Annotated in this window: 110 protein-coding genes, 1 tRNA gene and 1 pseudogene (2 of these 112 only partly in view); 55 read left to right on the top strand and 57 right to left on the bottom strand. The window is 55.2% G+C overall.

Annotated elements, in window-relative coordinates; all coding sequences use genetic code 11:
* The 12 genes from CKV94_RS05070 to galU all read left to right on the top strand — a co-directional run.
* Positions 1-473, top strand: partial view of an SMI1/KNR4 family protein gene (locus CKV94_RS05070; RefSeq protein ID WP_003824504.1) — the 3' portion only. 262 nt of this gene lie to the left of the window's left edge; the window shows 473 of its 735 coding nt (coding positions 263-735); the start codon falls outside the window, past its left edge; its stop codon occupies positions 471-473.
* A gap of 135 nt (positions 474-608) precedes the next feature.
* Positions 609-2,885 (top strand): Tex family protein, encoded by a 2,277-nt coding sequence (locus tag CKV94_RS05065; RefSeq protein WP_003824503.1) that lies wholly within the window; start codon positions 609-611, stop codon positions 2,883-2,885.
* 13 nt (positions 2,886-2,898) lie between these two features.
* Complete coding sequence (locus tag CKV94_RS05060; RefSeq protein WP_003824502.1) at positions 2,899-3,315, top strand: S24 family peptidase; 417 nt, start codon at positions 2,899-2,901, stop codon at positions 3,313-3,315.
* Between the two features lie 60 nt (positions 3,316-3,375).
* Positions 3,376-3,552: a hypothetical protein gene (locus CKV94_RS11125; protein ID WP_157727251.1), complete on the top strand. Its 177-nt coding sequence runs from the start codon at positions 3,376-3,378 to the stop codon at positions 3,550-3,552.
* A 31-nt stretch (positions 3,553-3,583) separates the two neighbouring features.
* Entirely contained in the window at positions 3,584-4,591 is a 1,008-nt protein-coding gene (locus CKV94_RS05055) for an IS5 family transposase (RefSeq protein WP_095114606.1), read from the top strand.
* Positions 4,592-5,016: 425 nt separating this feature from the next.
* A complete protein-coding gene (locus CKV94_RS05045) occupies positions 5,017-5,607 on the top strand; it encodes a hypothetical protein (protein ID WP_003824498.1) in 591 nt (196 codons plus the stop codon).
* A 38-nt stretch (positions 5,608-5,645) separates the two neighbouring features.
* Positions 5,646-6,299: an IS1595 family transposase gene (locus CKV94_RS05040; RefSeq protein WP_157727250.1), complete on the top strand. Its 654-nt coding sequence runs from the start codon at positions 5,646-5,648 to the stop codon at positions 6,297-6,299.
* 29 nt (positions 6,300-6,328) lie between these two features.
* Positions 6,329-6,745, top strand: coding sequence for a hypothetical protein (locus tag CKV94_RS05035; RefSeq protein WP_095114605.1), 417 nt, complete (start codon positions 6,329-6,331; stop codon positions 6,743-6,745).
* Between the two features lie 283 nt (positions 6,746-7,028).
* Positions 7,029-7,823 (top strand): 3'-5' exonuclease, encoded by a 795-nt coding sequence (locus CKV94_RS05030; protein ID WP_003824494.1) that lies wholly within the window; start codon positions 7,029-7,031, stop codon positions 7,821-7,823.
* 128 nt (positions 7,824-7,951) lie between these two features.
* On the top strand, positions 7,952-8,269 hold the full coding sequence (locus tag CKV94_RS05025) for a hypothetical protein (protein ID WP_003824493.1): 318 nt from the start codon (positions 7,952-7,954) through the stop codon (positions 8,267-8,269).
* 259 nt (positions 8,270-8,528) lie between these two features.
* Positions 8,529-9,815 carry a glutamate-1-semialdehyde 2,1-aminomutase gene (gene hemL, locus CKV94_RS05020; protein WP_003824491.1) on the top strand — a complete coding sequence of 429 codons (1,287 nt, stop codon included), beginning with the start codon at positions 8,529-8,531 and terminating at the stop codon, positions 9,813-9,815.
* A 134-nt stretch (positions 9,816-9,949) separates the two neighbouring features.
* Complete coding sequence (gene galU, locus CKV94_RS05015) at positions 9,950-10,834, top strand: UTP--glucose-1-phosphate uridylyltransferase GalU (RefSeq protein WP_003824490.1); 885 nt, start codon at positions 9,950-9,952, stop codon at positions 10,832-10,834.
* Positions 10,835-10,877: 43 nt separating this feature from the next.
* Here the strand turns inward: galU and CKV94_RS11525 are convergent, their stop codons facing one another.
* Positions 10,878-11,000 (bottom strand): hypothetical protein, encoded by a 123-nt coding sequence (locus tag CKV94_RS11525; RefSeq protein WP_003824489.1) that lies wholly within the window; start codon positions 10,998-11,000, stop codon positions 10,878-10,880.
* On the opposite strand from CKV94_RS11525, the gene CKV94_RS05010 reads away from it, so the two are divergent.
* On the top strand, positions 10,999-12,579 hold the full coding sequence (locus tag CKV94_RS05010) for an inorganic phosphate transporter (protein ID WP_003824488.1): 1,581 nt from the start codon (positions 10,999-11,001) through the stop codon (positions 12,577-12,579). The two genes, CKV94_RS11525 and CKV94_RS05010, sit on opposite strands and share 2 nt — an antisense overlap.
* A 120-nt stretch (positions 12,580-12,699) precedes the next feature.
* Here CKV94_RS05010 and pdxH read toward each other — a convergent pair whose 3' ends face one another.
* Positions 12,700-13,332 carry a pyridoxamine 5'-phosphate oxidase gene (gene pdxH / locus CKV94_RS05005; protein WP_003824487.1) on the bottom strand — a complete coding sequence of 211 codons (633 nt, stop codon included), beginning with the start codon at positions 13,330-13,332 and terminating at the stop codon, positions 12,700-12,702.
* A gap of 126 nt (positions 13,333-13,458) precedes the next feature.
* Here pdxH and hemA point away from each other — a divergent pair, with 126 nt between their 5' ends.
* From hemA to CKV94_RS04975, 6 genes are all read left to right on the top strand, one after another.
* A complete protein-coding gene (gene hemA / locus CKV94_RS05000; RefSeq protein WP_003824485.1) occupies positions 13,459-14,715 on the top strand; it encodes a glutamyl-tRNA reductase in 1,257 nt (418 codons plus the stop codon).
* 159 nt (positions 14,716-14,874) lie between these two features.
* Positions 14,875-15,471 carry a LolA family protein gene (locus tag CKV94_RS04995; protein WP_003824483.1) on the top strand — a complete coding sequence of 199 codons (597 nt, stop codon included), beginning with the start codon at positions 14,875-14,877 and terminating at the stop codon, positions 15,469-15,471.
* Positions 15,472-15,558: 87 nt separating this feature from the next.
* Positions 15,559-16,341, top strand: coding sequence for a PhzF family phenazine biosynthesis protein (locus CKV94_RS04990; protein ID WP_003824482.1), 783 nt, complete (start codon positions 15,559-15,561; stop codon positions 16,339-16,341).
* A 164-nt stretch (positions 16,342-16,505) separates the two neighbouring features.
* Positions 16,506-18,161 (top strand): AMP-binding protein, encoded by a 1,656-nt coding sequence (locus tag CKV94_RS04985; protein ID WP_035581094.1) that lies wholly within the window; start codon positions 16,506-16,508, stop codon positions 18,159-18,161.
* The gene (locus CKV94_RS04980; RefSeq protein WP_003824479.1) at positions 18,154-20,466 is read left to right on the top strand and encodes an MMPL family transporter; all 2,313 of its coding nucleotides are present in this window, start codon (positions 18,154-18,156) and stop codon (positions 20,464-20,466) included. The genes CKV94_RS04985 and CKV94_RS04980 overlap by 8 nt, the downstream gene beginning before the upstream one ends.
* A 233-nt stretch (positions 20,467-20,699) precedes the next feature.
* Positions 20,700-22,049 (top strand): TIGR00341 family protein, encoded by a 1,350-nt coding sequence (locus CKV94_RS04975; protein WP_003824477.1) that lies wholly within the window; start codon positions 20,700-20,702, stop codon positions 22,047-22,049.
* Between the two features lie 38 nt (positions 22,050-22,087).
* Here CKV94_RS04975 and CKV94_RS04970 read toward each other — a convergent pair whose 3' ends face one another.
* Positions 22,088-22,741 (bottom strand): IS1595 family transposase, encoded by a 654-nt coding sequence (locus tag CKV94_RS04970; RefSeq protein ID WP_095114604.1) that lies wholly within the window; start codon positions 22,739-22,741, stop codon positions 22,088-22,090.
* A 242-nt stretch (positions 22,742-22,983) separates the two neighbouring features.
* Between CKV94_RS04970 and CKV94_RS04965 the strand changes: the two genes are divergently transcribed.
* The 8 genes from CKV94_RS04965 to CKV94_RS04930 all read left to right on the top strand — a co-directional run bounded on the left by CKV94_RS04965 (position 22,984) and on the right by CKV94_RS04930 (position 29,246).
* Positions 22,984-24,228, top strand: a complete 1,245-nt coding sequence (locus CKV94_RS04965; RefSeq protein ID WP_035580858.1) for an NAD(P)/FAD-dependent oxidoreductase — start codon at positions 22,984-22,986, stop codon at positions 24,226-24,228.
* An 83-nt stretch (positions 24,229-24,311) separates the two neighbouring features.
* Entirely contained in the window at positions 24,312-25,223 is a 912-nt protein-coding gene (gluQRS, locus tag CKV94_RS04960; RefSeq protein ID WP_035580854.1) for a tRNA glutamyl-Q(34) synthetase GluQRS, read from the top strand.
* A gap of 59 nt (positions 25,224-25,282) precedes the next feature.
* The gene (locus CKV94_RS04955; protein WP_003824472.1) at positions 25,283-25,708 is read left to right on the top strand and encodes a PACE efflux transporter; all 426 of its coding nucleotides are present in this window, start codon (positions 25,283-25,285) and stop codon (positions 25,706-25,708) included.
* A gap of 123 nt (positions 25,709-25,831) precedes the next feature.
* Entirely contained in the window at positions 25,832-26,461 is a 630-nt protein-coding gene (gene rsmG, locus CKV94_RS04950; RefSeq protein WP_003824470.1) for a 16S rRNA (guanine(527)-N(7))-methyltransferase RsmG, read from the top strand.
* Between the two features lie 60 nt (positions 26,462-26,521).
* A complete protein-coding gene (locus tag CKV94_RS04945) occupies positions 26,522-27,295 on the top strand; it encodes a ParA family protein (protein WP_023887486.1) in 774 nt (257 codons plus the stop codon).
* A 50-nt stretch (positions 27,296-27,345) separates the two neighbouring features.
* Positions 27,346-28,029, top strand: coding sequence for a hypothetical protein (locus CKV94_RS04940; RefSeq protein ID WP_003824467.1), 684 nt, complete (start codon positions 27,346-27,348; stop codon positions 28,027-28,029).
* A 144-nt stretch (positions 28,030-28,173) separates the two neighbouring features.
* On the top strand, positions 28,174-28,578 hold the full coding sequence (locus tag CKV94_RS04935; protein ID WP_035580848.1) for a DUF4878 domain-containing protein: 405 nt from the start codon (positions 28,174-28,176) through the stop codon (positions 28,576-28,578).
* 2 nt (positions 28,579-28,580) lie between these two features.
* On the top strand, positions 28,581-29,246 hold the full coding sequence (locus CKV94_RS04930) for a YiiX/YebB-like N1pC/P60 family cysteine hydrolase (RefSeq protein ID WP_003824464.1): 666 nt from the start codon (positions 28,581-28,583) through the stop codon (positions 29,244-29,246).
* 273 nt (positions 29,247-29,519) lie between these two features.
* Here CKV94_RS04930 and lpdA (CKV94_RS04925) read toward each other — a convergent pair whose 3' ends face one another.
* The 6 genes from lpdA (CKV94_RS04925) to CKV94_RS04895 all read right to left on the bottom strand — a co-directional run bounded on the left by lpdA (CKV94_RS04925) (position 29,520) and on the right by CKV94_RS04895 (position 39,450).
* Entirely contained in the window at positions 29,520-30,950 is a 1,431-nt protein-coding gene (lpdA, locus tag CKV94_RS04925) for a dihydrolipoyl dehydrogenase (protein WP_003824463.1), read from the bottom strand.
* A 104-nt stretch (positions 30,951-31,054) separates the two neighbouring features.
* Entirely contained in the window at positions 31,055-31,942 is an 888-nt protein-coding gene (locus CKV94_RS04920) for a toxin-antitoxin system YwqK family antitoxin (RefSeq protein WP_035580845.1), read from the bottom strand.
* A 160-nt stretch (positions 31,943-32,102) separates the two neighbouring features.
* A complete protein-coding gene (locus CKV94_RS04915; protein WP_003824461.1) occupies positions 32,103-32,864 on the bottom strand; it encodes a toxin-antitoxin system YwqK family antitoxin in 762 nt (253 codons plus the stop codon).
* A 92-nt stretch (positions 32,865-32,956) separates the two neighbouring features.
* On the bottom strand, positions 32,957-33,358 hold the full coding sequence (locus CKV94_RS11475; protein ID WP_003824460.1) for an SWIM zinc finger family protein: 402 nt from the start codon (positions 33,356-33,358) through the stop codon (positions 32,957-32,959).
* A gap of 274 nt (positions 33,359-33,632) precedes the next feature.
* Positions 33,633-35,417: a hypothetical protein gene (locus CKV94_RS04900; RefSeq protein WP_155114519.1), complete on the bottom strand. Its 1,785-nt coding sequence runs from the start codon at positions 35,415-35,417 to the stop codon at positions 33,633-33,635.
* Positions 35,418-35,502: 85 nt separating this feature from the next.
* A complete protein-coding gene (locus CKV94_RS04895; protein WP_003824456.1) occupies positions 35,503-39,450 on the bottom strand; it encodes a GNAT family N-acetyltransferase in 3,948 nt (1,315 codons plus the stop codon).
* Positions 39,451-39,938: 488 nt separating this feature from the next.
* Between CKV94_RS04895 and CKV94_RS04890 the strand changes: the two genes are divergently transcribed.
* The gene (locus CKV94_RS04890; protein WP_095114603.1) at positions 39,939-40,592 is read left to right on the top strand and encodes an IS1595 family transposase; all 654 of its coding nucleotides are present in this window, start codon (positions 39,939-39,941) and stop codon (positions 40,590-40,592) included.
* A gap of 7 nt (positions 40,593-40,599) precedes the next feature.
* Here CKV94_RS04890 and CKV94_RS04885 read toward each other — a convergent pair whose 3' ends face one another.
* The 7 genes from CKV94_RS04885 to waaC form a co-directional block, all read right to left on the bottom strand.
* Positions 40,600-40,836 (bottom strand): hypothetical protein, encoded by a 237-nt coding sequence (locus CKV94_RS04885; RefSeq protein ID WP_095114602.1) that lies wholly within the window; start codon positions 40,834-40,836, stop codon positions 40,600-40,602.
* 114 nt (positions 40,837-40,950) lie between these two features.
* Positions 40,951-42,345 carry an ATP-dependent RNA helicase HrpA gene (gene hrpA / locus CKV94_RS04880; RefSeq protein WP_003824453.1) on the bottom strand — a complete coding sequence of 465 codons (1,395 nt, stop codon included), beginning with the start codon at positions 42,343-42,345 and terminating at the stop codon, positions 40,951-40,953.
* Between the two features lie 176 nt (positions 42,346-42,521).
* The gene (gene purD / locus CKV94_RS04875; RefSeq protein WP_003824452.1) at positions 42,522-43,787 is read right to left on the bottom strand and encodes a phosphoribosylamine--glycine ligase; all 1,266 of its coding nucleotides are present in this window, start codon (positions 43,785-43,787) and stop codon (positions 42,522-42,524) included.
* 66 nt (positions 43,788-43,853) lie between these two features.
* Entirely contained in the window at positions 43,854-44,492 is a 639-nt protein-coding gene (locus CKV94_RS04870) for an IMPACT family protein (RefSeq protein ID WP_003824451.1), read from the bottom strand.
* Between the two features lie 113 nt (positions 44,493-44,605).
* The gene (locus CKV94_RS04865; protein ID WP_003824450.1) at positions 44,606-45,541 is read right to left on the bottom strand and encodes an electron transfer flavoprotein subunit alpha/FixB family protein; all 936 of its coding nucleotides are present in this window, start codon (positions 45,539-45,541) and stop codon (positions 44,606-44,608) included.
* Positions 45,542-45,551: 10 nt separating this feature from the next.
* On the bottom strand, positions 45,552-46,301 hold the full coding sequence (locus tag CKV94_RS04860) for an electron transfer flavoprotein subunit beta/FixA family protein (protein ID WP_003824449.1): 750 nt from the start codon (positions 46,299-46,301) through the stop codon (positions 45,552-45,554).
* Positions 46,302-46,420: 119 nt separating this feature from the next.
* Positions 46,421-47,410 (bottom strand): lipopolysaccharide heptosyltransferase I, encoded by a 990-nt coding sequence (waaC, locus tag CKV94_RS04855; RefSeq protein ID WP_003824447.1) that lies wholly within the window; start codon positions 47,408-47,410, stop codon positions 46,421-46,423.
* 195 nt (positions 47,411-47,605) lie between these two features.
* Here waaC and lpxC point away from each other — a divergent pair, with 195 nt between their 5' ends.
* Positions 47,606-48,523: a UDP-3-O-acyl-N-acetylglucosamine deacetylase gene (lpxC, locus tag CKV94_RS04850; RefSeq protein WP_035580838.1), complete on the top strand. Its 918-nt coding sequence runs from the start codon at positions 47,606-47,608 to the stop codon at positions 48,521-48,523.
* Between the two features lie 100 nt (positions 48,524-48,623).
* Here lpxC and gnd read toward each other — a convergent pair whose 3' ends face one another.
* The 8 genes from gnd to CKV94_RS04810 form a co-directional block, all read right to left on the bottom strand.
* Positions 48,624-50,090, bottom strand: a complete 1,467-nt coding sequence (gene gnd, locus CKV94_RS04845) for a decarboxylating NADP(+)-dependent phosphogluconate dehydrogenase (protein WP_003824444.1) — start codon at positions 50,088-50,090, stop codon at positions 48,624-48,626.
* Between the two features lie 316 nt (positions 50,091-50,406).
* A complete protein-coding gene (locus CKV94_RS04840) occupies positions 50,407-52,275 on the bottom strand; it encodes a ribonuclease catalytic domain-containing protein (RefSeq protein WP_003824443.1) in 1,869 nt (622 codons plus the stop codon).
* A gap of 150 nt (positions 52,276-52,425) precedes the next feature.
* Entirely contained in the window at positions 52,426-53,229 is an 804-nt protein-coding gene (locus CKV94_RS04835) for a phosphatidate cytidylyltransferase (RefSeq protein WP_003824439.1), read from the bottom strand.
* Positions 53,230-53,454: 225 nt separating this feature from the next.
* Positions 53,455-53,901: a homoprotocatechuate degradation operon regulator HpaR gene (gene hpaR / locus CKV94_RS04830; RefSeq protein WP_003824437.1), complete on the bottom strand. Its 447-nt coding sequence runs from the start codon at positions 53,899-53,901 to the stop codon at positions 53,455-53,457.
* Positions 53,902-54,359: 458 nt separating this feature from the next.
* Positions 54,360-55,571, bottom strand: a complete 1,212-nt coding sequence (gene fabB / locus CKV94_RS04825; protein ID WP_003824435.1) for a beta-ketoacyl-ACP synthase I — start codon at positions 55,569-55,571, stop codon at positions 54,360-54,362.
* Positions 55,572-55,664: 93 nt separating this feature from the next.
* Positions 55,665-56,189 carry a 3-hydroxyacyl-[acyl-carrier-protein] dehydratase FabA gene (fabA, locus tag CKV94_RS04820; RefSeq protein ID WP_035580833.1) on the bottom strand — a complete coding sequence of 175 codons (525 nt, stop codon included), beginning with the start codon at positions 56,187-56,189 and terminating at the stop codon, positions 55,665-55,667.
* Between the two features lie 308 nt (positions 56,190-56,497).
* The gene (locus tag CKV94_RS04815; protein ID WP_003824432.1) at positions 56,498-56,845 is read right to left on the bottom strand and encodes a hypothetical protein; all 348 of its coding nucleotides are present in this window, start codon (positions 56,843-56,845) and stop codon (positions 56,498-56,500) included.
* A 123-nt stretch (positions 56,846-56,968) separates the two neighbouring features.
* A complete protein-coding gene (locus CKV94_RS04810; protein WP_003824431.1) occupies positions 56,969-59,806 on the bottom strand; it encodes a valine--tRNA ligase in 2,838 nt (945 codons plus the stop codon).
* Positions 59,807-59,992: 186 nt separating this feature from the next.
* On the opposite strand from CKV94_RS04810, the gene CKV94_RS04805 reads away from it, so the two are divergent.
* The 5 genes from CKV94_RS04805 to CKV94_RS04785 all read left to right on the top strand — a co-directional run bounded on the left by CKV94_RS04805 (position 59,993) and on the right by CKV94_RS04785 (position 63,776).
* On the top strand, positions 59,993-60,826 hold the full coding sequence (locus CKV94_RS04805) for a hypothetical protein (protein ID WP_003824429.1): 834 nt from the start codon (positions 59,993-59,995) through the stop codon (positions 60,824-60,826).
* 104 nt (positions 60,827-60,930) lie between these two features.
* Positions 60,931-61,458 carry an rRNA maturation RNase YbeY gene (gene ybeY / locus CKV94_RS04800; RefSeq protein ID WP_003824428.1) on the top strand — a complete coding sequence of 176 codons (528 nt, stop codon included), beginning with the start codon at positions 60,931-60,933 and terminating at the stop codon, positions 61,456-61,458.
* 1 nt (position 61,459) lies between these two features.
* Positions 61,460-62,293, top strand: coding sequence for an HlyC/CorC family transporter (locus tag CKV94_RS04795; protein ID WP_023887464.1), 834 nt, complete (start codon positions 61,460-61,462; stop codon positions 62,291-62,293).
* An 83-nt stretch (positions 62,294-62,376) separates the two neighbouring features.
* Positions 62,377-62,676 (top strand): DUF6968 family protein, encoded by a 300-nt coding sequence (locus CKV94_RS04790; RefSeq protein ID WP_003824425.1) that lies wholly within the window; start codon positions 62,377-62,379, stop codon positions 62,674-62,676.
* Between the two features lie 233 nt (positions 62,677-62,909).
* The gene (locus CKV94_RS04785) at positions 62,910-63,776 is read left to right on the top strand and encodes a DUF808 domain-containing protein (RefSeq protein WP_003824424.1); all 867 of its coding nucleotides are present in this window, start codon (positions 62,910-62,912) and stop codon (positions 63,774-63,776) included.
* 626 nt (positions 63,777-64,402) lie between these two features.
* On the opposite strand, the gene CKV94_RS04780 is transcribed toward CKV94_RS04785, so the two are convergent.
* The 3 genes from CKV94_RS04780 to putP form a co-directional block, all read right to left on the bottom strand.
* Positions 64,403-64,822 (bottom strand): hypothetical protein, encoded by a 420-nt coding sequence (locus tag CKV94_RS04780; RefSeq protein ID WP_003824422.1) that lies wholly within the window; start codon positions 64,820-64,822, stop codon positions 64,403-64,405.
* 104 nt (positions 64,823-64,926) lie between these two features.
* On the bottom strand, positions 64,927-68,526 hold the full coding sequence (gene putA / locus CKV94_RS04775) for a bifunctional proline dehydrogenase/L-glutamate gamma-semialdehyde dehydrogenase PutA (protein WP_003824421.1): 3,600 nt from the start codon (positions 68,524-68,526) through the stop codon (positions 64,927-64,929).
* 274 nt (positions 68,527-68,800) lie between these two features.
* A complete protein-coding gene (putP, locus tag CKV94_RS04770) occupies positions 68,801-70,318 on the bottom strand; it encodes a sodium/proline symporter PutP (protein ID WP_003824420.1) in 1,518 nt (505 codons plus the stop codon).
* Between the two features lie 683 nt (positions 70,319-71,001).
* On the opposite strand from putP, the gene CKV94_RS04765 reads away from it, so the two are divergent.
* From CKV94_RS04765 to hpf, 8 genes are all read left to right on the top strand, one after another.
* A complete protein-coding gene (locus CKV94_RS04765) occupies positions 71,002-71,550 on the top strand; it encodes a KdsC family phosphatase (protein ID WP_003824416.1) in 549 nt (182 codons plus the stop codon).
* Entirely contained in the window at positions 71,547-72,128 is a 582-nt protein-coding gene (gene lptC, locus CKV94_RS04760) for an LPS export ABC transporter periplasmic protein LptC (protein ID WP_003824415.1), read from the top strand. Before CKV94_RS04765 ends, lptC begins: the two co-directional genes overlap by 4 nt.
* Positions 72,106-72,624 (top strand): lipopolysaccharide transport periplasmic protein LptA, encoded by a 519-nt coding sequence (lptA, locus tag CKV94_RS04755; protein WP_003824414.1) that lies wholly within the window; start codon positions 72,106-72,108, stop codon positions 72,622-72,624. Before lptC ends, lptA begins: the two co-directional genes overlap by 23 nt.
* A 10-nt stretch (positions 72,625-72,634) precedes the next feature.
* Positions 72,635-73,015, top strand: coding sequence for an MmcQ/YjbR family DNA-binding protein (locus CKV94_RS04750; protein ID WP_003824413.1), 381 nt, complete (start codon positions 72,635-72,637; stop codon positions 73,013-73,015).
* A gap of 116 nt (positions 73,016-73,131) precedes the next feature.
* On the top strand, positions 73,132-73,515 hold the full coding sequence (locus CKV94_RS04745; RefSeq protein WP_003824411.1) for a hypothetical protein: 384 nt from the start codon (positions 73,132-73,134) through the stop codon (positions 73,513-73,515).
* A gap of 80 nt (positions 73,516-73,595) precedes the next feature.
* Positions 73,596-74,330 (top strand): LPS export ABC transporter ATP-binding protein, encoded by a 735-nt coding sequence (gene lptB / locus CKV94_RS04740; protein ID WP_003824410.1) that lies wholly within the window; start codon positions 73,596-73,598, stop codon positions 74,328-74,330.
* Between the two features lie 18 nt (positions 74,331-74,348).
* Positions 74,349-75,719: an RNA polymerase factor sigma-54 gene (gene rpoN, locus CKV94_RS04735; RefSeq protein WP_003824408.1), complete on the top strand. Its 1,371-nt coding sequence runs from the start codon at positions 74,349-74,351 to the stop codon at positions 75,717-75,719.
* Between the two features lie 43 nt (positions 75,720-75,762).
* Positions 75,763-76,083, top strand: a complete 321-nt coding sequence (gene hpf / locus CKV94_RS04730) for a ribosome hibernation-promoting factor, HPF/YfiA family (RefSeq protein WP_003824407.1) — start codon at positions 75,763-75,765, stop codon at positions 76,081-76,083.
* Between the two features lie 234 nt (positions 76,084-76,317).
* Here hpf and CKV94_RS04725 read toward each other — a convergent pair whose 3' ends face one another.
* From CKV94_RS04725 to CKV94_RS11120, 8 genes are all read right to left on the bottom strand, one after another.
* Positions 76,318-77,736: an OmpP1/FadL family transporter gene (locus tag CKV94_RS04725; RefSeq protein ID WP_003824406.1), complete on the bottom strand. Its 1,419-nt coding sequence runs from the start codon at positions 77,734-77,736 to the stop codon at positions 76,318-76,320.
* A 346-nt stretch (positions 77,737-78,082) separates the two neighbouring features.
* A tRNA-Met gene (locus CKV94_RS04720) sits at positions 78,083-78,159 on the bottom strand.
* Between the two features lie 271 nt (positions 78,160-78,430).
* Entirely contained in the window at positions 78,431-79,015 is a 585-nt protein-coding gene (rnhB, locus tag CKV94_RS04715) for a ribonuclease HII (RefSeq protein ID WP_003824403.1), read from the bottom strand.
* The gene (gene lpxB, locus CKV94_RS04710) at positions 79,012-80,166 is read right to left on the bottom strand and encodes a lipid-A-disaccharide synthase (protein WP_003824402.1); all 1,155 of its coding nucleotides are present in this window, start codon (positions 80,164-80,166) and stop codon (positions 79,012-79,014) included. Before lpxB ends, rnhB begins: the two co-directional genes overlap by 4 nt.
* 151 nt (positions 80,167-80,317) lie before the next feature.
* Positions 80,318-80,644 (bottom strand): tyrosine-type recombinase/integrase, encoded by a 327-nt coding sequence (locus CKV94_RS04705; protein WP_157727249.1) that lies wholly within the window; start codon positions 80,642-80,644, stop codon positions 80,318-80,320.
* The gene (locus CKV94_RS04700) at positions 80,592-80,771 is read right to left on the bottom strand and encodes a DUF4224 domain-containing protein (RefSeq protein WP_081251782.1); all 180 of its coding nucleotides are present in this window, start codon (positions 80,769-80,771) and stop codon (positions 80,592-80,594) included. Before CKV94_RS04700 ends, CKV94_RS04705 begins: the two co-directional genes overlap by 53 nt.
* A 10-nt stretch (positions 80,772-80,781) precedes the next feature.
* On the bottom strand, positions 80,782-81,141 hold the full coding sequence (locus CKV94_RS04695; RefSeq protein ID WP_223417317.1) for a hypothetical protein: 360 nt from the start codon (positions 81,139-81,141) through the stop codon (positions 80,782-80,784).
* Between the two features lie 45 nt (positions 81,142-81,186).
* Positions 81,187-81,393: a hypothetical protein gene (locus CKV94_RS11120; protein ID WP_141744169.1), complete on the bottom strand. Its 207-nt coding sequence runs from the start codon at positions 81,391-81,393 to the stop codon at positions 81,187-81,189.
* Positions 81,394-81,481: 88 nt separating this feature from the next.
* On the opposite strand from CKV94_RS11120, the gene CKV94_RS04690 reads away from it, so the two are divergent.
* Genes CKV94_RS04690 through CKV94_RS04670 form a run of 6 tightly spaced genes read left to right on the top strand, consistent with a single transcriptional unit; the run spans position 81,482 to position 83,779 of the window.
* Complete coding sequence (locus CKV94_RS04690) at positions 81,482-81,844, top strand: DnaT-like ssDNA-binding protein (protein ID WP_095114601.1); 363 nt, start codon at positions 81,482-81,484, stop codon at positions 81,842-81,844.
* A gap of 2 nt (positions 81,845-81,846) precedes the next feature.
* Entirely contained in the window at positions 81,847-82,209 is a 363-nt protein-coding gene (locus CKV94_RS04685) for a hypothetical protein (RefSeq protein WP_003824398.1), read from the top strand.
* Positions 82,209-82,370, top strand: a complete 162-nt coding sequence (locus CKV94_RS11115) for a hypothetical protein (RefSeq protein ID WP_003824397.1) — start codon at positions 82,209-82,211, stop codon at positions 82,368-82,370. Before CKV94_RS04685 ends, CKV94_RS11115 begins: the two co-directional genes overlap by 1 nt.
* Complete coding sequence (locus CKV94_RS04680; protein ID WP_003824396.1) at positions 82,367-82,762, top strand: HK97 gp10 family phage protein; 396 nt, start codon at positions 82,367-82,369, stop codon at positions 82,760-82,762. The genes CKV94_RS11115 and CKV94_RS04680 overlap by 4 nt, the downstream gene beginning before the upstream one ends.
* Complete coding sequence (locus CKV94_RS04675) at positions 82,753-83,094, top strand: phage tail terminator-like protein (protein WP_095114600.1); 342 nt, start codon at positions 82,753-82,755, stop codon at positions 83,092-83,094. The genes CKV94_RS04680 and CKV94_RS04675 overlap by 10 nt, the downstream gene beginning before the upstream one ends.
* Before the next feature lie 31 nt (positions 83,095-83,125).
* Entirely contained in the window at positions 83,126-83,779 is a 654-nt protein-coding gene (locus CKV94_RS04670) for an IS1595 family transposase (protein WP_095114599.1), read from the top strand.
* 86 nt (positions 83,780-83,865) lie between these two features.
* On the opposite strand, the gene CKV94_RS04665 is transcribed toward CKV94_RS04670, so the two are convergent.
* Positions 83,866-84,048, bottom strand: coding sequence for a ribbon-helix-helix protein, CopG family (locus CKV94_RS04665; RefSeq protein ID WP_003824109.1), 183 nt, complete (start codon positions 84,046-84,048; stop codon positions 83,866-83,868).
* A gap of 330 nt (positions 84,049-84,378) precedes the next feature.
* Here CKV94_RS04665 and CKV94_RS04655 point away from each other — a divergent pair, with 330 nt between their 5' ends.
* Both CKV94_RS04655 and CKV94_RS04650 read left to right on the top strand, forming a co-directional pair.
* Positions 84,379-84,843, top strand: a complete 465-nt coding sequence (locus CKV94_RS04655) for a phage tail tube protein (protein ID WP_003824107.1) — start codon at positions 84,379-84,381, stop codon at positions 84,841-84,843.
* A 58-nt stretch (positions 84,844-84,901) separates the two neighbouring features.
* Entirely contained in the window at positions 84,902-85,312 is a 411-nt protein-coding gene (locus CKV94_RS04650) for a hypothetical protein (protein WP_003824106.1), read from the top strand.
* 166 nt (positions 85,313-85,478) lie between these two features.
* On the opposite strand, the gene pyrE is transcribed toward CKV94_RS04650, so the two are convergent.
* The 4 genes from pyrE to CKV94_RS04630 all read right to left on the bottom strand — a co-directional run bounded on the left by pyrE (position 85,479) and on the right by CKV94_RS04630 (position 90,761).
* A complete protein-coding gene (gene pyrE, locus CKV94_RS04645) occupies positions 85,479-86,123 on the bottom strand; it encodes an orotate phosphoribosyltransferase (protein ID WP_035580780.1) in 645 nt (214 codons plus the stop codon).
* A gap of 219 nt (positions 86,124-86,342) precedes the next feature.
* Positions 86,343-88,253 carry an acyltransferase family protein gene (locus tag CKV94_RS04640; RefSeq protein WP_003824103.1) on the bottom strand — a complete coding sequence of 637 codons (1,911 nt, stop codon included), beginning with the start codon at positions 88,251-88,253 and terminating at the stop codon, positions 86,343-86,345.
* A gap of 126 nt (positions 88,254-88,379) precedes the next feature.
* Positions 88,380-90,191: a translational GTPase TypA gene (gene typA / locus CKV94_RS04635; protein WP_003824101.1), complete on the bottom strand. Its 1,812-nt coding sequence runs from the start codon at positions 90,189-90,191 to the stop codon at positions 88,380-88,382.
* 174 nt (positions 90,192-90,365) lie between these two features.
* A complete protein-coding gene (locus CKV94_RS04630; protein WP_035573809.1) occupies positions 90,366-90,761 on the bottom strand; it encodes a hypothetical protein in 396 nt (131 codons plus the stop codon).
* A 275-nt stretch (positions 90,762-91,036) separates the two neighbouring features.
* On the opposite strand from CKV94_RS04630, the gene CKV94_RS04625 reads away from it, so the two are divergent.
* Complete coding sequence (locus CKV94_RS04625) at positions 91,037-91,690, top strand: IS1595 family transposase (protein ID WP_064086049.1); 654 nt, start codon at positions 91,037-91,039, stop codon at positions 91,688-91,690.
* 44 nt (positions 91,691-91,734) lie between these two features.
* On the opposite strand, the gene ispG is transcribed toward CKV94_RS04625, so the two are convergent.
* The 7 genes from ispG to pssA form a co-directional block, all read right to left on the bottom strand.
* Positions 91,735-93,012, bottom strand: coding sequence for a flavodoxin-dependent (E)-4-hydroxy-3-methylbut-2-enyl-diphosphate synthase (gene ispG, locus CKV94_RS04620; protein ID WP_003823682.1), 1,278 nt, complete (start codon positions 93,010-93,012; stop codon positions 91,735-91,737).
* 9 nt (positions 93,013-93,021) lie between these two features.
* Positions 93,022-93,912 carry a helix-turn-helix domain-containing protein gene (locus CKV94_RS04615; RefSeq protein WP_003823681.1) on the bottom strand — a complete coding sequence of 297 codons (891 nt, stop codon included), beginning with the start codon at positions 93,910-93,912 and terminating at the stop codon, positions 93,022-93,024.
* Positions 93,909-94,682 carry a type IV pilus biogenesis/stability protein PilW gene (gene pilW / locus CKV94_RS04610; RefSeq protein ID WP_003823680.1) on the bottom strand — a complete coding sequence of 258 codons (774 nt, stop codon included), beginning with the start codon at positions 94,680-94,682 and terminating at the stop codon, positions 93,909-93,911. Before pilW ends, CKV94_RS04615 begins: the two co-directional genes overlap by 4 nt.
* Before the next feature lie 5 nt (positions 94,683-94,687).
* Positions 94,688-95,779 (bottom strand): 23S rRNA (adenine(2503)-C(2))-methyltransferase RlmN, encoded by a 1,092-nt coding sequence (gene rlmN / locus CKV94_RS04605; protein ID WP_003823679.1) that lies wholly within the window; start codon positions 95,777-95,779, stop codon positions 94,688-94,690.
* A 126-nt stretch (positions 95,780-95,905) separates the two neighbouring features.
* Positions 95,906-96,331 (bottom strand): nucleoside-diphosphate kinase, encoded by a 426-nt coding sequence (gene ndk / locus CKV94_RS04600; protein WP_003823678.1) that lies wholly within the window; start codon positions 96,329-96,331, stop codon positions 95,906-95,908.
* 207 nt (positions 96,332-96,538) lie between these two features.
* Positions 96,539-97,351, bottom strand: coding sequence for a sulfite exporter TauE/SafE family protein (locus tag CKV94_RS04595; protein WP_003823676.1), 813 nt, complete (start codon positions 97,349-97,351; stop codon positions 96,539-96,541).
* A 211-nt stretch (positions 97,352-97,562) separates the two neighbouring features.
* Positions 97,563-98,351: a CDP-diacylglycerol--serine O-phosphatidyltransferase gene (pssA, locus tag CKV94_RS04590; protein ID WP_003823673.1), complete on the bottom strand. Its 789-nt coding sequence runs from the start codon at positions 98,349-98,351 to the stop codon at positions 97,563-97,565.
* 242 nt (positions 98,352-98,593) lie between these two features.
* Here pssA and lpdA (CKV94_RS04585) point away from each other — a divergent pair, with 242 nt between their 5' ends.
* Positions 98,594-100,396: a dihydrolipoyl dehydrogenase gene (gene lpdA / locus CKV94_RS04585; RefSeq protein ID WP_003823670.1), complete on the top strand. Its 1,803-nt coding sequence runs from the start codon at positions 98,594-98,596 to the stop codon at positions 100,394-100,396.
* Between the two features lie 145 nt (positions 100,397-100,541).
* Here lpdA (CKV94_RS04585) and CKV94_RS04580 read toward each other — a convergent pair whose 3' ends face one another.
* The 4 genes from CKV94_RS04580 to CKV94_RS04565 all read right to left on the bottom strand — a co-directional run bounded on the left by CKV94_RS04580 (position 100,542) and on the right by CKV94_RS04565 (position 104,411).
* On the bottom strand, positions 100,542-101,684 hold the full coding sequence (locus CKV94_RS04580; protein ID WP_223417333.1) for a PilT/PilU family type 4a pilus ATPase: 1,143 nt from the start codon (positions 101,682-101,684) through the stop codon (positions 100,542-100,544).
* Positions 101,685-101,809: 125 nt separating this feature from the next.
* Positions 101,810-102,253, bottom strand: a complete 444-nt coding sequence (locus CKV94_RS04575) for a universal stress protein (RefSeq protein ID WP_003823668.1) — start codon at positions 102,251-102,253, stop codon at positions 101,810-101,812.
* Between the two features lie 260 nt (positions 102,254-102,513).
* Positions 102,514-103,284, bottom strand: coding sequence for a monofunctional biosynthetic peptidoglycan transglycosylase (mtgA, locus tag CKV94_RS04570; RefSeq protein WP_003823666.1), 771 nt, complete (start codon positions 103,282-103,284; stop codon positions 102,514-102,516).
* Between the two features lie 182 nt (positions 103,285-103,466).
* Positions 103,467-104,411, bottom strand: coding sequence for a LysR substrate-binding domain-containing protein (locus CKV94_RS04565; protein WP_003823664.1), 945 nt, complete (start codon positions 104,409-104,411; stop codon positions 103,467-103,469).
* A 443-nt stretch (positions 104,412-104,854) separates the two neighbouring features.
* Here CKV94_RS04565 and CKV94_RS04555 point away from each other — a divergent pair, with 443 nt between their 5' ends.
* The 3 genes from CKV94_RS04555 to secB all read left to right on the top strand — a co-directional run bounded on the left by CKV94_RS04555 (position 104,855) and on the right by secB (position 107,776).
* The gene (locus CKV94_RS04555) at positions 104,855-105,547 is read left to right on the top strand and encodes an OmpA family protein (protein ID WP_003823661.1); all 693 of its coding nucleotides are present in this window, start codon (positions 104,855-104,857) and stop codon (positions 105,545-105,547) included.
* Between the two features lie 186 nt (positions 105,548-105,733).
* Positions 105,734-107,161, top strand: coding sequence for a D-alanyl-D-alanine carboxypeptidase/D-alanyl-D-alanine endopeptidase (dacB, locus tag CKV94_RS04550; protein WP_003823660.1), 1,428 nt, complete (start codon positions 105,734-105,736; stop codon positions 107,159-107,161).
* Between the two features lie 153 nt (positions 107,162-107,314).
* Positions 107,315-107,776: a protein-export chaperone SecB gene (gene secB, locus CKV94_RS04545; protein WP_003823659.1), complete on the top strand. Its 462-nt coding sequence runs from the start codon at positions 107,315-107,317 to the stop codon at positions 107,774-107,776.
* A 92-nt stretch (positions 107,777-107,868) separates the two neighbouring features.
* Here the strand turns inward: secB and CKV94_RS04540 are convergent, their stop codons facing one another.
* The 6 genes and pseudogenes from CKV94_RS04540 to CKV94_RS04520 all read right to left on the bottom strand — a co-directional run.
* A complete protein-coding gene (locus CKV94_RS04540) occupies positions 107,869-108,315 on the bottom strand; it encodes an acyl-CoA thioesterase (protein WP_003823658.1) in 447 nt (148 codons plus the stop codon).
* Positions 108,308-109,450, bottom strand: coding sequence for an LpxL/LpxP family acyltransferase (locus CKV94_RS04535; RefSeq protein ID WP_035580909.1), 1,143 nt, complete (start codon positions 109,448-109,450; stop codon positions 108,308-108,310). Before CKV94_RS04535 ends, CKV94_RS04540 begins: the two co-directional genes overlap by 8 nt.
* A gap of 108 nt (positions 109,451-109,558) precedes the next feature.
* Positions 109,559-109,972, bottom strand: a pseudogene (locus tag CKV94_RS11470) (glycosyltransferase family 2 protein); the annotation flags it as partial.
* A gap of 129 nt (positions 109,973-110,101) precedes the next feature.
* Positions 110,102-111,805, bottom strand: a complete 1,704-nt coding sequence (gene rmuC, locus CKV94_RS04530) for a DNA recombination protein RmuC (protein ID WP_003823655.1) — start codon at positions 111,803-111,805, stop codon at positions 110,102-110,104.
* A 77-nt stretch (positions 111,806-111,882) separates the two neighbouring features.
* On the bottom strand, positions 111,883-112,227 hold the full coding sequence (locus CKV94_RS04525; protein ID WP_003823654.1) for a barstar family protein: 345 nt from the start codon (positions 112,225-112,227) through the stop codon (positions 111,883-111,885).
* Between the two features lie 208 nt (positions 112,228-112,435).
* Positions 112,436-112,788, bottom strand: partial view of a hypothetical protein gene (locus CKV94_RS04520; RefSeq protein ID WP_035580624.1) — the 3' portion only. Its footprint extends 64 nt past the window's final position; the window shows 353 of its 417 coding nt (coding positions 65-417); the start codon falls outside the window, past its right edge; it ends in the stop codon at positions 112,436-112,438.

Here is a 112,788-nt window from a genome sequence, read left to right as displayed (position 1 = left end):
GAGCCGATTTGGCGCAAGACAACCCGCCTGTCCATATCGGCTTTTATACCGGTGAAACCGAAAGCTACGAATGGCAGCCGCACCTGCCCGACACCAGTGCCCTACTGCTAGAATTGGCTTGCACCAACGCCACCATGGGCGGTCTACGCTACTGCGCCAACATCATGGACGAGGAATCAATAGATGCCCAAGCCGCACGGTTTATCCAACAAAACCACACCGAAATCATAGAACTTCGCCAAGAGAATCAACGTTTCTACACCGACGGCTTTCAGAAATCATCCTGCTTTGCTTCGCCGAAAATGGCAACGCAAGCGGCGTATTTATCGGCACCGCCGACCAAGACCGCTTTGACACACTGCTCGAACTGTTTGGCTGGGGCAATTGGCTCTACACTTCTTATGACGAAGAATATGATGAGGAATAAGCTGGCGACATCGCCGCTTGACCCATCTGAAATCCTGCTGTTTTGATTCAGATACAAGCCACAACAATCCGATTTTCTTACGCACTTGTTGCCTATCTTCTCGACATTCCTCTACACAAGCGAACAAATTGAAATCACCACTTTTAATACAATACATTGAAATTTTCATGGGAAATAACTAATGAACATCACCCAAATCCTCTCCCAAGAACTCTCCGCCACCGTCGCGCAAATCACCGCTGCCGTCGAGCTTTTGGACGACGGCGCGACCGTGCCGTTTATCGCCCGCTACCGCAAGGAAGCCACGGGCGGGCTGGACGATACGCAGTTGCGCCAGCTTGCCGAGCGGCTGCAATACCTGCGCGAGTTGGAAGAGCGCAAAGCCGTTGTTTTAAAAAGCATTGAAGAGCAAGGCAAGCTTTCAGACGACCTCAGGGCGCAAATCGAAGCCGCCGACAACAAAACCGCGCTGGAAGACCTGTATCTGCCCTACAAGCCCAAACGCCGTACCAAGGCGCAAATCGCGTGCGAACACGGTTTGCAGCCGCTGGCGGACGTGTTGCTTGCCGAGCAGCCGCAGGACGTGGAAGCCGCCGCGCAAGGCTACCTGAACGAAAACGTCCCCGACGCCAAAGCCGCGCTGGACGGCGCGCGCGCGATTCTGATGGAGCAGTTTGCCGAAGACGCGGAACTCATCGGCACGCTGCGCGACAAGCTGTGGAACGAAGCCGAAATCCACGCGCAAGTCGTTGAAGGCAAAGAAACCGAAGGCGAAAAATTCAGCGATTATTTCGACCACCGCGAACCTGTCCGCGCCATGCCCAGCCATCGCGCGCTGGCGGTTTTGCGCGGCCGCAACGAAGGCGTGTTGAACATCGCGCTCAAATACCAGCCCGACGACACGCCGATTACCCAGCAAAGCGAATACGAGCAAATCATCGCCCGCTGTTTCAAGGTTTCAGACGACTACAAATGGCTGCGCGACACCGTGCGCCTGACTTGGCGCGCGAAAATCTTTTTGTCGCTGGAACTTGAAGCCCTAAATCGTTTGAAAGAAGCCGCCGACACCGACGCGATTACCGTGTTCGCCCGTAATCTCAAAGACTTGCTGCTCGCCGCGCCCGCCGGACGACTGACCACGCTGGGCCTCGACCCCGGCTACCGCAACGGCGTGAAATGCGTCGTGGTGGACGACACGGGCAAGCTGCTGGATACCGTAATTGTCTATTTACATCAAGAAAACAATATGTTGGCAACGCTGTCGCGCCTGATTAAACAGCACGGCGTGAAGCTCATCGCCATCGGCAACGGCACTGCCAGCCGCGAAACCGACAAAATCGCGGGCGAACTGGTGCGCGGAATGCCCGAAAGCAGCCTGCACAAAATCGTCGTGTCCGAAGCCGGCGCGTCGATTTATTCCGCGTCCGAACTGGCGGCGCGCGAATTCCCCGACTTGGACGTTTCCCTGCGCGGCGCGGTGTCCATCGCCCGCAGGCTGCAAGACCCGCTTGCCGAGTTGGTCAAAATCGACCCCAAATCCATCGGCGTGGGGCAGTATCAGCACGACGTGAACCAAAGCCAGCTCGCCAAATCGCTGGACGCAGTGGTCGAAGACTGCGTGAACGCCGTCGGCGTGGACGTAAACACCGCCTCCGCCCCGCTCTTGGCGCGGATTTCCGGTTTGAATCAAACCCTTGCCCAAAACATCGTCGCCTACCGCGATGAAAACGGCGCATTCGACAGCCGCAAAAAATTGCTGAAAGTACCGCGTTTGGGCGAAAAAACCTTCGAGCAGGCGGCAGGCTTTTTGCGGATTAACGGCGGCAAAGAGCCGCTGGACGCGAGCGCCGTCCACCCCGAAGCCTATCCTGTCGTTGCCAAAATGCTGGCGCAACAAGGCATTACCGCCGCCGAACTCATCGGCAACCGCGAGCGCGTGAAGCAAATCAAAGCATCCGACTTCACCGACGAACGCTTCGGCCTGCCGACCATTTTGGACATCCTGTCCGAGCTGGAAAAACCCGGCCGCGACCCGCGCGGCGAGTTTCAGACGGCCTCATTCGCCGAAGGCATCCACGAAATCAGCGACTTGCAAGTCGGCATGATACTCGAAGGCGTGGTCTCCAACGTCGCCAACTTCGGCGCGTTCGTGGACATCGGCGTCCATCAGGACGGCTTGGTGCACATCTCCGCCCTGTCCAATAAGTTCGTCCAAGACCCGCGCGAAGTGGTGAAAGCCGGCGACGTGGTGAAAGTGAAAGTGCTGGAAGTCGATGCCGCCAGAAAACGGATTGCGCTGACCATGCGCTTGGATGACGAGGCGGGCGCGGAGAAGCACGGCAAAAGGCTACCTGAAACCGAAAAACGCGGCGCAAACAGCCGCTCCGGCAAGCCGCCGCGCGAAAAGCAGCCTGCAAATTCGGCGATGGCGGATGCGCTGGCGAAGTTGAAAAGATAAACAGGAGAGAGGCATGAGCAAAACCCCTTCCGCCATTCCCGCCCGCCTGATCGGCAACGGCGACAAACCCATCGACCAAGCAGAAAAGCAGCCTGCACCTTTGGCACTCTCCAACGAACTGGCCGACCGGCTCAGCATCCATTTGGAGAATTGCGGCTTTTTTATGGCGGACGGCATCGCCATGAAGCCGACCTTTGAAGGCGAATGCCTGATACTGGCCGATTTGTCCGATACCATTCTGAAAGACGGCAAAATCTACTGCCTGGAAATCGGCGCACATCGCTGGGTGCGGCGCGTGCAGGTATTGTTGGACAAAATCATCCTGATGGCGGACAACCCCGACTACGCCGATATGGAAATCTCGGGCGAAGACCTGAACCGCCTGAACGTGCTCGGCCGCGTGCGCGGCGTGTGGCGGACGTTTCCGTAAAGCAGCCTGCACACCATCCGTTTGAGTAAAATACCGAACATTCCGTATAACGAGCACATCATGCATTCCTTCATCGCTTATCTCAACTTAGCCATTTCGCTATTCGGGCTTTGGGCAACGGTGAGCCGCATAGGGGACGCGCTCCATTTCCTGAACAAATTTGCAGGATATGACAACAGTAGCGGGGTAACGATTGGCGCATACGAGACCTTTGCAAAATTCCCCAAAATCCCCTAAATTTCCACCCAAGACATTTAGGGGATTTCTCATGAGCACCTTCTTCCAGCAAACCGCACAAGCCATGATTGCCAAACACATCGACCGCTTCCCACTATTGAAGTTGGATCAAGTGATTGATTGGCAACCGATCGAACAGTACCTGAATCGTCAAAGAACCCGTTACCTTCGAGACCACCGCGGCCGTCCCGCCTATTCCCTGTTATCCATGTTCAAAGCCGTCCTGCTCGGACAATGGCACAGCCTCTCCGATCCCGAACTCGAACACAGCCTCATCACCCGCATCGATTTCAACCTATTTTGCCGTTTTGACGAGTTGAGCATCCCCGATTACAGCACCTTATGCCGCTACCGCAACTGGCTGGCGCAAGACGACACCCTGTCCGAATTGCTGGAACTGATTAACCGCCAACTGACCGAAAAAAACCTAAAAGTAGAGAAAGCATCCGCCGCCGTCATTGACGCCACCATTATTCAGACCGCCGGCAGCAAACAGCGTCAGGCCATAGAAGTCGATGAAGAAGGACAAGTCAGCGGCCAAACCACACCGAGTAAAGATAAAGATGCCCGTTGGACAAAGAAAAACGGCCTCTACAAACTCGGTTACAAACAACATACCCGCACCGATGAGGAAGGCTATATCGAGAAACTGCACATCACCCCCGCCAATACCCATGAGTGCAACCACCTGTTGCCTTTGCTGGAAGGAATAGCCAAAGACACAACCGTCTATGCCGATAAAGGCTACGACAGTGCGGAAAACCGGCAACATCTGGAAGAGCGTCGACTGCAGGATGGCATTATGCGCAAAGCCCACCGCAACCGCCCGCTGACGGAAGCGCAAACCAAACGCAACCGATATTTGTCGAAGACCCGTTATGTGGTCGAACAAAGCTTCGGTACGCTGCACCGTAAATTCCGCTACGCGCGGGCAGCCTATTTCGGACTGATTAAAGTGAGTGCGCAAAGCCATCTGAAGGCGATGTGTTTGAGCCTGTTGAAAGCGGCTAACAGGCTAAGTGTGCCTGTTGCCGCCTAAAAGGCGGCCCGGATGCCTGATTATCGGGTATCCGGGGAGGATTAAGGGGGTATTTGGGTAAAACAGGAGGTATTGGGGGAGGGAAACAGCCGAAAACCTGTGTTTGGGTTCTGGCTGTCGGGGGAAGGGCTTTTTTGCAAAGGTCTCCACATCACCTTGATGGCTCTGAACGTCATCATTGCCGGCAGCCTGACGTCCGTATTTTTCCTGTGCCGCACCCGGAAAAACCGAGCCGTTCATGCGGCAACGTTGGCGGCATATATCGCTACTGTGATATTGATAGATATCTCTTTATATTTAAACCTGTTTGTATTTACCGATATCCGATAACAGCCAAGCGGCAGACTGAATGTGCAGGCTGCTTTTTCAGGTAGCCTGCAAAGCCAACGGCCAGTATTTTTTATTTTTTGAAAGAAAGAGAAAACATGACCTATCTCGAACTCACGCTGTATGCGCTGCAACAGTTGGCACACCCCGCCAGCGCATCCGAAATTTGGGGATTTATCGAACAAAACCGGCTGTACGCCGAACTGGATAGCTACAACCCTGAACAAGGCCTGCCGTCCATCGGCAAAACGCCGTGGGACACCGTCGGCGCGGTGTTGTATGTAGAAGCGAAAAAGCCCGACGGCAAAATCACGGCGCAGGGCAGCCGCCCCAAGCTGTTCTCCCTGCGGCAGGCATTTTCAGGTAGCCTGAAAGCTTTGCCGCTGCCCGAAAACACCGATGTCCTGCCACCCACTATCCAAACGAAAAGAGCCCGATTCCACGAGCGCGACCTGCATCCGCTGCTGTGCAAGTTTCTGGCAGAACATCCCGTTTTTGCCGCACAGTCGCGCACCATATTCCACGAAAAAAGCGGCAAAAGCCAAAAAGGCGCGGATAAATGGCTCTATCCCGATATGGTGGGCGTACAATTCGAATATGCCGATTACGAACATGGCAGCCTGCAAGCCTGGATGCGGAAGTTTGACCGCCTGCCGATTAAGATTTTCTCGTTCGAGATAAAAAAATAGGGGCTGTACTAGATTAGCAGATATGTTACCCTCGAAATATGAAGATAACACACTGCAAATTAAGGAAGAAAGTACAGAAAGAACTGCTCCGCTTTTTTGTACTCGAAGTTACCGCCCGTTCTGCCGCCGATATTTTGGGTATCCATCCCAATTCGGCAGCCCTGTTCTACCGCAAAATCCGTATGGTCATCAGCCATCATTTGGCCTTGGCTGCCGATGAGGTTTTCGAGGGGCCCGTCGAGTTGGACGAAAGCTATTTCGGCGGACGGCGTAAAGGCAGACGTGGTCGCGGTGCGGCAGGCAAAGTGGTTGTCTTCGGCATTCTGAAACGCAACGGACGGGTCTATACTGTTGTGGTGGATAATGCCAAGTCCGATACTTTGATGCCTGTGATCAAACAAAAAATTATGCCGGATAGTATTGTTTACACGGATAGTCTGAGCAGCTACGACAAGTTGGACATAAGCGGTTTTAGCCATCACCGCATCAACCATTCCAAGGAATTTGCAGACCGCCAGAACCACATTAACGGCATTGAGAATTTTTGGAATCAGGCAAAACGCGTCTTACGCAAGTACAACGGAATCGATCGCAAATCTTTCCCGCTGTTCTTGAAAGAATGCGAATTTCGATTTAACTTCGGCACACCATCCCGGCAGCTTAAAATCTTGCGGGAGTGGTGTGGAATTTAGGGCTAATCTAGTACAGCCCCAAAAAATATTTGGATTTCGGCAATTATAAAGAATACTTTTTCCAAGCAGTCAGCAATTCCAGCTGGGCGAACGAAGGCTATTTGGTAGCATTGTCCGTGCCGCAGGACGGCGAGTTCCGCGAAGCCTTACAGAAACTCAGCCAAAGTTTCGGCATCGGCATCATTTTGCTGGACGCGGCCAACCTCAGCCAAAGCGAAATCCTGTCACCCGCACAGTATAAAAAGCAAATGGATTATGCGGTGATGTATGAATTGGCCGAAAAAAACCGCGATTTTTCCCAGTTCCTCACAACCATCACCGAATACGACCACAAGAACCCTCACCGTTATTTGAGCGAGTTTGACGAAGTGCTGGATGATGACGCTATGGCAAAATATCTGGTCACAAAAGGGATTTTATCGGATGGGAAAGATGGAACTATCTAGCGGTGCAGAATCACACATTCTGTGAAGGCGGATACATTGGCGAAGTTGAAGCGGTAAAGCGGGTATCAAAAAGAGCTGCAGAGCAATTTGTGGCTCTTTTTTCACAGCTGATTCAGGATGTGCAAATAAAAGGTTCCATTAGGAATTGAGGCCGTGCCTGCAATTTAATTGCAGCGATTTGGCCAAGCAGCCGCAGGCTACCTGAAACCCACAAACCAACCTTGGCGAAACCCCCGCTTCGTGCCACAATCCATGCCGTCCCCACCCTCAAAGCCGCCCCATCATGACTCCGATTCTCGCCTTCGATATCGAAACCGTTCCCGATGCCAACGGTATCCGCCTGCTACACGGCCTGCCGGCCGATACGCCCGATGCCGACGTGGTGGCTTGGGCGCAGCAGCAGCGCCGCGCCACGCACAACGGCAGCGATTTCATGCCCTATCATTTGCAGCAGGTGGTGGCCATTTCCTGCTGTATGCGCTGGGGTAGCGATAAAATCCATGTGGGCACCATCGGTGAAATCGGTGACAGCGAAGAAACCATTATCGCCAAATTTTTTGAGCTGATCGAAAATCATACGCCGCAGCTGGTGAGCTGGAACGGCGGCGGCTTCGACCTACCCGTGCTGCACTACCGCGCCCTGATTCACGGCCTCTCCGCCGCCCGCTATTGGGACACCGGCGAGGGCGATTTCGGCGACAGCCGCGACTTCAAGTGGAACAACTACATCAACCGCTACCACAACCGCCATTGCGACCTGATGGACCTGCTTGCCCTCTACCAGCCCCGCGCCAGCGTGCCTTTAGACGACATGGCCAAGCTGTGCGGCTTCCCCGGCAAGCTGGGCATGGACGGCAGCAAAGTGTGGCAGGCCTTCCACGAAGGCCGCCTGCGCGAAATCCGCAACTACTGCGAAACCGACGCCGCCAACACCTACCTCATGTTCCAACGCTTCCGCCTGATGAGCGGCGCAGCCGATGCCGATGAATACGAAATGGAAATCAGGCGGCTCAAAGGCTACCTGAAAACTCAAGAAGACAAAGTGCATTGGCAGGAATTCCTGGCCGCATGGCGTTGAAATACAAACCAAAAGGCTACCTGAAATTTCAGGTAGCCTTTAGTCAGATGATTTCGCATAAATCCAAATAGTCCGGCAATTCATGTCCGGCAAAACCACAAACCGCCCCCATACTTCTCGTCCAACACATGGATTTCCTCTTTGAACTTCTGCTCCGTCTCGTCTTCCTCCCCATAGAGGTGCTGTTTGAGTGGATACTGGAAAACACATTCAGCCGATACCCGAAGCTCGCCTTCGGGCTCATCTGCCTGTTTACGCCGCTGTGCCTTGCCCTAAGCCGGTGGCACTTCGGCACACTGGTTTGGTATATCTGGCTGCTAGCCCCGATAGCGGCTATGTTGCTGGCTCTGCCCATTATCTGCTTGTGGCATGCCATCAATTATGTGCGGTTGCGGCACACTCCGCCTATCGCTACCCCGAAAACTGGCAAACGGCGGAAACGCTGAACCCAACCGGTGCTGTGTCTGCTTAGAACAACAGCAGATGGCTTTCAAGAGGCTACCTGAAAACGTAGCTTCAGCAAAATGGGATGATGCCTGAGCCGGCGAAGGCTGAGTTCTGACCAAGCTAAAGTTTCAGGTAGCCTTGTTCGTATTCTCGGATCAATCCCTTCTGCCCGTATCATCTTTCAGGTAGCCTGCCCAAGCCCGCCGCCGTAATCTGCTAAAATCTGCCTGTTTCTATTTCCCTCGCAAGGATTTCCCCATGACCGACCGCAACGAACAACTCTTCACCCGCGCCAAAGCCGTGATTCCCGGCGGCGTGAATTCGCCTGTGCGCGCCTTCGGCAGCGTGGGCGGTGTACCGCGCTTTATCAAAAGGGCCGAGGGCGCTTTTGTGTGGGACGAAAACGGCAAACGCTATATCGATTATGTCGGCTCGTGGGGGCCCGCTATCGTGGGGCACGCGCATCCGGAAGTGTTGGAAGCAGTACGCGAAGCGGCTTTAGGCGGGCTGTCGTTCGGCGCACCCACTGAAGCCGAAATCGTAATTGCCGAAGAAATCTGCCGCTTGGTGCCCAGTGTAGAGCGGCTGCGGCTGGTAAGCTCCGGCACCGAGGCCACCATGTCGGCTATCCGTTTGGCACGCGGCTACACAGGGCGCGACCAAATCGTGAAATTCGAAGGCTGCTACCACGGCCATTCCGACAGCCTGCTCGTGAAAGCCGGCAGCGGGCTGCTCACCTTCGGCCACCCTTCCTCCGCCGGCGTGCCCGCCGATTTCACCAAACATACTTTAGTGTTGGAATACAATAATGTAGCCCAGCTGGAAGAAACCTTCGCCCAAGCCGGCAACCAAATCGCCTGTGTGATTTTGGAGCCGTTTGCCGGCAATATGAACCTGGTACGCCCAACGCGCGAATTCATCCGTGCCCTGCGCGAGCTGACAACCAAACACGGCGCGGTGTTGATTTACGACGAAGTGATGACCGGCTTCCGCGTGGCGCTTGGCGGCGCACAGTCGCTACACGGCATCACGCCCGATTTAACCACCATGGGCAAGGTCATCGGCGGCGGTATGCCGCTGGCGGCCTTTGGCGGTAAGCGTGAAATCATGGACTGCATCTCGCCATTGGGCGGCGTGTATCAGGCCGGCACGCTCTCGGGCAATCCCGTGGCCGTGGCGGCAGGCTTGAAAACACTGGAAATCATCCAGCACCCGGGCTTCTACGAAAACCTTACCGCACGCACCGAACAGCTGGTGCACGGGCTGAAACAAGCAGCAGCGCAAACCGGCATCGCCTTCACCGCCGACAGCGTGGGCGGCATGTTTGGCCTGTATTTTTCAGGTAGCCTGCCGCAGAACTATGCCGATATGGCCGCCTCCAATATCGAAGCCTTCAAAACCTTCTTCCACGGCATGCTCGACCGCGGCGTGGCCTTCGGCCCCTCAGCCTACGAAGCGGCATTTGTGTCGGCAGCACACACGGAAGAACTGGTGGCGGAAACCGTGGCAATCGCAGCAGATGTGTTGGAACACATGGCTTCTTGATCTGTACGCGGTTTAAAGGCTACCTGAAACGAAACGCTGCGTTGAAGCTTATGTTTTCAGGTAGCCTTTAAAACATCCTATGTTCAGCCGCTGCTATAATGCGGCATCTTTCCAACCTATATCGAAGCAAAACCATGGAAAATCCCGTTCCAATTAAAAAAGCCGTCTTTCCCGTGGCCGGGATGGGCACGCGCTTTCTGCCCGCCACCAAGGCCAGCCCCAAAGAAATGCTGCCGATTGTGGATAAGCCGCTGATTCAATACGCAGTGGAAGAGGCCGTGGCCGCCGGCTGCACCGAATTGGTGTTCGTTACCGGCCGCAACAAACGCAGCATCGAAGACCATTTCGACAAAGCCTACGAGCTGGAAACCGAGCTGGAGCAGCGCCACAAAACCGCGCTGCTCTCGCATGTGCGCGATATTTTGCCGCCCGACGTTACCTGCCTGTATATCCGCCAGGCCGAGGCCTTGGGCTTGGGGCATGCCGTGCTGTGTGCCCGCGCGGCGGTGGGCAACGAGCCTTTTGCCGTGATTCTGGCCGACGATTTAATCGACGCGCCGCAGGGCGCGATTGCGCAGATGGCCGAGGTGTACCGCCAAACCGGCAACAGCGTGCTGGGCGTGGAAACCGTAGCGCCTTCGCAAACCGGCTCCTACGGCATCGTGGAAGTATCGCCGTGGCAGCAATATCAGCGCATTCAAAGCATTGTGGAAAAACCGAAGCCGGAAGAAGCGCCGTCCAACCTGGCTGTGGTGGGGCGCTACATCCTCACGCCGCGCATTTTCTCCCTGCTGCAAACTGTAGGGCGTGGCGCGGGCGGCGAAATCCAGCTCACCGACGGCATCGCCAAGCTGTTGGAACACGAACCGGTGCTGGCACACGCTTTTGCGGGCAAACGCTACGACTGCGGCAGCAAACTGGGCTACCTGGAAGCCACGCTGGCCTACGGGCTGAAACACCCGGAAACGGCGGAAGCGTTCCGCACGTTATTGCAGGAATACAGTCAGGCAAAAGTGTAGCAATCCGCTCATTCTGTATCTCAGGCTACCTGAAGCGCTGCTTTCAGGTAGCCTGTTTTTGCATGCAGCACAAATTGGTTTGGTATAATTGCGCCGTTTGTTCGGCTGCAGCATGAATTGCTGCGGCTGCCGTATTCAACATTTTGTTTGTAAAGATTTTCATCATGGCCGGTTCTTCTGCCTCGCTGCGTTTGAAAAGCGTCAACTTCCTCGGTATGGCCTTGTTGTTCGGCGTGTCCTGCTATTTCATCTATTGGGGGCTGGGCTATATACAACACCACCATTCCGCGCTGTTTATTCTCGCGGCGCTGTTCGGCATCTTTATGGCGTTCAACATCGGCGGCAACGATGTGGCCAACTCCTTCGGCACTTCAGTTGGCGCCGGTACGCTGAGCATCCCGCAAGCGCTGGCTGTGGCAGCAGTGTTTGAAGTGAGCGGCGCAATGCTGGCCGGCGGCGGCGTAACCGACACCATCCGCAACGGCATTGTGGATTTGGGCAGCATGTCGCTGGAGCCGGTGCAGTTTGTCTACATCATGATGGCCGCGTTGGCCGCCGCCTCGCTGTGGCTGCTGTTTGCTTCGCAAAAAGGCCTGCCGGTATCCACCACGCATTCCATCATCGGCGGCATCGTGGGCGCAGCAATGGTTTTGGGCTTTTACAACAGCGGGTTGGCTGGCTTGAACATGGTTCGCTGGGAAAAAATCGGCGAAATCGCCATTTCCTGGGTGCTCTCGCCGCTCTTGGGCGGGGTCACTTCCTATTTGGTGTTTAAAAACATCAAAACCTATATTCTGGGCTACAACGTGGCCTCCAGCCGCCATGTGCAACGCCTGCGCAAGCAGAAATTGGCCTACAAAAAAGAACACAAAACCCGCTTCGAGCAGATGAGCGAATTGCAGCAGATGGCCTACACCGCCACCATCGTGCACGATGCCCAGCTTTACAACGAAGGTAACTACCAGCCCGAAGAGCTGGCGTCCGACTACTATCGCGGCCTGCACGAAATCGACTGCCGCAAAGACGAAATCAATGCCTTCCGTGCCCTGCGCCTATGGGTGCCGCTGGCTGGCGCAGTGGGCGGCATGGTGATGGCCGCGATGCTGCTGTTTAAAGGCCTGAAACACCTCAACTTAGGCCTGAGCACACTGGATAACCTGTTAATCGTCGGCATGGTGGGCGCGGTATTGTGGATGGGCACATTTGCCTACGCCCGCACCCTGAAAACCGGCGCCAACCTCGACCGTGCCACCTTCATCATGTTCAGCTGGCTGCAAGTATTCACCGCCTGCTGTTTCGCCTTCAGCCACGGCTCAAACGACATCGCTAACGCCATCGGCCCGTTTGCCGCCATCATGGACGTGCTACGCAGCGGCACCATCGGCAGCAGCGGCGACATTCCGCCGATTACCATGCTCACCTTCGGCGTGTCGCTGGTGGTGGGGCTGTGGTTTATCGGTCGGGAAGTGATTGCCACCGTGGGTGAAAACCTAGCCAAAATGCACCCCTCTTCCGGCTTCGTGGCCGAGCTATCCGCCGCCACCGTTGTGATGCTGGCCTCCGCGCTGGGGCTGCCTGTATCCAGCACCCACATCCTCGTGGGCGCCGTGCTCGGCATCGGGTTGGTAAACCGCAACGCCAACTGGCGACTGATGAAGCCAATCGCCCTAGCTTGGGTGATTACCGTGCCGGCCGCCGGCCTGCTGGCTTCGATTTGCTTTATTGTGCTGAACGCGGTGTTTTAGCGAAAAGGCTACCTGAAAAGATCCTAGCATGTTTCAGGTAGTCTGCTGCTCGTACGACCCAACTGTGAAAAGGCTACCTGAAAACCATTGCTCAGGTAGCCTTTCTCTTATGCAGCCAAACTACGGCGCAAGCCGCTCTTTAATCCACTTATCGCCCTCCAGGCGGTATTGGATGCGGTCGTGCAGGCGGCTGGGGCGGCCTTGCCAGAATTCCACCCGGTCGGGAATCAGCAGATAACCGCCCCAGTGTGGCGGGCGCGGTACGTGCAGGGGGTGTTTCACCGCTTCGGCCGCTGCACGTGCCACGATGATGCTTTTGCCGGCAATCACGCTGCTCTGCTCGCTAGCCCACGCGCCCAAACGGCTGGTGTAGGGGCGGCTGGCGAAATATTCGTCTGAAGATTTGGCGTCCAGTTTTTCCACCCGCCCTTCGGCGCGCACCTGCCGCTCCAGCTCCGGCCAGAAAAAGGTGAGCGCGGCAAATGGATGTGCCGCCAGCGCGCGGCCTTTGCGGCTTTGATAGTTGGAGAAAAACACAAAGCCCCGGTCGTTTACCTCTTTCAACAGCAGGATACGGCTATTGGGCCGGCCGGCTTCGTCCACCGTGGCCACGCTCATGGCGGTGGGCTCTTTGGCGGCGGAATGAATAGCTTCGTTCAGCCACTTTTCAAACTGCGGCAGCGGCGTATTGGTGCAATCGGCCTTGGAAAGCTCCTGTTTGCTGTAGTCTTCGCGGATATTGTGCAAATCCATCGGTTTCTCCTTTCTCAAATTGCTAACTGATAAATACTATCATCTTGAAGTTATTAAAAGATTTTATTCACCATCCGGTGCGGTTTGGCTATAATAGCGCAGTTTCGGTTTTTGGGATAATCCGCCATGCAGCTTACCGCCATCGGCTTGAACCACCAAACCGCTCCGTTAAGCATACGTGAGCGGTTGGCTTTTGCTGCCGCCGCGCTGCCTGAAGCATTGCGTGAGCTTGTGGGCAGCCGCACGGCTGAAGAAGCCGTGATTTTGTCCACCTGCAACCGCACCGAACTCTATTGCGTGGGCGAACCGGACGATATTGTGCGCTGGCTGGCCAACTACCGCAAGATTCCCAACAGCACGCTGGAACCCTACCTCTACCGCTACCAAACCGAAGCAGCCGTGCGCCATGCCTTCCGCGTATCTTGCGGGCTCGACAGCATGGTACTGGGCGAGCCGCAGATTCTCGGTCAAATCAAAAACGCCGTGCGTGTGGCGCAGGAGCAGCAAACGGTAGCTTCCACCCTGCATGCCCTGTTTCAAAAAACCTTCGCCATTGCCAAAGAAGTGCGCACCAGCACGGCAGTGGGCGAAAATTCGGTGAGCATGGCCGCCGCCGCAGTGAAAATGGCCGCCCGCATTTTTCCTGATATCGGTGAATTGAATATTTTATTCGTGGGCGCGGGAGAGATGATTGAATTGGTGGCCACCCATTTCGCCGCCAAATCGCCGCGCGGCATCACCGTGGCTAACCGCACCGCCGAGCGCGCGCAGGAATTGTGCAATAAATTGGCTGCTCCCGCCGCCGCCTGCCCGTTGAGCGAACTGCCGCAGCGGTTGCATCAATACGACGTGATTGTGTCCTCCACCGCCAGCCAGCTGCCGATTATCGGCAAAGGCATGGTGGAACGCGCCCTGCGCGAACGCCGCCACCGCCCCGTTTTCCTGCTCGATTTAGCCGTGCCGCGCGATATCGAAGCCGAAGTGGCCGATTTGGGCGATGCCTATCTTTATACGGTAGACGACATGATGCAGGTAGTGAGCAGCGGCCAGGCCGCCCGGCAGCGTGCTGCCGCCGAAGCCGAGCAGATGGTGGATAGCAAAGTGGCTGAATTCATGAGCTGGCAGCGCCGCCGCCAAAGCGTGCCGCTGATCCGCTCCCTACGTGATGAAGGCGAACGCGCCCGCCAACAAGTGCTCGACAACGCCACCCGCCTGCTGGCCAAAGGCGTGCCCGCTGAAGAAGTGCTCGAGCGGCTTTCGGTACAGCTCACCAACAAACTCCTGCACGCCCCCACCAGCGCGCTTTCCAAAGTAGACAATCAAACCGCCCACCTCACCGAGGCCTTGGTGCAGGTGTACAGCTTGGATAAGCTGCGTTCTTAAAGGCTTGGTTGCCAGTTAGAAGAGGCTACCTGAAAAACTTCAGGTAGCCTCTTTACATATGCAAAACCATCGCATTTTCAGGCAAGCTCCCACACGCATTGCCCGCAAATCCACTATACTACGACTCTCTTCCCACTCCCCCGCATTACCCCGGAAACTATGAAAAAATTCCTCCTCAGCCTCCTCATCTCCCTTGCCGCCCTCCCTGCGCTCGCCTTCAGCACTGCCGAGCTCACCGCTCAGCTGCAAGCCCCACAGAGCGTACAAGGCGGGTTTACCCAGCAGCGTTTTTTACGCTCGATGGACAAACCCGTACAAACCCGCGGCCGCTTCGCCCTGCGCCCCGGCCGCGGTCTGTTTTGGCATCTGCAAAAACCGTTTGAAATGAAACTGCGCGTGCGCCGCGACGGCATCAGCCGCCAAGACGCGCAAGGCCAGTGGCGCGCCAACGGCAGCCAAACCGCGCAGGCCGCACAAGTGAAACTCTTCATGGCCGTGCTCGGCGGCGACACCGCCGAATTACAGCGCCACTTCAACCTCGCCCTTTCCGGCAACGCCCAACAATGGCAGCTCACCCTCACCCCGAAAACCGCCGTGATGCGCCAGGTGTTTAACAAAATCGTTATCAACGGCGGCCAGCTGGTGCAGAAAGTGGAGCTGGACGAAAAACAGGGCGACCGCACCGTGATGCAGTTTAACCAGCTGCAAACCAACCAGCCGCTCAGCCCCGCCGCCCAGCAGGCCTTGGGCGAATAAACCAACCCGACATTGCTTTTAACGACACGAAAGCGGTGTTTTCAGGTAGCCTGCTCATACCATCTGAAACCAACCGAAGGAGTCATCATGAAAACCATCAAGCAATATACTGTTGATGCCTTTACCAACCAAGTGTTCAGCGGTAACCCTGCTGCCGTTTGCCTGCTGAACCAGTTTCCGCCCGACGAATTGATGTGCCGCATCGCCGCCGAAAACAATCTTTCCGAAACCGCATTTGTCGTGCCGCAAGGCGAAGATTTTGCCCTGCGCTGGTTTACGCCAAAACGCGAAATCGATTTATGCGGACACGCCACGCTTGCTACCGCCTTCGTTATCGATCGTTTTGTGCCATCTGAGCGCAGCGAATGGCATTTCCACACCCGCAGCGGTGTGCTAACCGTGTGTAAAGAAAACGGGCAATTTGCCATGAATTTTCCGGCCTTCCCGTTAAAGCCGGTTGCAATCCCAACCAATATCGCCGATGTGTTGGGCTGCACCCCAAAAGCGGCGTATATGGGGCGGGATTTATTGTGCGTATTTGAAGACGAAGCTCAAATTCGCGCCATAAAACCCGACTTTGCCGCCATGCTCGAACTGGATGGCGAGTTGCTGCATGTTACCGCTCCCGGCAAAGATTACGACTGCGTTTCCCGTTCGTTTGCCCCCAAATATGGCGTGGCAGAAGATCCGGTATGCGGCACCGGGCACTGCCATATCTTCCCCTACTGGGCAGAACAACTAAGTAAAAATGAGCTTATCGGCTATCAAGCCTCGGCACGCGGCGGGGTGCTGCACGGGCAGCTCAACAGCGGGCGCGTCATCCTAAGCGGCCAGGCTGTGCTGTTTGCCCAATCAGAAATTTTCGTCTGAACAAACCGCCGCCGTGACCATAAGGATCTGCACCCAACAACCCCCCGCACGAATATGCCGAAAGATCGAACCCAATAGCCCAACCTGCTATTTTAATGTTTTCAGGTAGCCTTAAAGGCTACCTGAAAACCACCCATCCCTTATCCAGTATCCAACCCGAAACCATGCCCATACTCCCGCTTTTAAACCGTTCCCCCGATTCCCTGTTGGCCGAAGGCTGGACAGCCTCGCAGTTTTCCGCCGCCACGCTCTCGCTGGCCGCGCGTTTGCGTGCGCACAATGTGCGGGCCGCCGCGCTGTGGTTTGACGATGCGGCGCGCTTTGCTTCCGCGCTGCTGGCCGCGTGGCTGGCCGGGGCGGAGGTGTATCTGCCGCCGAATCTGGCGGAGGAAAACCGCCGTTGGGCGGAAGCGGGCGGGGCGGTGTGGTTGAGCGACGTGCCGGAAGTTTCAGACGGCCTCTGGCTGTACGACGGGGCGGCGGAGCAGGCGGCCGCGCCGGCGGAAGCGTTGGAATGGCCGTCTGAAAACGTGCTGTATCTGAAAACTTCCGGCTCTTCGGGCGAGGCGAAGGTGGAGGCCAAAACGCGCGCGCAAATGTTGGCCGAAGCAGCGGCACTGGCCGAAAGGCTACCTGAAAGCTGGCGCGGCCTGGCGGTGGCGGGCAGCGTGAGCCCGCAGCATTTATACGGGCTGACCTTCCGCGTGTTCGTGTCGCTGGCGGCGGGCTGGACAATCGGGCGGCGGCAGTGCGTGTATCCCGAATTGCTGCTGGCCGATTCGCGCCGCGAATGCGTGTGGATTGCCAGCCCCGCGCTGTTGAACCGCTTGGGCGAGGGGCGCGATTGGGCGCGGCTGCGGCAGAATGTGCGCGGCATCATCAGCGCGGGCGGGATGCTGCCGGAGGCCACCACCGCGCTGCTGCAAGAGAAGCTGGGCTTTGCCCCGCACGATGTGTACGGCAGCACGGAAACCGGCGTCATCGCGCTGCGGCAGGGCGGTGCGTGGGAACTGCTGCCCGCAGTGGAGGCTTCGGTAAACGAAGAAAATATTTTTCAGGTAGCCTCGCCGTGGAGCGGCGGGGTGCGGCAAACCGCCGATGCGGTGCGGCTGGACGGCCGCCGATTGGAGCTGCTCGGCCGCCAAGACCGCATCATCAAACTGGAAGACAAGCGCGTGTCGCTCTCGCAGCTGGAGCACGATTTGCTCGCCCACGCCTGGGTGGCCGACGCGCATTGCGCCCGCCATCCGCAGCACGGCCGGATTGCCGCCTGGGCGGCACTTTCCGCCGAAGGCATTGCCGCGCTGCGCGAGCAGGGGCGCGCCGCCGTGGTGCAAACCCTGAAACAGCATCTGGCCAAAACGCAAGACACCGCCGCGCTGCCGCGCTACTGGCGTTTCGCCACCGCCCTGCCGCGCAACCCGCAGGCGAAAATCCGCGAACAGGATTTTCAGACGGCCTTTACCGTGCCGCAAACCGCGCCGCAATGGGCTGTGCTGCACGAAAACGCAGAAGCGCGCGAATATGCGTTTGAAGGCACGGTGCCACTGGATTTGGCTTATTTCGGCGGCCATTTCGCCGATTTCCCGCTGGTGCCCGGCGTGATTGAAGTGCAGTGGGCGATGGACTTGGCGGCACGCTTCGACTGGGGCGGCAAACCGGTGCAACACATCGAAAACCTGAAATACCAGCACTTTGTGCGCCCGCACGACACCGTGCAGCTCACGCTGCGGCACGACGCGGCGAAAAACAAAATCCATTTCGCCATCAGGCAGGGCGACACGCCTTGCGCTTCGGGCAGGGTGGCGCTGCATGACTAGGCTCGCGTGGCTGTATGCCCTGCTGCTGGCCTTCGCCGCCGCGTGGCTGGGCTGGGGGATAGCGCAGGGAGGCCGTCTGCAAACCGACCTCACCGCGCTGTTGCCCGCCGATGCGCAGGTGGACGCGGTGTGGCGCGCGGCAGACGAAGCGGGCGAAAAACAGCTCAACGGCCAAATCCTGCTCTTGGTGGGCAGCGAAGATGCCGATCGCGCCTTCGTCGCCGCCGAACAAGTGGCCGGCCGCTGGCAGCAAAGCGGCCTGTTCGCCGCGGTGGACAGCCGCCTGAACCCCGATTTGGCGCAACTACGGCAGGAAATCCGCCGCCTCGGCGTGAACGCCCTGCCGCGCGAACAGCAACAACTGCTCTTGCACGACCCCGCCGCCTATTTCCAACAACGCGCCGAAGACGCGGCCAACCCGTTTGCCGCGCAAATCGTGCCGCTGGAAGACGACTGGCTCGGCTTCGCCCGCTTCGTGCAGCAAAAACAGCCTTCTAGCCGCCTGCAATGGCACAGCGGCAACGGCATGATGTATAGCGAACAAGACGGCATCACTTGGGTGTGGCTGCGCGCCAGGCTACCTGAAAAAGCCGCCGCCGATCAGGCCGAACGCCTGCTGCCGCTTCTGGCCGATTCCCGCGCCCAAGCCGAGCGCGGCGGCTACCGCCTGCTGGCCGCCGGCGGCGCATTGTTTGCCGCCGAAGCCAAAACCCAATCCGAACGCGAAAGCGGCCTGATGTCCACCATCGGCCTGACGCTCACCTTCGCCCTGCTGCTGGCCGTGTTCCGCAGCCCGCGCGTGTTTGCGCTGGTGTTGCCGCTGGGCGCGGGCATGCTGCTCGGCGCAGCGGCCGTGGTGGGCGCGTTCGGGCAGATTCATATCCTCACCGTCGTGATCGGCACCAGCCTGGTGGGGATGCTGGTGGACTTCCCGCTGCACTGGCTCACGCCCTCGGTGTTTTCTCCCGACTGGGCGGCCAAAGAAGCCATGCGCCGCGTCCTGCCCGCCTTCCTCGCCGGGCTGGGCATCACCGCCACCGGCTACCTGCTGCTCGCCTTCACCCCGCTGCCCGTGCTGCGCCAAACCGCCGTGTTTTCCGTGGCCGCGCTCGGCGGCGCGTTTGCCGCCACCGTGCTCCTGCTGCCGCTGCTGTTCCGCGGCTACCGCCCCCGCGCCGCCCGGTTTGCCGCCGCCATGCACCAGCTCGCCGCCGCCCGATTGCACTGGCTGCTCCTGCCCGTCCTGCCGCTGGCCGCCGCAGGCTACCTGAAAACCGATTGGCGCGACGACATCCGCGACTGGGCGGCTCTGTCGCCCCGGCTCATCGCCGAAATGCGCCAAGTGGCCGACATCAGCGGCAACGACACCGGCGGCCGCAGCATCCTCGTGCAGGCCGGCAACGCAGACGAACTCTTGCGCCGCAGCGCGCAAGTGGAAACCGCCCTGCAACCCTTGGTCGGCAAAGGCGGCCTCGGCGGCGTGCAGTCGCTCAACCAATGGCTGCTGCCCGCCGAAGAGCAGCAAGCCCTGCTCGCCCAACTGCGCCATCTGGCCGCGCAGCCCGCCCCGTCGGCCGACCCCATGCTGCAACTCGGCCTGAAGCCCGACACCATCCAAACCGCCCTGCAACAGGCCGCCGCCCAGCCCGTCGTCCCGCTTGATCAAGCCTTAAGCGGGCAAACCGCCGAAGCCTGGCGCACCCTCTATCTGGGCAACATCCAAGGCCAAGAAGCCGCCCTCGTGCGCGTGCAAGGCCTGAACGATGCCGCCGCCGTGCAAACCGCACTCTCCGCCTTGCCCTGCAACCAAGGAGGCACCTGCGCCCGGCTGGTGGACAAACGCGCCCATCTGAACGAACTCTTCCGCCACACCCGCAACCACGCCGCCTGGCTCAAACTCGCCTCCTTCGCCCTGGCCTGGCTCGTGCTGTGGCGCATCTTTGGCGCACGGCGCGGCAGCCTCATCCTCGCCGTGCCGCTGATTTCCGCCGCCGCCACCGTCGGCCTGCTCGGCTGGCTTGGCCTGCCCATCAGCCTGTTCGCCATGTTCGGCCTGCTCTTGGTGGCCGCCGTGGGCGCGGACTACGCCGTCTACGCCCTCACCGCCCGCGAAACCCCCGCCGCCAAACTCGGCGGCATCCTCCTCGCCGCCCTCACCACCGCCATCTCCTTCCTGCTGCTCGCCATCAGCACCACCCCCGCCGTCGCCGCCTTCGGCATCACCGTATCGCTCGGCGTGGGGCTGAACGTATTGCTCTCGGCCTGGCTGTTGAAGAAGGAAGGTGCGGAGCGGGAGGCCGTCTGAAAAAGGCTACCTGAAAGCGTGAGCTTCAACACTGTTAAAATGCGCAAAGTGAATTTCTGTGAAGCTAAAGCGTGAACTTCAACGGAATGGATCGATATTTTGGCCAAGCCAAGTCGGAGTTTCTTCAAAGCTATAAAGATGGCTTTAATCAACTGAAAAGTGTGCTGCCGATATTTGATTGCAATTGTTGGCACAGCATTCAAAACTCATCGTTAAGATTTAAGGATAAGTAGATGCAAGAACAGGAGAATAATAAAAATCAAGAAGCAGAAGACAACAACGCCATGGCCAAGCTGCAAGATGTGTTCAGCCTTGACTATGACCAAGCGCATCCCGACAAAATCGATGCCGACATCCGGGCCAATGCACAGGCGTCGGGAACCAACATGTGGGTATTGATGTTTGCCATTGCGGTGGCAAGTATCGGCTTGAATGTGAACAGCACGGCGGTAGTGATTGGAGCCATGTTGATTTCCCCGTTGATGGGGCCGATTGTCGGTGTGGGTTACGGTTTGGCGGTAGGCGATACTGCACTGATCCGCCAAGCGGTGCGCAATCTTACCGTATGCGTCGCCATCAGTTTGGTTACTGCCACACTGTATTTCCTGCTCACTCCGCTGAAAGAAGCGCAAAGCGAGCTTTTGGCGCGTACTCAGCCGACCATCTGGGATGTGTTGATTGCCTTTTTCGGCGGTGGCGCAGGCATTGTGGCCCTGACCCGAAAAGAAGGAGGCAACGCCATACCGGGCGTGGCGATTGCCACCGCACTGATGCCGCCCCTGTGTACTGCGGGTTACGGATTGGCACACGGTAACTGGCACTATTTTTTCGGTGCTTTTTATCTGTTTTCCATCAACTGTGTATTCATCGCTTTTGCCACCTTGCTGGTTTCCAAACTGCTCAAGCTGCCGCGCAGGGAGCTGGTAACCGAATCCAAACGCAGGCTGCACAGTATTATTATTACTGCCATCGTGCTGGCGGTGATGATTCCGAGCGGCTATATGGCCTCAGAGTTGGTACGTCAGGAACTGTTCAACACCAAAGCCAACGCCGCCATCGCCACCGTGCAGCAACATGAAGGGTTCTTGGTGCTACGTAAGATATTGAACCACAAACAGCATGCGGTCGAGCTGATTGTTAACGGAACGGGAAATGCCGATAAAATTACCGCCCTGCTGGTTAAAAGTCTGGAAGCGGCAGGCGTAAAAGAGCCGCAAGTGAAAATAGCCTATGCGGGGGGAGACGGTGAAGAAACAGAAGAAGGGTTGACAGATAAAGCCGCCAGTAGCGTAGATACAGCAGTACTGAGGGAAATAAAGGCCCAATATCCCGAAGCGGAAAAAATCGTTGTCGGACGCAGCGTGGTTTGGGAGAAAACGCAAACGGCACCCGCTACACAGGAGCAGCCTGAAAGCAGTCAAAACAAACCGGCGGACATCAATAACAATATCGTCGTGGTTTTGCTCGAATTCACCCAACCTCTGCCCGCCAAAGACCGCGAACGGTTACAGGCGTGGTTGAACCAGCGTTATGAAGGTACAGCGGTACGCTTGTTGGTCAATACCAAAGTTTTGGACAAATAGCCATTCTCCAAAATATTTGGGGCTGACGTAGATTAGCCCTAAATTCCACACCACTCCCGCAGGATTTTAAGCTGTTGGGACGGTGTGCCGAAGTTAAACCGAAATTCGCATTCTTTCAAGAACAGCGGGAAGGATTTGCGATCGATTCCGTTATATTTACGTAAGACGCGTTTTGCCTGATTCCAAAAATTCTCAATGCCGTTAATGTGGTTCTGGCGGTCTGCAAATTCCTTGGAATGGTTGATGCGGTGATGGATGAAACCGCTCACGTCCAACTTGTCGTAGCTGCTCAGACTATCGGTATAAACAATGCTGTCCGGCATGATTTTCTTTTTGATGACAGGGAGTAACGTTTCAGACTTGGCATTATCCACGACAACAGTATAGACCCGTCCGTTGCGTTTCAAAATGCCAAAGACAACCACTTTTCCTGCAGCACCGCGACCACGTCTGCCTTTACGCCGTCCGCCGAAATAGCTTTCGTCTAACTCGACGGAGCCATTGAAAACCTCATCGGTAGCCAAGGCCAAATGATGGCTGATGACCATACGGATTTTGCGGTAGAACAGAATGGCGGAGTTGGGCTGAATGTCTAAAATATCGGCAGCGGAACGGGCGGTAACTTGGAGTACAAAAAATTCAAGTAGTTTCTTTTGAACTCTCTTGCTTAATTTACAATTGGTTATCTGCATTTTTGTAGACTAGCATGACTGCTAATCTACGTCAGCCCCAAATATTTTGCCCAGCCTCCCTTAGTGTGAATTATGAATGACGAAACCTGCCCGCTACTACAAAAAGGCCGTCTGAAACTTAAACCCATACGGTTTTATATATTGATGCCGCGCAAACCTTATCCCACGATTTTCAGGTAGCCTTCCAGGCCGTCTGAAAGGCTACCTGAAACCCACACCCCCATCCCTAAGGAGACCAAAACATGTCCCAATCCTGCGATATCGCCATCATCGGCGCCGGCCCCTCCGGCGCAGTCGCCGCCGCCCTGCTGCTCAAACACGGCTTTTCCGTGTGCGTGCTCGAAAAACAGCATTTCCCCCGCTTCGTCATCGGCGAAAGCCTGTTGCCGCACTGCATGGAATTCATCGAAGAAGCCGGCTTCCTGCCCGCCGTAGAAGCCGAGCCCAGCTTCCAATTTAAAAACGGCGCCGCCTTCACCTGGGGCAGCCGCTACACCTATTTCGACTTCACCGACAAATTCACCCCCGGCCCCGGCACCACCTACCAAGTGCGCCGCGGAATCTTCGATAAAATCCTGATCGGAGAAGCCGCCAAACAAGGCGCGGACGTGCGCTTCGGCCACGCCGTTACCGCCTTCGACAACAGCGGCGACACCGCCCGCCTCAGCGTGGAAACCGACAACGGCGAAGCCTACGAACTCACCGCCCGCTTCGTGCTCGACGCCAGCGGCTACGGACGCGTCCTCCCCCGCCTGCTCGACCTCGACACCCCGTCCGACCTGCCCATGCGCGAAGCCCACTTCACCCACATCGACGACAACATCGCCGACCCCGGTTTCGACCGCAGCAAAATCCTCATCTCCACCCACCCGGTGCACCGCGACGTATGGCTCTGGCTCATCCCCTTCGGCGACAACCGCTGCTCCATCGGCGTGGTCGGCCTGCCCGAACGCTTTGCCGGCCTGGGCGATTCCGAAGCCATCCTGCGCCGCTATGCCGCCGAAATCCCCATGCTCGCGCGCATTTTGGGCAAGGCCCAATGGGAAAACGACTTCCCCTTCCGCCACATCAAAGGCTACTCCGCCAACGTCAAAACCCTGCACGGCCGCCACTTCGCCCTCTTGGGCAACGCCGCCGAATTCCTCGACCCCGTCTTCTCCTCCGGCGTCACCATCGCCATGCACTCGGCCAAACTCGCCGCCGACCTGCTCGCCCGCCAGCTCAAAGGCCAAGAAGCCGATTGGCAGCGCGAATTTGCCGAACCGCTGATGACGGGCGTAAACGCCTTCCGCACCTATGTGAATGGCTGGTATGACGGCAGCTTCCAAGACGCCATCTACGCCCCCAACCGCAACCCCGAAATCAGCCGCATGATCAGCTCCATCCTCGCCGGCTACGCTTGGGACAGCAACAACCCCTACGTGGAAAAATCCGAACGCCGCCTCAAAGCCCTGGCCGAAACCGTGGGCGTGCAGCAGTGCGAATAAGTGGCTGAATTTTCAGGTAGCCTTCATCCCGCACAAAGGCTACCTGAAAACCTGCCCCAACGCCGTTAAACCCAACCCTCCCCATGTATATCGGACGCTTCGCCCCCAGCCCCACCGGCCTTTTGCACATCGGCTCGCTGCTGACCGCCCTGGCTTCCTATGCCGATGCCCGTGCGCAGGGCGGGCGCTGGCTGGTGCGGATGGAAGATCTCGACCCGCCGCGCGAAATGCCCGGTGCTGCCGCCCATATCCTGCGCACCCTCGAAGCATTCGGCTTTGAATGGGACGGCGAAGTGGCCTACCAAAGCCGCCGTCACCATCTCTACCGCGCCGCCCTGCAAAGCCTGCAGCAAAGCGGCCTCGCCTACCCCTGCTATTGCAGCCGCAAACAATGGCATGCCCAAGCGCGGCAGGGCGTGGACGGCTTCGTTTACAACGGCGCCTGTGCACGGCTCGCCGCCCCGCCGCCCGAAGCTGCCGGCAGAGTGCCCGCCTGGCGGCTGCGCGTGCCCGATGAAACCGTCACCTTCACCGACGGCATCGTCGGCCGTTATGTACAAAACCTCGCCCGCGACATCGGCGATTTCGTCCTCCTGCGCGCCGACGGCCTGTGGGCCTACCAGCTCGCCGTGGTGGCCGACGACGCCGAACAGGGCATTACCCACATCGTGCGCGGGCAAGACTTACTCGTATCCACCCCACGCCAAATCTGGTTGCAACGCTGCCTCGGCTTCCCCACCCCGCACTACGCCCACCTGCCCCTGCTCACCAATGCCGAAGGGCAGAAATGGTCGAAACAAACCCTCGCCCCCGCGCTGGATTTGCAACGTAAAGAAGCCCTGCTACGCCAAGTGATGGGCTACCTGAAACTGCCGCCCGCGCCCGTAGTGGATAAACCGCAAGAGCTGCTTGGCTGGGCAGTGCGACACTGGCAGCTGCAAGCCGTGCCCACCCAGCCAATAGTGGCTGAGTCAGCAACAGATAAGGCTACCTGAAACTTTCAGGTAGCCCCTCTGCGCTATAATATTGCTTCTCCCCCCACGCGAGCCGAATCGTGAGCTTTTTCGAGCGTTTTATCCATGCCTTGCTGTTTGAAACCGGCGCGGTGCTGATTTCTGCCGTGGCCGTGCTGCTGTTTGGGCTTTCCCATGCCGGCACGGCGTTTGGCATGAGCGTGGCGGTGTCGGTAACGGCGATGGTGTGGAATTTCCTGTTCAACTGGGGGTTCGACAAAATCTTCACCGGCCGGCGCGAGCGGCGCAGCTGGGGCGTGCGGATGCTGCAAACCGGCGCATTTGAAGGCGGGCTGCTGTTTTTCACCACGCCGCTGATTGCCTGGTTCCTGCAAATTACGCTGTGGCAGGCACTGCTCACCGACATCAGCCTCACCCTCTTGATTGTGCTCTACTCCCTGGTCTACAACTGGGCGTTCGACCACATCCGTGCCTATTGGCTGGCCAGTCGGCACAAGGTTTCCTAGCCGCCAGATTTTATTCTTTGTATAGATGGAGTAAAATCCGCCCAACATTCCAACAGGCTACCTGAAACAGCCGAACCCTTTTCAGGTAGCCCTAATCTTTATCCAAAATTCAAACACACAATTATGGACAACAAACAACAACTGCAAGAAGGCCTTGCCGCCCTCGGCCTCAACCTTTCCACCGCCCAGCAGCTTTTGCTGCTCGAACACGCTTCGCTGCTGCAAAAGTGGAACCGCACTTACAACCTCACCGCCCTGCGCCGAAACGACCAAATCATCAGCCGCCACATTCTCGACAGCCTCACCCTGCTGCCCTATGTGAAAGAGGCAAAAACCCTGATGGACGTTGGCTCCGGCGGCGGCATGCCCGGCATTCCCACCGCCATCTGCCGCCCCGACCTTCAAATCACCCTGCTCGACGCCAACACCAAAAAAACCGCATTCTTGCAGCAAACCGTGATTGAGCTTGGCTTGAGCAACGTTACCGTGGCCGCCGGCCGTGTGGAAACCATCTACGATAAAAAAGTGGACGTGGTCACCAGCCGCGCTTTTGCCGAGCTGGCCGATTTTGCCGCGCTCACCAAACACCTGCTCAACGAAAACGGCTACTGGGCCGCCATGAAAGGCGTGTATCCCTACGAAGAAATCGAGCAGCTGCCCGCGAATATCGAAGTGGTGTCTGCCGATAAGCTCGATGTGCCCATGCTGGAAGCCGAGCGGCATATGGTGATTATGCGCCCCAAGCGTGCATGAAATCGCACTTAGCCTGAATTTTCAGTTTCCCCCAACCCCTTCCCATAGAAAGGCCAGATGATGAGCGCTACCGTTATCGCCATAGCCAACCAAAAAGGCGGCGTGGGCAAAACCACCACCGCCGTCAATCTGGCCGCTTCCCTGGCCGAACGCAAACAACGCGTACTGGTGGTGGATCTCGACCCGCAGGGCAACGCCACCACCGGCAGCGGCATCGACAAAAGCAGCCTGCGCAGCGGCACCTATCAAGTGCTGCTAGAGCAAGCCGCAGCCGCCGATTCCCGCCTCAAAAGCCCGCACGGCCGCTACCACATCCTCGGCGCCAACCGCTCCCTGGCCGGCGCCGAAGTGGAGCTGATTCAGGAAATCGCCCGCGAGATGCGCCTCAAAACCGCCATCAAGCCGCTTTTGCCGGAATACGACTACATCCTCATCGACTGCCCGCCCACCCTCACCCTGCTCACCCTCAACGGCCTCGTGGCCGCCGACCGCCTCATCGTGCCCATGGTGTGCGAATACTACGCCCTCGAAGGCATTTCCGACCTCATCGCCACCGTGCGCAAAATCCGCAAAGCCATCAATCCCAAGCTCGACATCCTCGGCATCGTGCGCACCATGTACAACCCGCAAAGCCGCCTGTCGCTGGAAGTGGGCGAGCAGCTGGAAAAACACTTCTCCCGCCTCGTGTTCAACACCATCATCCCGCGTAACGTGCGCCTGGCCGAAGCCCCCAGCCACGGCATGCCCGCCCTGGCCTACGACCCAAAAGCCAAAGGCAGCATCGCCTATCTGGAACTGGCCGACGAAGTCATCGCCCGCTGCAAAGCGGCTTAAGCCAACAGCGCAGGCTACCTGAAACCTGCCCTCTCAATATCGCGTGATCCATGTACTTCGCAAATACTTGGCACAAATTTAACTTCGTGATCACCCCACAAGAGTTTGAGGCCATATTCGGCCGGGATGATTATGAGTTTGTTATCCACAACACCCGCGTGGGCATCGATTACACCCACACCGAAAAGCAGGAAATCTTCGCTGCCTATCGCTTGTATTTCGAGAAAATACTGCGCAACGAAGCAGAATATGACCATAAAACGCTGAATACCATCGTAGACACAATGCGGCAGGGGATGATCGACCAAACCAGCAAGCTGGCTTTCCCGGAAGTGGTGCTCGGCGGCAAGGTATCGGAAGAATACAAACTCGTGCGGAGCAAAGAGCCCTTTATGGAGCTCGATCCCTTCTATCTGCTCTATCGGCAAGGCAAGCAGCAACTCTCCACCGCCTACTTCGAAAGCCAAAATGCTTTCGGCCTACAACTGAGCTACCCTAAAACCATCAGCCTGGCCGATAAAAACGACAATCTACGTGGCAACTATTCCACCGACGCCTACCCGATGTGTGCCATCTACCAAGACATCGTTAAAAACATCAAGAAAACCAGCCATAAAGCCAAACTGATGAAGGGCGAACTGCTCCTTAAACCGAATTTTTGGATTTCCGACCAAGCCAAAGTGCAGGTGGGAAAGCATTATTTTTTCCAGCAACACCAGATGGTTTTTCTTTAGCGGCAGCCATACCCCTTTACAACCCCATGGCTACAACACTTTCAGGTAGCCTCGTAAACATAGCAGGCTACCTGAAACCCCGTTTGACAAGCCTCGCCCCACTTTGTAAAGTCCCATTTTCCCACCACCATCACGGAGATGCCCATGCGCACCCTGTTTAAAGCCCTTGCCGCCTTCGCCCTTACCCTGTTTATTGCCGCCTGTTCCGGCGGCGGCACGCCCGAAAAAACCGCCGAACAATTTATCCGCAACGCCTACAACGGCAACGGCGACGCCGTGGTGGCCATGCTCTATATCCCCGCCGATGCCAAACCCGGCGAAAAAGAAATGGTGGAAGGCAAAATGCGCTCCTCGGCCGCCGAAGTGAAAGCCAAAGCCGAAACACGCGGCGGCGTGAAAAACATCACCGCCGAACCCGCCGAAATCGACCAGCAAGACCCAAACCGCGCCCGCGTGAAGCTCACCATCGAATTCGGCAACGGCGAATCCACCACCGACCGCGTGCGGCTGATTAAAATAGACGGCAACTGGAAAGTACAAGTCTTCTAACCATGCGCCGCCGCCTCATCCCGATTGCCGCCTGCCTGCTGATTGCAGCATGTGCGGCAATCTTTTTGGCCGGCCGCCCGGCCTTTTCAGGTAGCCCCAGCGCCGATACGTTACTGCCTGCCCGTACCGCCATCCTGCCCCCGAACGGCCTCCTGCAGGAAGGCGACTGGGTATTCCGCCACGGCACCGCCACCGACAGCCGCCTCATTCGCGAGCTCAGCCGCAGCCGCTTCTCCCACATCGGCATCGTGGTGCAAACCCAGCCCGAAGTATGGATTGCCCACGCCACCACCGACGACGATCCCGCCCATCCCAACCAAGTCCTGCTCACCCCGCTGGCCGAATTCGCCGCGCCCCGCCTCTCCCGGCAAACCGCCTACGCCCGCCCCCGCTTCCTCAGCCCCGAACAACGCCGCGCCAGCGCCCGCCACGCCGCCGCCCAGGTCGGCCGCCCCTTCCGCCTCACCGCCCGCGCCGAACAGCCCTACTACTGCACCATCCTCCTGCTCAACGCCGTGCGCACCCAAGAGCCAACCTTCAATCCGCCCTGGCAACATTTTGACCTGGCCGTATTTCGCGGCGAATACCTCTTCCCCGAAGCCTTCGCCCAAAGCGACATCGAATGGCTCACCGCTATCCCCGCCCAAGCCGCCGCCGATGCCCGCTAAAGCAGAAACCCGGCTACCAAATGTTTTCAGGTAGCCTCATCCCGTTTTGAGGCTACCTGAAAATCAACCAATCGATCTTGTTGCGACCACGCAGCAACTGATTACGCCCAGTCCATCACAATACACTTTCTCATACCCTCCCAATTCGCTTAATAACGCGTAGGCACACAAAAGGCTACCTGAAATCTACAAACCATTTCAGGTAGCCTTCATCACACATCACATCCTGCCTGCCCTACGTGCCATTTCGCATAAAGCTGGCAGGCGGCAGGATTAGCCGTGCAGGGCGCGCTTGTCGGCGGCTAGGGCGGCTTCGTGCACCACTTCCGACAGGGTCGGGTGGGCGTGGACGATGCGGGCGATGTCTTCGCTGCTGGCGCAGAATTCCATGCCCACCACGCCTTCGCTAATCAGCTCGCTCACCATCGGGCCAATCATGTGCACGCCCAAGATGCGGTCGGTTTTGGCATCGGCCAGCACTTTAACCATGCCTTTGGCTTTGCCCAAGCCCATGGCGCGGCCGTTGGCGGCAAAGCCGGACGTGCCTTTTTTGTAGTCCACGCCTTCGGCTTTGAGCTGCTCTTCGGTTTTGCCCACCCAAGCGATTTCGGGATCGGTGTAGATGACCCACGGGATGGTGTTGAAATCGAGGTGCGGTTTCTGCCCGGCGATGCGTTCGGCCACGGCCACGCCTTCGTCGCTGGCTTTGTGTGCCAGCATCGGGCCGCGTACCACGTCGCCGATGGCCCATACGTTGGGCAGGTTGGTGCGGCATTCGCCATCTACCACGATGAAGCCGCGCTCGTCTTTTTGCAGGCCGACCGCTTCGGCATTCAGGCCGTGGGTGTTGGGCACGCGGCCGATGGCCACGATGAGCTTATCAAACTCGGCAGTTTGCGCTTCGCCTTTGGCATTGTTGTATTCCACCACCACTTTGCTGCCGCTGGTGATTTTGTTCAGTTTCACGCCCAGCTGGATGTTCAAGCCTTGCTCACGGGTAAAATATTTAAGCGCTTCTTTGGCAATCTGCTGGTCGGCGGCGCCGAGGAACACAGGAGCAGCTTCCAAAATGGTGACTTCCGAACCCACGCGTTTCCACACCGAGCCCATTTCCAAACCGATGACGCCGGCACCAATCACGCCGAGCTTGGCCGGTACTTGGGTCAGATTCAATGCGCCTTCGTTATCCAACACATTTACGTTGTCGATATCCACCAGGGGCAGCGCGCGCGGGGTGGAGCCGGTGGCCACGATGATGTGTTTGCCTTCAACCGTGGTTTTTTCGCCTTTGTTATCCACTTCCAGCTGCCAGAAATCGCCGTTTTTGCCCACGAAAGAGGCCGTGCCGAACAGGCTGGTTACTTTATTTTTCTGAAACAGGAATTTAATCCCGCCGGTGAGCTTGGTAACGATTCCGTCTTTGCGCTCGATCATCTTGGCGGCGTCAAACTGCACATTACCCACGGTGATGCCGTGTTCGGCAAAGTCGTGCTGGGCGGCATGGAAATGCTCGGATGATTGCAACAGGGCTTTGGAAGGGATGCAGCCCACATTCAGGCAGGTGCCGCCCAAAGCGGGGGCATCACCGGCCTTGTTCACGCCGGCATCGATACAGGCGGTTTTGAAACCCAGCTGTGCGGCGCGGATGGCGGCAACATAACCGCCGGGGCCGGCACCGATTACCACTACGTCGAATTGAGACATTTGAAGCTCCTTTATGTGTGAAAAGCGGGGGTGGAGAAAGAATCAGCCGCCTAGCATGGGAAAGTGTTGGCATCACTCTGCATTAAGCGGCTGTAAAGTCAAGATTATTTAGGTGCGGAAGCGGATTGCCCGCCACCGTCCTTCAAGGCTCCGTGTCGATTTGCATATTCCTGCAGCTCGGTCATGGCAGCCTGCACGGCTTGCAAATCCTCCCGAATGGCCGGCAGCTCGGTAGGTTTGCCTTGTTTGTCCCAGGCTGACATCACAGGATCTCCTTCACCATTAGCATTATGGATGGCACTGAATAGAATGCTGCCGCTGCCCGGGTAGTAGGTGCTGAGGATAACGTGCTGTTTGTCGGCAGCAGGGCGAACCCACATCATCGGTTTGCCGTCGTTATAGAAGAATACAACTTCTCCTTCCAACTCAGAATCGCTGTCGCGGCCTTGGATAACCAGGCGGCCGTCGCGGTATAAGCTCAACCAACCATCCAGCTTACCCTGAATGAATTTGCCGGCGGAAGATACCGTGCCATCCTCCTCTTTCCACACCACCAGGCTGTCGTTCACATCGGTGGAGAAATTTTTCAGATCGCCGTCTTTAGAGAGAATGGCGGGCAGAATCTGCGGTTTGCCGCTGTCTTGGTAGAAGTCCTGCACCACTAAGCGGCCATCGGGCATAGTGCCCAACACTTCGCGGTAGTAGCCGCCGGGGCTGGGTTTGTCGGTGGGTTTGGAATCTTTGTCGAAATAAATTACCTGCTTCTCAGCAGCAGGTTGATAGCCTTCCACGGCCTTGGCGGCAGCCGCTTCAAGTTCTGTTGCATCAGCAGGCAGGGCCATAGCAGGCGCCTGTTGGCCTTCGGCTTGACCGGCAACCGGGCTGGAAGCAGCCGGCGGTGCAGATGCTGCATTGTTTTGGCTGTTGTTTTGATTGGGATTACAAGCGGCCAGCAATAGGGCCGCAGCCACAGTGGCGAAGAGTTTGTTCATAGAGTTCCCCATTGGAATTGGTGAGTATCCGCGCGATTGGCAGATTGATGCAATTCTATAGCCAAACACATTATTTTTCCATACGGGATGCTGCCCACACCGCCATAGCAAAAGGCTACCTGAAAGTTTTCAGGTAGCCTTTAGATGGATTACACCAGCCTTAGCGCAGGTGTTTGCTCATCAGATAATTCACGCGTTGGAGGCCTTCGCGCAGCTGTGGTTGCACCTCCTCTGCCGTGGCGCTGCTGCCGTCTTCCTTCCAGAATTCGGTTTTAACCGCATCCTCTTTGCCCACGCTTTGCATCAGCTTGTTGCCGTTGGCGTAGTAGTAGGTGCGAATCAGACCATTTTCGGTGTGGTTGTCGATGAGCTCGAACATCGGTTTGCCGTTTTCGTAGTAGCCTTTCATTTCGAAGGGCGCGTCTTTCACATCCGGCTCACCCGCAATGCTCAGCACCAGCTGGCCGTTTTCGGCATACATACCGGCACGTTGCGATTTGCCGTCATGGATTTCGGCAAAATTAGTGAGGCGGCCTTCGGGGGTGTACCACACCACCAAGCCTTCAATCACGTCGGAACTGAAGTTTTTCAGCTCGCTGTCTTTGCCGATGATAACGGGGTTAATCTGCTTGGTGCGGCTATCTTGGTAGAAATCCTGCACCACGGCTCGGCCTTCAGCGGTGCGGCCGAGCAGCACGCGATAGTAACCACCTTTCATCGGACGGTCGGCAGCGTCGCCGTCGGCATCGTAGTAGGCAATGATATTTTCTTGCGCTTCGCGCTGGCGCACAGCAGCAGCCGCCTGCTCGGTGCGGGCGGAAAGCTGGTCGGCACGGGCGGGGAAGGCATTGCCGCTGCCGGTGGCGGCGCAGGCGCCAAGCAAGGCAGACAATACGGCGGCGGTGAGAATATTTTTCAGCATAATGGGTTTGCTCCTAAATAAAAACGCTGGGTGGCGCACAGTCTACACCAAAAGATAAACAGCGTGTTTACATGAGAGTATTGTAGATTGTTTTATATGAATATTTTTAAGCAACTACGATTAATTTCGTTGAGATTTCGGTTTTCAGGTAGCCTTTCTTCGTTTGAGGCTACCTGAAAAGATATTGAGCCTATTGCGAATCTATGTCTCGGGCACATTATCCCAGCATCCTGAGTTTGAGCGCGTACCGCATACCACAACGCCGCCATATGTTTGCACACCCCGCCATAAGGGCAGTCGCAGAAGCCGTCTTTAATGTACAAATCACTATCCTGCTTCAGCCATACCGAATAGTTTTCCGAACCGAACACCTCCGCCCGATAACGCCCTGCAGAAGTTTTTTGGACAGCATCAACTTTGCCCTGCTGAAAATACAGCAGTCCGCGTTCGGCGATATGGGGCGGAAATAGGCGGGGTAGGTAGATACCGGACATGGTTTGCTTCCAAGAAGTTATTGAAACATGGGGAGTTTACTGGTTTAGACGACGTTTGGGGAGAGGGTTGAGGGAAGATTTGTTTAGCAAAGAGGCAAAAGGTCGTCTGAAAATGGGTTTCAGACGACCTTTGGTTTAGTTGGAAGGGCTTGGATTTAAAAAGAGCGCGTGCGTGGCTGCGCCACACACCCTACACACAGATTCCAAGTTTTGCGTGATTTGCAGGTCGACCGTGTACCTGAGGCACGCACGCGATTAGATGCAGTACGGTTTGCTAACGAAAATTGATGATATCAACTAGCATTTTTAGGTTATCATCATTTAATTTTATATCTTTATCCTCACAGCATGATTTTAAAAAGGATTTATATTGTAGTGATATATAATCAAAACCCTCACCAACTGAATTGATTTGGTTAGGAGGTGTAGCTAATGAAATTAAGGTGTTTAATACTATATCTAAATAGTTATGAGTGTGCTCAATCAATGAATGGGTATAGTTTGGGGTATTCCCAGTATGTACAATTAAGTTCCGTGTTCTGTAAATCCTTCTAATTTGCCATTCTAATCTTCTTGTGTGGGCAGATATGACTGAGTTAATCTTCTTCTTAGAAGATAAGATATCTTTAAAATAAATTAATCTATCCTTTAATAAGTAAAAGTCTCTTGTTTTATCTAGTAAATCATTAAAATTATTTAAATACTCTTCTTTTACAAGGATGTTAATAAGTTTATTCTTAAACCCATCACCATCAATATATTTAGAAACATGACGAATAGTACCCATATCCCAACGTATTAAATCTTTTACTAGGTTATCAATTAGATTAGAAAGATAAGTTATATTTAAAAATGGAATAATAGAATTAATAATATGTTCAATATTTGATTCATCAGAATTTTTTGTTTCAGATGGCACGAGAGATTCCAGTGCTACCCATAGATTAAGTATCTGATTTTCAACTGAGTCGCTGTGAAGAGCCATTGAGTGAAGTCTAATACTATTTATAAACTTTGAAAAAGACCCATCTTCCAAGGAGAAACTTTTTATAAAGTTCTGTATTTTTATTTTTGCTTTTTGCTCCTTTAAATCAATACATTTCAACATTGATTGCAGTGGTTTGTCGATAGGGATAGCTTTATTCTCTTCACAATCAATAACCATAAATTTATTTTTCCATGTTGGTTTCTTTTTATGATGAAAAATATTGATTAAATCAGCATTAAGTTTTAATATATTTTCTGAGTATTCTCTTGCACTATATGGATCAATATCTTTAATTTTTTCCATAAGGCAAAAAATTTCATTGTCTCCTATTTTTAAGAAATTGTTATTATCAATAATAGTAGGTAACTGTGATTTTTTGTGGAATTTCATCCATGGAATTGCAGTGTCATTAGGTTCTTGATAGAGCAAAAATACTTTATCCACTACTGAATATACATGATAATTTTTTTGTTTAAAAGAAAATACATTGAAGAAATCTAATAGGTTATTACCATTTATTATTTTACCATCGCCTTCCCAAAAGAAAGATAACATTTGTTTTCTAATAAAATAAGGATGATATCCATTGGAAATTAAACTGGTTATATAGCTTCTAATAAGTCTTCGTAATTCTGAAAATTTATTTTCAGGATCAAGTGATAAAGATATTATTTCTTTTTCAAGAATATTTTTATACTTAATGTCATTTAAGCAATTATTTAATATTCCTAAAATATTTTTTATTTTATTTTTGTTACTTTTAGGATTTTGTAGAATAGTAAAGATCTCGTCTTTATCTATGGGAACCAGTTTTTTAGCTATAGTGTCCTTATCAAAAAAATCACATAATTCTTCAAGTACGTGCTTAATATTAGGCTCTTTAATATTTCCCTTCTCAACTTCTTCTATTGTTGTTAGAGCCTCATGAACTAATAGGGATATACCCATAACTGATGGTTTATATGTATCAATTGTATAGTGAAATAACATTTCTTCCATCAATTGAGCACTAAATATTAAATTTTCTTGTCCATCAACATTTTCCCACTTGTATAAACTGCGAAATTTCAAGATATATCTCCATAATAAAAGTTAATTGCATTAATCTAGGTTTAAACTAACATAGTCTGGTATTTGATAAAAGTATCATTGTGTACTATTTATAAATTTTCTCCCACTCCTTCAACAACCTCTTCACCGACACTGGATACGGCGTCTTCAATTCCTGTGCAAACAGCGACACTCTCAATTCTTCAATCATCCATTTAAACGCGGCAAGGTCGTCTGAAACGGGTTGTCCTTGTTTTATCAAGCTATCCGTTTTTTCCTGCCACATTTGTTCCAATTCCTGTATGTCGGCTTCGCGGGCTGCGTCGCGGGCGGGGTTGCCGCTGTATTTTTCGAGGCGCAGAGTCATGGCTTTGAGGTAGATGGGGAGGCGCGGCCATTGTGCCCATGGGGTATGGCTGGCGAAGCCGGGGGCAAGTAGGGTTTGCAGGCGTTGGCGCATGAGGTGGGTGATCGGGTGTTTGCCGAGTTTGCCGTTCAGTTCGGCGTAGGCGGCGGCGGTTTCCTGCAGGTAGCGGCTGAGGGCTTCTTTGACGGCGGGCAGGCGGCTGCGGGCGCGTTTGATTTGTTCTTTGAAGGCTTTTTCGTTACGCGGCAGCTCGTCTTCGCCGATAAAGGCGCGGTCGCAGACGGCTTGGGTGAGGTCGTCGCGCAGGGTGTCGGCGTTGATGTGTTTGAGCAGCATGGCGGCTTGGGTGAAGCCTTGGATGCCTTTGTTCAGGTATTTAACTTGTTCTTTTAGTTGTAGTTTCATGAGTTCAATCACGCCTAATCTGTGGGCTTGTTCGGCGGCGGCGGACGTGTCGAACAGGCGCAGGGCGATGCGGCCGTCTTTTTCTTTTTGCAGGCCGAGGTAGCCGGTGAGCTGCTGTTTGCCGCGTGCGAATTTGATGGATTCGGGCAGGGTGCCGATGTCCCATGCGGTAACGTTGTCGCGCTCGAATTCTTGGGTGTTGTCGCGGAAGGTGGTGGCGGCGGCTTTGCCAAGTTGTTGTTGGATTTGGATTAAATCGCGCCCCATGGCTAATTCTTGCCCGCCGTCGTCGATGATGCGGAGGTTGAAATAGCAGTGTTCGGGCAGCCTGAACGCGGCCCATTCGTCTTGGTTGATTTGCTCCAGTATGCGGATATCGCCTGCGGTTTTGGCGATGACTTGGGCGAGTTGGGGCAGGATGGGGGCGTTGCGGTCGGGGTTTTGGCTTAAAAATTGGGTGATGAATTCGGGCACGGGTACGCAGATTCGGCGGATTTGTTTGGGCAGTGCTTTGATTTGCAACTGGATTTTTTCGCGTATCATACCGGGCACGAGCCATTCGAGGGCGGCGGGGCTGATGCGGTTGAGGACGGTGAGCGGCAGGGTGAGGGTAACGCCGTCGAGCGGATGGTGCGGCTCGAAGCGGTAGCTGAGTTTGAATTTGCCGTCTGCGGTTTGCCAGTGTTTGGGGAATTGTTCTTCGGTGATGTGCGCGGCGGCGTGCTGCATGAGGTCGTCGCGGCTGAGAAACAGCAGGCGCGGGTTGTCGCGCTCGGCGGTTTTGAGCCAGGCTTGGAAGGTGCGGATGTCGGCAAGGGGTAGGGGTTTCAGACGGTTTTTTGGGGGTGCAGGTTGCTTTTTGGGTTTGGGGTCGTCTGAAACGTTTTGTAGGGTGTGTGAACTCGGTTCACGCACGCGGTTGCCTGTATCTTTGGAATCCGCGTGCGTGACTTGCGCTGCACATTCTACGTTGTGCTTTTTAGATTTTAGGACATCTGCTGCATCTGCTCGTGTCAATAAGATGAGTTCGCCGGCAGTCTCAGCATCGGGATAGTGCACCAAGCCTGCTTCATCAAATTGCGCCATTACTCCACTTTGTAATGTCGCCCATTCTTCGGCGGAACCGATGGACGGGTCGCATTGCTGCTCGGCAATCAAGGCAACGATTTTGCCGTGCCATTGTTTGCTGTCGATCGTTACACGGTCACCCAGCAGTATCGGTTGACCGTCGGCGTAGCATAGGGAGTTTTCAGGTAGCCTTTGGGCTTTGGGGTCGTCTGAAACCGTTGAAACTACGGCACTCTGTTCCCTCTTCTGTGGGAGAGGGTTTGCTGTGGGTGCGGAAAAGTTGGTTTGTGCGGCCGCATCAATGCTGTCGGTTTGCAAAATCATGCGGTAATTGATTAAAACCAAGCCGTTTCGCTGAATTTGGTTTTGATGTTGCAGTATAAATCCCTGTTTTTTAAAAAAGGGCAACGCGGCTGCGGACACATCTGCCGTTACCGTTTTATCTGCATCCGCCTGCGGCAAAACGGCAGACAACAGCGCGGAAGCGATGCCTTGCCGCTGGTGGGCAGGGTCGGTAAATAGGCAGTCCAAATGATTTTGCTCGGGCAGGTATTCGATAAAGCCGAGTATGCGGTCATTTTGCGCTGCCAATCGGATACAGCCGCGTCCAATCCGTTTTTGCCAAAAGGCGGCATTGTCCGCGCCCTGTATCCATGCGGCTTTTTCGCTGTCGCTATAATGGCTTGCTTCAATGTGCAGGACGGCGCGGCGGAACAGTTCGGCAATTTGGGCTGCATCATTATGTGTGGCGGGGCGTATGCGGAATGTTGCTGTGGACGATTTCAGACTGCCTGAAACCGTTGAAACTGCGGCACTCTGTTCCCTCTCCTGTGGGAGAGGGTTAGGGAGAGGGTTTGCTGCGGTTGCGGAAAAGTTGGTTTGTGCGGCAACTGTTTTGCCCTCTCCCCAGCCTTCCCCCACGGGGGAGGGGGTGGTTTGCTGCGGATTTGCAGGATGCAGGCCGTCTGAAACCGCGTCCGCCGTATAAAAATCGGGCAGCCGTTCGTGATAAAACGCGAACAGCGCTTCATCATCGACCAGCACGTCCTGCTTGCGCGATTTGTGTTCGAGTTCGGTAATTTCTTTAATCAGCTTTTTGTTGTGGACAAAAAATTCCGCTTTCAAATCGCATTCCTGCGCCACCAGTGCGCTGCGGATAAAGATTTCGCGCGCTTCTTCGGGGGCGATTCTGCCGTAGGAAACGGGGCGGCGCGGCAAGACGGTCAGGCCGTAGAGCGTTACCCGTTCGCTGGCGATGACTTCGCCGCGTTTTTGCTCCCAGTGCGGCTCGAAATAGTGGTAGCGGACAAGGTGCGGTGCTTCCTGCTCGATCCATTCGGGCTGGATGGCGGCTACGTCGCGTGCATAAAGTTTTGTCGTTTCAACGAGTTCTGCCGCCATCACCCATTTGGGTTTGGCTTTGAACAGGGTGGAGGCGGGGAAAAGGTGGAAGCGGCTGCCGCGCGCGCCGGTGTAGTCGTTGCCGTCGGGCGATTTCATGCCGACGTTGGCGATAAGACCGGTCAGTAGGGCGCGGTGGATTTGTTCGTAGCCCGCTTCTTTGGCGGCGCGGATTTGGGCGCGGTGTTGCTTCTTATCCAGTTGTTTTTGTTTGAGTTTTGCGGATAAGTCTTGATCGCCCGCATTTTCAGACGACGTGAGCTGTTTGGCTTCGGGAGGCCGTCTGAAAGCGGCTTCCTTAGTGGTCAAACCCATTTCAATCGCGGTTTGGGCAAGCTGGTGGTGCAGTTCGCGCCACTCGCGCATCCGCAGGTGCGACAGGAAATATTGGCGGCACCACTGCACCAACTGCTTGTTGGACAAGCCTTTGTCGCGCTCGCGCTGGAAGCTGTCCCAAATATTCAGATAGGCAAGGAAATCGGACTGCTTGTCGGTAAAACGCTCGTGCGCCTTGGCGGCGGCATCGCGCGCTTCCAGCGGCCGTTCGCGCGGGTCTTGAATCGACAGCGCGGATGCAATCACCAATATTTCCGCCATGCAGTCGTGTTTCTTCGCTGCCAACAAAATGCGTGCGATTTTCGGGTCGATGGGCAGCCGCGCCATTTGTTCGCCGAGTTTGGTCAGGCGGTAGCGGGGAGGGGCGACGATATTGCCCGAAGCGTTTTGAAGGTCGTCTGAAACGGTTTTGTCGTTTGTCGGATTGTGTCGGGCATGAATGCCTGAGCCGCGTGCTTGATTTTTAGTGTTTTGCATAGTTTTTTAGGTCGGGCATTTATGCTCGACATTTCCTTATTGCAGGGTGCTTTTTTGTCGGGCATGAATGCCCAATCCACTCTTTATTTAATTTTTCCTTTTAAGAATTTTCCAGTCGTCCCATTCAGTTTATCTCTTGAAATTAATTTGGCTTTAAATTCAAAATTTTTACTGATTCGCACAATTAATAGTTATTCAAAACTTCCTTTTTTCTTCACAACTACTTGGTTATGTTGTTTTAAAGGAGATATGGTTTTCACTTCAACCAGTTTTCCGTTAATGAAACCATCAGAACCTTCGTGGTTAACGTCCTTATGCCTTTTTAATCCGTATTCTAATTCAGCATAAAGTTCGCCTAGTTCTCCCCAAATTTGTAAATATCTTCCTGTAAGTGAATAATATTCTTTTGCATTTCCAATTAAACTATTAAATATTTGTTCTTTAAAATAGGGGCTGTACTAGATTAGCAGTCATGCTAGTCTACAAAAATGCAGATAACCAATTGTAAATTAAGCAAGAGAGTTCAAAAGAAACTACTTGAATTTTTTGTACTCCAAGTTACCGCCCGTTCCGCTGCCGATATTTTAGACATTCAGCCCAACTCCGCCATTCTGTTCTACCGCAAAATCCGTATGGTCATCAGCCATCATCTGGCCTTGGCTGCCGATGAGGTTTTCGAGGGGCCCGTCGAGTTGGACGAAAGCTATTTCGGCGGACGGCGTAAAGGCAGACGTGGTCGCGGTGCGGCAGGCAAAGTGGTTGTCTTTGGCATTCTGAAACGCAACGGACGGGTCTATACCGTTGTGGTGGATAATGCCAAGTTCGATACTTTGATACCTGTTATCAAACAGAAAATCATGCCGGACAGCATTGTTTATACCGATAGTCTGAGCAGCTACGACAAGTTGGACGTGAGCGGTTTTAGCCATCACCGCATCAACCATTCCAAGGAATTTGCAGACCGCCAGAACCACATTAACGGCATTGAGAATTTTTGGAATCAGGCAAAACGCGTCTTACGCAAATACAACGGAATCAATCGCAAATTTTTCCCGCTGTTCTTGAAAGAATGCGAATTTCGATTTAACTTCGGCACACCGTCCCAGCAGCTTAAAATCCTGCGGGATTGGTGTGGAATTTAGGGCTAATCTAGTACAGCCCCTTAAAATAAGCAGTTTCTTCGTCTGTAATTGTTTCATAACTGACTTGAACATCCGTATCCCAATCTTTAATATCATCAAATAAATCATCAATAATTTGGGTATTTCTATCATCATCTAAATAAATAGCCTCGTAAGGTGCATATCCACAAGCTGCGGCTTCCATAATTTCTTCATTACTATAACCAAGGTCTCGCATTTCCCATAAAAAGTCATAATCACTCATGTTTATACTCCATATATTTTTGTTAATTTTCTAACAGATAGGTCGGACATTTATGTCCAATATTTTTTATAGCTCATCCATCTTCGTCGGGCATTTATGCCCGACCTACGTTTTTCAGACGGCCTCCACCGCCCCCAATTCCAGCAACACCTGAAAACCATCATTGATATACCGCGAATCGGGCATTTCTAAAAACGGGAATGCCGCCACATCGCCGAGGTTCAACGCTGCCATGCGCAGGATGACGGCGGCGAGGTTGCTGCGGACGATTTCGGGATCGGTGAATTCGGTGCGGCTGTTGAAATCTTCTTCGGAAAACAGTCGGATACACACGCCTGCGGAGACGCGTCCGCAGCGGCCGGAGCGTTGGCGTGCGGCGGCTTGGGAGATTTTTTCGACATGAAGTTGCTCTACTTTTGCCCGTGCTGAATAGCGTTTGACGCGCGCGAGGCCGGTGTCGATGACGTATTTGATGCCCGGCACGGTGAGCGAGGTTTCGGCGACGTTGGTTGCTAATACGATGCGGCGTTTCGCGCCTGAGGGGTGGAAGATTTTGTGCTGTTCGGCGTGCGACAGGCGTGCGAACAGAGGCAGGATTTCGTCGTTGCGGCGCAGCGTGGATTTGCGCAGGGCTTCGGCGGCTTCGCGGATTTCGCGTTCGCCCGGCAGGAACACCAAAATATCGCCTTCGCCGTGTCGCGCCAATTCGTCCGCCGCATCGACAATCGCGTCGGTCAGCTCCACTTCTGCGTCGTCTTCGTCTTTGCTGGTCAGCGGGCGGTAGAGGATTTCGACGGGATAGGTGCGCCCGCTCACTTCCAGTACAGGCGCGCCGTTGAAGTGTTGGGAGAAGCGTTCTGCGTCTATGGTTGCCGAGGTGATGATGACTTTCAAATCAGGGCGGCGCGGCAGCAGCTGTTTCAGGTAGCCCAAGAGGAAGTCGATGTTCAGGCTGCGCTCATGCGCTTCGTCGATGATAATCGTGTCGTAGGCGGCGAGATAACGGTCGGTCTGGGTTTCCGCCAGCAGGATGCCGTCGGTCATCAGCTTGATGCAGGCATCGCGCGAGGTGTGGTCGGTGAAGCGTACTTTATAGCCCACCGCGCTGCCGATTTCCGATTTCAGCTCTTCGGCAATCCGCTCCGCCACGGAGCGCGCGGCCAAACGGCGCGGCTGGGTATGCCCGATCAAGCCCGCCGCCCCGCGCCCGAGTTCCAGACAAATCTTGGGCAACTGCGTGGTTTTGCCCGAACCAGTTTCGCCGCAAATAATCGTTACCTGATTTTCGGCAATGGCTTTTTTGATTTCTTCGAGCTTCTCGTGAACGGGCAGGGTGTTGTCGAATTCGGGTTTGGGCAAGGCGGCCAAACGCTTCAAAAAGATTTCGTGCGATTTTCGGTATTTTTCTTCGACTTTGGACAAGCCGCCGTATTTGTTGGGATTTTTGAAGGCGGAACGTAGGAAATGGCGATCTTTGGAGAGGGTTTGGGAGAAATCGGGTTGTTGCATTAGCTGGAAAAAATTCAGGGAAAACAAAGGATGTAATTATAGCAAAAAGCGCTTAGCTATTTGATAGATAACAGAGCCATAAAGGCTACCTAAAACTTATTAATCTATAGCTTAATCCATCTACGCAAAAAAACGCGGCTCACCCAGAGCCGCGTTCTATGTTTTCAAACATCGTTTTAACGCAAAGCCTTATCAGCAATATCACGGCGATATTGCATGCCAGGGAAATCGATCTCGGCCACGGCGCGGTAGGCCTGCTGTTTGGCAGTGGCCAAATCGTCGCCCAAACCCACCACGCACAGCACGCGGCCACCGCTAGTAATAGTGTGACCGGCATCTGCGGCCGTACCGGCGTGGAATACTTTGCCGATGCGGTTGGCGACTTCGATGCCTTCGATGATGTCACCTTTGCCAGAACGTTCGGGATAGCTGGCGGAAGCCAGCACCACGCCCACGGCACTTTGTGCTTTCCATTCTGCTTTAGCCGTATTCAGTTTCCGATCCAACGCAGCTTGGATCAAATCCACTAAATCGCTGTCCAAGCGGCTCATAATCGGCTGGGTTTCCGGATCACCGAAGCGGCAGTTGAATTCCACGGTATAAGGTGCACCATCGGCATCAATCATCAGGCCGGCATAGAGAAATCCTGTAAACTCATGGCCTTCTTCGCGCATACCGCGCACGGTAGGCAAGATAATTTCTTCCATGGCTCGTTGATACACCTCGGGCGTAACGATGGGTGCGGGGCTGTATGCGCCCATGCCGCCGGTATTCGGGCCGAGGTCGCCGTCGAGCAGGCGTTTGTGGTCTTGGCTGGTGGCCATCGGCAGCACATTTGTGCCGTCCACCATCACGATAAAACTGGCTTCCTCACCCTGCAAAAAGTCTTCAATCACCACGCGCGCACCGGCATCGCCCATCTTATTGTCGAGCAGCATTTGGTCGATGGCTTGATGTGCTTGTTCTTCGGTTTGTGCCACCACCACGCCTTTGCCAGCGGCCAAACCGTCTGCCTTAATCACAATCGGTGCGCCTTTAGCAGCCACATAATCATGGGCGGCAGCCGCATCGGCAAAAGTTTGATATTGCGCGGTGGGAATGCCGTGCCGCGCCATAAAGGCCTTGGCGAAATCTTTGGAGCTTTCCAGCTGGGCGGCGGCACGGGTGGGACCGAACGCTGGCAGACCGGCGGCGCGGAAATCGTCCACTATGCCGGCTGCCAGCGGCGCCTCGGGGCCGACTACAGTGAAGGCAATTTGCTCACGGCGGCAGAAATCAATCAGTTCCTGATGCGTTTTCAAAGGCAAGTTTTGCAGCTTGGGTTCTTGCGCGGTACCGGCATTGCCGGGTGCGACAAACACAGTTTGCACTTTGGGCGACTGCGCCAGCTTCCACGCCAGCGCATGTTCACGCCCGCCGCTGCCGATAACGAGTAATTTCATGAAGTTGTCCTTTTCAAATAAGATTTCGTTGGCTATAAAGGCTACCTGAAAATTGGAAACAGATTTTCAGGTAGCCTCTTCGTTTTCTTGCACGTCTTCCAAAATTTCCACCGCACGCGTTTTCTGCCAGGCATCCAGGCAGGCGGCATAATTGGCCAGCGGCACGGCGCAACGCAGGCGGCAATCCAGTTGCAAATCCTGCTGCAACACTTCCGCGCCGTGCTGTTTGGCCAGCCACAAAACCTCGCTCAAATGCGGGTAGCCGCAGCGCAGGGTTACCCGCTTTTCAATATTTTTTTCCACCTGCGCGGTTTGCTGCAAGGCCATTTGGGTGGCGGTTTTGTAGGCATGAATCAGGCCGGGCACGCCCAGCAGCGTGCCGCCAAAATAGCGCACCACCACCACCAAAACATCGGTTAGCCCGGCCGAATCAATCTGGCCCAAAATCGGCCGGCCGGCGCTGCCGGAAGGTTCGCCATCGTCGTTGACACGAAACTGCAAACCATCTGTGCCCAAACGGTAGGCATAACACCAATGTCGAGCCTTGTGGTGTTCCTGCCGTAGTGCGTCCACATAGTTTTTCACTTCTGCTGCCGTGCGCACGGGATAGGCAAAGGCAATAAAACGGCTGCCTTTGTCTTTAAACTCAGCCTGGCCGGGTTCAGCCAAAGTGCGGTAGGTGCAGGGAGTATCAGAAGTTGACATAGCAATGGTGGTATCAGGAAATAAGCTGATTATATAAGAAACAGGCTACCTGAAAGCAGATTGTTTTCAGGTAGCCTGCTGTGTTTCACGTGAAACACGAACGCATGAAACGCTTAATTACCCAATGCCGCAGTCAGCTCCGGCACGGCTTCAAACAAGTCGGCCACCAAGCCGTAGTCGGCAATATTGAAAATAGCCGCTTCTGGATCTTTGTTGATGGCCACGATGACTTTGCTGTCCTGCATACCGGCGGTGTGCTGTATGGCGCCGGAAATACCGATGGCAATATACAGCTCCGGCGCCACCACTTTGCCGGTTTGTCCTACTTGGTAATCATTGGGTGCATAATCCGCATCTACCGCCGCGCGTGAAGCGCCGATGGCAGCACCAAGTTTATCAGCCAGAGGCAGCAACAACTCATTAAACTGCTCAACACTACCCAAGGCGCGCCCACCGGAAACCACCACTCTGGCCTGCGTAAGCTCCGGGCGGTCGGATTTCACCAGTTCGCGACTAATGAAACGGCTCAAACCCTGAGCCGGAGCGGCCTCTACCTGCACCACTTCGGCCTGACCACCGCTGGCGGCAGCTTCGGCAAAGGCAGTGGTGCGGAAGGTGAGCACCAAGGTTTCCGCATCGCTGGAAACGGTGGCAAAAGCATTGCCGGCATAAATCGGGCGCACAAAAGTTTTGTCGTCCACAATTTCGGTTAAATCGGAAACCTGCGGGCAATCCAACAAGGCGGCCACGCGCGGCAGCAGGTTTTTACCGAAGGTGCTGGCAGCAGCGGTAATGTAGCGGTAGCCCGCTGCCAATTTCACTACTAAAGGTGCAAGCTCTTCAGCCAAGCCACCGGCATAATGTTCGGCATCAGCCAGTAATACTTTAGCCACCCCGGCCACTTGTTTGGCCTGCTCGGCCACCGCTGCCGCGCCGCTACCGGCCACCAATACATGCACTTCGCCCAGCTTGCTGCCGGCAGTAACGGCATGCCGCGTGGCGGCGGCTAAATGTTGGTTGTCGTGTTCGGCAATAATCAATACAGTCATGGCTTTATCCTCAAATTACTTTGGCTTCGTTTTTCAATTTGGCCACCAGTTCGGCCACGCTTTGCACCTTCACGCCGCCGCTGCGCGGTTTGGGCTCGGCCACTTTCTGCTGCTGCAATTTAGGTGCAATATCCACGCCCAATTCTTCCACCGCAAGCTTTTCCAGCGGTTTTTTCTTGGCCTGCATGATATTAGGCAATTTCACATAGCGTGGCTCGTTCAAACGCAAATCCGCACTGACCACTGCCGGCAGCTTCAGAGCCACGGTTTCCAAACCGCCATCCACTTCGCGCACCACGGTTACTTCGTTTTCACCCAATTCCACCTTGCTGGCAAACGTACCCTGCGGCGCATTGAGCAAGGCGGCCAGCATTTGCGCGGTTTGGTTGGCGTCATCGTCAATCGCCTGTTTGCCCAGCAAAATCAGCTGCGGCTGCTCGCGCTCGGCGATTTTGCGCAGCAGCTTGGCTACGGCCAAAGGCTCCAAATAATCATCGGTTTGCACATGAATAGCGCGATCACCGCCCATGGCCAGCGCGGTACGCAGCGTTTCTTCGCACTGCTTCACGCCCAACGATACCACCACGATTTCGCTAATCTTCCCGGCCTCTTTCAGGCGCACCGCCTCTTCCATAGCAATTTCGTCAAACGGGTTCATCGACATTTTCACATTGCCGATATCCACATCCGAACCGTCGGCCTTCACCCGCACTTTCACGTTGTAATCCACCACCCGCTTTACGGCAACCAGTGCTTTCATGAAATTTCCTTTTCCTTCTATCTAGTTAGTGATTCACTTATCCGGCAAAACGGGCTGATTGTGCCGATTTAGCGGAAATAATGCAAGTATGGCTAAAACACGGCCATAAACTCCTGAGGCTACCTGAAAATCTCCTGGCTATCTTGATAAACCTGCTCAAGCAGGAGCAAACGTTCAAACACTTCCTCTGGCTGCGGCAGGCAGCCGATACCGCCCATATTCTCCGCCCAAGCCGAGGGCTGCACGCCGGTTTTTGCCGGATCGCTGTCGGTATAAATACCGATCAGCGGCTTATCCAACGCATTGGCCAAATGCAGCAGCCCAGTATCCACACCGATAACGCTGCGCGCGCCGCGCAATACATAGGCCGCCTGCAGCAGGCTGAGCTTTTCTTCCGGCACCTGCGCCGCCTCTATCTGATCCGCCAAGGCCAATGCGCGCTGCCGTTCTACCTCGCTGCCCCACGGCAGCCACACCGCCGCACCGTCTGCTGCATGCAGCCGATTCAGCAATTCCACCCAATATTTGTCCGGCCACAATTTGCTCTCACGGCTGGTGGCGTGCAAAGCCACACGGTAGTTTTCAGATAGCCCCTGCACCACCGCGCCTTCCGGCACACGCATGCCGAAATCCGCCGCGCCGTCAAACCGATAACCGAACACTTGGGCAAACAGCTCGCGGTTGCGCCACACCGCATCACGCCCTTTGGCTACCTGAAAACCTTGCGCATAAAACGCCGCCGCCCAACCCTCACGCGCGCTGTGTTTGTCCAAACCCTTCACTGGCACACCCGCTTGGCGGGCAAACCATGCGCTTTTTATCAAGCCTTGGCTATCGAGCACGAAATCATAGCCGCCACCGGCCAACTCCTGCTTCAGCGCGCGTATCTGCCGCCGCGTATCCGCCGCAAACAGCCGTTTGCGCCACTGCCGCCATCGCATCGGAATCACCTTGGCCACAAACGGATGCAAGCGCGCAATATCGGCAAACCCTGCCTCGGCCAGCCAATGCAACTCCACCTGCGGGCAATGCTGCGCTAAATCCTGTACTGCCGGCAGGGTGTGGATAAGATCGCCCATGCTGGAGAGGCGCACCAGTAAAATCTTCATCGGAGAGAAAGCCTGTGGTTGGAACGGGTGGAATTATACAAGATGAAGCTTGATAAATAGGCCGTATTACATTTTCAGGTAGCCTTTTTCCTAGGGCTACCTGAAAACAAACCATAGCCAAATTTAATCGGAAAGACAGGCAAACATATTTCCCGTATGATGGCAGCTGCTTTATGCAGATTTCTCGGAGTTTTTATGAAACAGCGCACCCTAGCCCAATCCGTTCAAGCCACCGGCGTCGGCCTGCATTCAGGCGAGCGGGTTTTGCTTACCCTGCATCCGGCTGCCGAAAACAGCGGCATCGTATTCCGCCGCACCGATTTGGCCGGCGAACAAAACCGCCCGATCAAGCTCGTGCCCGAACTGATCAACGACACCCGCCTCTCCTCCACCATCGTTACCGAAGACGGCGTGCGGGTGGGCACAATCGAGCATTTAATGTCGGCACTGGCCGCCTACGGCATCGATAATGTGTTGATTGAATTGAATGCGCCGGAAATCCCGATTATGGACGGCTCCAGCCTGCCTTTTTTGTATCTGCTGCAAGATGCGGGCATCGTGGATCAAAAGGCCGAAAAATGCTTCCTGCGTATTTTGAAGCCAGTGGAAGTGCAGGAGCCGGGCAAATGGGTGCGCTTTACTCCGTACGACGGCTTTAAAGTTAGCCTTACCATCAATTTTGACCACCCCGTATTCAACCGCAGCAACCCCACCTTTGAAATCGATTTCGCCGGCGCATCGTATGTGGAAGAAATCGCCCGCGCCCGTACCTTCGGCTTCATGCAGGAAGTGGAAATGATGCGCGCACACGGCCTGGGCTTGGGCGGCAACTTGAGCAATGCCGTGGTGATTGACGACAATGACGTGCTCAATCCGGAAGGCCTGCGCTACCCCGACGAATTCGTACGCCACAAAATCCTCGATGCCGTGGGCGATTTATATGTCATCGGCGCGCCAATAATCGGCGCATTCGAAGGCCACAAATCCGGCCACGCCATCAATAACGCCTTATTACGTGCCATTCTCGCCGACCCGGAAAGCTACGAATGGGTCACTTTCCCACATAACCAAAACCTGCCCGCCGCTTTCCACGCCCTGCCTGCTGCAGCGTAAACCGGCAAGCAGATAAAAGGCTACCTGAAAATCAACAAACGGTTTTCAGGTAGCCTTTAATTTTGGAGTGCCACTAAGCTACATCAGCTTTCAGGTAGCCTCAAACATTGTAGGCGGTGGAAGCGGTATCGCCGCCGGTGCCTGTCCAGTTTGTGTGGAAAAACTCGCCTTCCGGCCGATCGATGCGCTCATAGGTGTGGGCGCCGAAGTAGTCGCGTTGCGCCTGCAACAGGTTGGCGGGCAGGCGGCCGCAGGTGTAGCTGTCGAGGAAGGAGAGGGCGGATACGGTGCAGGGCATCGGCAAACCATGCTGCATCGCGGCAGCAGCCACTTTGCGCCAGCCCGGCATGGCCTGCTGCAACAGGTTTTTGAAATAGGCATCGCTGCCAAGGAATACCAAATCCGGATTGGCGGCATAGGCATCGCGGATATTGCCTAAAAACGCGCTACGGATGATGCAGCCTTCGCGCCACAACAAAGCAGTATTCCCATAATCCAAATCCCAGCCGTAATGCTCACTGGCCTGACGCATCAGCATAAAGCCTTGAGCATAAGAAATAATTTTGGAAGCCAGCAATGCTTGGCGCAAAGCAGCCAGCCATTCTTCCCGCTTACCGGCCACCGGCTCGATTTTATGCTCGAAAACCGTTTCGGCCTGCACCCGTTGGGTTTTTAGGGCGGAAATACAGCGAGCAAACACTGCTTCGGTAATCAGTGTGAGCGGCGTGCCCAAATCCAAGGCATTGATACCGGTCCATTTCCCAGTGCCTTTCTGACCGGCACGATCGAGGATTTTTTCTACCAGCGGTGTGCCGTCTACGTCGTTTGTGCCCAAAATATCGGCAGTAATTTGAACCAGATAACTATTAAGTTCGGTCTTATTCCATTCAGCAAAAACAGCCTGCATTTCGGCATGGCTCATACCCAGGCCGTCTTTCATAAACTGGTAGGCTTCGCAGATAAGCTGCATATCGCCGTATTCGATGCCGTTATGCACCATTTTCACAAAATGGCCGGCACCATTTTTGCCTACCCAGTGGCAACATACCTCATCATTGGCCGTTTTGGCGGCTACTGCCTGCAAAATCGGCTTTACTGCCGGCCAAGCTTCCGGGTTGCCGCCAGGCATGATAGACGGCCCATGGCGCGCGCCTTCTTCACCACCGGAAATACCGGTACCAATAAATAAAATACCTTGTGCAGCCAGCTCAGCAGTACGCCGTTCGGTATCGGGATAATGGGCATTGCCACCATCGATGATGATGTCGCCCTTATCCAAGAGCGGCACCAGCTGCGCAATCAACTCGTCTACTGCCTGCCCGGCCTGCACCATCAGCATCACCTTGCGGGGCTGCTTCAATTGGCCGATTAGTTCTTCCAAGCTGTAGGCACCGATAATTTTTGTACCTTTGGCCGGGCCATTAAGGAATTGCTCAGTTTTAGCCGCCGTGCGGTTGTAGGCACTCACTTGGAAATCGTGATCGTTCATATTCAGAATCAGGTTTTGTCCCATAACGGCCAAACCGATAACGGCAATATCGCTTTTATTGTGAAGAAGGTTTTGCATAATGTTTTTAGATTACGAAGTTTGAAATTTAGTATCGGGGTAAGTTGAACTAAGTCGTTTTTATATCTAATTTTCTAATTTATTTTTGTTGTTTATATTGGAGCAGTATAGAAATAGTGGATTATCCAGAAAATTCATTAAAACCATTTAGATAGGATAAGTAAACCTTGTTGTTTGGTTGCCGTTCGACTGTGGATTATTGTGGAATAATGGCTGGGCTAATTGGCTGTTTGTGGATAAATCGATTATTTGCCTGCTTTGTCCGCAGAGAATAGTGGAAATAAGCCGTTGTTGTATTGAGCCAGTACCCTATCATTTAAGCAGCTGATTCCGGCGGCAATACGTTCAAATATTTCAAAGACAAAAGCTGCTGCTCGGCATCCAATTGGGTAACGGCCAGTTTCATGCGGGTTTTGGGCGGGATGTCGATCGGCACGCCGTGCACGCGGCCCACCAGCGGCAGGCCTTCGATGCGCACCAAATCTTCTTTCAGCAATACGGCGGTCAGCTCGAGCAGGTTTTCCTGCTGCATATACACCAGGCTCCAATAGGCTTCTATCTGGCGTTGGAAATCGGCGTAGACGGTGTAGGCAGCATCGAAATCGCGCAGGGCGGCAAACAGATCGCTGCTGTTTTTTTCAAAACGCGGCGGCAAATCGGGCTCGATTAAGCTGAGCAGCTGGCGCTGGTTGATGCAGTCGGCGGCGCGGCGCAGCGGGGAGGTGAACCAGCCGTAGTGCGCCAAGTTCATGCCGCTGTGCGGCTCGGATTGGGTGCTCATGCGCACTTTGCCGCCGGTTTGCACGCGGAAAAGGCCGGGCAGGCCGTTCTCATCCAGCATTTGTGCCCAGGTGCTGTTGGCCAGAATCATCATTTCGGATACCAGCGTGTCGATGGGCGAGCCGCGTTCGCGGCGGCTGATGCGCACGCTGCCGTCGGGATTGAATTCGATGCCGTAGTCGTATTGCGGGGCGCGGTTTTCTTCGTAGCGATCGCGCTGTTTTTGGCGTTCGACGGCGAAGCGGTACAGCCAGCGCAGCTGCGGCTGGCAGGGGAATCGTACGGGTTCGTTTTCGGAGAGGCCGGTGTCGGCGTTGAAATGCGGCTCGATGTCTTGGATGCGCAGGTTGTGCTTGATGCTTAGGTTTTCGAGGCGGGTTTGCGGCGCTGAGGCTACCTGAAAATCCTTGTCTACTTCCACATACAGGCTCAATACCGGCCGTTTGCCTTCGTCTAGGCTGAAGGTTTGAATCCAGTTGTTCGGCAGCATGGTGATTTTGCCGCCGGGGTAGTAGGCAGTGCTTTGCCTTTGTTTAATAAGGGTTTCAATCGGGCTGTTTTCGGCAATGGCCAGCGTGGGCACGGCGATGTGGATGCCGACACGTTTGCCGCCGCCCGGCAGGTCTTGCACGGAAAGCGCGTCGTCGATTTCGCTGGTTTCGACATCATCAATGGAGAATGCGGACAAATCGGCGGCATCCGGCAGTTCGGGGACAGCGGGCACGGCGGTTTCCGGTGCGGCGGTGCCTTGTGGGAAGTGTTTGCAGCAAAAGCCGTCGAGCAGGTATTGAGGCAGCGAGCCCACGCCGCCGGTTTGCCGGGCGAGCTGATAGGCGGAAATCTTCAGTTCGGCGGCGGCTTTGGCGAAGGCTTTGTAGGTGGGCGATTGTTTGTCCGGATTGTGCAGGATGGTGCGTAAATCAGCGGCAATTTCAGCGGGCAGTCGGCCTTGTGCTAATTCTTCTGCCCAAGCGGCTATTTGTGCGTCTTGTTGTTTTTTGCGCTCGATGGCGGCCAGTGCCTGTTTCAGGGTGTCTTCCGGCGCTGCTTTAAACACGCCTTTGCCTTTTTTATAGAAATACATCGGTGCGGCATAGAGCGCAATCAGGGTGGCGGCCAGTTCGTGCTGGCTTGGAGGATGACCGAAGTAGTCGGCTGCGATGTTTTGGGCAGTAAATTCGTCTTCGCCGCAAAATTCCCACAGCAGGTCGGTGTCGATTTGTGCGGCTTCGGCCTGGGCGCGTTCGAGAAAAGCGTCCATCGGCTCGGTGAATTCCACGAAAACGTTGTTGGCTTTGATTTTGGCGCGTTTGCCATGTTGGGTGGTGGCCTGATAGGTGCTATCGTTTTTCTGCACCACAGCGGCCACTTTGAATTGGCCGCTTTCTTCGTAGAATATATTCATTTAAAAGGGGAAACCGCTTTGTCGGGTTGAAATATTGAGGGGGGCGGATTTTAGCATAGAAACAGGCAGTTTCTCAGGAAGGCTACCTGAAAGCGAGATGAAAATGCAGCAGGGTTTCTGCAAAGCCAAAATTTTTCAGGTAGCCTCTATTTAGCCGAACAATGCACCGATGGCGGCATATACGCTCAATACGGCTATCAGCGAATCTACACGGTCGAACACGCCGCCGTGGCCGGGGAGCAAGTTGCTGCTGTCTTTCACGCCGGCAGCACGTTTAAACCAGCTCTCCAGAAGGTCGCCGCCGATACCCACAAAGGTAAGTACAGTGGCAGTGAGCATGATGCCGAGCCAGGAAATATTGAAGCCGAACCAGCCGGCAGCGCGTGCCAATGAGGCATACACCAGCCCGCACAACAGCCCGCCAAACACGCCTTCCCAGCTTTTGCCGGGGCTGATGGTGGGGGCCAGTTTGTGTTTGCCCCACAGCCGGCCGAATACATAGGCAAACACGTCGGCGATCCACACCAGCATCATCACAGCTAAGAGATGGAGTGCGGATTGGCTGTTGGGGCGCAGCTCCAGCAGGGCAAACCAGAAAGGCAGCATCAGCAGCCAGCCGGCGGCCATACCTTTCCAATCGGCCTGTAACCGCCATTTGAAACGCAGCCAGGCAGGCATGCCGAGCAGCCAGAAGGCGAGCACGATTGCCCATGCTGCTGCTGGCAGCCGCCAACCGCCACTCCACGCCAGTACCATAAACAGCGCGGTACCGGCCAAATAAGACCGCTGCATTTGCATTTGTTCCGGCATGCTGCATAGCCGGCTGTATTCCCATAGGGCGAGCAGGGCAATCAGGCCGGAAAACAGTGCCCACAGGCTGCTGCCGGCGGCAAACAGCATACCGAGCATCAGCGGCAGTAAAACCAGGGCGGTGAGGATTCGTTGTTTGAGCATGGTTGGGTTCTTTCAGGTAGCCTTTGGCATATTTGTTTTGATTGCAGGATTATAAGCGAAACTGCCTTACCTATAGCTAAAACAATGATTTTTTCCTACTCGGTGGTGAGCCGTAGCAGGCAGGCCAATATAAAGTAAGCAGCGAAGTGCTTTGGCTATAGAAAAAGGCTACCTGAAAAACCGGACAGAGGTTTTCAGGTAGCCTTTACGGAATACGGTAAGGCCTTACATCCGCGCCATCGTGGCCACATGGATAGCAGCCATTTGGTTCAGCAATTCGTGCAGCTGTTCCAGTTTTTCTTTAGAAAGCTGGCTTTCGATGTCGTCGTAGCAAGCATCGATTTTGCCGACAAAGTCGTTGAAAGTACGCTCGCCTTCTTCGGTAAGTTTGAGGTAAACGCGGCGGTGGTCGTTGGCTGGGCGCAGGCGCACCACCAGCTTCATTTTTTCCAGGCGGGTAAGGATACCGGTTAGGCTGGGGCGCAGGATGCAGGCACTGCGGGCCAAGTCTTGAAAATCCATCGTACCGTTTTCGGCCAAGAGGCGCAGGATACGCCATTGCTGGTCGGTGAGGCCGATTTCGTTGAGCAGCGGGCGAAAATGCGTCATCAACGCTTCGCGCGCCTGTATTAACGCAATATTTAGCGAAGAATGTTTGGAATGCTTGATCATCGCGATCTCCCTTGGTACAGACGAAGTAGTTGGCAACATTTTTGTGTGGTTTTTTATAATTAATTCCCTATTAACGATCAGGGTATTGATTCAGTTTATTATAGAACTCTAGCCCATAATATGCGGATTATTGATTTTCTTGATTAAGGTCAAGTTATTGACCATACTTGGCAAAATTATCTAGCCAAAAAGGCTCGTCTTAACCAAAAAATCAGAATAAATCACATCAGCAAGTGTATTTTTAAAAATCTATTGTTACTAAGATAATGGTAGGATGGGTAATTATCAAGGCTACTTGAAAAAATTGGCAAAAACTTTACAAACACTGTTGCATGCTTTGCCTCATTATCAGGTAAACGGATATGGTATGCTGAAGTTGCCGGTTTTCACGCCAGAAAAAACCATATAAAAATAGCCGAACCCGTTTTAGGGTTCGGCTATTTTTCAGGTAGCCTTTACTACACGCGGCTAAAAATCAACGTGGCATTGGTGCCGCCGAAGCCGAAGCTGTTCGACATCACGGCATTGAGCTTTTTGGCGATGTTTTCGCGCACAATCGGCAGGCCGGCAGCTTTTTCATCTAAATTCAGGACATTGGCGCTGGCACACACGAAATCGTTGAGCATCATCAGGATGGAATAAATCGCCTCATTGGAACCGGCAGCACCCAATGCGTGGCCGGAAAGGGATTTGGTGGAACTGATGAGCGGCACTTCTTTGCCTTCAAAGGTTTCGCGGATGGCGCCGAGTTCTTTGGTGTCGCCCACCGGGGTGGACGTGCCGTGGGCATTAATGTAGTCCACGCTGCCGCCGTGCTGGGCAAGTGCCATCTGCATGCAGCGCACCGCACCTTCGCCGGACGGCTGCACCATGTCGTGGCCGTCGGAAGTGGCACCATAGCCGGTGAGTTCACACAAAATATTGGCACCGCGCGCTTTGGCGTGCTCGTATTCTTCCATCACCAAAATGCTGCCGCCGCCGGAAATCACGAAGCCGTCGCGGTCGGCATCGTAGGCACGGCTGGCCTGTTCAGGCGTGTCGTTGTATTTGCTCGATAATGCGCCCATGGCGTCAAACAGGGAACTCATCTGCCACGATACTTCTTCGCCGCCGCCGGCAAACACGATGTCTTGTTTGCCAAGCTGAATCAGTTCGGCGGCGTGGCCGATACAGTGGGCGGAAGTGGAGCAGGCGGAGCTGATGGAATAGTTCACACCTTTGATTTTAAACGGGGTAGCCAAGCAGGCGGCCACAGTGGAGGCCATGGTTTTGGTTACGCCGTAGGGGCCGATGCGCTTCACGCCGCTTTCGCGCAAGGTATCGGCTGCTTCCACTTGCGAGGCGGAAGAGGCGCCGCCGCTGCCGGCCACGATGCCGGTGCGTACGTTTGATACCTGTTCTTCGGTGAGCCCGGCGTGGGCGATGGCTTCTTTCATGGCGATATAGGCATAGGCTGCAGCGTTACCCATAAAGCGCAGGATTTTGCGGTCGATATGCTCTTTGGTGTCGATTTTGATGTTGCCGGCCACGTGTGAGCGCAAGCCCATTTCGCGGTAGCTTTCGTCAAAAGCGATGCCGGATTTGAGCTGGCGCAGCGATTCGAGCACTTCGCGGCAGTTGTTGCCCAAGCTGGACACGATGCCGATACCGGTTACGACTACTCGTTTCATAATAATGAACTCCGTTAGGAAAGTAGGCTACCTGAAAAGTAAACGCAGAAGCTTCTATTGGTTTAAAGCCGGCGTTTTCAGGTAGCCCGTTGGCTAGAAATCGTCTGTGCTGGTAAACAAGCCTACACGCAGGCCGTTGCCTTCGTAAATCTTATGGCCGTCCACGCTCATTTCCGCATCGGCAATGCCCAGCACCAGTTTGCTGTTCATCACGCGTTTCATGTGGATGTGGTAAGTGATTTTCTTGTGCTTGGGCAATACTTGGCCGGTGAATTTCACTTCGGCGCAGCCCAAGGCGCGGCCGCGGCCAGGCGCACCCGTCCAGCCCAGGAAGAAGCCCACTAATTGCCACATGGCGTCCAAACCCAAGCAGCCGGGCATTACCGGATCGCCGATGAAGTGGCAGCCGAAGAACCACAAATCGGGGTGGATATCCAATTCGGCGATGATTTCGCCCTTGCCGTATTTGCCGCCGGTGCTGTTGATTTCAACAATGCGGTCGATCATCAACATATCGGGCATTGGCAGCTGCGCGTTGCCCGCGCCGAAAAGTTCGCCGCGGCCGCAGGCCAAGAGTTCTTCTTTGGAGTAGCTGTTTTGTGGAACGAAATTGCTCATGGGTATCCTTAATGCTGCCAAAGGCAGCTTGATATAATGGGAGAAAAACCAGAATCGTTGGTTAGCGAAGCGCTTACGGCACAATTTAGGTTTTAGCTCTAGATTAAGCATTCTATTTGATTATGCCGTGCCGCGCAATCTGGCCGATAGCTTTGCCAGCGGCATTTTAATCCTATCGGCACGGCTTGTGTAACAGAAAGGCTACCTGAAAAATACTAGCTGTGTTTTTCAGGTAGCCCCTTTTATCCTTTTGGCAAGTCGGTGTTAGCGGGAGAAACTTTTTGAAACGGCGGTGATGCCGACAAATATTATTCCAAGGATTGCCTTTTGGGCAGACAGAGCAACATGATGGCTGCCGCAAAGGCCGAGATAGTGCCGATGGCCAAGGTCAGCTCCCATTCCACGAGGCCATCGCCCCAAAACATCTCACCCAATACGATAGACGATATTGCCAAGACCAACCCTAACGCCGCAGACACGCCTGCTCCGCGCCAACCGCGCTGAAGCTTCAGCCATATTGCCAGCAAAATATACGTGGCCGCCGCGGGCAGGCAGTATCCCCACAATATCAGCAGCAGGCTGGCATAAAAGTGGCGGTGTTTGGGCGAAGACAAATCCATAAACAAATCACCATTCAGCAGCGCGGTGGCTATCATCAGCCAGCCAGCAGGGGTAGGCCGAAGGCAATCAGCAGGAAGCTTTTCAGATAAGGCTTCATATTTTTCACTTCTTGGTGGCAGATTGCATTTTCAGGTAGCCTCTTGGATTGCCGAAAAGGTTTATCCTTTCAACTTCTCCAAAGCAGCCTGCACCTTCGCCATTTTCGCCTCCAATTCCGCCAAATCGGCTTTGTCTTTTTCCACCAGATGCGCGGGGGCTTTTTCGGTGTAGCCGGGTTTGGAGAGTTTGGCGTTGAGTTTGTCCAAGGCTTTTTGCAGCTTTTCGGCTTCTTTGCTCAAGCGAGCGGTTTCGGCGGCTTTGTCGATTTCGACTTTCAGCATCAGGCGCGCGCCGTTGCAGACGGCGACGGGGGCGTCTTCGCTTTCGGGCAGGGCGGCGACTTGCTGTGCTTCGGTCAGGCGGGTCATCATCGGCAGGTATTTGAGGTAGTCCGCCAAGTCGTCCGCGCTTTCGACAAACAGCGGGGCTTTGACATTAGGCTGGATGCCCATTTCGCCGCGCAGGTTGCGGACGGCACCGATCAAATCTTGCAACACGGTCATTTGCTCGAAGGTCGTCTGAACGATTTGTTCGCGGTCGGCTTCGGGGAAGCGGGCAAGCATGATGCTGTCGGCGGTTTTGGCGTCGCACATGGGGGCGACGGTTTGCCACAATTCTTCGGTGATGAACGGGATAATCGGGTGCAGCAGGCGCAGGGCGGCTTCGAGTACGCGCAATAAGGTATGGCGTGTGGCGCGCTGACGGCTGGCGCAGCCGGTTTGAAGCTGCACTTTGGCGAGTTCCAGATACCAGTCGCAATAGTCGTTCCATACGAAGCTGTACAGGGTTTCTGCTGCCAAATCAAAGCGGTAGGTTTCGTAGGCTTGCGTTACTTGCTCGATGGTCTGATTCAGACGACCTATGATCCACATATCGGGGAAGGAGTAGCCGCGCGGTTCGGTGGCGGTTGCGCCGTAGCCGCAGTCTTGGTTTTCGGTGTTCATCAAGACGAAGTTGGTGGCGTTCCAGATTTTGTTGCAGAAGTTGCGGTAGCCTTCGGCGCGTTTGAAGTCGAAGTTTACGCTGCGCCCCAAGCTGGCGTAGCTCGCCATGGTGAAGCGCAATGCGTCCGCGCCCATGCTGGGGATGCCTTCGGGGAAGAGTTTTTTGGTTGCTTCTTCCACTTTCGGCGCGGTTTCGGGTTTGCGCAGGCCGGTCGTGCGTTTCACCAGCAGCTTGTCCAAGTCGATGCCGTCGATCAAATCGACGGGGTCGATGACGTTGCCTTCGGATTTGGACATTTTCTTGCCTTCGTGGTCGCGCACGATGCCGTGGATGTACACGTCTTTAAACGGCACTTTGCCGGTGAAGTGGGTGGTCATCATAATCATGCGCGCCACCCAGAAGAAGATGATTTCGTAGCCGGTTACCAAGACGTTGGACGGCAGGAAGGCTTTGAGTTCGTCGGTTTCAGACGGCCAGCCGAGCGTGGAGAACGGCACGAGCGCGGAGGAGAACCATGTGTCCAATACGTCTTCTTCGCGGGTCAAACCAGTTTTGCCGGCTTGTTTTTCGGCTTCCGCCTGATTGCGGGCAACGTAAACATTGCCTGCTTCGTCGTACCACGCGGGGATTTGATGGCCCCACCACAGTTGGCGCGAGATGCACCAGTCTTGGATGTTGTTCATCCATTGGTTGTAGGTGTTGACCCAGTTTTCGGGGATAAAGCGTACCGCGCCGCTGTCGACGGCTTTTTTGGCTTTATCGGCGAGGCTCAAGCCTTTGAATTCGCTGTCAGGTTCGCCACCGTTCGGTGTGGCGGACATGGCGACAAACCATTGGCTGGTCAGCATCGGCTCAATTACTGAGCCGGTTCGGTCGCCTTTCGGCGTCATCAGCGTGTGCGCTTTGATTTCGACCAACAAGCCTTGTTCCTGCAAATCGGCAACCATTTGTTTGCGCGCGGCAAATCGGTCCAAGCCTGCATATTTTTCAGGCAGGGCAAAGCCTTGTTGCGCTTCGCCTTTGAAGTTGAACACTTCGGCGTTTGCCAGCACTTTGGCTTCCAAGTCGAACACATTAACCAAGCGCGTGTCGTGGCGTTTGCCGACTTCGTAGTCGTTGAAGTCGTGCGCAGGCGTGATTTTCACGCAGCCTGTGCCGAAGTCTTTTTCAACGTATTCGTCGGCAATCACGGGGATGGAGCGGCCGGTCAGCGGCAGGATTAATTCTTTGCCGATTAAGTGGGTGTAACGTTCGTCTTCAGGATTGACGGCAATGGCAACGTCGCCCAGCAGCGTTTCGGGACGGGTGGTCGCCACGATAACGGCTTCGGCGGGATTGTCCGCCAGCGGATAGCGGATGTGCCACATAGAGCCTTGTTCTTCCACGCTTTCCACTTCCAAATCCGATACCGCCGTGCCAAGCACGGGATCCCAGTTCACCAAGCGTTTGCCGCGGTAAATCAAGCCCTGTTCAAACAGGCGCACAAACACTTCGGTTACGGTTTCGGCACGCACGTCGTCCATCGTGAAATACTCGCGCGTCCAGTCGGCGGAACAGCCCACGCGGCGCATCTGCTGCGTAATCGTGCCGCCGGAAACTTCTTTCCATTCCCACACTTTTTCCAAGAATTTTTCGCGCCCCAAGTCATGACGGGACACATTTTGCGCGGCAAGCTGACGCTCGACCACGATTTGCGTGGCGATGCCCGCGTGGTCGGTGCCGGGAATCCAGGCGGTGTTGCAGCCTTTCATGCGGTAGTAGCGGGTCAGGCCGTCCATAATGGTTTGGTTGAAGGCATGGCCCATGTGCAGCGTGCCGGTTACGTTGGGCGGCGGCAGTTGGATGGAAAAAGACGGTTTGGTCAAATCCATATCAGGCTGGAAATAACCTTGGGTTTCCCAGTTTTGATAGTGTTTGGATTCGATTTCGGCGGGATTGTATTTGTCGAGCATCGGAGGCTACCTGAAAATTATTGGCGTAAAGGGCGAATTATAGTGGAAGCAGATGGTTTTCAGGTAGCCCGGAGCGAGGGATAAGGCTAGCTGTAAACCATTTCTGCTTTCAGGTAGCCTTTGCCAATTTGGCAAACTATACCGGCTTCTTTTATAGTGCCATTTATTTCTCGAGGAGAACCATTTATGCACATTCTGCCTTTTTCCATGCCAGTTAAACCCTTCACCATGCGGGGTATCGGGCCGCATCGGCCGATTATGATGGCTTTGGTGGCGCTGTTGCTGATACTGCCGGTGGGCGCGATATTTGTTGCGTGGCAGGGTCATGTTGCCGCCGAAATCTATCAAGACTACCAAATCGGCCAACACGCCGTGCCGGTAAACGCGCGGATCGATGGTGAATGCACCACTCGCAAATCCATTTTTACCAGCTGCAAAACTACCATCACATACCGCGGTCATACGGTGAAAAAATCCTTTAGCTTTTTCGGTACTGGCGGCGATATTTATGCCCGTGCAGTGGCCGACGCTAATGATCCATCACGCCTGACGCTGGATGTGGCGGTGGAGAAAGTGGGTAACCGCAGCATGGGTGTGTTGCTGTTTGGCGGGCTGGGGCTATTGATGATTGGCGCCGCGTTTTATGTCGCGCTGGTGCGTGTGCCGCGCTACCGCCGGATTTTGGCCGCCATCAACCGACCCGAAGCCCAGCCTTGGCAGCTGGTAGCCGTGCCCTGCCTGAGTACCGGCAATGCGGGTAAAGACGCGGTATATCAAGCGGAAATCGACGGCAAAACCCATAAGATCGGCCTCAGCTTCGGCAAACAGGAAAACCGTGCTTGGACGTTTCAAACCCCCAGCGGGCAGCACTACCTGCTGGCTTTCGTGCCCAATAGCGGCGGCGTGCCGGTGGCGCTGGATAGAAAGCTGCTGGCGGTGGCAGGCTTGAACAAGGAAGAGAAAAGCAAGCTGGCTGCCGAATTGAAGCGGGCGGCAGCAGCGGCAAAGGCAGAATGCTAGTGTGCGGTTTGGCATAAAATAGAGGCTACCTGAAAACGCATTTCCGGGTTTTCAGGTAGCCTTTCCCGCTATAATAGCGCCCGTTTTTCAATTCAACCCAAACCATGAAAACCGCCAAACGTTATCCCTTTCCCGCCTTGTTGCGCCAACGCTTGCAACTGTATTTTGCCGATCAAGCCCGGCTGCCCGGCTGCCCGGGCGAGGCGCAATTCCGCCGTTGGGCGTGGCAGGCCGTGAAATCGCAGTACCGCCGTGCCGAAATCGGCCTGCTGCTGCTCGATGAAGAAACCGCCCGCGCCTACAACCGCGACTACCGCCAAAAAGACTACGCCACCAATGTGCTCAGCTTTGCTCTGGATGAAGGCGAACAGGCTGCTTTGGCCGGGCTTTCAGGTAGCCTGCCCGTTTTGCGCGGCGACCTGGTTATCTGCCCGCAAGTGGTGGTGCGCGAGGCTGCCGAACAAGGCAAAATTTTGGAAGCGCACTTCGCCCACCTCACCCTGCACGGTGTGCTGCACCTGATGGGGCACGACCACATCGAGCCCGATGAAGCCGAAGCCATGGAAGCACTTGAAATCCGCCTGATGAATCAGTTAGGATACCCCAACCCCTACGCACAGGATGCAGACTGAAATGGACGACCACCCGGCCAAGCCCGGATTTTTTGAACGGCTGTTCGGCCGCCTCGCCGGTGACAGCCCCGACTCCCCCGAAGACATACTCGCCCTGCTGCGCCAAGCGCGCGAACAGAAAATCTTCGATGAAGATACCCAGCAATGGCTGGAGAAAATCATTGATTTCCGCGGGCTGGAAGTGCGCGACGCCATGATCAGCCGCGCCCAGATGGACGTGGTGAAGGCCGGCGACAGCATCAGCCGCATTATCGCCTATGTGGTGGGCACCACCCACTCCCGCTTCCCCGTGATTGCCGACGACAAAGACAACGTACTCGGCATCCTGCACGCCAAAGACCTGCTCAAATACACCCTCAATCCCGAACAGTTCAAGCTCGAAAACGTGCTGCGCCCGGCCGTGTTCGTGCCCGAGGGCAAGCCGTTGAACGTGCTGCTTAAAGAGTTTCGCGATATGCACAATCACCTGGCCGTGGTGGTGGACGAATATGGCAGCATCAGCGGCCTGGTAACGCTGGAAGACGTAATCGAGCAGATTTTGGGCGACATCGAAGACGAATTCGACGAAGACGACAGCGCAGACAATATCTTCGCCGTTTCCCCCGACCGCTGGCGCATCAACGCCGTTACCGAAATCGAAGACGTGAACGAATTCTTCGGCACGGACTACAGCGACGAAGAAGTGAACACCATCGGCGGGCTGGTGATTAAAGAGCTCGGCCATCTGCCTGTGCGCGGCGAAAAAGCCGTTATCGGCCCCCTGCAATTCACCGTGGCCCGCGCCGACAACCGCCGCCTGCACACGCTGATGGCGGTGAAAGCCAAGCCCGAATAAGCCCGCATGATAAAGGCTACCTGAAACCGGATTTTCCATTTTTCAGGTAGCCTTTCGTGCCAACGTGCCCGTATGGTGAATGTATGCATAGAATCATAGGATATAGAGAATTACGTACAGGAAATGGCGAAGCTGTCGAGATTACCTTGTATCAGCCCTTTTTTTCCGACGAATACAAGGCATATGTTTGCCAATATAAAATAAGCAAACAGGATTATTTGGATGAGGGCAGGGTAATCGGTGAAGATATGCTGCAAGCTATTTATTTGGCCATGATCAAACTAGGTGTCATCCTGTCTCACACAGATTATTGGAAAAAGGAAAATTTATCTTGGTATGGGGACAAAAATCTTGGGTTTCCCTTACCCGATCATTTAAACTAGCGAATAGCAACTGCATTTTTAACCCCGTCGGGCAACAATTAAGCACGGGGCAAAGCAGCAAGCCGCAGGCAGTACGGCAAGGCGAGCCGACGCCGTATGAGGAAATAAGCACTTTGGCTATAATACCGCCGTATTCCAGCCCAACACACCCGAGAGCAACAGCATCACGATTTTCAGGTAGCCTTCCGCCATGTCCAAAAGGCTACCTGAAATTTATATCACAAGGATTCAAAATGGTTTTCTCCTCCCTCCTCACCCTGCTCGACGACATCGCCTCCGTGCTCGACGACGTGGCTTTGATGACCAAAGTAGCCGCCAAAAAAACCGCCGGCGTGGTGGGCGACGACTTGGCGCTCAATGCCAACCAGGTAACTGGCGTGCGCGCCGACCGCGAGCTACCTATCGTGTGGGCGGTGGCCAAGGGCTCGCTGGTGAACAAGCTGATTCTGATTCCCGCCGCCCTGCTGCTTTCCGTGTTCTCGCCCGTGCTGATTACGCCGCTTTTAATGCTCGGCGGCGGCTATTTGTGTTTCGAAGGCGTGGAAAAACTGCTGCACAAGCTGATGCACCGCCGCGACGGCAGCGCACACAGCGTGCCCGACGAATTGATCGACGAAAATGCCAAAATCAAAGGCGCCATCCGCACCGACTTCATCCTCTCCGCCGAAATCGTCATCATCGCCCTGGGCGTGGTGGCCGAATCCAGCCTCACCACCCAAATCATCAGCCTGCTGCTCATCGGCATCGGGCTCACCATATTTGTGTATGGCATCGTGGCGCTGATTGTGAAGGCCGACGACTTCGGCTTCGCCCTGATGCGCCGCCCGGCCACCGCTGCGGTTGGTAAAGCCATTATTTTGTTTATGCCGTGGTTTATGCGCGGCGTCAGCATCGTTGGCACGCTGGCCATGTTCCTCGTGGGCGGCGGCATCTTCGCCCACAACTGGGGCGCGCTGCACCATTGGCTGCACGAACACCACTGGGACAGCGGCCTCACCAGCACACTCGCCTACCTAATCACCGGCCTCGTCGTGGGCGCGGTTGCCTGCGCGGTGGTGTTGCCACTAATGAAATTGTGGGAAAAGCGGCGGCAGGATTGAGCGGCGCATAGAACAATGGAAAGGCTAACTAAAAAGTAGGCATTGATAGTACCCCTTACCCATCAAAATTAGTTATCCAGTTTATTGAGCAAGACCGTAGTTCCTCTATGGAGACAGTGAAATAATCAAATTAAGCCCGCTCATCGCGGGCTTTCTACTGTCTTTTTTATTTATGGTAATAGTTATTACAGAAATAAAAATATATATTTTCTTGTACCGAGGATGGGAAAACATCTACAAAATAACTCGGGTCTCCCGATTCAACCCTTATAACTCGCCCTGTCGCAGCATCTATCACGGATTGCCTACCAAAGGCTATCTTGTGTTGGCCGCAGCGAAAGAATACATGCCCTAGCGCATTAGTTTTATTTCCGTCTGCATCAATGGTATTAGTTAAAAGGAACCATGCGCTATCGCTACCAACAGTTTGTTTATCAATGAATACGTTTGTTGCTCCATCATATGATTCTGTGAACAGCGCCCATCTATCGGGGTCTGGGGTTGGCTGAGCTTGCGACATGACGGATAGAACAATGAAAGAACAATAAAATATCAGCTTCCTCATGGTTATCTCTATTTAATTTGTCCGAAATTGTTGATAAATGTAGAAATATCATCTTTGTTATTCAGTAGATACCGCTATCCACCACCATCAATGAAGCATTAAATCCCCAGAATAATAGTTCACTCATCACGGCCAACTCACCGGCTTTGCCTAAAAAGGCAGAATCTACGGGCGGAGCAATATTTTGTTCTGTAGGGTTGGCTACTCTCAGTTTCTTCAGGCGGTACACGCCACGCTTGTAGGAAACAACCTTTCCTTTCGCATCTTTTTTACTGGCAACCTTAGTAAAGACGGCGTCTTTCTTTTTCACATGAGCAGCAAGCGCTGATGATAGTTTGTTGCTGAATGTATCCGCATCCATTCCCATATTGTGATTTATTCTGACAGCTTCAATAGCAATATCAGATACATGTCCTTGCTTCCCTGGCATGTCGGCTAGGATTTTATATGTGATTTGTAAGATTTGGCTGAGATTTTCCATAAGCAGTCCTTGATAATATTAATTCCATCATGTTTGGAGCCATTTATAAATCAGGCTACCTGAAACTTTCAGGTAGCCTTTTCATTGCCTACACAAACGCTGGTTTAATCGCCTGCGGCCATCAGGTGGGCGTTACCGCCGGCGGCAGTGGTGTTGATGCTGCAGGAGGTTTCTTCAAACAGCTGCAGCACGTCCACGCCGTGTTGGGCGTTGATGATGCGCACCAGTGCACCGTCGCTGCCGGCCAGTGTCTGTTTGAGTTCCACCGGCAATTCTTCCAGGGCAACCACGTGGCTGATGCCGGCGGAAGCGGGAGTGGTTGAGGTTTCCAGCAGGTCGGGAGCCTGTTCGGCGTAGGCGGCCAATGGATGCTGGTCGGACACGAGGGCGGTGATGCCGGAGCCGGCGAGCTCAATCCAGGCGGCGAAGGCTTGCGGCAGGCTGCCGCCATAGAGCCATACGCGTTTGGGCGCCTGCCAGCTCAACACGTTGTGTTCGCCGGTGGGGCCGCGCAACACTTGCTCGGCTTGACGCAGGGTGTGTACGCGGGCGCGGCCGAGGCTGCCGGCCAAGTCCAGCTTCTGCTCTTGGGTGAGCGGCAGGCTTTGCAGCAGGGTTTGCAGGCGGTTGAGTGCGTCTTCGTCGGCCTGGCCGCTGCGGGTGAGCGGGGGCGTGCGCCAGCTGTCGAGGCGGCTGAGGCGTTGCAGGTAGAAGGGGCCGCCGGCTTTGGGGCCAGTGCCGGAGAGGCCGTGGCCGCCGAAGGGCTGCACGCCCACCACGGCGCCGACGATGTTGCGGTTCACATAAAGGTTGCCTGCTTCGATGCGGCGGCGGATGTGTTCCACCGTGCCGTCGATGCGGCTGTGGATGCCGCCGGTGAGGGCGTAGCCTTTGGCGTTGATTTGGTCGATGAGCTGGTCGAGTTCGTCGGCGCGGTAGCGGATAACGTGCAGGATCGGGCCGAACACTTCGCGCTGCAAGTCGTTCAAATTGTTCAATTCAAACAGTGTGGGCGCGATGAAGGTGGCGTTATCGGCATTTTCAGGTAGCCTGATTTGGTGGCTGGATTTGGCGATGCCTTTCATGCGGTCGATATGGCTTTGCAGATTGGCCTGCGCTTCGGCATCGATTACCGGGCCGATATCGGTGCTCAGTTCGGCGGGGTTGCCCACGCGCAATTCGTCCATTGCGCCGCGAATCATGTTCACCATGCGGTCGGCCACGTCTTCCTGCACGCACAAGATACGCAGGGCGGAGCAACGCTGGCCGGCGCTGTCGAAGGCGGAGGCAAGTACGTCAACGCATACCTGCTCGGCCAGCGCGGTGCTGTCCACAATCATGGCGTTCTGGCCGCCGGTTTCGGCAATCAGCACGGGCTGGCCACTGCGGCGGGCGAGCGATTGGTTGATGAGGCGGGCCACTTCGGTGGAGCCGGTGAACACCACGCCGTTGATGCGTTCGTCTTGCGTGAGGGCAGCGCCCACGTCGCCCGCGCCGAGCACAAGCTGCAGCACGTTGCGCGGAATACCGGCTTCGTGCATCAGCTGCACGGCGCGGTAGGCGATCAGGCTGGTTTGTTCGGCGGGTTTGGCCACCACGGTGTTACCTGCGGCCAATGCGGCCACCACTTCGCCGGTGAAGATGGCCAGCGGGAAGTTCCACGGGCTGATGGTAACGATGGTGCCCACGCCTTGGCTGTTTTCAGGTAGCGTGTGTTCGGCTTCGTCGGCGTAGTAGCGGCAGAAATCCACGGCTTCGCGCACTTCGGCGATGGCGTTGTTCAGCGTTTTGCCGGCTTCGCGCACGGCCAAGGCCATCAGCTCGGGCATGTGCGCTTCCATCAGGTCGGCCAGGCGGCGCAGCATGTTGGCGCGTTCGGCGGCGGAAACGGCAGCCCAGCTGCTTTCGGCGGCTTTGGCGGCGGCGATGATTTCCGGTACGGCGGCGGCCTCTACGAAGGCGGCACTGCCCACCACTTCGCTGTGGTCGGCCGGATTGCGCACTTCATGAGCGGCCTGGGTTGGGGCGGCCACGGCCAAAAGCGGCACGGCATGCAAGGGCGTGGCAGCGGCATTGTTCATAATGGTTTGCAGCTCTTGCAGTGTGCTTTCGTTGCTCAGGTCGAGGCCTTGCGAATTGAGGCGTTCGTTGCCATACAGATTGCGCGGCAATGGCAGGCTGTTGTTGGGATGAATGCCTTGTTCGGCCAAGGTATCGAAGGGGCTGCGGATGAGGGTGTCAATGCTGATGTTTTCATCCACAATCTGGTTTACAAACGAGGTGTTTGCGCCGTTTTCCAGCAGGCGGCGCACCAAGTAGGCCAGCAGGGTTTCATGCGTGCCCACCGGTGCATACACGCGTACGCGCCGTCCCAAGTTTTGCGGGCCGACCACTTGGTCGTACAGGGTTTCACCCATGCCGTGCAGGCATTGGTGTTCGAACTGTTTGCCTTTGCCCATTTGGTAAATGGCGGCCAGAGTGTAGGCGTTGTGGGTAGCGAATTGCGGGAATACGGCATCTTGCGCGTCGAGCAGTTTGCGTGCACAGGCCAGGTAGGAAATGTCGGTGTGGACTTTGCGGGTGTAGGTGGGGTAGCCGTTCATGCCGTCCACTTGCGCCCATTTGATTTCGCTGTCCCAATACGCGCCTTTCACCAGGCGGATCATCAGCTTCTGATTGTTGCGGCGGGCGAGGTCGATTAAATAGTCGATTACGAAGGGGCAGCGTTTCTGATAAGCCTGCACCACGAAGCCAATGCCGTGGTAACCGGCCAGGTCGGGGTCGGAAACCAGGGCTTCCATCAAATCGAGCGAGAGTTCGAGGCGGTTGGCTTCTTCGGCGTCGATGTTGATGCCGATATCGTATTTTTTGCCGAGCAGGAACAATTCTTTCAGGCGCGGCAGCAGCTCGTTCATCACGCGGTCGTGTTGGGCGCGGGAATAGCGCGGGTGAATGGCGGAGAGTTTGACGGAAATGCCGTTGCCTTCATAAATGCCTTTGCCGGCTGCATCTTGGCCGATGGCGTGGATGGCGTTGACGTAGTCTTGATAGTAGCGTTCGGCATCGGCTTCGGTCATGGCGGCTTCGCCGAGCATATCGAAGGAATAGAGATAGCCGAGTTTTTCGCGTTCTTTGCCGTTTTTCAGGGCTTCTTCGATGGTTTGGCCGGTAACGAACTGTTTGCCGAGCATGCGCATGGCGTAGTCTACGCCTTTGAGGATGAGCGGCTCGCCGCCTTTGCTCACGATGCGGGTGAGCGCATTGCCGAGGCTTTGGCCGCTGGGGGCGGCAGCGAGCTTGCCGGTAACCAGCAAGCCCCAGGCGGCGGCGTTTACAAATAAAGAGGGGCTGTTGCCGAGGTGGCTTTTCCAGTCGCCGCCGGAGATTTTGTCGTGGATGAGTTTGTTGCGGGTGGCTTTATCGGGAATACGCAGCAGGGCTTCGGCCAAACACATCAGGGCGATGCCTTCTTCGCTGGAAAGGGAGAACTCGTGCATCAATGCATCCACCCCGCTGGCACGGCGGCGCTCTTCGCGCACCTGCTTCACCAGCCGGCGGGCGAGCCGGTCGGCGGCGGTACGCTCGTCTTGGCTCATCTGGGCGCGTTCGAGCATATCCTGCACGGCTTCGACTTCGTCGCGGCGGTAGGCATCGGTAACGGCTTGGCGCAGGCTGGTTTGTTGGGGATGGGCAAACTGGAACATGGTTGGTCTCCGTGGTTGGTGGGGCTGCCCGATAAACCGCTTTTCAGGTAGCCTCTGTTTCGTTATGAATAGCTGCTTGGTTTGAACGTCGGTAAAACGGCATCATAAACCAAACTGCGGATAATGTGAAAGAATGTTTGGCAGGAGTGGGGGTTGGTTAATCGGTTAAGGGCTACCTGAAAAGGCCGGGAGCGGTTTCAGCTAGCCTGAAGCCTTTTGATACGGGCAGTTTGAAGGCTACCTGAAAACTTTTCAGGTAGCCTTTTGCCGTCCTTTATTTTGCGGCGCGGTAATCCGCATCGGCTTTTTCGAAGCGTTGGCAGATTTCCTCGGCAGGCGCTTTGCCAGCCAGCGATACGACTACGGTAGTCAGGCCGCAGGCGATGAAGCCGGGGATGATTTCATACAGCGTAGCCATGCCGGCGTTGGCCAGCGCAGGATTCACCACCTGCACCCACAGCACCACCACCGCAGCGCCGGCAATCATACCTGCCAATGCGCCGTTGGCAGTCATGCGTTTCCAGAACAGGGAAAGGATAACGATGGGGCCGAATGCCGCGCCGAAGCCGGCCCAGGCAAACTCCACCAGTTGTAGCACTTTGCTTTCGGGGTCGGCAGCAATCAAAATGGCGATAACGGCCACGGCCAGCACCATGATGCGGCCAATCCACACCAATTCTTTCTGCGGCGCGTTCGGGCGCAGGAAGCCTTTATAGAAGTCTTCAGTGATGGCGCTGGAGCACACCAAAAGCTGGCAAGACAAAGTAGACATCACGGCAGCCAGAATCGCGCTTAAAATCACACCGGCAATCCACGGGTTAAACAACAGGGTGGACAAGGCGATGAATACGCGCTCGTGGTTGCCCTGCATGGCAGCGGCTTGCTCGGGGTGAGCGCCAAAGTAGGCGATACCGTAATAGCCCACGGCCACTGCGCCGCCCAAGCACAAAATCATCCAAGTCATGCCGATGCGGCGAGCACCCACCAGCGATTTCACGCTTTCGGCAGCCATGAAGCGCGCCAGAATGTGCGGCTGGCCGAAATAGCCCAAGCCCCAGGCGGCGGTGGAAATGATGCCGATGAAGGTCGTGCCGTGCAGCAGGCTGCCGTACTCCTTGCCGTTGGCAGCGGCGGTGGTTTGGATGAGGGCGGAAACTTCATCTGCGCCGCCCGCGCCCAAATACACCATCACCGGCGTGAGCAGCAGGGCGAAAATCATCAGCGTGGCCTGCACAGTGTCTGTCCAGCTCACCGCCAAGAAGCCGCCGATAAAGGTGTAGGCAATAGTGGCGCCCGCGCCCAGCCACATGGCGCTGGTGTAGCTCATGTCGGTAAACAGGCTTTGGAACAGGCGTGCTCCGGCCACAATGCCGCTAGCGCAGTAAATGGTGAAGAAAAACAGAATGATGAATGCGGAAATTACTTTCATTGCCTGCCCCTGTGCACCGAAGCGGTGGTGGAAATAATCAGGCAGGGTGAGCGCGTTATTGTTGTATTCGGTGTGCACGCGCAGCCGCCCAGCCACCAAGAGCCAGTTGAGATACGCGCCGATAATCAGGCCGATGGCAATCCAAGATTTGCTCAGGCCGCTCAAATACACTGCGCCCGGCAGGCCCATCAGCAGCCAGCCGGACATATCCGAAGCCCCGGCCGACATGGCGGTAACAAACGGGCCCAAGCTACGGCCGCCGAGGATATAGTCGTCAAAATTGCGGGTGGAGAAATAGGCCGCGAGGCCGATTAACAGAACGGCAACCAAATAGATGCCGAAGGTGATATACATCGGGTTCATGAGCTGCTCCTTGTTGTTATCTTTGATTTCCTAAACCGCCTCGGGGCGGTTTGATGGTGTATCGCTAAAGCACCTATTTCTTCTTACCGCGTCGGCTTGCCCTGCCATACTGCTCGTACTGTCTTCGGCTCGCCGCCCGGTATGAAAAAATAAGTGCTTCAGCTATGGCCGCCTGCTGTAAAAACGAGCAACCTAGTTTTGCTTATACTGGAAAACAACAGAATAAGTCAATATGCGTAAAGAATCTTGCAAATAACTTGCGGAAGGAGAACAAAATAAATGTAATTAAGAATGAAAAATACTAGCTGAAAGTATGGAACTTCAGCGGGGTTAAAATGATGTTTTAACGAACTGAACTGATGTTTTGATGAAGCTCAGGCTGGTATTTTGATGAGATGAAAGCGCAAGCTCGGATGAAGTACGCCAGGCGTCAAGCCGATTGCTGCTGAAGTGGCCCGTACAAGCAAGATACTAGGCCGAATAGGCTAGATGGAAATATATTTCCTATTGTTATCATATTATTACTGCACCTCAAACCCAAAAAAGGCTACCTGAAAACCATTTGATGTTTTCAGGTAGCCTTTTCTTTGCTCCGCCGTGCCAAGCAAAAACCATGCCGAACGGGTTTGTGCCCGTGCTAGAGCATGTTATCATGGGTCTAATTTGAAATTGAGATTGCCCGCATGAGCCCTATTCTGCCCGAATTGCCCGAATACCTGCGCCGCCGCGCCGCCGAAATCAAACTGCTGATTATGGACGTGGACGGCGTGCTCACCGACGGCCGCATCTTCATCCGCGACAACGGCGAAGAAATCAAGGCCTTCCATACGCTCGACGGGCACGGCATCAAAATGTTGCATCAATGCGGCGTGCAAACCGCCATCATCACCGGCCGCGATGCCCCTTCTGTGGCCGTGCGCGCCAAGCAGCTCGGCATCCGGCACTACTTCAAAGGCATCAGTGACAAACGCGCTGCCTACGCCGAATTGCGAGAAGCTGCCGGCGTGGCCGAACATGAATGCGCCTACATCGGCGACGACGTGGTGGATTTGCCCGTGATGGTGCGCTGCGGCCTGCCCGCTGCTGTACCTGAAGCGCACGAATGGGTGTTGCAACACGCTGCCTACATCACCCGCCGCCCGGCCGGCGCCGGTGCCGTGCGCGAATTGTGTGAAGTCATCATGCAGGCCAAAGGCTACCTGAAAACCGCTTGGGAGCAATACACAGAATGATTAAACGATTCGGCGGCTGGTGGTTTCCGCTGGTGTTGGCACTCGCGCTCGGCGGCGTGAGCTTTTGGCTCGACCGCATCAGCCAGCTCGAAACTGAAGAAACCCCGCTCGATCCGCATGAGCCGCAATACCAGATTTTCGGCATCCGAGGCCGCCGCTTCGCTGCCGACGGCAGCCTGGCCCAGCAGCTCACCGCCACCCGCGCCTGGCAGTTCCCCAACCGCCAAGACGGCTACCTGGCCGAACCCAACGTGATGTTTTCGCAAGGCGGGCAGATGGTGTACCGCATCAGCGCCGATCAGGCACACTATATCGGCAGTGAAAACCAAGTGGTGTTCGAGAAAAACGTGGTGTTCGACAAACCCGCTATGAACGGTCAGCCCGCCGGCCGCCTTAAAACTAATAGCCTCACTGTCAACACCCAAACTCAAACCGCCCATACCCAAGATTTGGTGAACTATCAATACGGCGCCTCCCACGGCACCGCCCAAGGCATGACCTACAACCACAAACAAGGATTGCTCAACCTTTCCTCCCGCATTAAGGCCGTGATTTATGACCCCAAACAACAACATTAAACCCGCCCGCGCCCTTCTCCTCGCCGCCGCCCTGCTATTGCCCGCCGCGGCTTCTGCGCTCACCTCCGACCGCAACCAGCCCATCCAAATCGAAGCCGACCAAGGCTCGCTCGACCAAGGCAACCGCAGTACTGAATTTTCCGGCAACGTGGTTATCCAGCAGGGCACCATGTATATCCGCGCCGCCAAGGTGCGCGTGGTGAAAGCCGCCGACGGCGCGCAAACCATGACCGCCTCCGGCAGCCCGGTACACTTCGGCCAGCAGCTTGACCGCCAAGGCACCGTGAAAGGCCAGGCCGCCCGCGTGGAATACCAATCCGCCACTGGCATCGTGAAACTCAGCGGCGGCGCCAAGATCGAGCGCGGCGGCGACCGGGCCAGCGGCGACACCATTACCTACAACACCCGCACCGAAGTTTATACCGTGCTGGGCGGCAGTCGCAGCAACGCTAACAAAGGCCGCGTGAGCATCACCATCCAGCCGCAGCAGAAATAAGGGAGGCGGGATGAAGGCCGAGACCCTGTTTGCCGAAATGGCCGAACGCTACCACGCCGCGCCCGACCATCCCTTTTCCCGCTTTCCCGAATACGCCGTATTCCGCCACGGCGGCAGCCGCAAATGGTTTGGCGTGTACCTGCCCGTGCCGGCGGAAAAGCTCGGGCGCACCCCCGGCCGCACCGTGCCCCTGCTCAATGTGAAATGCCGCCCCGAACACATCGGTGCCATGCGCGCCCAAGCCGGCATCCTGCCCGCCTACCACATGAGCAAAGAACACTGGCTGAGCATCGAATTGGAACAGGCCGACGACGCGCTCATCCGCCAGCTGATCGACGACAGCTTCCGCCTCACGCAGGGCAAAGCCAAGATCAGAAAACAGGCTACCTGAAAGCCTGCAATACCGGTTTCAGGTAGCCTCAAACAGTTTCAGGCAGCCCGCATTTGAGGCTACCTGAAAAAATAAAACGCTTTTTGCATCGCTGAACAAGATGTTCAGGTAGCCCCATGCCGCACAGGCTACCTGAAACCGAAAACCAAGCAACCATGAATATCCGCGTCCTCCTCCTCGCCTGCCTAGCCATGCTTACCGCCTGCGCTGCCCCGCAGCCTGCCGCGCCAAACACGCCCAGCAGCCAGCCGGAACAGGCAGCCGACCGCGTGCTGATTGTGTTATACGACCCTGCCGTCGGCGCGGAGCCGCTGCTTCAAGCCGTATGCGAAATGCAGGCCGAGCTGGTGTACCGTTATACAAACATCAACGGCATTGCCGCCCGCATCCCGCCGCCGCAGGATATGGCACAGGCCATGCGCCGCTTGGAGCGCGTATCGGGCGTGTTGCAGGTGCAACGCGACCAAATAATGCAGCTGCAAAACCCTGCCGCACATTGAACCTGCGTATGGCAGCCCTATTTTTCAGGTAGCCTCAGCGCTGCCCGTGATACCCAACAAACACAAGGGAAAACCAAACCATGACCACACCGCACAGCCGCCTCAGTGTTAAACAGCTGCGCAAAAGCTTCAAACAGCGCCAAGTGGTGCAGGATTTCTCGCTCGATATCGAAAGCGGCGAAGTAGTCGGTCTGCTCGGCCCCAACGGCGCGGGCAAAACCACCAGCTTTTATATGATTGTCGGCCTGGTGGCTGCCGATCACGGCACCATCCGGCTGGACGAGCACGAGCTGCGCCACATGACCGTGTATCAGCGCGCCCGCTTAGGCCTGGGCTATCTGCCGCAGGAAGCCTCAATTTTCCGCAAGATGACGGTGGAAGAAAACATCCGCGCCATCCTGCAATTGCACGAAACCGACCGCCATACCATCGAATCGCGCCTCAACGACCTGCTGGGCGACCTGAACATCACCCACCTGCGGCAAAGCCCCGCCCCCGCCCTCTCCGGCGGCGAACGGCGCCGTGTGGAAATTGCCCGCGTGCTGGCCATGAGCCCGCGTTTCATCCTGTTGGATGAGCCCTTCGCCGGCGTCGATCCGATTGCCGTTATCGACATTCAAAACATCATCAACTTCCTCAAACAGCGCGGCATCGGCGTGCTGATTACCGACCACAACGTGCGCGAAACCCTGCGCATCTGCGACCGGGCCTATATCATCAACAACGGCGCCGTGCTGGCCAGCGGCCGCCCCGAAGAATTGGTGGGCAACGAAGAAGTACGCGCCGTGTATCTGGGCGAAAACTTCGATTACTAAGGTTTCAGGTAGCCTCACATGACCCAGCAATCCGTCAAACTCAAACTGCGCCAAACCCAGCAGCTCAACCAGAAGCAGCAGCAATCATTGCGCATTTTGCATATGTCGTCGCTGGAATTGGCCGAAGAAGTGGAAAGCTGGCTGGCCGACAACCCACTGCTCGAACGGCCGGAACACGATCCGGCCGACAGCGGCGAGCCCGAACCCCATTACTCCGCCGCCATACCGGTTACCCGCAAAACCAACAGCATGGAAGAGAGCGACGTGTGGGAAACCGTGGCCGACGAAGCCGATTTCCGCCGCATGCTGCACGAGCAGGTGTGCGAACACCCGCTAGACGAAGACCAGGCCGCCCGCGTGCATTTGCTCATCGACTACCTCGATGATCAAGGCTACCTGAACGACAGCCTCACCGACATCGTGGAAAATTCCCCGCTGGAATGGATGCTCGATGAAGACGATATGGCCGAAGCCCTGCGCCACCTGCAACAGTTCGACCCGCCCGGCGTGGGCGCGCGTGATTTGGGCGAATCATTATTGCTCCAACTGGCGCGGCGGCAGCCGGACGACACCGTATTCTGCGCCGTGCAGCTGGTGAAACACTTCCTGCTCGACATCGCCAAAAGCAGCCTGCCGCAGCAAGTGCGCAAAAAATTCCCCCAATACAGCGCCGCCACCATCGAAGCCGCCCAAGCCCTCGTCGCCTCCCTCAACCCCTTCCCCGCCTACGGCCTTTCCGGCTCCGGTCATACCGAATACGTCGATCCCGACGTGTGGATCCGCCCAGATCCCGAAACCGGCAAATGGACGGTGGGCATGTACCGCCAAGCCTGGCCGCAGGTGCAGCTCAATCAGGAATATTCCGACCTGCTCGCCGAATACGGCAGCGAAGCGCCGGAGTTGAAACAAAAGCTCAATGAAGCTAAAGTATTGCTAAGCTCGCTGGAACAGCGCAAAAGCACCGTGTTGCGGCTGGCCGAAACCATTCTGGAGCGTCAGGCCGACTTCTTCTCTTTCGGCGCCATCGGCCTCGTGCCGCTCACCATTAAAGAAACCGCTGCCAACCTCGGCCTGGCCGAAAGCACCGTGTCCCGCGCCGTAAACCAAAAATATTTGGCTTGCCCGCAAGGCGTATTTCCGCTACGCTATTTTTTCAGCCAGGCAGCCGCCTACAGCAGCGAAGAAGACGGCGACGGCATCAGCGCCAACGCCGTGAAAGCCCTGATCGAAAGTCTGATTGCCGGCGAAGACAAACGCAAACCGCTCTCCGACCAAGCCATGTCCGACCGGCTCGCCCTGCAAGGCATCATGCTCGCCAGGCGCACCGTAGCCAAATATCGCGAAGAACTGAATTTCCCGCCTGCGCACCAACGCAAGCAGAAAGCTTAGCTTGCCGCCGTGCGCAGCCAACCCACCTGTAAAGGAGTGAGCTATGAACCTAAAAATCAACGGAATCAACATCGAGGTTACCGAAGCCCTGAGAGATTACATCAGCGGTAAACTTGAACGCATCGTCCGCCACAGCGACAACGTGATTTCCGCCACCGTAACCCTATCGGTGGACAAACTGGTGCAGAAAGCAGAAGTGGATTGGCATATGGCCGGCAAAGACCTGCACCTCGACCAAACCGACAAAGATATGTACGCCGCCATCGACCTCTTGGTAGACAAACTCGACCGCGCCGTACTCAAACACAAAGAGAAAAAACAACAGCACCGCGCTGAACCCAGCGGCAAGGTGAGCATCGAATAAGCTTTGAACCGCCCAATAGGGTATAGATAAAGCAGGCTGAAAAGCCTGCTTTTTTATAGTGGATTAAATTTAAATCAGGACAAGGCGGCGAGCCGCAGACAGTACAGATAGTACGGCAAGGCGAGCCAACGCTGTAATGGTTTAAATTTAATTCACTATACTAGGGATGGGAGGATTAGACAAGGCTACCTGAAGCCATGCTTTCAGGTAGCCTTTTTACTGCCATGAATCGAATTAGAATTTGTAAGTGTACTGCAAGCCTAAGATATGGGAGTGGCTTCTGAATTTGGCGGAGCCGTGGGTGCGGCTGGACACGCAGGCTTGCGAGCCGGGGCCGGAGGCTGTGCCGCCGCACCAGCCGTTTACGTTGGCAGAGGTGTTTTTCACGTGCACATAGCTGTAGGCGAGGTTGAGGCTGTGCTGCTGATTGATGTCGTATTTACCGCCTAGGGAGAGCCAGAGGCGGTCGGCATCGGGCAGGGTGCTCATGCGGGTGTTGGCGCCGCGTACGGGGGATTGGTCGTAGGCGATGCCGAAGCGCAGTTGCAGGGGATCGGTGATTTGGTAAGACGCACCAAGGGAGAGTTTATAAGTGTTGCGCCACTGGGGGGTGAGGATGGTTTGGTTACTGCGGGCGGGTGCGGCAGGATTCTGCGGGTTGGCCACGGCTTTGCTGTTGCCGAAATTCAGTTCGGCACGGTTGAAGCGGGAGTGGCGTGTCCAGGTGGCGTCGCCATAGAGCGACCAGCGCGGCGTGAGTTTGTACATGCCGTGCAGGGAGAAGGATTCGGGGGTAACGATGCGTACGTTGGCGGCTTCGGATTCGGCGTAGCCATTGGCGCGAATGGCGTTGGAAAGGGTGCCGCCCATCGGAGTTTGGAAGGCTGCGCCCACCAGTTTCCATTCGGCATCGCCGCGCAGGTTGTGGCTTACTTTGGAGCGGTAGTTTGCGCCCAAACGCAGGGAGTCGTTTACGTCCCACAGCCAGGCGAGGTTGTAGCCGAAGCCCCAATCGCTGCCTTCCACGCTGGCATAACCATCGGCAAAGCCGTTGCGGCGCAGTGGGGGGAAGGCGCCGAAGTTGGCGTATTGACGCAGCTTGGCGGTGGTGTGCTGCGCCACCAGGCCGAGGGCAACGGAGTGCTGATCGTTGATTTTATAGGCAACGGTGGGCTGGATGGCGATGGTTTTCACGCTCAACTCGTTCAGGTTGTAGCGCAAAACAGAGTCATGCTGGTATTCGGTGCCGGAGCCGAAGGGAACATACATGCCCAAGCCGAGGGCAACGTTATCATTTAGGCGGTGCGACAAATAAAAATGTGGCGCAACCACTATGCTCTTCGGGCGGATATTGCCGGAAGTGGCGCCTTGCACGGGTTGGTTGGTGCCGGGGTAGTAGGCTTCGGCATCGCTGTATTTCACGCTGGGCGCAACAAGGTTGACGTTGATGCTAACCTGCGTGCCTTCGAGTTTGGTGAGGCCGGCGGGGTTGTGGAACAGGGTGGAAGGATCGGCAGCTTCGGCGGAGGATGAATTGGCCGTGGATTGGCTACTCACGGATTGAGTGCCGAAATGGTAGCCGGAAGCCCAGGCTTGGGCGGAAAAAGCGGTGGCCAGCAACAGGGCTAGGCGGGAGAAATGGCGGGTTGTCATGATGTATTTGGTTGAAGAAAAAAGCTATTTATCAATTAACAGGCATATTTTCAGGTAGCCTTGTGAAGGGGCTACCTGAAACATTACGCCATATAGCTAAACATCTGCATCCTTTCGCAGTTGTTTGGCTATTAACGTTGAATAACTATTCTACAGGAAATTTTGTACAAAAATAAAACCCAGCGGCCAAAACAGCTGGGGTTGGTAATGTTAGGATTGGTAAAATTCCAACAGATTGCCAGCTCTCGGCCGAACTGCGACACATCGTTTTATTTTTGAGCCATATACGGGCATAAGATTGCCGGAATGCAAAAACCTCCCGGCAATCTGCCGAGAGGTTTGAAATTGGTTGCGGGGGCAGGATTTGAACCTACGACCTTCGGGTTATGAGCCCGACGAGCTACCATGCTGCTCCACCCCGCGTCAGGGAAAGTGGACTATACGCGCCTTGGTGGAGCTTGTCAAGTTTGTGCGCAAGATAAAGGCTATTGGCCTGCATTGTTTGATTAATCTTGTTTGCGCAATTTGGCTGTTCTGCCCAGCAGGCTACCTGAAAGCGATGTCTTGGCGAAGCCAAGGCCGAGCTTCTGCGAAGCTAAAGCGATGATTTGACAAGGGCAAAGCTGGACTTCTGCGAAGCTAAAGCGATGGTTTGACGAAGGCAAAGCTAAGTTTCTGCGGGCGCAAACCTGATTCACTCAAACAGCCGCCCCTGCGCCAAGATTTCCCGCACCGGAGCAAAACTGCGGCGGTGTTCGGGCAGCGCGCCGTGGCGTTGCAGGGCGGCGAGGTGTTCGGCGGTGCCGTAGCCTTTGTGCCGCTCGAAGCCGTATTGCGGATAACGTTCGGCCAGGGCATACATTTCCGCGTCGCGCGCGGTTTTGGCCAGCACGGAGGCGGCGGAAATCTGGATGATTTTGCTGTCGCCTTTTATTACGGCTTCGGCTTCGCAGCCCAAATCGGGCGGCACGCGGTTGCCGTCTATCCACACTTTTTCAGGTAGCCTTTCCAGCCCGTGTACGGCGCGGCGCATCGCCAGCATGGTGGCGTGCAGGATATTGAGCCGGTCGATTTCTTCCACCGAGGCGGCGGCCACGCACCAAGCCAGTGCCTGCTGTTTAATCAACACCGCCAATTCGTCGCGGCGGCGTTCGCTCAGTTTTTTCGAGTCGGTAAGCCCCGGCAAATCATATTCGTTTGGCAACACCACTGCGGCGGCAAACACGCTGCCGACCAATGGCCCGCGTCCGGCCTCGTCCACACCGGCCTGCCAAATCATGGGGTTGCCCCCGCGGCGGCCAATACTGCCGCTGCGGCTTCGGCGGCGGTGTCTTTGCGCAATAAATGGTGCAGCTCGGTGAAATCCTGCTGCAGCGCGGCGGTTTTCTCCGGCGAGCGATACCAATCCAGCAGCGCGGCGGCCAGCTTTTCCGGCTCGGCATCGTGCTGCAGCAGCTCCGGCACGGCGGCGCGGCCGAGCAGCACGTTGGGCAGCCCCACATAGGGCACTTTGATTTTGTGCTTCACCAGCGCATAGGTGAGCGGCGAGATTTTGTAGCTGATTACCATCGGCCGTTTGCACAGCGCCACTTCCAGCGTGGCGGTGCCGCTGGTGACCAACACCGCATCCGCCGCCGTGCAGGCTTGCGCCGTGCCGCCCGGGAGCAGTTGCAAGGGCAGGCGGCAATACGGCTCGGCGGCGAGCAGACTTTGCAGGCGCGTGCGGGTGGCTTCGGTGGCGTAGGGCAGCAGGAACTGCGCCTCGGGAATTTGTTGCCGCACCAGCTGAGCGGCTTGCAGAAACAGCGGTGCCATATAGTCGATTTCGCTCACTCGGCTGCCGGTCAGCAGGGCGAATACGGGCTGTTTTTCAGGTAGCCCCAATTCGCGGCGTGCGGCGGCGCGGTCGGCTTCCAAAGGCAGGGTTTGCGCCAACGGATGTCCCACAAATCGCGCCCGCCCGCCGGCCTGCCGGTATAGCTCCGGCTCCATCGGAAACAGGCACAGCACTTCATCTGCCTGCTGCACAATTTTATGCACCCGCTCGCGCCGCCACGCCCACACCGAAGGGCTCACATAATGCAGCGTGGGGATGCCCGCAGCCTTGAGTGCGGCAGCCACGCCTAGGTTGAAATCCGGTGCATCGATGCCAACGAACACATCTGGCCGTTGCCGTTTCATTTCTGCAATCAAGCCTTTGCGGATGCGCCAAATCGCCGGCAGGTTTTTCAACACCTCCACGTAGCCGCGCACCGCCAGCGTTTCTTGGTCGAACAGGCTCTCCAGCCCTGCCGCCTGCATACGCGGGCCGCCGATGCCGGTAAACCGCGCCTGCGGGCAGCGCGCGCGGATGGCCTCAATCAGGTGTGCGCCGAGCAGGTCGCCCGAAGCTTCGCCGGCACACAGGGCGATAAGGGGGGAAGTGTTCATGGTGGGAGCGGCTGGAAAATGAAGATGCGGTATTGTACCGAATAATCAAACATCAAGATGGCTGCCATAGATAAATATATGCTGCATAAGCATAATTCATCTTTTGGCAGCCGTTATATTTCCGCAATTTTTAGAAGCGTTCCGCAAAACGCTATTTTAGCGGCTTGAGTATTTTACCGCGCCGGATATAGGTTTTGGTCATCTGCTCAGAGGTGTGGCCAAGTTGGTCAGAAGCGCTGCGGGTATCGGCAGATAAGTAAATATCCGTGGCGGCTTTGGCGCGCAAATCTCGAAACTGGAAATTGGACAACTCTTCCGCTAGCTCCGGTCGTTGTTGCATAACGGTTTTGCGCAACTCCAGAAACTGTCTGCCCAAAGAGTCGCGGGTCAGTGGTTTTCCGTGGCTGTTGAGAAACAGGTAGCCGTTATCTTGGTGGATACGGTCGATGATTTCTTTCCAGCACGCTGCGGCTGACAACAGGGTAGCCTGCGGCATTGGTAAAGAACGGAATGCCGTTTTTGCGCAGGGTTTCGGCCTGTTTTTTCGGCTGCTTGCGGCTGGTCAGTTCGATGATTTCTTCGCGGGTTAAAAAGGTGTTGGTCATGTTTCCCCTTTCAAATAATAATCTTGATGATGGACTGCTCGCCGTTCACTTCTTCCAGCCCGTCCAAATCCTGTAGCCCCTGCATGGCCACCTCGTACAAGATCTGGCTAAGGTTCTCACGGGTTACGCCTTCGCTCGTTATCTTGGCTTCGCGGATTTCGTATTCCGGCTTGCCGTGTAGCTTCAGCCAAATCTCGAAGCGGTATTTGCGCGGCTTGTCGAAGATGCGCTTGCGTTTCACGGGGTCGGCGAAGTCGCCGAACATCTCCGCCGCTTCCTGAAATTCGTCACGAGTATCTGCACCAACCAAGGGGAAGGTGCAGTAGCCGCGATAGGGTTTGGACGGTTTCTTTTTTCTGCTCCGGCTCACGGCTTAATCTCCAAACTAAAGACCACCCGAAGGTGGCCTAGTTAATCAATCATTGTTAAATATTTTCTGTACCTCTTCATGCGAAAGAATTTGCCATGCAGATTGGTTTGTAACTGGAAGCCAATCATCTTCAATCCTATTGCCATTTACCAATTCGCTTCTTTTAAAGCGGATAATTACAGCTTCGTCTCTGGAAACAAACAACATAATTCCCCCTGATGATTTTGATTTCGCGAATACTGGATATCTCATTCCACATCTCCTCTACAGATTGCGTTCAATACATCGGCGTGGGCTTGGGCGGCTGATTCGGATAGCCGATGCCGACCGCTACCATCAGATGCGGCAGTCTGCCGCTGCATGGACAGCGTTGGATGAGCCGACTAAGGAGCGGATGCTGGTATCCGCCTCCGACTATCTGGACGCTAATTTTAGGCTGAAAAACGGCTTGAATGCAGCGATGCGGAGTGGAGAAGAACCGGTACATCCGCAGGTGCTGAAAGCGGTCTGCGAGTTGGCTTTGCAGCAGCAGCTGAACAGCAACGAGAAACCAAAACAGCAGAGCGTGAAGGTCGGCGAAATCGCGGTTACTTATGCGATAGGCAATACCAATAAGGAACGTTTCGACTATGTGGCGGCCTTGCTGTACGGGATGTATGAGCCGCGCAAAGGTGTTCACATGGTGCCGATGCCGAGAGGGTAGTTATGTTTGATTATACGGGATTGGAAGTGGTGGCCGCTGATGTGATCGCCGACTTTGGGCGGGATTGCACGGTTACGGTCAGCAGTAGCCGTTATGATGTGGAAACATCACGCACGGTTCAGCAGACACAGAGCTATATTGGGAAATGCGTGTTCGGCAATCTGAATGAGAAGCATATCATGCAGCTTGGTGGTGCGCATTTGGTGCAGTCCGGCGATATGCTGGTTACGGCTACCGCATCCTGTAATCTGCAAACTGGTTGTCTCTTGGAATGCGGCGGCGAGGCTTGGCGGGTGGTTAGTGTCATGCCCATCAAGCCGGCTTCCGTAGTAGTGGCTTATCAGGCGCAGGCACGGAGGGAGTGATGGAAACGTTGAAGGCACTTAATCAGATTGTGGTTAGCCTGGTAGAAATTGCGGGCATGGCTTTACTGTTGGTGTTGGCGTTTCTATTAGTGGCTGCGTTGGCATTGCTGCCGCTGGGCTTGCTTGGATGGCTGTTGGTTTGGCTGTGGGGGCTGTTATGAGAGGCTTCGGCAGCCAAATCAGCGCATGGGCGGACGCAGTACGGCAAAAATTGGACGCGGCGGCGGACGAAATCGTGCAGGAAGCCCACCGCCGGTTGTTGGAACAGACGCCGGTGGACAGCGGCGACCTGAAAGCCAGCTGGACGCAGTCAGTCAATGTGCTGCCGACTGCGTTCAACGGCTCGACGGTAACAGCTAAAGCCGGGCAGGTGGTATATATCGCCACAGACAAGGTATATGCGCCGATTATTGAATACGGGCTGTATCCCAATCCGCCGAAACACCCGACCGGCCGCACAACCAATGGCTATTCCACCCAAGCGCCGCAAGGCATGGTGCGGATTACGGTAACCAATATGCAGAACTGGCTAGAGGGTAAACAATGGACTTAACCGCGCAAATTCGCCGCGCCTTGGAAAAGGTGGTGCATAGCTACGCCCAATCACACCGCTTGCCGCTGGTGCCGGGAAATACCGACACTAAGCAGCCGAGTGGAGCGTATCTGCAAACCGCGCTTCTTCCGGCAGATACGGTGCAAGGCACGCTGAATGCGGCCAAGTACAGCGGGATATTTCAAATCACGGTGTATGTGCCACAGAACAGCGGCGCCGGACAGGTGGATGAAATCACGTCGGAGTTGATAAACCTGTTCCGGCGTGGTGGCAAGTTCGGCGTGGTGGCTATTCGCCAGCACCCAAGCCGCAGCAAGGGTTATAGGGGCTGACGTAGATTAGCAGTCATGCTAGTCTACAAAAATGCAGATAACCAATTGTAAATTAAGCAAGAGAGTTCAAAAGAAACTACTTGAATTTTTTGTACTCCAAGTTACCGCCCGTTCCGCTGCCGATATTTTAGACATTCAGCCCAACTCCGCCATTCTGTTCTACCGCAAAATCCGTATGGTCATCAGCCATCATTTGGTCTTGGCTGCCGATGAGGTTTTCGAGGGGCCCGTCGAGTTGGACGAAAGCTATTTCGGCGGACGGCGTAAAGGCAGACGTGGTCGCGGTGCGGCAGGCAAAGTGGTTGTCTTCGGCATTCTGAAACGCAACGGACGGGTCTATACTGTTGTGGTGGATAATGCCAAGTCCGATACTTTGATGCCTGTGATCAAACAAAAAATTATGCCGGATAGTATTGTTTACACGGATAGTCTGAGCAGCTACGACAAGTTGGACATAAGCGGTTTTAGCCATCACCGCATCAACCATTCCAAGGAATTTGCAGACCGCCAGAACCACATTAACGGCATTGAGAATTTTTGGAATCAGGCAAAACGCGTCTTACGTAAATATAACGGAATCGATCGCAAATCCTTCCCGCTGTTCTTGAAAGAATGCGAATTTCGATTTAACTTCGGCACACCGTCCCAGCAGCTTAAAATCCTGCGGGAGTGGTGTGGAATTTAGGGCTAATCTACGTCAGCCCCGGGTTATATGCTGGATGGGCGCTATGCGGTGGTGGTAAGTGTGCCGTATTTGGCGATTGAGTAGGCTTAATGGCCTGCGGACAATGCCTGCAAGGCAGCCTTGACGACGGCAGTTTGACTTTCGCCGCGTGCGGCAGCCAGTCGTTCCAACAGGGCTACGGTTTCCGGGTCGAGGTTGAATTTTTTTTGTACGATGCCGTGCTTTTCCAGATATTTCTTGGTGTAATCGGCTTGGGTCAGTTTTTTCATGGCTTGCTTTATGGTGCGGGATTTTGTAAGATTGGGACTAGGCAGCGGGTGTAGCCGCCGCCTAGCTGGTTAGTCCTTAGTAGGCATTACTGCTTACCAACATCAGGACAACCAAGAGCAGAATTTGAAGTGTCGGCTTCATTTTCTTTCTCCCAGTAAAGCCCCGCTTCGGTGGGGCTTTTCCCGTTGTCGGCTTATCCGACAGCATTATTATAATGTACCATATATTAAAAGTCAAGATATTTATATATTTCAAAAGGTTTTATGCCCTGCTCATTTGAAAGCAGGGCTTTTCTTTTGCCCGCGCGGGCTTTTTTATGGAGATTGGATATGGGTTCCAAGTATATGTTGGCAGAGGGTACGACCCTGCAGATGTCAAAAGAGGAAGTGAAGGATACTTCCGGCAATATTGCTACTGGGGCAACCCCAGTAACGTATGTCGATTTGGCCGACACCACGAAAACCATCGATTACAGCGGTGAATCGACCGATGAAGTGGATGTTACCACGCTGGCTTCGGAAGGCTTCAAAGAAACGGCGCTGGGCTTGACTGACCCTGGCGAATTTTCCTTCACCGGCCATTATGTGCCAAGCGACAACGGACAAAAGGAGATCGTCAAAGCGGCAGAAGATAAGAAACTGCGCCTATTTAAGGTTAAGTTCCCTGACAACACGGTTTTCCTTGTGATGGGGCGCGTTAAAACCAATAAATGGAACGTATCCGGCGTGGCCGATGTGGTAAGCCGAGATGTAACCATCCGACTGTCCGGCAAGCCGAAGCTGACGGTAGGTTAATGTTGGGGCTGTCTGTTTCAGGCAGCCTTTTATATTTTTGATTTCAGGAGATTTATTCATGGATTTAAAGGAACTGCAAGGCGTTTCCAATGACCGTTTCAACGAAACCCACGAGTTTCACCCTAAGCACCCGACAACTGGGGCGGAACTGGGTTTTACCATCACTATCCGCAGTATGCGTTCTGACGAAATGCTGCGCCTGATGAACCGGCTATCCCGTGAAGCACAGTTGAAGGCAACTAAAGAACAGCGCACCGGCAAGGCTGAGGTAGAAACAATGGAGCAGGCGATTGCCCGCGATATTGAGACTACCTGCGTGCTGACGGTATCGTTCGACGGCCTGAAAGACGACGGTAAAGAAGTGGGCAGCGATGCTGAAGCCATTAAATCCGTGCTGTCGCAATATACCTGGCTGCGTAAGCAGATCATGGACGAAGCGGCAGAAGAGCAAAATTTTTTCAAGGCGTAATTGCCGAGGCGGAGAGGCAGGCGCGGCGTTATTTCAAGCTGCACAAACCCATCAAAGACCGGGAGCAATCCAAATGGGATGCGCTGGAGCAGATTTACCAGCAAACAGGTATCCGCAAGCCTGATTTGGACAAACCCACATTCCCAATTTCAGGTAGCCTTTATTCTTAAGCCGCCACCCCGTAGCGGTCGCGGTAGGCCTGCACCGGCTCGAGGTGTTGCCGGAACTGCGCATCGTCTTGCAAGAGCGCGAGCAAATCGGCCAGGCTGGCAATCGGCACCACCGGCAGCCCGTATTGCTGGCGTACCTCTTGCACCGCCGATTGGTTGCCCGTGCCTTTTTCCATGCGGTCGAGCGCAATTGCCACCCCGGCTGGCGTAGCGCCTGCCTGCTCAATCAGGCGCACCGATTCGCGCACCGAAGTACCGGCGGAAATCACATCATCGATAATCAACACCCGTCCGGCCAGCGGCGCGCCCACCAACGTACCGCCTTCGCCGTGGTCTTTGGCTTCCTTGCGGTTGTAGGCAAAAGGCACATTTCGCCCCGCTTCGGCCAGCATCATCGCCGTGGCCGAAGCCAGCACGATACCTTTATAAGCCGGGCCGAACAGCATATCGAACTCCACCCTGCTCTCGAGAATCGAACGCGCATAAAACCGCGCCAACGCAAGGGTGGAGGCGCCGTCGTTAAACAGCCCGGCGTTGAAAAAATAGGGCGAAAGCCGCCCGGCTTTGGTAACAAACTCGCCAAAGCGCAACACATCCTGCTCCAGCGCAAAGCGCAGAAAATCCTGCCGAAAATCGCTCATGATGCCTTCCCTGAAATCAAGAATTGGAAACGGCGGCATTATAGCCGATTCTGCGGCACTCTTCGGCTGATATGAAAAAGACTACCTGAAAACCGGCGGGCGGATTTCAGGTAGCCTTTAATTGCTAACACCACATAAAGAACACAACGGATTCAGGTGGGTACTACCAAACCAGCCATTACAATATTAAGACTTGCTTGGGTAACCCACGTTGCAGGTTCAATCAGTTGTTTGTGTAGGCTGCAGAAGATGTTGATTGGAATTAATGAACCAATCGGCAATATGGTTTGCCCCATAAGGGGTTAAATGGTTGTCATCATGATATATCGGGATGCCATTAACTATAAAACCTTCAGGAATACCTTCGGTTAGGTCAATCCAATGGATGGCTGGATACCGTTGGATGAGCGCATGTATTTTTGAATTGGCTTGTTCTGTATCCAGCTGTTTTTGGGTACTGGTAGTGGTTCCTAATGAAGAAACGTGAATTCCTTTTTGTTGGAAAAAGTAAAGTCTCCACATAGAAAGCCCCGTATTAGGATTGTCCCGCAGTACATAAATGGTTTTTCCTTTGGAAATCAGATATTGTAATGTCTGCTCAAATGCATGCATGAAATCGTCCGATTTGGCATATAGCGACCACCGATTAGATAAGATAACAACCTGATATTGATCCAAAGTATCATTAGCGATTTGTCTCATTTTTCTGCAACTGTTCCTCCGGCTTTCTCCTATCTCTGATGGCATTAAATCACTTTGGTGCAAATAGACACAACCTCCCACACTCAAAATATTAATAGACCAATCTTCATGCTTTCCTAGTTTGTCAAAGAAGGCTTGGTAATGCTCAGTATGTGAATCACCTACCGCCAAATATCGCACAGGTTGGGCTGTGCTGCCGCGTGTACAGTGGACCAGTTCATTCTCAATTTTGCAGAGTGTGCGATCAAGTTGGACGCCATATTCCAAGATAGTTGTTCTTTGCTGCTCCTGCTGTACTTTTATGTAATCTGAAAAACGATGACGTCCATGCTGCGCCCCAACCCCCAGCATGAAATAAACCGCCATCACGCCGGCAAACGCCTTGCCGGACAGTTTTTTGCTGTGCCGGATCGGATTCTCAATCAATCGGTACGATACCCACGAAGCCACTACCACGCCGGGCATAGACACCAATATCACATTCAACGGCAATACGCTGTCCATATATACATAGCGCAGTAGCGCCAGCACCGGCCAGTGCCATAGATACAACGGATAGGAAATCAGGCCGATGGCCACCATCGGCTTCCAAGCAAGCAGCTGGTTGAAACGGCTGCCGTTGCCGGCGGCAATTAGCCAAGCGGCAGCACTGCATACGGCCAAGCGTTCGATATAGCCTTTGCCGGGCAGGAAGCCGTCGGGCAAACACAAACAAACCAACATGACAATAGTGGCCAACCACGCAATTGGATTTAAGCTTTTACCCGGGGTTTTATAGCGATCCGGCACCACGGCGGCCAGCGAACCGATGAGTAATTCGTATGCGCGCACTTGTGGCAGGTAGTAGGCATCTGCCTTATAGGGCGCCAAGCCGGAGAGCAGGCTGGCGGCAATCATGGCGATAACGGCGTGTACGGTGTATTTGGGCAGATATTTGTGCACTAGCCACATCAAGAGCGGGAAAACAAAATAGAACTGCTCTTCCAGGGAAAGCGACCAGATGTGCAGCAGCGGTTTTTCGGCGGAGTCAATATCGAAATAACCGCCGCTTTTGGCGAAAAACAGATTGGCACCGAAAAACAGTGAGGAGCGCAGTGAACGCAGATAGTTGAGAAAATCATCCGGCATCAGCAGCCATGCGCCCACGGCAGTACAGGTGATGAGCATAAATAGAAAGGCGGGCAGGATGCGCTTAGCACGCCGCTGGTAGAAATTGAGCAGGGAAAAGCGTTGCCCGATCAGTTCTTTGTGGATGATGGTGGTAATCAGATAGCCAGAGATAACAAAGAATATATCCACGCCGAGAAAGCCGCCGGGGAGCAGCTTGGCATGAATATGAAACAGGATAACGGCAATCACGGCCACAGCGCGCAGGCCGTCGATATCAGCTCGGTAGGAAAGGCTGCTGTGAGAGGTGGGGAGGCTCATGTTGGTGGATATGGCTAAAAGGTTGGGTTGGAATAAAGGCTACCTGAAAGATGGCGAAGATGTTCAACTTTGCTTTCAGGTAGCCTGTTACCGGATTCTAAGCGGCCTGAGGCTTTTCAGGTAGCCTTAGTCCAATTTTTTAAAGTGGCGGCGGCGTTCCAGTTCGCTCAGGTAGCGTTTGCGCAGGCGGATGGATTGGGGGGTGATTTCCACCAGTTCGTCATCGTCGATAAATTCCACCGCGCTTTCCAGTGTGAGCTTAATCGGCGTGGTGAGGCGCACGGCTTCGTCGGTGCCGCTGGCGCGTACGTTGGTGAGCTTTTTGCCTTTGAGCGGGTTCACCACCAAGTCGTTGTCGCGGCTGTGGATGCCGATGATCATGCCTTCGTAGATTTTGTCGTTGGGCGATACGAACATGCGGCCGCGCTCTTCCAGATTCCACAGGGCATAAGCCACGGCTTCGCCTTGCTCTTGAGAAATCAGCACGCCGTTGCGGCGGCCGGGCATATCGGGCTTCACGGGGGCGTAGTCGTCGAACACGTGGCTCATCAGGCCGACACCGCGGGTGAGGGTCATGAATTCGCCTTGGAAGCCGATGAGGCCGCGGGCGGGAATGTGGTATTCGAGGCGGGTGCGGCCGTTGCCGTCGCTTTCCATGTTGGTGAGTTCGCCGCGGCGGCGGCCGAGTTCTTCCATGACGGCGCCTTGGTTTTCATCGGGTACGTCCACGGTGAGGTTTTCATACGGCTCGCATTTTTGGCCGTCGATGTCGCGGTACACCACGCGCGGTTTGCCCACGGCCAGTTCGTAGCCTTCGCGGCGCATGTTTTCCAGCAAAATGGTGAGGTGCAGCTCGCCACGACCGGACACGCGGAATATGTCGGCATCGGCGGTGTCTTCCACGCGCAGGGCGACGTTAGTGAGCAGTTCGCGTTGCAGGCGGTCGCGGATTTGGCGGCTGGTAACGAATTTGCCCTCAGTGCCGGCCAGCGGGCTGGTGTTGACCATGAAGTCCATGGTAAGGGTGGGCTCGTCCACGCTCAGCATCGGCACGCCGATGGGGTTGTCTTTGTCGCAAATGGTTACGCCGATGCCGATTTCGTCGATACCGGAAATCAGCACGATGTCGCCGGCTTCGGCCTCCTGCAGCGGCACGCGTTCCAGTCCGCTGAAACCGAGCAGCTGGTTGATGCGGCCTTGGGCGATTTGTTTGTCGTGGTTCATCACGGCCACGGTTTGGCCGGGGCGGATTTTGCCGTTGAGGATACGGCCGATGCCGAGGCGGCCGGTGTAGTTGTCATAGTCGAGCTGGGAGATTTGCAGCTGCAGCGGCGCATCGGCGCTACCTGAAGGCGCGGGGGTGTATTTGAGAATGGTGTCGAACAGCGGGCGCATATCGCTGCTCTCGTCTTCTTCGTTCAGCTTGGCGAAGCCGGAAAGGCCGGAAGCATAGACGATGGGGAAATCGAGCTGCTCTTCGCTGGCGCCGAGGTTGTCGAACAAATCAAAGGTTTGGTCGATCACCCAGCTGGCACGGGCGGTGGGCTTATCGATTTTGTTAATCACCACGATGGGTTTCAAGCCCAACGCAAGGGCTTTTTTGGTCACGAAGCGGGTTTGCGGCATCGGGCCTTCTTGTGCGTCCACCAACAGCAGCACGCAATCCACCATGCCGAGCACGCGTTCTACTTCGCCACCGAAGTCGGCGTGGCCGGGGGTGTCGACGATGTTGATGTGGTAGCCTTCGTATTCGATGGCGGTGTTTTTGGCCAGGATGGTGATGCCGCGTTCTTTTTCGATGTCGTTGCTGTCCATCACGCGCTCGTCCACGTGCTGGTTGGCGCGGAAGGTGCCGGATTGGCGCAGGAGTTGGTCTACGAGTGTGGTTTTGCCATGATCGACGTGGGCGATGATGGCGATGTTGCGGATGTTTTTCATGTTAGTTTGTGGCCGCAGCGGGTGCGGAAAATAATTTTGGAAACCGCGCATTATAGCAGTTATACTGCCTGCACCGCAAAGCAGATCAGGTGGGCTGGTGTTTTTCAGGTAGCCTTTGCGGTGTGAAAAAGGCTACCTGAAATTCAGGTAGCCTGTATGGGCTTGGGTTGTGGCTTAGTCGACAAACTGCCGCAACATACTTACTGCCAAGTGGCTGAACTGGCGGTATTTGTCGGTTTTTTCGATTTTATCCTTATCGAGCCCGATTTCGATGATGACGCCGGCTTTGTTGCCGTAGAGCACGGTGTTTTCAATTTCGTAGGCGCTGTGGGTTTTGCCTTTGCTATCGGGCGTGGGCACGATGAAGGCCTGCAGCATTTCTCCGCTGGCCAGGTTTTGCAGGATCAGGCTTTTCTTCACGTTTTCGGCCACATCGCCGCTCACGTATTGGAAGGGGTTGGTGGCCACATCGGTTACGCCGCGATAGGTGTAGATGTAAACCTTGTGTTCGAGTTTGAAATTGTTGATTAGATAGAGTTTGAGCAAAAGCTGACGGAGGTCGGCGGCCATGATGTTTCCCTTTGTGTGCCCGCTATAGCTGCGGTTGATGGGCATTATAGCCAATCTGCGGATATTAAAGCGATAGCCGCAGCATATTTTTAGTGAATTGAAATAAGGATGCTGCTATGTTGGCTTGCCTTGCCATACTACTTCTACAGTGTTTCAGGTAGCCTGCAATGTTTGTAGCCGTAAAGAGGCTACCTGAAAACAAAAAACCTTTGCCAGTGAAGCAAAGGTTTTATTTTGGGGCTGTACTAGATTAGCAGATATGTTACCCTCGAAATATGAAGATAACACACTGCAAATTAAGGAAGAAAGTACAGAAAGAACTGCTCCGCTTTTTTGTACTCGAAGTTACCGCCCGTTCTGCCGCCGATATTTTGGGTATCCATCCCAATTCGGCAGCCCTGTTCTACCGCAAAATCCGTATGGTCATCAGCCATCATTTGGCCTTGGCTGCCGATGAGGTTTTCGATGGCTCTGTCGAATTGGACGAAAGCTATTTCGGCGGACGGCGTAAAGGCAGACGTGGTCGCGGTGCGGCAGGAAAAGTGGTTGTCTTTGGCATTCTGAAACGCAACGGACGGGTCTATACCGTTGTGGTGGATAATGCCAAGTCCGATACTTTGATGCCTGTTATCAAACAGAAAATCATGCCGGACAGTATTGTTTATACCGATAGTCTGAGCAGTTACGACAAGTTGGACGTGAGCGGTTTTATCCATTACCGCATCAACCATTCCAAGGAATTTGCAGACCGCCAGAACCACATCAACGGCATTGAGAACTTTTGGAATCAGGCAAAACGCGTCTTACGCAAGTACAACGGAATCGATCGCAAATCTTTCCCGCTGTTCTTGAAAGAATGCGAATTTCGATTTAACTTCGGCACACCATCCCGGCAGCTTAAAATCTTGCGGGAGTGGTGTGGAATTTAGGGCTAATCTAGTACAGCCCCTTTATTTTTTGTATGCCAATCCGGCTAAGCTTGGCGGATGGGAATGATTTTGGCGGCTTGGCTGAGGCGTTTTTTGCCGCCTTCGCCATAGTTTTCGGCCACGTAGTTTTCCACAATTTGCAAAAACTCGGCAGCCATATTGTCGCCTTTGAGCGTTACTGCGCGCTCGCCGTCCACATACACGGGGGCAACCGGGGTTTCACCGGTACCGGGCAGGCTGATGCCGATATCGGCCAGTTTGCTTTCGCCGGGGCCGTTGACCACGCAACCCATCACGGCTACGTTCAGGCTTTCCACGCCGGGATATTTGTGTTTCCACACCGGCATCTGCATCCGCAGGTGCAGCTGGATATCGCGCGCCAGCTCTTGGAATACGGTGCTGGTGGTGCGGCCGCAGCCGGGGCAGGCGGTAACCATCGGTGTGAAGGAGCGCAATCCCATAGTTTGCAGGATTTCCTGCGCCACAATCACTTCCTGTGTGCGCGAACTGCCTGGCTCGGGAGTGAGCGAAATACGGATGGTGTCGCCGATGCCTTCTTGCAGCAATACAGACAGCGCGGCGGTAGAAGCCACAATGCCTTTGCTGCCCATGCCGGCTTCGGTAAGCCCCAGATGCAGCGGATAGGCGCAGCGGCTGCCCAAATCGCGGTATACCTGAATCAAATCCTGTACGGCGCTGACTTTGCACGACAGGATGATTTTATTTTCAGGTAGCCCCAAATCCACGGCTTTTTGTGCGGATTCCAACGCAGAGAGCACCAATGCTTCCTTCATCACGGCTTCGGGCGGCAGCGGCTCTGGTCGGTTGCGGTTGACATCCATCAGGCGTTTGGCCAGGCTTTGGTCGAGGCTGCCCCAATTCACGCCGATGCGTACGGCTTTGCCGTTTTCGGCTGCGGTGCGGATGAGAAAGGCGAATTTTTCATCGCCTTTCGTGCCTTTGCCCACGTTGCCGGGATTGATGCGGTATTTGGCCAAGGCCTTGCCGCATTCGGGAAACTCGGCCAAGAGGCGTTCGCCGTTGAAGTGGAAATCGCCGATGAGCGGGGTGGGGCAGCCCATGTCGTCGAGCCGGCTGCGGATTTCGGCCACTTTGGCAGCAGCCTGCGGGTTGTTGACAGTAATCCGCACCATTTCCGAGCCGGCTTCGCTAAGCTCTTTCACCTGCAAAGCGGTGGCTTCGGCATCAGCAGTGTCGGTGTTGGTCATCGATTGCACCACCACCGGCGAGCCGGAGCCGACGGTGATGTGTTCGATTTCTACCTGATGCGTGCGCCGGCGGGAAGGAAGGGTTGTGTTCATAAACGGTTGTTATTGTTGTGCGGCATCGTCTGAGCCGCCGGCAGTGAAGGCGGCGGTTTTTTGGTCGACCATGTGCTCGGCCACATTGATGCCGCGGCCGCTGTAGCTGGCCAGGCTGTTTTTGGCAAAGCCGATGCGTACGCGGTAGGGGCCGTTGCCGGAGAAGCGGTGTTCGCTGCCCGCAGGCACGATTTTGCTTACCAGCATTTGACCGTCTTTATCGGTTACGGTGAGGAAGGAACGGAAGCGCAGTTTGAGCACCAATTCGCCCTGAGCCGATTGGATGCCTGCAGCAGCCGGTGTAGACGCCGGGTTTTCCACCGGCTGCGGCTGGCTACCTGAAACCGCGGGCAGGGAGGCGGCAGGTGCGGAGGCTTCTTGCAGCGGCAACACCTGCACATTGCTGCTGTCTAAGTTGGGCGGCAGGATTTGGTTTTCCGGAATGCTGGTTTGGGCATTTTGTTTTTGATGTTCGGTGTTGGACTTCATTTGCCACAACACCACCACGCCCACAATCGCGGCAGCGGCGGCCACGCCGAAAATCCAGCGCGGGAAGGGCTTTTTAATCGGAGCGTTGTGGTAGGTCATCTTCACATTGCCATCTTCTTTGGCCAAGGGGCTTTGGAATTGGCTGGGGGCAACTATCTGCTCCAAATAGCTGTTTAATACGGCTTCGTCCAAATTCAGGTAGCGTCCGTAGCTGCGCAGAAAGCCGCGCACAAACACGGGCTCGGGCAATTTGCTGAAATCGGCGTTTTCCAACGCCTCCACCTGGCGGGCGGGCAGCTTGAGGTGTTCCGACACATCACCAAGCGACAGTTGTTGCTGTTCGCGGTTTTGGCGCAACAATTTGCCCAGTTCTTCAGCGGCAGCCAGTTGGGGGGGTGAGATCTCGGTCATTGGGGTCTTCCTGTGGTAATTTCTTGAAGTTCGGGCGAATACGGATAGTTGGTGCGCAGCTGCGCTTCGTATTCATAGGCAGCCTGGGTTTGGCCGCGGGTGCGGGCAATTTTCCAGCCCAACAGTAGGTCGTCGGCACTGAGGCGGTCTACCTTGCTTTGATATTGACGGAACTGGCGGTCGGCTTCGCCTAGGTTGCCTTCCATCATGCGTACGCGCGCCATTTCTTTCTGCGCGGGCGCAAAGCTAGGATCGGCAGCCTGGGAGCGTTCCAGATAGGCCATAGCCAGGTTGTATTGCCCCAAGCGGGCGCTACAGATGCCTTTGTTCATGTAGGCCACCTGCGGGCTGGGGTAGGTGGGATCGGCCAAGGCGCGGTCGAAATAGGCCAGGGCCTGGTTTGCACGGCCGCCGGAATTGCATAAGAACCAACCGTAGTTGTTGTTGATTTCTGCGCTGTCGGGTTTGATAGCCAAGGCGCGTTGGAAACTCTCTTCTGCTTTGTCCGGTACTTTCAAATATTGATAAATCTCGGCGCGTACCAGCCAAGCATTTTCGTTGCGCGGCTGAGCTTGCAGAGCTTCTTCAATTGCAGACACGGCAGCACGGTAGTCATGCGAATTCATGTATTCGATGGCCAGCTGGGTTTTGATGGCGGCAATTTCTTCCGGCCGGTTGCGTACTTCTTTGTTGCCGGTGTGGATGGTGATGCCGCCGCAGCCGGCGAGCAAAGCGAGCGTCGTCAGGGAGGCAATTAAACTTTTTTTCATGATAATCAACCTTTCACAACTTGTAATTGCAGCCATTTTTGTTGGCGGCGGGTTTTGTCTTGTACCTGTCCGGCCAGCTGGCCGCAGGCTGCATCGATGTCGTCACCGCGCGTTTTGCGCACGGTAACCACCAAGCCTGCCTGATATAAGATATCGCGGAATACACGAATATTCTCATCGCTGGAGCGGTTGTAGCCGGAATTGGGGAAGGGGTTAAACGGAATCAGATTGAATTTGCAGGGAACGTCTTTAACCAATTCCAACAGCTCGCGGGCGTGTTCGGGCTTGTCGTTTACGCCGTCGAGCATAACATATTCGAAGGTAACGAAGTCGCGCGGGGCTTTAACCAGATAACGCTGGCAGGCAGCCATCAGCTCCTTGAGCGGATATTTTTTGTTTAGCGGCACGATTTCGTTGCGGATGGCGTCGTTTGGGGCGTGCAGAGATACAGCCAGGGCCACCGGCATGTCTTCTTTGAGCCTGTCCATCTGCGGCACCATGCCGGAGGTGGACACGGTAACGCGGCGGCGGCTGAGGGCGTAGCCGTGGTCGTCCAGCATAATGGAGAGCGCGGTCACCACATTATCGTAGTTGGCCAGCGGCTCACCCATGCCCATCATCACCACGTTGGAAATCACGCGTTCGTCTTTAGGGGTGGCGCCCAATGCTTTGTTGGCCCACCATAATTGGCCGATGATTTCGGCGGTGGAGAGGTTGCGGTTGAAGCCTTGGCGGCCGGTGGAGCAGAAAGTGCATTCCAGCGCACAGCCCACCTGCGAGGAAATGCATAGCGTACCGCGGTCGGTTTCGGGGATGAACACGGTTTCCACGCCGTTGCCGGTGCCCACATCCAACAGCCATTTACGCGTACCGTCGCGGCTTTCCTGCGCAGCCATCAGCGCGGGCACGCCCACTTGCGCACTTTCGTTAAGCTTGGCGCGTAGCGATTTGGCCAGGTCGGTCATTTCATCGAAATCGCCGGCTGCGCCTTGGTGCATCCAGCGCATCACTTGGCGGGCGCGGAAGGGTTTTTCCCCCATTTGGGCGAAATGGGCGGTGAGGCCGGCGAGGTCGTAGTTGAGCAGGTTGGTTTTCATATGAGCACCGCAAATCGGCTGGTTGTGTTCTTAGGTTTTATGGTTTGTATATAAAGGCTTAAAGGCTACCTGAAAACTGCGTTTCAACACGTTTGAAACTTTCAGGTAGCCTGCAGCTTGGCTGGTTTAACGCGGGCAGATTTCCTGCTCGCCGAAGAAATAGGCCACTTCGATGGCGGCATTGACCAAACTGTCGGAACCGTGTACGGCATTTGCATCGATAGAGGAAGCAAAATCGGCGCGGATGGTGCCGGGGGCGGCTTCTTTTGGATTGGTGGCACCCATCAGCTCGCGGTTTTTAGCCACTGCGTTTTCGCCTTCCAACACCTGCACCATCACCGGGCCGCTGGTCATGAATTTCATCAGCTCGGCAAAAAACGGGCGCTCTTTGTGCACGGCGTAGAAGCCCTCGGCTTCCTCCCGGGAGAGGTGCTTCATTTTGGCAGCCACGATTTTCAAGCCGTTGCTTTCAAAACGGCTGTAGATTTTGCCGATAACATTTTTGGCCACGGCATCGGGCTTGATGATGGAAAGGGTGCGTTCAACGGCCATTTGGTTCTCCAATCTAATTCACTATCAATATATTGGCCGCTACGGATTTTTATCCCGCCCAAAGGCGTGCGGCTGGCGGACGGCATTTTAGCAAGTTTTCCGCGCGATTGCTTGTTCGGATACGGATTTTTGCATTTATCGGTTTTGGCTTGGTATATACGGTTTGAAGGCTACCTGAAAACTTAGGCAGAATGATGGCGTCTATCCCTATGCTCCGTGCAGCAATTTCCACAGCATCTGGCTGCCAATTACCACCATCAACACTCCAAATGCCCGCTTCAAACCGGCTGGTGGCAAGCGGTGTGCCGCTTTTACGCCCAAGGGCGCGAACAGTACCGTGCACGCCCCCAGCACCACAATGCACGGTACATACCAAAAGCCCACAGCACCCGCAGGCAGCCCCGGCACATTCCAGCCGGAAAATAGATAGCCCAGCGCCCCAGACACCGCTATCGGCCAGGCCAGCACGCTGGAAGTGGCTACTGCCTGATGCACCGGCACACGGCAATACATCATAAACGGCACCGACAACGATCCGCCGCCGATACCCACCCAGCTGGACAGCAGCCCGAACAGCCCGCCAATTCCCGCCTGCATCCGCCCGCTGGGCAGCGTGGCCGCCGGTTTGGGATTGAGCTGAAACAGGTTTTTCGCTGCCACCGAATAGCAAAATACGATAAACAACACCTGCAGGCCAAAAGTGGGAATCCGGTTCGACACCAGCGAACCCAACAGGCTGCCCGCCACCAGCCCGGGTGCCATGCGCCGCACGAATTCCCAGCGCACCGCCCCCTTTTTCTGCTGCGCCCACGCGCTGGAAAAGGTGGTGAATACCATCACTGCCATCGATGTGCCCACCGCCAAATGCTGGCCGTGCTCACCCGTGATGCCCTGCCTGCCCAACGACCACAGCACAATCGGCACGGTAACCGCCCCGCCGCCGATGCCCAGCAGCCCGGCCAAAAATCCTGCTATCGCGCCCACTGCTGCCAGCGGCAGCAATACTTCCATGCTCCACATTGCTTTGCCTCCACTCCAGCCAATCAACTTAAGCCGCCGCTATGGCGTTCTCACCTTGTATCGGAAATTCATTTGCTTGGCTATATAAAGCCGCTGCCGGAAAGCAAATCGGCAGCGGCGTTTCGTTTTTGACATTTCAGGTAGCCTTTAGCCGTTCAGACCAATTTGGCTTGGTACTTGCCTACCTATAAATTCAGGTTGTTACCACTTTTCAGGTAGCCTCTGTTTCTTTTTCTGCTTCCTGTTGTTCTTTCTGCTTGCGGTCACGCTGCCAAAACCACATCACATAGCCCGACAAGCTATAGGCCAAAAACAGCAGGAACAACACCAACGAAGGTTCCCAAGTAATCACCAAAAAGCCGATCACGGCCAAGAGCAGTCCGAAAAACGGCACCTTGCGCCGCACGTTGATTTCTTTAAAGCTCCAAAACCGCACCTGCGCCACCATGGAAAGCCCGGCAAACAGCGTGATGATCAAGCACCACCAACGCGCCAGCGGCAGGCCACCCAGGTTGTGATCCATCCACACCAGCCCGATTACCAAAGCGGCTGCCGTCGGGCTCGGGATGCCGATAAACCAGCGTTTGTCCACCTTGCCGATTAAGGTGTTGAACAAAGCCAGGCGCAAAGCTGCGCAGGCGCAATAGATAAAGGCCACCGAATAGCCGATGCGCCCGAACTCGAAAAGCTGCCACTTATAGGCAATCAGCGCCGGTGCCACGCCGAAGCTCACCATGTCGGCCAGGCTGTCGAGTTGTTCGCCAAACGCGCTTTGGCTGTTGGTCCAGCGCGCCACGCGGCCGTCCATGCCGTCAAGCAGCATTGACACAAATACCGCTACCGCCGCCGTCTCGTAGTGGCCGTGCATAGATTGAGTAATGGCGAAAAATGCGCAAAACAAGGCCGTCAGCGTAAACGAATTGGGCAGCAGGTAGATGCTGTTTTGGCGGAAGGCTTCAAGGCGGCTGGCGGGCTGTTCGGGGGGGAGTGGCTGGGTCATTTGAGGCTACCTGAAAACTTGATAATGTAGGAGCCTAATTATATACCTATCCCGGCATCGCTGCGCCTGCAGCAGCAAAACCTGTGTTGATAAAGCTGCGGGGAAGGCAAAGAAGTGCGTTATAATCCGCCCCGTCGAGCAATTAATCGGGCTGAATGCCGAAAACTTGGCCGCATCGCAGCATTCCATTTTTCAGGTAGCCCTTTGTTAATTAATCTAATACTCAAGAAAGGCACAACACAATGAGCTTAATCGAATTGAAAGTACCCGACATCGGCGGGCACGAAAATGTAGACATAATCGCCGTGGAAATCAAAGCAGGCGATACCATCGCTATCGACGACACCCTGATTACGCTGGAAACCGACAAAGCCACCATGGACGTGCCGGCCGAAGCCGCAGGCGTGGTGAAAGAAGTGAAAGTGAAAGTGGGCGACAAAATCTCCGAAGGCGGCGTGATTGCCGTGATCGAAGCCGCCGGTGCGGCTGCCGCTGCCGAAGCACCGAAAGCTGCCGCCGCTGCGGCGCCGGAAGCCGCCAAAGCCGCTGCGCCCGCACCGCAAGCGGCACAGTTTGCCGGTTCTGCCGATGCCGAATACGACGTGGTGGTATTGGGCGGCGGCCCGGGCGGCTATTCCGCTGCCTTTGCCGCAGCCGACGAAGGCCTGAAAACCGCCATCATCGAGCAATACAGCACCTTGGGCGGCGTGTGTCTGAACGTGGGCTGCATCCCGTCTAAAGCGCTGCTGCACAATGCTGCCATGATTGATGAAGTGAAACACTTGGTGAAAAACGGCATCAAATTCGGCGAACCCGAAATCAATGTGGACGAGTTACGCGGCTACAAAGAAAAAGTGATCGCCAAACTTACCGGCGGCCTGGCAGGTATGGCCAAAGCCCGCAAAGTGGACATCATCCAAGGTAACGGCCAATTCGTGGGTGCGAACCACATCGAAGTATCGCTCACCGAATCCGCCCAATACGAGCAAGCCAAAGAAACCGGCGCGAAAAAAACCGTTGCCTTCAAAAACTGTATCATCGCCGTCGGCAGCCGCGTGGTGAAACTGCCCTTCATCCCTGAAGACCCACGCATTGTGGACAGCACCGGCGCGCTGGAACTGCGCCAAAACGGCGGCAAACTGCCAGAAAAAATGCTGGTCATCGGCGGCGGCATCATCGGTCTGGAAATGGGCACCGTGTACAGCACGCTGGGCGCACGCTTGGACGTAGTAGAAATGATGGACGGCCTGATGCAGGGCGCCGACCGCGACTTGGTGAAAGTGTGGGAGAAAATGAACGCCCACCGCTTCGACAACATCATGACCAACACCAAAACCGTGGCCGTGGAAGCCAAAAAAGACGGCATCTATGTGACCTTTGAAGGTGAAAAAGCGCCGAAAGAGCCGCAACGCTACGACTTGGTGCTGGTGGCTGCCGGCCGCGCACCGAACGGCAAACTCTGCTCTGCTGAAAAAGCCGGCGTGGCCGTTACCGACCGCGGCTTCATCGAAGTGGACAAACAAATGCGCACCAACGTGCCGCACATCTACGCCATCGGTGACGTCATTGGCCAACCCATGCTGGCGCACAAAGCCGTGCACGAAGGCCATGTGGCAGCCGAAAACTGTGCCGGCCACAAAGCCTACTTCGACGCACGCGTGATTCCGGGCGTGGCCTATACCGACCCCGAAGTGGCTTGGGTGGGCGTTACCGAAGAAATCGCCAAACGCGATGGCATCAAAATCACCAAAGCCGTATTCCCGTGGGCCGCATCCGGCCGCGCCATCGCTAACGGCCGCGACGAAGGCTTCACCAAGCTGATTTTCGATGCCGAAAGCGGCTTGATTATCGGCGGCAGCATCGTCGGCACCCACGCCGGTGACATGATCGGCGAAATCTGCTTGGCCATCGAAATGGGCTGCGATGCAACCGACATCGGCAAAACCATCCATCCACACCCGACCTTGGGCGAAAGCATCGGCATGGCAGCGGAAGTGGCCAACGGCACTTGCACCGACTTGCCGCCGCAGCGTAAGAAGAAATAAGCGTTTGGCAGCTTAAACGCTGAATAGGAAAGGCTACCTGAAAAGTTTCAGGTAGCCTTTTTCATATGTTGGGTAGTTGCTAACTACGTTGCTAAGGCACCGGTCTATTTCGCCAAAGCTACGCTTTCAGGTAGCCTTTTCCGCCTTAGGCTTCGTCAGCTTCATCCATGCCGACGATGGCTAGGCTGTCGATGCCGGATTTTTCGTTGTTGCGGCCGCGTTTGCTGTTGAGCTGGATGTTGAGGCGCAAATCATTCACCGAGTCGGCGTTTTTCAGGGCGTCTTCGTAGGCAATGTGGCCGGCTTCGTAGAGGTCGAACAGGGATTGGTCGAAGGTTTGCATGCCTAAGTCGCGGGAGCGGGCCATGATTTCTTTCACGCCGTGGATGTCGCCATTCAAAATCAGCTCGGCAATCAGCGGGGAGTTGAGCAGCACTTCCACGGCGGCCACGCGGCCTTTGCCGTCGGGCTTGGGCACGAGGCGCTGGGAAATGAAGCCTTTGAGGTTGAGCGAGAGGTCATTCAACAGCTGGGTACGGCGCTCTTCGGGGAAGAAGTTGATGATGCGGTCGAGCGCTTGGTTGGAGTTGTTGGCGTGTAGGGTGGCCATGCAGAGGTGGCCGGTTTCGGCGAAGGCCAGGGCGTAGTCCATGGTTTCGCGGTCGCGGATTTCGCCGATGAGGATCACGTCGGGGGCTTGGCGCAGGGTGTTTTTGAGGGCGGCAAACCAGTTTTCGGTGTCCACGCCCACTTCGCGCTGGGTGATGATGCAGTTTTTGTGCGGGTGCACGAATTCGATCGGGTCTTCGATGGTGATGATGTGGCCGTGGCTGTTTTCGTTACGGTAGTCGATCATGGCAGCCAGGGAAGTGGATTTGCCGGAGCCGGTACCGCCCACGAAAATCACGAGGCCGCGTTTTTCCATCACCACTTGTTTCAAAATCGGCGGCAGGTTCATGTTGTCGAACTTGGGAATCTGGCTGGTGATCACACGGCACACGAGGGCGGCGGCACCGCGCTGAACCATGGCGTTGATGCGGAAGCGGGACACGCCGGCCAGGCTGATGGCGAAGTTGCATTCTTTGGTGTTATCGAATTCTTCGGCCTGTTTGTCGTCCATCAGGGCGCGGGCGATGAGGGCGGTGTGGTCGGCGGTGAGCGGTTTGTCGGTAATCGGGGTGAGCTTGCCGTCGAGCTTCATGGCCGGGGGGAAGCCGGTGGTGATGAACAGATCGGAGCCTTTGCTCTGCACCAGGTGGTTGAGCAGGCCATGGATGAATTTTTTCATCTCTTCGTTGTAAGCGGGGATTGCCATAGGACGTTTTCCATTTGGGTTAAGGTTGTGGAGTATTAGATGACGTTTTCAGGTAGCCTTTCTGCACGGGCAGGAGGCTACCTGAAAACATATTGAAGCTAGGCTTCGCTGTCCGGACGGCGGAACAGCAGCACGGGCATGGGGGCTTGGCGCAGCACGCCTTCGGCCACGGAGCCCATCAATAGGTGCAGCAGGCCGGAGAAGCCATGGGTGCCCATGGCGATGAGGTCGCACTCTTGGCGCACGGCCTCTTTAATCAGCACGTCAGAAATACGCATGCCGTCGTTTTCCAGGGTGGAGACTTCATATTTCACGCCGGCCTGTTTCATCACGGCTTCGGCATGGTCGGCCACCTGCATTTCGGCCGCATACAGCTCTTCGGAATTAGGCAGGCGGCTGGCTTCGCGCTTGAGGTCGGTTAAATCCACTACGTGCACGGCCACCAATACGGCATCGGTTGCTTTGGCCAGCCGGCAGGTTTGCTCCAGGGCGTAGAGAGAGGTTTTGCTGTCGTCTATCGGAACGAAAATCCGTTGATACATTTTGCCACTCCTTTTAGTTGCTGGCAGCCGGGCAGGATTGCCGCCGCCAATTCTTTGCAGACCGAATCACTTTACCTGCGATGGGATTGTAAAGCAAATTGCATCACTTTACAGCGACTGCTCTATTTACCAAGGCAGGCTACCTGAAAACTGTGGCAGCTTGGCACGGCAACATCCCAACAAGCTGTACTACACAGCTTAAAGGCTACCTGAAAAACGGAATGGGTTTTTCAGGTAGCCTTTAATTGACAGATACCAAACTACTCTTCGTCCGGCGGCAAATCGGCGCTACCCATGCGGCGCAGGATGATGCGGGTTTTATTGCGCAGGCGGCGGTCGTTGCGGTGTTGCTGGAAGTATTTGGGGTTGGGCAGCATGGCAATGAGGGAAGCGGCTTCACCGGCGCGCAGGCGGGATGCCGGCTTGTGGTAATAATGTTGGGCGGCGGCTTCGATGCCGTAGATGCCTTCGCCGAATTCGGCCACGTTCAGATACACGGTGAGGATGCGCTCTTTGCTCCACATGCTTTCCATCATCACGGTAATCACGGCTTCTTCGGCTTTGCGCACGTAAGAGCGTTCGGCAAACAGAAACAGGTTTTTAGCCAGCTGCTGGCTGATGGTAGAGCCGCCGGCGCGGATGGTGCCGCTGCGCTGGTTGCGGCGCATGGCGTGTTCGATGCCGTTCCAGTCGAAACCGTCGTGGTTGCTGAATTGCGCGTCTTCGCTGGCGATGGCCGCCTGTTTCACCACGCGGGCGATTTGGCTGTCGTCCACCCAGGTTTGCTGCACGCGGGAGAAAGTGGAGAGGTTGTGGCGCAGCATAAAGGCGCTGGTGTGCACGGGCTGGCCTTTCCAATAGGCCAAGAGCAGGAAAACTAGCAGGTGGAAGCCCAGTAGGAGGAGGACGATGCTCCACACCAAGCGCTTAACCCAGCGGCGCAGCAAGCCGGGGCGTTTTTTGGCGGGTGGTGCAGCAGGTATGGGCTGGGGGATGGGGCTGGAAACGAGTTCGGTGGGCTGGGTATCCATCGGCAAATCGATAGTGACAAGACGGGGCGATTATAAAGGAATCCGGTTTTAATTTTGGTGAAGCTTATGTTTTGGCTTTGCCAAGACATCGGTTCAGGTAGCCTTTCAACATGGCCGACAGGCTACCTGAAAACATCAGCTCCAACCTGGCTTGTGTAAGGCTAAAGTGAAATAGCCAACCGTTAAATCGAGAAGTCTTCGCGGATGGGTTCGTATAGCGCCTGCTCGATGTGTTTGCGGGTGAGGCCGGGCAGGTAGAGCTGCATGAAATCGTAGGCATAGTTGCGCAGGTAGGCATCCTGCCGCACCACGATATAGGTGAATGATGGCTTAAACAAATGGTCGGCCGGCAGGCAAACCAAATCGGCATCGCGCTGCGGGTCGTAGGCAGCATCGGCTAGCAGCCCCACGCCCAAACCGGCACGCACATAGGTTTTAATCACGCCTGCATTCATACTGGAAAGCACCACCTGCGGTAAAGCCAGCTCGCTACCGGAAAAGGCCTGCTGCAAAGCCGTATCCTGCCCGGCCTCGGTGTAGCCGATGAGCGGCATGGACGATAAGTCTGCCAGGCTGATGCGGTTTTTATCCGCCAATTTGTGCCCCTGCGGCACCAGCACGCAGCGGTTCCAAGCCCGCGCGCTGATGTGGCGCAGCTCGGAATGGCGTGCATCCGCTTCCGAATTGATGGCGAAATCAGCCAAACCTTCGGCCACCATTCTATCTACAGCCGAAGGCTCGGCCGGCACTAGCGACAAGCCCACTTTCGGATACTGTCGGAAAAATTCGGCCACCACAGGCGGCAGCACATGCCGCGCCTGCGTGTAGGTGGTGGCAATGGTTAAGTGGCCGCTGTCCTGTTCGGCAAATTCGGTGCCGATGTTGCGAATGCTCTGTACATCGCGGAAGATGCGCTCGGCAATTTCCAGCACAGCCTGCCCCGGCGGGGTAACCGCCACAATACGTTTACCGTGCCGTACAAACAGCTGCACACCCAGCTCGTCTTCCAACAGCTTTATCTGCTTGGAAATGCCCGGTTGGGACGTAAACAAAATTTCCGCTGCCTCTGAAATATTCAGATTGCAGCGGTAAACCTCCAAAAAATAGCGCAGCTGTTGCAGTTTCATGATGCATCCAAGTGATATTTGTCGGATTTATGCGACAGGCCAACCGCCAAAGTGCCGTCGAAATCACCGGTTTCGCCTGAAACCAGAGAGGGCTGGATGGTATCATAGCCCGCCATCGTTATTTTGCCGCATGCCGGTAATTTGCGGCAGGAGTTGTTGTTTTTTAGCAACTTATAGGGAAATATCCCTTTCTTTTGCCATTATCCTGCTGACAGTTAGGGTAATTTTGGGCATGATTGGGCACGTAGGAAACGGAGGTGCCCGTGCAGCGGGTAACCAATTCCTTATTGACAGTTCGGGCACGGTTTTTTATAGTGGTACCCCGAATATATTTGGATTACCGCAGTATTTGGGCGGTCCGTATATGGTGATTTTTGTGAAGGCCGGCATGCTGCAAAGCTTGCCAAGTCTGCGCATAACAAACTTTTTGATGAGGGAATAACATGACCAAACAGCTTAAATTAGGCGCTTTGTTCTTGGCCTTGGTTGCTTCCGGTGCCGCCATGGCGGACAGCAGCTTCAACAATGAAAAATACGGCTATACCATCAGCCAGCAGTCTCGCGAAGTGGTTCGCTCTAACTATGAGCCTAAAGGTGCTCACGAATGCTGGGAAAACAGCTTCTTGAACGCTGAAGTAGATCGCTTGGGCTTGGTAGAGTGTGGTGACCGTCAGGCAGAAGCTCCTGCTCCTGCTGAACCGCAAGTACGCGAAGAGCTGGTATCTCTGTCATCCAACTTCCTGTTTGGTTTTGACAAATTCAATCTGCGTCCTGAAGCTCGCACCACTTTGGATGAGCTGGCTCAGCGCCTGAGCGGCAGCAACGTACAATCTGTGCGTGTTGAAGGTAACACTGACTTCATGGGTAGCGATGCCTACAACCAACGCCTGTCTGAACGTCGTGCTAACACTGTTAGCGAGTACCTGGTTGGCCGTGGCGTACCGGCTGAGAAAATCTCTGCCGTTGGCTTGGGCGAATCTCAAGCTAAGATGACTGAACAGTGTCAGCAAGAAGTTCGCAACTTGGGTCGTCGCGTTTCTGCCGCTCGCAAACGTAGCGCTCTGATTGCATGTATCGAGCCGGATCGTCGCGTAGACGTTCGTATCCGTACTCTGGTTGAACAGCCTGCTCAGTAATCGCTAACTGATTAGCGTTCAATACTGAAAAACCGGACTTTATACAAAGTCCGGTTTTTTCGTGCGTACTATTTGTAGCTAGAGGCAACATAAAGAAATAGCTGCTTGCACTACATCTCCCATTGCCTATATAGGTGCGATGGCGCAAAATTCGCCTGCTGGAAAATATTTTATTAAAAAAATCTTATGCTGGAAAAACTTCTACTTCTCTGCCAAAACTGCTCTCGCCTGCTATTAACATTCGCGCTCTTCTTCTATTTTCAGGTAGCCTTTGCTATCGATTTCGGCCGTATTCAGCCGGATGAGGCTGCGGTTTATGTGCAAGACCTCGACAGCGGTGAAGTGTTGCTTGCGCATCGAGCCGATGTTTCTATGAATCCCGCCTCCACCATGAAATTGGTAACCACCTTCGCCGCCTTGCGTGGATTAGGTGGTGATTACCGCTGGCAAACCCAGTGGCGCAGCAGCGGTACCGTGGCTAATGGTGCACTGCAAGGCGATTTATATTGGGTGGGTAGCGGTGATCCTGCCTTCGACCAGCCCGATCTACTGGATATGCAGCAACAGCTGGTCCGGCAGGGCATTGTGTCATTAAACGGTAAAGTGGTGTTGGATCGGCGTGTTTGGGGCGGTCTTGCCAGCGCAGAAGGTTTTGAAAACGATGCAGACGAAAGCTTTGTGGTGCCGCCAGACCCCCACATGATTGCCTACAAAGCCCTTTGGATTACTGCCGCCCGCAATGAGACTGGGCAGCCTGCTTTTTTGCTCAACCCGCCACTCTACGGCATCCAAACCGACCTCAGCCAACTTACCGAGACCGATGGCCGCTGTGGCAAACTTTCCAATCATGTTTCCGCCAAATTTGAAAACGGTATGCTGGTGTTCCGCGGCCGCCTGCCGGCTGCATGTATGGGCGAGAAAATGTTCATCAATTTGTTCGATGCTCCACGCTTTGCCGAAGAAAGTTTTCGCGGCTATTGGCTTGCACAGGGCTTGGGCGGCCTCTATGGCTTTGGTCGGGGGGCTGCCCCCAGCAACAGCCGCATCTTGGCCACGCACTTTTCCAAATCTTTAGGCGAAGTGCTGACCGATATGAACAAACATTCCAACAATCTGATTGCGCGCAGCGTTTTTCTCACGCTTGGCCACCAAGCAAACGGACCACACAGCGTACAAAATGCCGAGGCCGCTGTGCGGCGGCAGCTGGTGTCGGCCGGATTGGATGACGAAGCGCTGGTATTGGAAAACGGCTCCGGCCTTTCCCGTCGTGAACGGCTTACTGCCCGTTTTCTCGGCAGCATGCTGTTTCAGGCCTACCGCTCCCCCTTCCGCGATACCTTCATTCACACCCTGCCGATTGCCGGTACCGACGGTACCCTGCGTGGCCGCTTCCGTCAGCTAGGCCGCTCGCTGCGTATGAAAACAGGTACGCTGCGCGACGTGCGTGCGTTGGCCGGCTACTGGTTGCCGCCCAATGGACGTAGGCTGGCCGTGGTGGTGATTATTAACAGCCACCGTTCCGGCGGCTATCTGCCCGATATGGATGCCATGGTGCGCCGGATTGTGCATGATGCCGATAGATTGGATAACGTTCAAACCGTACCCGCCCAATAATCGGCAAATGCAACGGGAAATTTGCCGAATACCTTATCCCACAAGGAAAAGCTGGCAAAGTGGAGCATTTTCAGGTAGCCTAATGCGGTTTATAGCGGATCAATCCGCCATATCTCCATTTTGACTTTTTCACCCCCTTCTCAGGAGTAAACCATGAGCGAACAAGAACAACAGCAACCGATTTTCAACGTAGAAAGACTGTATGTAAAAGATTTGTCTTTGGAAGTGCCGCACGCACCGGAAGTATTCCTCAGCCAGGATGCTCCGAACGTGGAAATCCAGGTACACACCGATTCTAAAAAACTGGAAGAAGAACACCACGAAGTAACCGTTACCGTAACCGTTACCGCCAAGTTGCCTGATGGCAAAGTATTGTTCCTGAACGAAGTGGCGCAGAGCGGTATTTTCCGTTTGGCAAACATTCCGGAGCAAGATGTGAAAGTATTGCTCGGCATTGCCTGCCCGAACATCCTCTACCCCTATGCCCGCGAAGCTGTGTCTTCCTGCATCACCCGCGCCGGTTTCCCGCCCGTGGTATTGATGCCGATCAACTTCGAAGCCATGTACGAACAGCAACAAGCCGCTGCCAACGCTCCGGCTGCCGGCAACGCTTAATCGGCTATTGGCAAACAAAACAGGCGATGACAGAAGGTCATCGCCTGTTTTCTATAGCAGAAACCATTATTCCAATAGCCTTTCGGGTAGCCTCAATCCTTGGCCAAGGGCGCAAACCCTTCAAATTGCCGCACGGCATTTTGCCAGCTTGCGGGGGTTTGGAATTGCATTTCGCCGTTGTCGATGCGTTGGACGACTTGGGTGGTGTGGGCCTGGGTGAGTTTGATGCCGCTTTCTGCGTCGCGCAGGGTGTAGTCGATGCGCAGGCAGCTTTCGTATTCGGTGACGGCCATCTCCACGCGGATTTTCTGGCCGAAGCGGGCGGGGCGAATGTATTTGAGGTCGAGCTTTACCACTGGCCAGGCGTGGCCGTGTTTGAGCATGACGGTGTAGTTGTAGCCGATGGCATCGAGCAGGGCGCAACGGGCGATTTCGAGGTATTTGACATAGTGGCCGTGCCAGACGATCTGCATCACGTCTACGTCGAAAAAGGGGACTTCGATTTCGGTGTGGTGGCGGCAGTAGATATGTTTAGCCATGTGGGGTGTTGCTCCAGAAGTCGTAGAAGTTGAACCATTGCAGCGGTGCGCGCGCGGCGTGGGCGGCCAAAACGTCGGCGTATTGCTGCGCCATGTTTTCAATCATTTGTTTGCGTGTGGCGGCTGTCCAGCTTGGGGCCGTCTGAAAACGCTTCAGGCATAAATGATAACGGCCTTGCTCTTTTAACACGAAGACGGTGTTGGTGGGTGCGCGTAAGAGGCCGGCGAGCAGCCAGGGGCCTTGCGGCAGATGGGCGGTGTAGCCGAGGAATTGCACGGGCACGGTTTTGTTGCCGCGCACGGGGGTGCGGTCGGCGGCAATGGCGAGCCACTCTCCGGCATCGAGTTTTTGCGAGAGTTGGAGCATTTTTGCCGCGTCGAGGTCGGCTACCTGAATCAGCTGCAAATCGCTGGCGCCGGCGGCTTTGAGGGCGCGGTTAAAATCTTCGGCGTGGGTGTTGTGCACGAGCACGTTGAGTTTGAAGCCTTGATGGTGGGAGACGAGGGCGCGGCACACCTCGATGTTGCCCAGATGCGAGCAGATAAGGATTTGGCCGCGTGTATTGTGGTTGTCCACATCGGCATATAGGTTGTCGGGGTCTTCCACTACGAGGTCGGGCACGGTGATTTTATGCTGCCACACGGCGAAGCGGTCGGCCACGGCTTGGCCGAAGGCCGCAAACTGGCGGTATACGGGAAAACGCACGGGTAGCGGTGCGGCGGGAAAACTGCTTTTCAGGTAGCCCTGATATTGGCGCACGCTGCGGCGTTGGGCGGCGGAGGTGAGGTAGAAATAGGCGGCAACAAGGGCGGCAATGCCGTGCACCGGCCACAGGGGCAGGTAGCGCACCAGCCATTCGGTAATTTTGAGGAAGAGACGGTGGCCGCGTTCGCGCTGTGCCGACCAATGCGCCTGTTCGGTTGGTGCCGTTTGAGGCCGTTTGAACAGGCGGCCGATGCGGCGGGCAACCATGCCGCAAAACAGGCGGGCGTGCATTTTGCTGATGAGCAGGTTGTCGCGGCGCAGGTTGAAGTGCGAGATGCCGCCCTCTGCGTAGCGCACGGGCGTGTTGAGCCAAACGAGGGGTACGCCCGCCCAATGCAGTCGGATGAGGATTTCGTTGTCGAAATCCATGCGCTCGCCGATGACGGCACCGCCGTATTGGATGGGCAGGACAGCATCCAGCGGATAAACGCGGAAGCCGCACATGCCGTCTTTGATGTCGAACGACCAAGTGTGCAGCACGTTCCAAAAATCGGTGATTTTGCGGCCGTAGAGCCGCGATTTGGGCACGTCGCCGCCGTACACCGGCCGCCCGCATACCACGGCTTGCGGCTGCGACTGTGCGGTTTCGATAAAGCGCGGGATGTCGGCAAAGCTGTGCTGCGCGTCGGCATCAATCTGCAAAATGTGGCTGAAACCTTGCTCCGCCGCCAATTTGAAACCCCATTTCATCGCACTGCCTTTACCGCCGTTCACCGGGCGGAAGGCTACTTGAACGCCTTCTTCACGCAAGGCCTCCAAACCGGCGCGGCAGTCTTCGCCCGAGCCGTCGTCCACCACCAAAACGGGCAGGCCGCAATCTCGCAGGGCGGAAACCACCTGCGGCAGCGTGTCGAGATGTCGGTAGTGGGGGATGACGGCGAGGAGTTTCATGATGGGGCGGGAAACGGTGGGAAAACGGGATTTTAACAAAAGGGGGAAAAGGCTACCTGAAAATCGGATGGGATTGTTTTCGCTTCGTTGCGGCTTGTGTGCTGGCTTTGCCAAGACATTGTTGCTTTTTCAGGTAGCCTCTGGATGCCCGCCGTCTGTTTTGTCTTCCAGCATCTCCGCCCCTTCGCTGCCGGCTTGCTCCACCAGCTGCGCATCGAGCCGTTTGCCGGCTTTCACGCCCATTTGGCGCAGTTTTTCCACGCGGTCGACCAGGTTGCCGCGGCCGCTGTAGAGCTGTTTGTAGGCGGTTTGGTAGCTATCTTGCGCCTGCTGGAGGTTTTTGCCCACTTTTTCCAGGGTTTCCACGAAGCCGACGAATTTATCGTAGAGTTTGCCGCCTTCGCTGGCAATCTGCAGGGCATGGCGGTTTTGGTATTCGTGCCGCCAGATGTTGGCCACGGTGCGCAGGGTGGCCAGAAGCGTGCTGGGGCCGACCAGGATGATGCGTTGGTCGAAACAGGTTTGGAAGAGCTCGGGGTCTTGTTGCAGGGCGAGCAGGTAGGCGGGCTCTACGGGTACGAACATGAAGACGAAATCGAGCGATACCAGGCCTTGGATTTCATCGTAGCGTTTGGCGGCGAGCTCTTTGATGTGCTGGTGTATCGAGGCGAGGTGGGCGGCGAGCTCGGCTTCGGCGGCTTCGGGGCTTTCGGCGCGGGTGTAGCGCACGTAGGCGGTGAGCGATACTTTGGAATCGACGATGATTTGTTTGTTGTCGGGCAGGTTGATGAGCACGTCGGGCTGGAGGTAGCGGCTTTCACCGTCGCTGTCGGTTTGGCGGCCGCCGCTTTGCACGAAGTATTCGCGCCCTTTCACCAGGCCGGAGTTTTCCAGCACTTTTTCCAGAATCATCTCGCCCCAATTGCCCTGGCTTTTGTTGCGGCTGCCGGTGAGGGCTTGGGTGAGGGCTTGGGCATCTTGGTGCAGCCGGGCGTTGAGCTGTTGCAGGCGTTTGAGCTCGTTTTCCAGCGTGAGCCGCTCTTTGGCTTCTTTTTCGTAGGTATTTTGTACGAGTTGGCTGAAGCCTTGCAGTTTTTCGCTCAAGGGATTGAGCAGTTGGTCGAGCTCTTGGCGGTTTTGCTCGGAAAAACGGCGGCTTTTTTCTTCGAGGATTTGGTTGGCGAGGTTTTGGAATTGTTCGCCCAAGTTTTGGCGGGCTTGGTTGAGCAGGGCGATTTGTTCGGCGTGGGCTTGCTGCTGCTGTTCGATTTGGGTTTGCACGCGCTCGTGCTGCAGGCGGCTGGCGGCCAGCTCTTGGCGGGCGGTTTCGTAGCGCTGTTGGAGCTGCTGTTGCCGTTCGGCAGCTTCGGCCAGTTGGCGGTCGAGGTGTTGTTTGGATTGTTCGGCAGCCACGGCGCGGGTTTGCCAGCTTTGGGCTTCTTCTTGTTCGGCGGCGGATTGCTGCTTGGCAGCGGCGAGCTCGCGCAATAGCTGTTGCTGCCGTTCGGCCGCTTCGGCCAGGCGGTTGGTGAAATGTTGCACTGATTGCTCGGCGGCGGCGGCGTGGGTTTGGTAATCCTGTGCGGCTTGGCGGGCAGCAGAAAGCTGCTGTTGGCTGTCGGCCAGGCTTTGGGCGGTGTGGCCGAGTTGCTGTTCGTTTTGCTGACAGACTTGCTGTTGCAGGGCGAGCTGGTGTTGCAGGCGGTCGGCTTCTTGCTGGTGGCGGTGTTGCGCGGCTTGGTGGCGGGCGTTTTGCCACAGCCAAACGATGAGTGCGCACAGTAGGGCGGCGGCGAAGCAGGCGATAAGCAGGACGGGAAGGGTAAAGGTCATAAAAGGCTACCTGAAAACGGTGTTTGGGCGCTAAAGCATGAGCTTCAACGACGTTTAAATGGGGAGCGGTTGGCGGTTTAATCCGCTATCGAAATCCGCACGATTTTATGCTCCTGCGGGTTGCCATGCCAATAATCGCGGTACAGTTCCAGGCAGTCGGCAATGCTGGCAAACAGTTTGGGCTGGCGTTGCTTGAGGTCGGCCAGGCCGCAAAAGGCGATGTGGATTTCGCGTTGCGGCAGCCAGCCCAAGTCGCGCATACAGTCGTTGAGCGAATCGAGGCCGCCGCTAAAATAGGCGGGCAGCTCGAAGGCTTCCTGCATGCGCTGCATCAGGTTGTGCGGGGTTTTGATGCGGGATAAATTCACGCTGATGGCAAGGGCATCCGGGCTGGTTAGGGTTTGACGGATAAAGCGGCTCATGGAAGTTTATTGTGCGCTAGTCTGAGAGTAAACGAATTTTGTGAGATATATGTTAGGGTTTCGGCAGCTTACCAAATTTCAGGTAGCCTTCGCCATTTCCTGCCTGCTCGCCTTTGCGCCTCATGCCGGCGCGGGGCACTCAATTTAGCTATGCAAAAACAAGCCCTCCTGTGGAGGTCTTATTTTAACTTTGTTAAAACGAACCCTTCTAACGAAGGCTTTGTTTTTGCTTCGCAGAAACTCGTCCTCCTTCGGAGACCTCGTTTTCTTTGCTTCGCCAAAGAAAGGGAGCAAAGAAAGGCGACTGCGGGCACAGGTTTGGCTTTGCCAAACTTCCCTCACTTCGCGCGGTTTTTCGGGCGCAAAGAGAAATTGGATTAGCTGCAACTTGCGGCTGCGCCGCTTCGGGCATGCAAGCCCTTGTTCCCCGAAAAACCGCACTCCGTTCGGCTGCTCCAGCAGAGAGGGCGTTGCGGCAACCGTTCGTACCCCCCATCTTCCGCGTTTGGTTATCGGGAAAGTTCATCAATCTATGAATTATGAATTCTACCGCTTTCAGGT

It is taken from the genome of Eikenella corrodens (assembly GCF_900187105.1).
Taxonomy (GTDB): Bacteria; Pseudomonadota; Gammaproteobacteria; order Burkholderiales; family Neisseriaceae; genus Eikenella; species Eikenella corrodens.
Note: the sequence above shows the minus strand (reverse complement) of the source record. Positions and strands in the feature narration are given on the sequence as shown.

Coding starts and splice junctions, on each gene's coding strand:
- hpaR (WP_003824437.1), bottom strand. CDS start 53,901: ATGATCAAGCATTCCAAACATTCTTCGCTAAATATTGCGTTAATACAG.
- CKV94_RS04985 (WP_035581094.1), top strand. CDS start 16,506: ATGCCCATACTCCCGCTTTTAAACCGTTCCCCCGATTCCCTGTTGGCC.
- CKV94_RS04915 (WP_003824461.1), bottom strand. CDS start 32,864: ATGCTGAAAAATATTCTCACCGCCGCCGTATTGTCTGCCTTGCTTGGC.
- CKV94_RS04920 (WP_035580845.1), bottom strand. CDS start 31,942: ATGAACAAACTCTTCGCCACTGTGGCTGCGGCCCTATTGCTGGCCGCT.
- CKV94_RS04995 (WP_003824483.1), top strand. CDS start 14,875: ATGAAAAAATTCCTCCTCAGCCTCCTCATCTCCCTTGCCGCCCTCCCT.
- ybeY (WP_003824428.1), top strand. CDS start 60,931: ATGAAAACCGCCAAACGTTATCCCTTTCCCGCCTTGTTGCGCCAACGC.
- CKV94_RS04790 (WP_003824425.1), top strand. CDS start 62,377: ATGCATAGAATCATAGGATATAGAGAATTACGTACAGGAAATGGCGAA.
- CKV94_RS05045 (WP_003824498.1), top strand. CDS start 5,017: ATGACCTATCTCGAACTCACGCTGTATGCGCTGCAACAGTTGGCACAC.
- lptB (WP_003824410.1), top strand. CDS start 73,596: ATGACCACACCGCACAGCCGCCTCAGTGTTAAACAGCTGCGCAAAAGC.
- CKV94_RS11125 (WP_157727251.1), top strand. CDS start 3,376: ATGCATTCCTTCATCGCTTATCTCAACTTAGCCATTTCGCTATTCGGG.
- CKV94_RS04935 (WP_035580848.1), top strand. CDS start 28,174: ATGCGCACCCTGTTTAAAGCCCTTGCCGCCTTCGCCCTTACCCTGTTT.
- CKV94_RS11525 (WP_003824489.1), bottom strand. CDS start 11,000: ATGATGAAAATCTTTACAAACAAAATGTTGAATACGGCAGCCGCAGCA.
- rpoN (WP_003824408.1), top strand. CDS start 74,349: ATGACCCAGCAATCCGTCAAACTCAAACTGCGCCAAACCCAGCAGCTC.
- CKV94_RS04835 (WP_003824439.1), bottom strand. CDS start 53,229: ATGCTCAAACAACGAATCCTCACCGCCCTGGTTTTACTGCCGCTGATG.
- putA (WP_003824421.1), bottom strand. CDS start 68,526: ATGTTCCAGTTTGCCCATCCCCAACAAACCAGCCTGCGCCAAGCCGTT.
- CKV94_RS04555 (WP_003823661.1), top strand. CDS start 104,855: ATGACCAAACAGCTTAAATTAGGCGCTTTGTTCTTGGCCTTGGTTGCT.
- CKV94_RS04795 (WP_023887464.1), top strand. CDS start 61,460: ATGGACGACCACCCGGCCAAGCCCGGATTTTTTGAACGGCTGTTCGGC.
- CKV94_RS04690 (WP_095114601.1), top strand. CDS start 81,482: ATGCGGCAGTCTGCCGCTGCATGGACAGCGTTGGATGAGCCGACTAAG.
- CKV94_RS04650 (WP_003824106.1), top strand. CDS start 84,902: ATGGATTTAAAGGAACTGCAAGGCGTTTCCAATGACCGTTTCAACGAA.
- CKV94_RS04525 (WP_003823654.1), bottom strand. CDS start 112,227: ATGAGCCGCTTTATCCGTCAAACCCTAACCAGCCCGGATGCCCTTGCC.
- purD (WP_003824452.1), bottom strand. CDS start 43,787: ATGAAATTACTCGTTATCGGCAGCGGCGGGCGTGAACATGCGCTGGCG.
- fabB (WP_003824435.1), bottom strand. CDS start 55,571: ATGAAACGAGTAGTCGTAACCGGTATCGGCATCGTGTCCAGCTTGGGC.
- waaC (WP_003824447.1), bottom strand. CDS start 47,410: ATGAAGATTTTACTGGTGCGCCTCTCCAGCATGGGCGATCTTATCCAC.
- rmuC (WP_003823655.1), bottom strand. CDS start 111,805: ATGACCTTTACCCTTCCCGTCCTGCTTATCGCCTGCTTCGCCGCCGCC.
- CKV94_RS04625 (WP_064086049.1), top strand. CDS start 91,037: ATGAAGATAACACACTGCAAATTAAGGAAGAAAGTACAGAAAGAACTG.
- CKV94_RS04930 (WP_003824464.1), top strand. CDS start 28,581: ATGCGCCGCCGCCTCATCCCGATTGCCGCCTGCCTGCTGATTGCAGCA.
- fabA (WP_035580833.1), bottom strand. CDS start 56,189: ATGAGCAATTTCGTTCCACAAAACAGCTACTCCAAAGAAGAACTCTTG.
- CKV94_RS04940 (WP_003824467.1), top strand. CDS start 27,346: ATGTACTTCGCAAATACTTGGCACAAATTTAACTTCGTGATCACCCCA.
- lpdA (WP_003823670.1), top strand. CDS start 98,594: ATGAGCTTAATCGAATTGAAAGTACCCGACATCGGCGGGCACGAAAAT.
- rlmN (WP_003823679.1), bottom strand. CDS start 95,779: ATGAAAACCAACCTGCTCAACTACGACCTCGCCGGCCTCACCGCCCAT.
- CKV94_RS04640 (WP_003824103.1), bottom strand. CDS start 88,253: ATGAGCCTCCCCACCTCTCACAGCAGCCTTTCCTACCGAGCTGATATC.
- pilW (WP_003823680.1), bottom strand. CDS start 94,682: ATGAAAAAAAGTTTAATTGCCTCCCTGACGACGCTCGCTTTGCTCGCC.
- CKV94_RS04785 (WP_003824424.1), top strand. CDS start 62,910: ATGGTTTTCTCCTCCCTCCTCACCCTGCTCGACGACATCGCCTCCGTG.
- CKV94_RS04840 (WP_003824443.1), bottom strand. CDS start 52,275: ATGAATATATTCTACGAAGAAAGCGGCCAATTCAAAGTGGCCGCTGTG.
- CKV94_RS04990 (WP_003824482.1), top strand. CDS start 15,559: ATGAAAACCATCAAGCAATATACTGTTGATGCCTTTACCAACCAAGTG.
- CKV94_RS05025 (WP_003824493.1), top strand. CDS start 7,952: ATGGATTTCCTCTTTGAACTTCTGCTCCGTCTCGTCTTCCTCCCCATA.
- dacB (WP_003823660.1), top strand. CDS start 105,734: ATGCTGGAAAAACTTCTACTTCTCTGCCAAAACTGCTCTCGCCTGCTA.
- CKV94_RS04565 (WP_003823664.1), bottom strand. CDS start 104,411: ATGAAACTGCAACAGCTGCGCTATTTTTTGGAGGTTTACCGCTGCAAT.
- gluQRS (WP_035580854.1), top strand. CDS start 24,312: ATGTATATCGGACGCTTCGCCCCCAGCCCCACCGGCCTTTTGCACATC.
- CKV94_RS04865 (WP_003824450.1), bottom strand. CDS start 45,541: ATGACTGTATTGATTATTGCCGAACACGACAACCAACATTTAGCCGCC.
- pyrE (WP_035580780.1), bottom strand. CDS start 86,123: ATGAGCGATTTTCGGCAGGATTTTCTGCGCTTTGCGCTGGAGCAGGAT.
- CKV94_RS04870 (WP_003824451.1), bottom strand. CDS start 44,492: ATGTCAACTTCTGATACTCCCTGCACCTACCGCACTTTGGCTGAACCC.
- mtgA (WP_003823666.1), bottom strand. CDS start 103,284: ATGGATACCCAGCCCACCGAACTCGTTTCCAGCCCCATCCCCCAGCCC.
- CKV94_RS04780 (WP_003824422.1), bottom strand. CDS start 64,822: ATGGAAAATCTCAGCCAAATCTTACAAATCACATATAAAATCCTAGCC.
- CKV94_RS04540 (WP_003823658.1), bottom strand. CDS start 108,315: ATGGCTAAACATATCTACTGCCGCCACCACACCGAAATCGAAGTCCCC.
- hemA (WP_003824485.1), top strand. CDS start 13,459: ATGCAGCTTACCGCCATCGGCTTGAACCACCAAACCGCTCCGTTAAGC.
- CKV94_RS04655 (WP_003824107.1), top strand. CDS start 84,379: ATGGGTTCCAAGTATATGTTGGCAGAGGGTACGACCCTGCAGATGTCA.
- CKV94_RS05030 (WP_003824494.1), top strand. CDS start 7,029: ATGACTCCGATTCTCGCCTTCGATATCGAAACCGTTCCCGATGCCAAC.
- CKV94_RS04575 (WP_003823668.1), bottom strand. CDS start 102,253: ATGTATCAACGGATTTTCGTTCCGATAGACGACAGCAAAACCTCTCTC.
- CKV94_RS04890 (WP_095114603.1), top strand. CDS start 39,939: ATGCAGATAACCAATTGTAAATTAAGCAAGAGAGTTCAAAAGAAACTA.
- CKV94_RS11115 (WP_003824397.1), top strand. CDS start 82,209: ATGGAAACGTTGAAGGCACTTAATCAGATTGTGGTTAGCCTGGTAGAA.
- CKV94_RS04675 (WP_095114600.1), top strand. CDS start 82,753: ATGGACTTAACCGCGCAAATTCGCCGCGCCTTGGAAAAGGTGGTGCAT.
- CKV94_RS05065 (WP_003824503.1), top strand. CDS start 609: ATGAACATCACCCAAATCCTCTCCCAAGAACTCTCCGCCACCGTCGCG.
- lptC (WP_003824415.1), top strand. CDS start 71,547: ATGATTAAACGATTCGGCGGCTGGTGGTTTCCGCTGGTGTTGGCACTC.
- CKV94_RS04815 (WP_003824432.1), bottom strand. CDS start 56,845: ATGATAGCCACCGCGCTGCTGAATGGTGATTTGTTTATGGATTTGTCT.
- CKV94_RS04965 (WP_035580858.1), top strand. CDS start 22,984: ATGTCCCAATCCTGCGATATCGCCATCATCGGCGCCGGCCCCTCCGGC.
- CKV94_RS04970 (WP_095114604.1), bottom strand. CDS start 22,741: ATGCAGATAACCAATTGTAAATTAAGCAAGAGAGTTCAAAAGAAACTA.
- CKV94_RS11120 (WP_141744169.1), bottom strand. CDS start 81,393: ATGAGATATCCAGTATTCGCGAAATCAAAATCATCAGGGGGAATTATG.
- CKV94_RS04745 (WP_003824411.1), top strand. CDS start 73,132: ATGCCGCACAGGCTACCTGAAACCGAAAACCAAGCAACCATGAATATC.
- rnhB (WP_003824403.1), bottom strand. CDS start 79,015: ATGATTTGGCAGGCCGGTGTGGACGAGGCCGGACGCGGGCCATTGGTC.
- CKV94_RS04895 (WP_003824456.1), bottom strand. CDS start 39,450: ATGCAAAACACTAAAAATCAAGCACGCGGCTCAGGCATTCATGCCCGA.
- CKV94_RS04665 (WP_003824109.1), bottom strand. CDS start 84,048: ATGAAAAAACTGACCCAAGCCGATTACACCAAGAAATATCTGGAAAAG.
- CKV94_RS04860 (WP_003824449.1), bottom strand. CDS start 46,301: ATGAAAGCACTGGTTGCCGTAAAGCGGGTGGTGGATTACAACGTGAAA.
- CKV94_RS05055 (WP_095114606.1), top strand. CDS start 3,584: ATGAGCACCTTCTTCCAGCAAACCGCACAAGCCATGATTGCCAAACAC.
- CKV94_RS04980 (WP_003824479.1), top strand. CDS start 18,154: ATGACTAGGCTCGCGTGGCTGTATGCCCTGCTGCTGGCCTTCGCCGCC.
- CKV94_RS04810 (WP_003824431.1), bottom strand. CDS start 59,806: ATGCTCGACAAATACAATCCCGCCGAAATCGAATCCAAACACTATCAA.
- CKV94_RS04700 (WP_081251782.1), bottom strand. CDS start 80,771: ATGACCAACACCTTTTTAACCCGCGAAGAAATCATCGAACTGACCAGC.
- lpdA (WP_003824463.1), bottom strand. CDS start 30,950: ATGTCTCAATTCGACGTAGTGGTAATCGGTGCCGGCCCCGGCGGTTAT.
- CKV94_RS04595 (WP_003823676.1), bottom strand. CDS start 97,351: ATGTGGAGCATGGAAGTATTGCTGCCGCTGGCAGCAGTGGGCGCGATA.
- CKV94_RS04670 (WP_095114599.1), top strand. CDS start 83,126: ATGCAGATAACCAATTGTAAATTAAGCAAGAGAGTTCAAAAGAAACTA.
- CKV94_RS04535 (WP_035580909.1), bottom strand. CDS start 109,450: ATGGATTTCGACAACGAAATCCTCATCCGACTGCATTGGGCGGGCGTA.
- lptA (WP_003824414.1), top strand. CDS start 72,106: ATGACCCCAAACAACAACATTAAACCCGCCCGCGCCCTTCTCCTCGCC.
- CKV94_RS04765 (WP_003824416.1), top strand. CDS start 71,002: ATGAGCCCTATTCTGCCCGAATTGCCCGAATACCTGCGCCGCCGCGCC.
- hrpA (WP_003824453.1), bottom strand. CDS start 42,345: ATGCAACAACCCGATTTCTCCCAAACCCTCTCCAAAGATCGCCATTTC.
- galU (WP_003824490.1), top strand. CDS start 9,950: ATGGAAAATCCCGTTCCAATTAAAAAAGCCGTCTTTCCCGTGGCCGGG.
- CKV94_RS04945 (WP_023887486.1), top strand. CDS start 26,522: ATGAGCGCTACCGTTATCGCCATAGCCAACCAAAAAGGCGGCGTGGGC.
- hpf (WP_003824407.1), top strand. CDS start 75,763: ATGAACCTAAAAATCAACGGAATCAACATCGAGGTTACCGAAGCCCTG.
- CKV94_RS04685 (WP_003824398.1), top strand. CDS start 81,847: ATGTTTGATTATACGGGATTGGAAGTGGTGGCCGCTGATGTGATCGCC.
- secB (WP_003823659.1), top strand. CDS start 107,315: ATGAGCGAACAAGAACAACAGCAACCGATTTTCAACGTAGAAAGACTG.
- CKV94_RS04805 (WP_003824429.1), top strand. CDS start 59,993: ATGCACATTCTGCCTTTTTCCATGCCAGTTAAACCCTTCACCATGCGG.
- CKV94_RS04975 (WP_003824477.1), top strand. CDS start 20,700: ATGCAAGAACAGGAGAATAATAAAAATCAAGAAGCAGAAGACAACAAC.
- CKV94_RS11475 (WP_003824460.1), bottom strand. CDS start 33,358: ATGTCCGGTATCTACCTACCCCGCCTATTTCCGCCCCATATCGCCGAA.
- CKV94_RS04725 (WP_003824406.1), bottom strand. CDS start 77,736: ATGACAACCCGCCATTTCTCCCGCCTAGCCCTGTTGCTGGCCACCGCT.
- rsmG (WP_003824470.1), top strand. CDS start 25,832: ATGGACAACAAACAACAACTGCAAGAAGGCCTTGCCGCCCTCGGCCTC.
- CKV94_RS04580 (WP_223417333.1), bottom strand. CDS start 101,684: ATGAAAAAATTCATCCATGGCCTGCTCAACCACCTGGTGCAGAGCAAA.
- CKV94_RS04750 (WP_003824413.1), top strand. CDS start 72,635: ATGAAGGCCGAGACCCTGTTTGCCGAAATGGCCGAACGCTACCACGCC.
- ndk (WP_003823678.1), bottom strand. CDS start 96,331: ATGGCCGTTGAACGCACCCTTTCCATCATCAAGCCCGATGCCGTGGCC.
- CKV94_RS04680 (WP_003824396.1), top strand. CDS start 82,367: ATGAGAGGCTTCGGCAGCCAAATCAGCGCATGGGCGGACGCAGTACGG.
- CKV94_RS05060 (WP_003824502.1), top strand. CDS start 2,899: ATGAGCAAAACCCCTTCCGCCATTCCCGCCCGCCTGATCGGCAACGGC.
- CKV94_RS05010 (WP_003824488.1), top strand. CDS start 10,999: ATGGCCGGTTCTTCTGCCTCGCTGCGTTTGAAAAGCGTCAACTTCCTC.
- pssA (WP_003823673.1), bottom strand. CDS start 98,351: ATGACCCAGCCACTCCCCCCCGAACAGCCCGCCAGCCGCCTTGAAGCC.
- CKV94_RS05040 (WP_157727250.1), top strand. CDS start 5,646: ATGAAGATAACACACTGCAAATTAAGGAAGAAAGTACAGAAAGAACTG.
- putP (WP_003824420.1), bottom strand. CDS start 70,318: ATGAACCCGATGTATATCACCTTCGGCATCTATTTGGTTGCCGTTCTG.
- typA (WP_003824101.1), bottom strand. CDS start 90,191: ATGAAAAACATCCGCAACATCGCCATCATCGCCCACGTCGATCATGGC.
- pdxH (WP_003824487.1), bottom strand. CDS start 13,332: ATGGATTTGCACAATATCCGCGAAGACTACAGCAAACAGGAGCTTTCC.
- hemL (WP_003824491.1), top strand. CDS start 8,529: ATGACCGACCGCAACGAACAACTCTTCACCCGCGCCAAAGCCGTGATT.
- gnd (WP_003824444.1), bottom strand. CDS start 50,090: ATGCAAAACCTTCTTCACAATAAAAGCGATATTGCCGTTATCGGTTTG.
- lpxC (WP_035580838.1), top strand. CDS start 47,606: ATGAAACAGCGCACCCTAGCCCAATCCGTTCAAGCCACCGGCGTCGGC.
- lpxB (WP_003824402.1), bottom strand. CDS start 80,166: ATGAACACTTCCCCCCTTATCGCCCTGTGTGCCGGCGAAGCTTCGGGC.
- ispG (WP_003823682.1), bottom strand. CDS start 93,012: ATGAACACAACCCTTCCTTCCCGCCGGCGCACGCATCAGGTAGAAATC.
- CKV94_RS04630 (WP_035573809.1), bottom strand. CDS start 90,761: ATGGCCGCCGACCTCCGTCAGCTTTTGCTCAAACTCTATCTAATCAAC.
- CKV94_RS04615 (WP_003823681.1), bottom strand. CDS start 93,912: ATGACCGAGATCTCACCCCCCCAACTGGCTGCCGCTGAAGAACTGGGC.
- CKV94_RS04885 (WP_095114602.1), bottom strand. CDS start 40,836: ATGAGTGATTATGACTTTTTATGGGAAATGCGAGACCTTGGTTATAGT.